The sequence below is a fragment of the Bradyrhizobium erythrophlei genome, assembly GCF_042430365.1.
Taxonomy (GTDB): Bacteria; Pseudomonadota; Alphaproteobacteria; order Rhizobiales; family Xanthobacteraceae; genus Bradyrhizobium; species Bradyrhizobium erythrophlei.
Map to the genome: position 1 here is coordinate 1 of NZ_JBHMET010000187.1, position 91,237 is coordinate 91,237.

The window sequence follows — 91,237 nt, forward strand, 5'->3', positions numbered from 1 at the left end:
CCACCTGCCCAAACACACAGCAATGCTTCAATTTCTGGGTTTTTCAGCAGACTGCTAAAGCGTTTTCGAGCGAAGTGGATGCCTGTTCGCGTGAGGAAACGCGTCAAGACAAAAGCCTGGAGCTTCGGTTCTGATTCGATCAGAACCGAAGCTCTACTTATGCACGCGGCTGCGCTTGTGGTGGCGTGGCGAAGCCTGTTTGGGAATGGTCGGCTCGCTCGCCGCCCTCAACGCTGCGCGCTGCTCCTGCAGCCGCGCGTCATAGCCCGGCGACGGCACCACGGTCGGCGGCGCGGCGCGGGCGGAGCCGACGGCAAGCGCCGCACAGGCGAGCAGCAAGACGCAGATGTGTTTCATTGCTTCCTCCTCTCGGCAATTGACGATGGCGCGCGATGCCCCCGTTTCAAGACATCACGCGCCGCGGATCTGCTCCGGCGTCAGCCCGGGCGAGCCACGGCCGGCGGCTTCCGCCTGCCGGACGAGCTGCACGATGCGGCGCGACAACGGTGCGGCGAGCCCGCGCCGCTCGGCGATCTCGGTGATGACGCCCTGAAGATAGTCGATTTCGGTGCGGCGCCCGCGCTGCAAATCCTCCCACATCGAGGAGCGCGCCTCCGGATCGATCTTCATGGTGCGGCCGAGCAGCAATTCGAAGACCGTATCCGGCAGCCGCAGCAACGGCGGCATCCAGCTCGACGGCAACGGCGTCGGCGACACCGGCACGATGCCCTCGGCGCGGATCACGGCGAGCCCCTCCGCCATCTGGTCGGCGAACAATCGTCGCCAATTCCTTTGCGCGAGTTGCCGGCGCAGCGGGATGTTGGACAGCGCATTGAGCGCGTTGTTGAGATTGACGATCAGCTTGCCCCACTGCACGCCGTCGATGTTGTCGGTTGCGCGCATCGCAAGGCCCGGCACCGAAAGCATCGCCGCGGCCCCTTCGTCATCCCTTGCAATCACGATGTCGCCGGAGGTCGAGCGATGAAAGCGCCCGTCGCCGAGCGCAACGACGTTGAACGGCACCATGCCGCCCAGCACGCGGCGGCCCGGCAGCAGCTCGCGCAGCAGCGGCACGTTGCCGACTCCGTTCTGCAGGCTGACGACCACGACATCCGGCGGCGCGTGGCGCGCGATCAGATCGGCCATCTCGCGCGTGTCGGCGCTCTTGACCGTGACCAGCACCGCCGCTGCATCGCGAAAGATCGACGGATCGTCCGACAGCGTGAGGTGATCCGCTTGCAGCCTTTGCTCGGAACCGTCGAAGCTCGTGACCCGCAGGCCGTTGGCGGTAATTTCCTCCACCACCCGCGGCCGCGCCAAGAGCGCGACGCGGCGGCCCGATGCCGCCAGCATGCCGCCGACGAAGCAGCCGATGCTGCCGGCGCCCGCAATGCCGATCGGTCGGTCCTTGTTCATCTAGCCAAGCATCCGTTCATCAGGACTCGATAGCAGACCTCGGGGTAGCTGACTATCGAACCTACAACCTGCGGCTCGGGCCCGCCTTGTAACCGTCATGGGCCACAGCTATGTTTCCCGCTCGGGGCACGGTTGCGGCAGGAGACGATCATGGGTTTACTCGACGTACTCAACGGCATGCAGAACGGGCCCCGCGGTCCGAGCGCGCCAAGCGCACAATCCGACAGCTCGAGCGGCGGCGGCATGTCGCCGATGACGATGGCCATCCTGGCGTTGCTCGCCTGGAAAGCGGTGAAGCATTTCACCGGCGGACAGCCGGGCGCACCGGCGCCGAAGCCGGCGCAGGCCCCGCCGCTCCCTGGTAACGTGACCGCAGGCCTGCCCGGCGGCGCGGGCGGCGGCGGACTGTCCGATCTGCTGAAGGGCGGGCTCGGCGGATTGCTCGCCGGCGGCGCGGCCGGAACCGTGCTGAGCGGCGGCCTCGGCGACCTGCTCAACCAGCTGCAGCAGAAGGGCCATGGCGACGCGGCCAATTCCTGGGTCAGCAACGGTCCCAACAAGCAGATCTCCCCCGGTGATCTCGCCAACGCGCTCGGCGCCGACCAGATCGACTCGATTGCCTCGCAAAGCGGTATGTCGCGCGACGATTTGCTGCGGGGTCTGAGCCAGTATCTCCCCGACGCGATCAATCACCTGACGCCGGACGGACGGTTGCCGAGCGGCGATGAATTGTCCGGCCGGCTGTGACGGCGTGAGTCAATCGGGGAGAGGACAACAGACATGAGCGGCATCATCTGGATCATCATCGTCGGCTTCGTCGCCGGCATCATCGCGCGAATCCTGTCACCGGGCCCCAACAACCCGAGCGGATTCATTCTCACCACCGTGCTCGGCATCGCGGGTGCGTTTCTCGCGACCTTCATCGGCCAGGCGATCGGCCATTACGGTCCCGAGCAGGGCGCCGGCTTCATCACTGCCACGATCGGCGCGCTGGTGGTGCTGTTCATCTGGAACCGGCTGGTCGCGGCCCGCGTGATCTCGGATCCGGGAAATAGGTGACGCCGCAGGCGTCATCCCGGGGCGATGCGTAAGCATCGAACCCGGGATCTCGAGATTCCGGGTCTGGTGCTAGCGCGCCATCCCGGAATGACGGCGTTCAAGTCACTGAGTCAAACTCACTGAATCAAATGCATCCCGGCGTCCATGCGGACGAACTCGCCGGTCATGTTGCTGGATGCCGGGCTCGCCAGGAAGCAGACGAGGTTTGCAATATCTTCCGCAGACGAGGCGACCTTCAGCGGCACGCGCGCCACCACGGCATCGCGCACCTGCTTGGCGCCGTCGGCGCCGCGGCCCTTGGTGAACCAGGGCGTGTCGATATAGCCGGGGCATACGGTGTTGACGCGGATCAGGGGCGCCAGTGCGCGCGCCAGCGACTGCGTCATGGTGTTGAGCGCGCCCTTGCTCGCGGCGTAGGCCACCGACGAGCCGCCGCCGGAAATACCCGCGACTGACGAGACGTTCACCACCGCCGACGGCAAGCCCGACGCTTTCGCACCGGCCTCGAGCAGCGCGCGTGCGGCGCGGATCATCTGGAACGGGCCGATCGTATTGACGGCGTAGATGCGCTGGAAATCTTCCGCCGAGAGCCCGTCGAGATCGTGGTGCGGCACATGCTTGGTGGTGCCGGCATTGTTGACCAGCACGTCGAGCCGGCCCCAGCCGCTCGCAGCGGCCGCGATCTTCCTGCAATCCTCGTCGCGCGAAACGTCGCCCTGCACGACCACGACCTCGGCGCCTTCCTTGCGGCAGAGATCGGCGGTCTGCTCGGCCTCGATCTTGCTGTTGGAATAGTTGACGATGATGCGCGTGCCCGCCTTGGCGAGGATTTGCGCGGTGGCAGCACCGAGTCCCGATGCGGACCCCGTCACGATCGCGCACAAACCATCCTTCGACATCTGCGTTTCCTCTTGTTGTTCTGAACCGGTCCAGTTTCCGGGCGGTCGCATACCATATCGCGCCGACAAATGCCCGCAAATTGCGCCGCGCCTCAGGTATAGGCGTGCGCCCCCTTTTGCAGACCGGCCCATTGTGCGTCGTCATGGCCGCAGATGATCTTGACGCCGGCCGCTTCCAGCTTCGCGATCTCGTCGAGCGATTTCAGGAACTGATCGACATCCAGGCTGTTCCTGGGCGAGGTCCGTTGGTCGAGATTGGCGCGCACGCTGAGCGCGTCGGACGCCAGCAGAAATTCGCCGCTGCGGTCGAGCTTGACCAGCGCGCCGGTCGTTCCCTTCGAATGTCCCGGCAGCGGGATCAATGTCAGCTTTCCATCGCCGAACACATCCATCTGCTGGTCGAAGATTTTCATCTCGAGCGGATGGTCCCAGTCCGCCCTGATGTATCCGCGGTCCAACGCGTTCGGCGCATTCGCGGCCTCGATCTCGAGCGCGTGGACGAAGATCGTCGCCTTCTTGAAGAAGGCGTTGCAGCCGCAATGATCGGTGTGCAGATGGGAGCAGATCACCACGTCGATATCGTCGGGGCCAAACCCGACCGCCTTCAGGCCCGCCAGCACGTGATCGTCTGCCGGCATGATCGGGGTCATGTACCTGGCGAGCACGCCCAACCGTCCCTGGGGATCGACCGCAACGTCGGGATGGCAACCGGTATCGAACAGGACGTTGCCTTGTGCGTGCCGCAGCAGCACGCAGGACACCGGAAGCTCGAACATCTCGCCCCGCCGCGCGTCGGGCAGATAGATCCGCTTCGCCATCCGGAGACGTCCGCCCGACAGCATATGCATCTTCATCATGTCACCTCTGATTTTGGCCTCAAACTACATATGAGTTTTATAGAAACTCATAATAGATTTGACAGCACATTATTCGCCCTTATAGCTTCCGCGCAACGCTGCGACCGCATAGCAGCGCGCTCAACGATGCACCTCCCGAGGATCGGCATCGTTGACATCAACCAACAGCCAGTCGAGGGAAGCGTTCGGCAAGATGTACACCGTGTTCAGCGTGTTTGCTGCGACCGCCGACGCTGCAGCGTTCAGGCCCTTCCTGTGCATTCCCGCACGCCCTGAGCGCGCCTATTTCCCTGTCGGCATCGAACTGGCCTATGGCGACATCGCGCGCCGCGTCGACCGCTTGCGCGATCAGTACCGCGCGGCAGGTTTCGGCCACGGACATCGCGCCTGCCTCTTGCTGGAGAACCGGCCCGATTTCATCGTGCACTGGCTGGCGCTCAATGGCATCGGCGTCTCGATCGTTCCGATCAATCCGGCCTATCGCGCCGCCGAGATCGAATACCTGATCGCGCATGCCGAGCCCGATTTGATCGTCACGCTGCACGATCAGAGGGAGTTGCAGAAGGCGCTCACCGGCGAGGTGCCCCTGCTTGAGGTCTCAGGTGACGATCTCGGGGAGAGCGTCACGCAGATTCCGCACGCCAAACGGACCCCGCCCATTGCCGGCAATCCCGGCAGCGACAGCGAGGCCGCGCTGCTCTACACGTCGGGCACGACGGCGCGTCCGAAGGGATGCGTTCTGACCAACGAGTATGTGGTCTCGGCCGGGCGCTGGTACGCAAGCCGCGGCGGCGAGGCGGCATTTCATGTGGGAATCGACCGCCTCTACAGTCCGCTGCCGCTGTTCCACATGGCTGGCCTTACGCTGACGACCATGGCGATGATGACGACCGGGGGCTGCCTGATCCTCCCCGAGCGCTTCAACGCAAAGTTCGCCTGGCGCGACATCGTCGCGTGCCGCGCAAGCGTGCTGCACTATCTCGGCGTGATCGTCGCGGCGTTGCTCGCGCAGCCGGAGTCGCCGGACGAGAAAGGCCATTCGCTGCGCTTCTCGATGGGCGTCGGCGCCAATCCCGAGCAACGCGCGAGCGCCCGCGCACGCTTCGGCAACCCCTTCGTCGAGGGTTGGGGCATGACGGAAACGGGGCGCAGTCCGTTCAACACGGTCGAGCCGCGCCATCTGGAACTCAATACGATCGGCCGCAGCGAGCCCGGGCTCGAGATGACGATTCTGGATGCCGACGGCGCTGCGGTGCCGGCGGGCACGGTCGGCGAACTCTGCGTTCGCCATTCGGCGGCAACACCGCGACGCGGGTTCTTCTCAGGCTATCTCAGGGATCCCGACGCCACCGAACACGCCTGGCGCGGCGGCTGGTTTCATACCGGTGACAGCGCCTGGCAGCACGACGATGGCGCATTCGTGTTCGTGGACCGGCTGAAGCACCTGGTGCGGCGGGCCGGCGAGAACATTTCGGCGGCTGAGGTCGAGGCCGTGCTGACGACGTCTCCCCTGGTCAGGCAGGCAGCGGTGGTTGCCGCGCGCGACCCCATCCGCGACGAAGAGGTCGCGGCCTTCGTCGTGGCCAATGACGGCGCTGCCACATCGCAGGAACTCGCGCAGCAGATCTTCCGATTCTGCCGCGAGCGCCTGGCGCCGTTCAAGCTGCCGGCATGGATCGCCTTCGTCGACGAGCTGCCGCTGACCTCGACCAACAAGATCCAGAAGCACGCGCTGCTCGGAGCCGATGGTGACCCACAGGCGTATCAGGGAATGATCGACCTCCGGCAAGAGAAAACCAACGCCATAAGACAACCCAACTAGAACAAGAACGAGGAAACAATGACGTCGACTTCCGGATGGATCACCGCAGCCGCCGCAATCCTGTCGGCCACCTTCGCTGCCACCCCATCCCATGCGCAAGTCTCCGACGACATGGTGAAGATCGGGGTGCTGACCGATCAGGCGGGGCTCTATGCCGACGCGACCGGGCCCGGATCGGTCGAGGCGGTGCGGATGGCGATCGCGGATTTCGGCGGCAAGGTTTTGGGCAAGCCGATCGCGATGGTCGATGCCGATCATCAGAACAAGGCGGATGTCGGCGCCACCATCGCGCGCCGCTGGTATGAGAACGAGAACGTCGACGTCATCGTCGACTTTGCCAACTCCGCGGTGGCGTTCTCCGTGCTCGAACTCACCAAGCAGAAGAACAAGGCGATGCTGGTGTCGTCGGCCGGCTCCTCCGACCTGACCGGAAAGGCCTGCTCGCCGAACTCGGTGCAATGGACCTACAACACCTATGCGCTCGCCAACAGCACCGCGCGCGCCCTCGTCAAGGAGGGCGCCAAGAGCTGGTACTTCGTCACGGTCGACTATGCATTCGGCCACGCGCTGCGCAACGACGCGGCAAAGACCGTGGAGAAGCTCGGCGGCACCCTTGCCGGCGAGGTGCGGCACCCGCTCAACAGCATGGACTTCTCGTCCTACCTGCTGCAGGCCCAGAGCTCGAAGGCCGATGTCGTGGCGTTCGCCAACACCGGCGGCGATCTCGCCAACGCGATCCGGCAGGCGCAGGAATTCGGACTGGCGGAGAAGCAGAAGCTGGCGGCGTTCCTGATGCAGACCAGCGACATCCACGCGATCGGCCTGCAGGCGGCGCAAGGGCTGCAGCTTGCCACCGCCTTCTATTGGGATCTCGACGACAAGACGCGCGGCTTTGCCGAGCGCTTCATGGCCAAGACCAAGCGGCGGCCGACCATGGTCCAGGCGGGGCTCTATTCGGCAGTGACGAATTATCTCAGGGCGGTCGAGAAGTCGGGGACCGACGATGGCCCCAAGGTCATCGCCCAGATGAAGGACATGCCGATCGACGATTTCTTTGCCCGCAATGCCTTTTTGCGCGAAGACGGGCAGCTCATCCACGACATGTATCTCGTCCAGGTGAAGTCGCCTGCGGAATCCAAGGGCGCCTGGGATTACGAGAAGCTGGTTCAGGTCATTCCGGGCAAGGAAGCCTTCGCAACATCGGAGGACAGCGCGTGCCCGCTCCTCAAGAAATGAGTGTCGATCATTTTCCGCAAACCCCACACCCCTCAGGCCAGGCTGGACATCGCATGACTGAACTGCCGCTGCTCTTCACCCCGCTGCAACTTCGCGACCTCGAATTGAAGAACCGGATCGTGGTCTCGCCGATGGCGACCTATTCGGCGCGCGAGGGACACGCCACCGACTGGCACACCGCCCATATCGGCAAGCTCGCGGCCGGCGGCGCCGGCCTCGTGTTCGTCGAGCAGAGCTCGGTCAGCGTCCAGGGCCGCATCACCCATGGCTGCCTCGGCATCTGGGACGATGCCCAGGTCGCAGGCCACGCCACGCTCGCTGCGTTGATCCATCAGTTCAACGCCAAGGCCGCGATCCAGATCGCGCATAGCGGCCGGAAGGGGTCCTCGCAGCGCCCATGGGAAGGCGGCGGCCCGCTCGGCAAGGCCGACATCGAGGCGCGCGGCGAAGGCCCCTGGGAGATCGCGGCGTCGAGCAGCATTCCCTTCGACGACGGTTGGCCGGCGCCTCACATGCTGACGGTTGAGGAGATCGATGCCGTGGTCGACGGCTTCCGTCGCGCGTTTCGCCGCGCCAGGGCGGCCGGCTACGACATCGTCGAACTGCACTGCGCGCACGGCTATCTGATGCATTCGTTCCTGTCGCCGCTCGCCAACAACCGCAACGACGAATATGGCGGGTCGCGGGAGAACCGCATGCGCCTGCCGCTGCGGATCGCTACGATCATGCGCGAGGAATGGCCCGCGCATCTGCCGGCCTTCGTGCGCATCTCGTCGGTCGACGGCGTCGACATCGGCTGGTCGATCGAGGATTCCATCGCGTTTGCGACCGAGCTGAAAGCGATCGGCGTCGACATGGTCGACTGCTCGTCGGGCGGTATGAAGCTTCCGCGCGGCAATTCGCTGGTGTCGCGGACCCCGGGCTTCCAGGTCCCGTTCGCCGAGCGCATCCAGAAGGAGGCCGGCATGCCGACCGTCGCCGTCGGGCTGATCCGCGAAGCCGACTATGCGGAAACCATCCTCAGGGACGGCAAGGCCACCCTTATTGCGCTCGGCCGCGAACTGCTGTGGAATCCGAACTGGCCCGCCCAGACGGCGCTGGCGCTCGGATGCGATCCGGAGTGGTCGCAATGGCCCGAGCAATATGGCTGGTGGCTGAAGCGGCGGGTGGCACAGCAGGGGCGATAGCGATGGCGGTCGCGAAGAAAGATCTGGCGAAGGCTGGCACGATGGCCGGCGCGCGGTCTTTCGACGCCGCCGACGGTCCGGGCGATACGTCGCGCGACCTTCCCAGGATGGAGAATTCGGTCAAGTCGGCGCGGCGCGTCTTCGATGTGCTGGAGTTCTTCGAGGAGCACCAGCGCGCGGCCTCAGCGCTCGAGGTCGCCAACGCGCTCAAATTTCCGCAGTCCAGCACCTCGGCGCTGATGCGGACGATGACGGCGTTCGGCTATCTCCACTACGACACCAGCCGCCGGACCTACATCCCGACGCCCCGGGTTTCGATGCTCGGGCATTGGTTGAGCCCGGCGCTGTTCACCAAGGGACGACTGATCAACCTGATGGAGGACCTCTCGGCGCAGACCGGGGAGACCATCATGGTTGCGGTACGCAACGGCCTCAGCGCGCAATATGTGCATGTCATTCAGGCGAAACTGCCGATGCGCCTGTATGTCAAGTCCGGCACGTTGCGGCCGCTGGCGCGGTCCGGGTCGGGCTACGCGCTGCTGTCGAGCTATCCGGATCGCGAGGTGCGCCGCCTGGTCCGCCTGATCAACGCCAACGAGACGCGGCCCGATCGGCAGGTCGACATCAAGGCCCTGCTGCTCGAGCTGCGCAAAGTCCGCGCCCAGGGGCATGCCTTCTCGGTCAACCTGGTGACGCCCGGCGCCGGCGTGGTGGCCGTGAACCTGCCGCCGATCGCCGAGTCGCAGGAACCGCTGGTGCTGTGCGTGGCCGGACTGACCGATGCGCTGATCGCCCAGGAGGCCGAGCTCGCCGACCTGATGGCGAAAGCGATCAGCTTTCACCTCGCCGACTGAACCGCCGATGTCGCGCGCCGGATCACCTTATTCACCGCCGAAATGGATGGCAGATGCCCAAACTCCATTATGCGGAATTCAACTTTCCACCGGGGACCTTCCTCATGCCGTCTACGCAAGTGGCCCTGCGGGCAACGCTTGTCACGGCTATGGCTTTTCCCCATCATTGAGCGCAAGACAAACCGGCTCGCGGGTTGCGGCCAACCGCCCGATCCGGGCCAATCAACAAAGGGAACGCTGTGGCGGAGAGTGACAACATCGTCGCCGAGACTGCGGAGAAGATCTTCGCCGATCTCGCCGATGCGCAAACCATCAATCACGACAAGCAGGGCGCGTGGAAAGCGCCGCTGTGGCAGGCGCTGACCGAAGCCGGCCTGCCGCTCTCCTGGGTGCCTGATGATCTCGGCGGTTCCGGCGCGAGCCTTGCCGAAGGTTTTAGCGTCCTCAACGTTGCCGGGCGGCATGCGATCGCTGTTCCGCTGGCCGAAACAATGCTGGCCGGCTGGCTGCTGACGCAGGCGAAGCTCGCTTCGCCTGAAGGCGAGATGACGGTGGTCCCGGCTAGCCCGAAGGACCGTATCGCGCTCAATGCCGACGGCAGCCTGTCGGGCCGCGCCCGCAGCGTGCCGTTCGCCAAGGAAGCCAAACATTTCGCGGTGCTGGCGAACGGCACCGGCGGCGTCTCGATCGCGCTGGTCGATGCTGCAAAATGCCGGATCGAAGCCGGCATCGGCCTCGGCGGCGATCACAGCGACACGGTCAGCCTCGACAAGGTGCAGCCGGTCACGATTAAGCCCGCACCCGCTGGCTTTGACCAGACCACGCTGATGCTGATGGGCGGCGTGGCGCGCAGCCTGCAGATCGCGGGCGCGCTGGAAGCGATGCTCGACATTTCCGTGCGCTATTCCAACGAGCGTGTCGCCTTCGAGAAGAAGATCTCGAAATTCCAGGCGGTGCAGCACAACCTCGCCCGCCTCGCCGGCGAATCCGCCGCGGCATTGGCCGCAGCGACGTCGGCAGCTGATACGATCGTCAACGCGACATCGCTGAACAACGACGCGGTCTTCCTGGAAGCCGCCTCGGCAAAAATCCGCTGCTCGGAAGCGGCGGAAAAGGGCGGCGGCATCGCCCACCAGGTGCACGGCGCGATCGGTTTCACGATCGAGCACATCCTGCACCGCTACTCGCTGCGCGCGCTGGCCTGGCGCGACGATTTCGGCTCGGAGAGCCACTGGGCGGTCGAGCTCGGCAAGCTCGTCTGCGCGCGCGGCGCCGATGAATTGTGGCCGCTGGTGGCCTCGCGCTGAGATTGGATGGAAGAGACGTCAGATGACCGCAGCCCTTCGTTTCGATCCGATCCGCCTGCCGGAGAAATGCGAGCAGCTCCGCAAGGAGGTGCGCGCCTTCCTCGCCGAAGAGATCGCCGCCGGCACCTTCGATCCCCACGCGCCGAACCGCGAGGACAATGACGCGCCGGAATTCTCCCGCCGCGTCGGCGCCAAGGGCTGGCTCGGCATGACCTGGCCGAAGAAATATGGCGGCCAGGAGCGCTCGTTCCTCGAGCGTTACGTGGTGACCGAGGAGATGCGGGTGGCGAACGCGCCGACCCGGCGCTTCTTCGTCGCCGACCGCCAGAGCGGGCCGGTGCTGCTGAAATACGCGCCCGAGCACATCAAGATGGACATCCTGCCGCGCATCTGCCGCGGCGAGGTCTGCTTTGCCATCGGCATGAGCGAGCCGAATTCCGGCTCCGACCTGTTCGCGGCGAAGACGCGCGCGACCAAGACCGACGGCGGCTATCTCATCAACGGCACCAAGATCTGGACCTCGTCGGCGCATATCGCCGACTACATGATCGCGATCTTCCGCACCTCGCCGCCGACCAAGGAAAACCGCCGCCACGGCCTGACCCAGTTCCTGGTCAAGATGAAGCAGCCGGGCATCCAGGTGAACCCGATCGGCCAGATCACCGGACAGTTCGAGTTCAACGAGGTTGTCTTCACCGACTATTTTGTGCCCGACGATCACGTGCTCGGCGAGGTCGACGGCGCCTGGAAGCAGGCGACATCCGAGCTCGCCTATGAGCGCAGCGGCCCCGAGCGTTTCCTCGAGACCTATTACGTGCTGACCGAGCTGGTCCGCGCCGTCGGCAAGACCCCGGACACCCGCAGCGCCGAAGGCATCGGACGCCTGGTGGCGCAGGTGCACACCATGCGCCGCATGTCGGTGTCGGTGGCGGGCATGCTGCAGGCCGGCAAGGAGCCGGTGGTGGAGGCTTCCATCGTCAAGGACATCGGCACGGTGTGGGAGCAGCAGCTGCCGCATCGCGTGCGCGATCTCGCGGCTTTCGTCGAGGAGACCGCGACCAACCGCGAGACACTGGAGAAGCAGCTCGACTTCGCCATCAAGACCGCGCCGAAGCTGACCATCCAGGGCGGCACCACCGAGGTTCTCCGCGGCATCATCGCCCGCGGATTGGGCTTGCGCTAGCCGCGCTTAGTCCTTCACGGATTCAACGAGGACACACCATGACAAAATACACTGATATCGGCGTCGAAACCCACGGCCATGTCGGCCTGATCGAAATCCGCAAGCCGCCGCTGAATTTCTTCGACGTCGCGTTGATCAACCAGATCGCCGATGCGCTCGACGAGTTCGACAACAACATCGAGATCCGTAGCTCCGTGCTCGCCGCGCAAGGCAAGGCGTTCTGCGCCGGCGCCAATTTCGGTGACCCGGCGCGGCAGGAGCAGGAGGAGCGGGCCAAATCCGATCCGGCCTCGAGCCTGCCGATCAACCATCTCTATGTTCAGGCGGTGCGCATCTTCCGCAACAAGAAGCCGATCGTCGCCGCGATCCATGGCGCCGCGATCGGCGGCGGCCTCGGCCTCGCGGTCTCCGCCGACTTCCGCGTCACCTGCCCCGAGGCGCGCTTCTCGGCCAACTTCACCAAGCTGGGCTTCCATCCCGGCTTCGGCCTGACCACGACGCTGCCCGAGCTGATCGGCAAGAACAATGCGGAGCTGATGTTCTACACCAGCCGCCGCGTCACCGGCGAAGAGGCCCATCGCTGGGGCCTCGCCAACGTGCTGGTGTCGCAGGACCAGGTGCGATCAGAGGCGATGAAGCTCGCGCAGGAGATCGCCGAATGCTCGCCGCTCGGCCTCGTCTCGACCCGCGCCACCATGCGCGCCGGCCTCGCCGACCGCGTGCTGGCTGCGACCAACCATGAGCTCGCCGAGCAGACCAAGCTGCGTGCGACCGAAGACTTCAAGGAAGGCGTGAAAGCCACCGCCGAGCGCCGCGTCGCCAACTTCAAGGGGCGGTAGGCCTCTTCCCTTCTCCCCTTGTGGGAGAAGGTGACGCGATGGAGCGAAGCGAGATCGTGCCGGATGAGGGGTCTGCATCCGCGGAGACAGACCCCTCGCTTGCACGGCTCTCTCAACACGTCGTCCCGGCCTAGTGCGCACTTGCGCACGGGGGGCCGGGACCCATACGCCGCGGCCCGCGGAAAGGGCACAAGCGGCGTTACCTTGCTTCTCCAACGACGTTCGGTGGTTATGGGTCCCGGCCTGCGCCGGGACGACGCTGGGGAGAGGCCTCGTCAGGACTTCGGCACCACCAGCGCATCCAAGATGGTGACGCCCCGTCCCTCGGCGTGCACCAGCACCGGATTGACCTCGATCTCGGCAATCTCGCCCGCGTGCTGCGCCGCCAGCACTGATATCTCCGAGATCAACTGCGCCAGCGCCGCGACATCGGCCTTTGGCGCGCCGCGAAAACCGTACAGCAGCGGCGCAGCCTTGAGCCGTTCGAGCATCGCGGACGCCTCGGCGGCGCTGACCGGTGCCGGGCGATAGACCACGTCCTTGAACAGCTCGGTCGTGACGCCGCCAAGCCCGACCATCACCAACGGCCCGAAGGTCGCATCTCGCATGGTGCCGACGATGATCTCGACGCCCTTCTTGGCCATCGGCCCGACCAGGACGCCCTGGATTTTGGCCTGCGGCCGATTGGCCTGTGCCTTCTCCAGGATATCGCGGTAGGCCGTGAACGCCTCGCCCTTGGTCGCGATGTTGACGCGGACGCCGCCGACCTCGCTCTTGTGCGGGATGTCGCGCGACTGGATCTTCATCACCAACGGAAAGCCCGCTTGCGCGATCGCCGCATCGAGCCCGTCGCGCGTCGTCACCAGCACCTCGTCCGGCACCGCGATGCCGGCGTCGCGCAGCAGCGACTTGCTGTCGAACTCGGACAGCGTGTTCGACTTCAGATGCGCCGAGAGATCGCGCGCCGGCGATGCCGCGCCCGCTGCATCCGGCGCCAGCGCGAATTTTGCGTAATCGGCCGTCCGCCGCATCGCGACGCCGACATGGGTGAGCCCCGACAGCACGACGACGCCGGACTTCGCCAGCTCCTGACGCGCAAACTGCGACGGCAGCGTGTAGGAATAGAACACGACCGGCTTGTGCTGGGCCGCGATGACGGGCTGAAGCTCGGCCTCCTTGAACGGCATCCGCGTCTCGCTCGACAGCGACAGCACGACCAGCGTCGCATCGATCTCGTCGGAGGCATTGAACAACTCGATGCTCTTCTGCAGGCCGCCGCTACCGACGCCCTGCGCGGTGACGTCGACCGGATTGCCGGCAGCACCATAGGACGGCATCCATTGCTTGATCTTGCTCTGGATATCGGCCGACAGTTCCGGCACACGGAGGCCCTGCATCGACACGGTGTCCGCGCCCCAGATGCCGGCGCCGCCGGAGACGGTCAGCACCGCGACGCGGTCGCCCTTCGGCAGCGGGTTGGTGGTCAGGATCGCGGCGATCGTCACGGCCTCGTCGAGGTCGTTGGAGACGATGAAGCCGTACTTGGCGAACACCGCGTCATAGGCTGCCGACCAGCCGGCCATGCTCGCGGTGTGCGAGGCCGCCGCACGCTCGCCGGCGCCGGAGCGGCCGACCTTGATCACGATGACAGGCTTCTTGATCTCGGCCGCGCGCTTCGCAGCCAGCAGGAATTTGTCGACGTCGCGGATGCCTTCGATGAACAGCAGGATCACGTCGGTCGAGGGATCCTGCACCATGTAGTCGAAGAACTCGCCGGCGCCGAGGTCGCTCTCATTGCCGGCGCTGACGACATAGCTCAGCGCAACGCCGAGCGCCTTGGCGCGGTGATAGATCGCAAAGCCGATGCCGCCGCTCTGCGCGACAATTCCGATCCGGCGCTTGGTCGCGACCAATGCCGGCGCATCCGGCTTGACGTCGACGGTCGGGCTGAAGGTCGCGGCGACCTTCTGCACCTGGCTGTAGAAGCCTTCGGCGTTGGGGCCGGAGATCCGCATCCCCGTCCGCTTCGCCAGTGCTGCGATCGCGTTCTGCACGGCCGCGCTGTCACCGCCCTCCTCGGCAAAGCCGGACGAGATGATGACGGCGTTCCTGACGCCGGCCGCGGCGCACTGCTCCAGCGCCGCCAGCACCGCACGGGCGGGAATCACGATGATCGCAAGATCGATCGGCGCGCCGATGTCGGCGATCGACTTGTAGCATGTGAGCCCGTCGATCTCGTCGTAATTCGGATTGATCGGGTAGAGCTGCCCCGGAAAGTCGTTCTTGCGCAGCATCGCGAGCAGCCGCCCCGGGATCTTCTCGTGATCGCGCGAGGCGCCGATCAGCGCGATGCTTTTCGGCGCGAAGAAGGTATCGAGCGGATGCGGCATGGGGCGTTCCGTTGTTGTTATTGAGCCAACGATATTGGATCGCCGCAACGAGCTCAATCTCTCCCCATCATCGCTCAACCTCTCACCGTCATCCTAGAGGAGGTCGCAACGCGGCCGTCTCGAAGGAAGGCGGGGAGAGAGCAGCGTAGCCCGGATGAAGCGAAGCGCAATCCGGGACCGGTCCTCTGCGGATAATGCGGTCCCCGGTTTCGCTACGCTTCATCCGGGCTACGGGGGACTACGCTGCGATCCTGAACGTCACGCCGCAGAGGAAGAACCCGTCGCCCGACACCTTGCGGCCCCTCGCCTTCGCCGCATCCAGCACCTTCGCCCTGTCGGCGACCTTGAACGTCAGGGCGCTCATGATCTCGGTGTCGCCCTTGACGAAGCGGAAGGTCGCGTTCGGCAGCCTCACCGTTGCCTCCACGTTGGCGGGAACCCCGATGATCCTGCCCCAGTGATCCGCAAGCGCTTGCGGCTCGGGGCTCTGCATCTCGACCTCGGTCAGCGCCAGGGTCGTGTCCTTGCGGATCGATTTCTGCCAGTCGGGGCCGGCGGGCGGATACGGGCCCAGAATGTCGTCACTGCCGTCGGTGTGGTTGAACTCGATGAAGGCGGCGCGGCAGTCGCGCGGGTGCAGCTGCACGCCGTGATACGGCGCATGCGTGATCACGTTCGCGGTGCGCACGCCCATCGCATTGGCCTTGGCGCCGCGCGCGTCGGGATCTTCGCAAGCGAAGATCGCCATATAGCCGCCGCGACCGCCGGTCTTCTCGATGAAGCGACCGGCCGCGGTGCCTGGACCGGGCTTGAACGGCGCGACCACCTCAAGAAGGATGGTGTCGACCGGCAGCAGCGCGTTTTCGAGCCCGTACTTCGCGACGTTGCCGTCGCGATAGCAGACACTGAGGCCCATGATCGCGGAGATGTCCGAGATCACGGGTTCGAGCTGCGGCGCCACCAGGCAGATCTGCCGCAGCCGCATGTAATCGGCCATGACCTACTGCCCCTGGAAGGTCGGCTTGCGCTTCTCGACGAACGCCTTCGCCGCTTCCTTGTGGTCGGCGGTCTCGCCGGCGCGCGAATGGTGGATCGCCTCGCCGTCGAAGCAGGCCTCCAGCGTCATCGTCTCGGCATTGTTGATGTTGCGCTTGATATAGCCGAGCGCGACCGACGGCCCCTGCGCCAGCGAGCGCGCGAGATCGAGCGCTTCCGCCTCAATATCGGCGTCGGGCACCACCTTGGACACCATGCCGAGGTTGTAGGCCTCCTGCGCCGACAGCACCGGCGACATCAGATAGAGCTCGCGCGCCTTCGCGCTGCCGAGCATCTTGGTGAGGAAATAGGTGCCGCCATAATCGCCGGAGAACCCGACCTTGGCGAACGCGGTCGTGATCTTGCAGGATGCGCTGGCGACACGGAGATCGCAGGACAGCGCGATCGAGAGCCCGGCGCCGGCGGCTGCGCCGTCGAGCTGCGCCACGACCGGCTTCGGCATCTGATGCAGGATGCGCGAGACCTCCATGCCGCGGCGCAAATTCGCCATCTTGGTCTCGAACGGCAGCGGCGCCCGCCCCTCCGCCATCGACTTGACGTCGCCGCCGACGCAGAACGTGCCGCCGGCGCCCTTGATCAGCACCGCGCGCACCTCGTGATCCTCCTGCGCGCGACGCGCCGCATCGACAAGCCCGCGCGTCATGTCGGGATTGAGGGCGTTGCGCCGGTCGGGACGATTCATGGTGATGGTGAGCAGGCCCTGGTCGAGGGATTGGAGAACCATCTGGTTATCGCTCATGGCATTATGCCTTTCGTTGTTGTTACCGTGATCTTTCTGTCCTCATTGCGAGGAGCGAAGCGACGAAGCAATCCATGCTTCCGTTACGCGGCGAGATGGATTGCTTCGCTCGCAATGACGGCTGCTAACCGTCACTTCTTCACTAGCGGGCAGCGCGAGTTTTCCAGCGACTGGAAGGCTTCGTTGCCCGGCACGGTCGCCAAGAGCTTGTAGTCGTCCCAGCGGCCCTTGGATTCCGACGGCTTCTTCACCTCGAACAGGTACATGTCGTGCACCATGCGGCCGTCCTCGCGGATCTTGCCGTTCTTGGCGAACATGTCGTTGATCGGGGTCTCCTTCATCACCTTGATGACGGCGGCAGCGTCGGTCGTGCCTGCAGCCTTCACCGCCTTGAGATAGTGCCCGACGGACGAGTAGATGCCGGCCTGGGCCGCCGTCGGCATCCGCTTGACGCGCTCCATGAAGCGCTTGGAGAAGGCGCGGGTCTCGTCGTTGAGATCCCAATAGAACGCCTCGGCGAGCAGCAGCCCTTGCGCGGTCTCCAGCCCGATGCTGTCGATATCAGTGATGAAGGCAAGCAGCGGCGACAGCTTCTGGCCGCCGCCCTTCATCAGTCCGAATTCGGCCGCCTGCTTGATCGCGTTGATGGTGTCGCCGCCGGCATTGGCGAGGCCGACGACCTTGGCCTTCGAGGCTTGCGCCTGCAGCAGGAACGACGAGAAGTCCGACGTGTTGAGCGGATGCTTGACAGTGCCCAGCACCTTGCCGCCGGACTTCAGCACCACGTTGGTGGTGTCCTTTTCGAGGTCCTGGCCGAAGGCGTAGTCGGCGGTCAGGAAGAACCAGGTGTCAAACCCCGACTTGACGGTCGCAAGGCCGGTGACGTTCGCCTGGGCGAACGTGTCGTAGGCGTAGTGGATGGTGTAGGGGCCGCAGGCCTCGTTGGAGAGTCGGATCGAGGCGGGGCCGTTATAGATGATGACCTTGTTGCGCGCCTTGGCGATCTCGCCCGCGGCCAGTGCGGTCGCCGACGCCGCGACATCGATGATGGCTTCAACGCCCTGATTGTCGAGCATGTCGCGCGCAATGCTTGCGGCAAGATCGGCCTTGTTGAGATGATCCGCTGCGATGACCTCGACCTTGCGGCCGAGCACTTCGCCGCCAAAATCTTCCACCGCCATCTTCGCGGCCGCCTCGCTGCCCGGTCCGGTAATGTCGGCGTAGAGCCCGGACATGTCGAGGATGGCGCCGAGCTTCAGCGGGGGCTTGCCCTGCGCCAGCGCCGCATTCGCCGACATCGCCACCCCACAGGCGAACACGCCGGCCAAAACCCGATTCATCAAAGCCTCCCTGAGAGCACACGCCGCAGTCCGCTGCGGCGGTCCGTTTCTGAAGGCCGGATCATGCCGCATGCCCTGCATTGCAGCAAGCCGCGGCAGCCGCGGCGCCGCGCTGTCGTTTTTCCGCTAAGCGGAATGGATCCGATATTGCGGCGACACATTGCGCGCGGCCCTGCTCGCAAAAGATGCGATACGGCTGCGCGCTTACGTCGAGGCGTGATGCGAGGTGGAATGCGATCGGCCGTCCGTGTCCTCAGGCAGAACCAGCGGGAGCCCGAACGCGGAAAACAGCGCCGGCTCCAGGAACAACGTCAGCGATGCAATCATGTCGTGCTCGATCGTGAGCACATGAATAGCGTTCGCGGTGAGCCGCGGATCCGCATCGGTGCGCGCATAGACGGCGAAGGCGGGCTGACCGTTGGCCGAGGTCGGAACGAGACGCATGCCGCGGCAAGCCTGCCACGCGGTCGCGAAGAAGACGCGGATCGCATCGCGCCCCGCATACCACTGCCGCCACGGCGGCATCGTGTAGGTCGCATCTTCTTTCAGTAGCGCGACGAAGCCGTCGAGATCGTGCCCTTCCCAGGCCTTGAGATAGCGGCCGAGCAATTGCTGCTGCACGAGGGTGGGCTTTGGTGTGAGCTGCGGCCGTCCCTCGGGATAGCGCTTGCCGAGCGTTTCGCGCGCCCGCTGCAACGCGCTGTTGATCGAGGCCGTCGATCCGCCGAGCAGCGTTGCCGCCTCGGTGGCGGACCAACCCAGCACGTCACACAACAGCAGCGTGGCGCGCTGGCGCGGCGGCAATTGCTGGATCGTGGCGACGAAGGCAAGTTGTACCGCTTCGCGCGCGGCATAGCGCGCTTCCGGATTGGGCGCGTCGTCGGCGACGCCATCGAGATGCGAATCCGGATAGGGCTCGAGCCACGCGACATCGGTCGCCGGACCGCCGTCCGGCATCTCCGTGATCGCGGGACCGCGCTGGTCGGGCAGCAGGCGCTGCGCGTTTCTGCGGCTCTCGATCGCATTCAGGCTAGCGTTGGTCGCGATCTTGTAGAGCCAGGCATGGAACGATCCGCCCTCAAAGCTGTCGAAGCTGCGCCAGGCGCGCAGGTACGTTTCCTGGACGAGGTCCTCGGCCTCGTGCATCGAGCCCAGCATGCGATAGCAATGCAGCTTGATCTCGCGGCGCAACGGCTCGGCGAGCCGTGCGAACGCGTGCTCGGTGTCGCGATCCTTCGGGTCCGTCGCGGTCATCGTCGAAGACATGAGGCCTCCGCGGATTGTCTGCAAGGGCCGATCGTCACACCGGCACGGCCTCGAGGCCCTTTCCGGACACGATGAAGACCTGCGCCTTGAAGCGATCGGGGCTGGTCACGAGGTCGATGACGCCGGCGGCAACATCGGATGCGGTCGGCGGCGACGCCATGCCCTGGATGAAGTCGGCGGCGGAGATGCCGAGATAGCGGGAATAGCCGGCGACCGCGTGCTTGCCGAGCTCGGTGTCCGGCATCACGCGCGGCGCGAGCGCGAGAAAGCGCAGGCCGAGCCCGAGCCGATCGGATTCCTTCTGGCTGTAATTGGCCATGAAGAGCTGTGTGCGCTTGGCGCCGGCATAGCCGCCCGAATTCGGCGATCCCGCAAGCGCCGCGCCGCTCGAAATCAGGATCACGGATGTGCCGGGCCGCAGCGGCAGCGACAGCGCCGCCTTGCAGAAGTGAAACGCGATTTTGACGTCGGCCTCCCAATTGACGGAAAACTCCTGCCAGCTTTGCTGGTGCAGCGGCGCCGCCGGCGGAAACGCGCCGGCGCACACGACGAGGACATCAGGCTCGCGCAGGCCGAAGACCTTTGCAGGCGCGCCCTCGTCGGAGGCATCGAGCGCCATGATGTCGGCACCGGGGACATCGCGCGCGAGCTGGCGCAGCGCCGCCGCGTCGCGCGCCACGGCAAGCGTGTGCGCGCCCTTGCCGTGGGCGGCTTCCACGATCCGCCGCCCGACGCCGCGGCTGCCGCCGATCACCACCATCGTCTTGCCCTTCAACGAAACCATGCTGTTCTCCCGATACCCGTGTTCTTAACCGCAAGCTTCAGCCGATCGCATAGACGAGACTGAGCAGCCCGCCTTCGCGCTGCTCGACCTTGCGCAGTTCGAGCCGATGGCGCTTCTCCGTCGTCGCAAACAGCGGCGTCCCGGGACCGGCGATCAGCGGATAGACCAGCAGGCGGATTTCATCGACCATCCCGGCATCGATCAGGCTCGCCGTGATGCGCGCGCCGCCCATCAGGTAGATGTCCTTGCCGTTCTGCGTCTTCAGCGCTGCAATGGCATCGACGCTGCGGATGAGGCGCGTGCTCGGCCAGGTCGATGCGGTCAGCGTCTTCGACAGCACGTAATGCGGGGTCTGCGCCGCAAAGCGCGCCCATGCGCGTTCGGCCGGCGTCGGCGGGGTGCCGGTGATCCAGGCGGGCTTGTCCGGCTCGTTCTGGATCCCGGTCCAGTAGCGCTCATAGCCGACATACATGTTGCCGCCGAGCACGCAGGCATCGATCTGAGACGTCAGGTCATAGTCGTCGGACCACGCATGGACCCAATCCGCCATTCCCTCGGCGCCTTCCATCTTGCCGTCGACGGACAGCTTCATTGCCGCAATCAACTTCCGCATGCCGGGTCCCTTTCTTCCCTGATGTCAGGGCGGGCGCTTTGGACCGCCTCATCCGTAGAACCGGCGCGGGTGCGGAAACTCATCGGTGCTGCGCGAAATTTTTTGGCCGGAGCGCACCGACCGCCCCCCCTGGCGGTCGGCCCTTGCCCGCTCCCTTTGTCCGGCGCTTTCGGCTAGAGGGGGAGGAGACGGGGAGACGCCACGGAACGCATGACGCGCAGAGGCGAGAGGGCATCGGGTCGCAGTCTTATCCTGCCGGCGCTGACGGGGTGCGCCGTGCTGCTTGCCACGTGCTGTGGCCGGGCTAACGCCGCCGCGTGCAATTTCGAAGCCCAAGGCGAAGGCCGGGTCGCCACGATCGTCGATGCGCGCAGCTTCCGGCTGGACGACGGCCGCGAGGTCCGCCTCGCCGGTATCGAGGTATCAGACAAGGCCAAGGCCATGGCCGCGCTGTCGGCGCTCCTCGTCGGGCGCGACGTGACGCTGCGCGGCGACGACGACACGCCGGACCGCTATGGCCGCCAGCCGGCCTACGCGTTCGTGTCCGGTGCTGACACACCGGTGCAGGGGGAACTGCTGAGGCGAGGGCTCGCCCTCGTTTCGGCCGATGTCGCGGATAGAGACTGCGCCGCGGCGCTGATGGCGGCCGAGGCCGAGGCGCGGCAGGCCAAATCGGGAACCTGAGCGGAAACCACCGTCATAAAAAACGCGGAAAGTCCGGGCGATATTTTGGCAGGGATTGGGCGCTTTGCGTTGGTCGAGGGCCGGGTTTTGTCTGTGCGACAGGCCGGGGCAACGACCTATCTGAATTTTGGCCGAAACTGGACTCGGGACTTTGCGGTGACTATTTCAAGGCGCATAGTCCCCGCCTTCGAGGCCGCGGGGCTGGCACCTAAGTCCCTCGAAAATCGACGGATTCGTGTCCGCGGCTGGGTGGAAGCACGAAGCGGCCCACGAATTGAGTTGCTCCGGCTGGGGCAGGTAGAAGTGCTCGGGAACCCGTGAACGTGATTGAGCGTGCAGGACGGCGTAAGGGACTGATGGGCCGCCGCCTTTCGGCTGCGCCGGCGCTCGTCTGCGCCGCAGTCGCGCTGTCCGCCTGCGGCAATCTCGGCCGGTTCGAGACCGCCGCCCCGGCCGCGACGGCCGCCCCGGCGCCGAAGCCCAATCGCGTGGTGACCCAAACGCCGGCCACCGAGCGGGAGCATGAGCGGATCCTCGCCTCCTATGGCGGCGCCTATGACGATCCGAAGCTCGAAGCCCTGATCAGCAAGACCGTCGAGCGGCTGGTCGCGGCCTCCGACCGTCCCGACCAGGCCTACAAGGTCACGATCCTCAATTCCGGCGCGGTCAACGCCTTCGCGCTGCCGACCGGCCAGCTCTATGTCACGCGCGGGCTGGTTGCGCTCGCCAGCGACACCTCCGAATTGTCCTCCGTGCTCAGCCACGAGATGGCGCATGTCCTTGCGAAGCACGCCTCGATCCGCGAGGATCAGGCGCGGCAGGCGGCGGTGGTGACGCGCGTCGTCACCGACATGAGCAACGACCCCGACCTCACCGCGCTCGCGCTCGCCAAGACCAAGCTGACGATGGCAAGCTTTTCGCGGCAGCAGGAATTCGAGGCCGACGGCATCGGCGTCGGCCTTGCGGCCCGCGCGCATTTCGATCCCTATGGCGCGGCGCGCTTCCTCACCGCGATGGAGCGCAACGCGGCGCTGAAGGTCGGCAAGACCACGCTCGATCCGCGCGCGCAGGATTTCACCTCGTCGCATCCGGCGACGCCCGAGCGCATCGCCAACGCGCAGACGACCGCACGGCAATACACCTCGCCGGACAACAACGAGCGCGACCGCGAGACCTATCTCGCCGTGATCGACAACATCGTCTATGGCGAGGACCCCAGCGAAGGTTTTGTGCGCGGCCGCCGTTTCCTGCACCCCAAGCTCGGCTTCACCTTCCAGGCGCCCGACACCTTCACGCTCGACAACACCGCGCAGGCGGTGATCGGCGTGCGCGAGGGCGGCACGCAGGCGATGCGTTTCGACGTGGTGCGGGTGCCGGCCGAGCAGTCGCTCGGCGACTACCTCAATTCCGGCTGGATGGAAGGCGTCGAGAAGGCCTCGACCGAGGATCTCTCCATCAACGGCTTCCCGGCGGCGTCCGCCACCGCGCATGGCGACCAGTGGCAGTTCAAGGTCTACGCGCTGCGCTTCGGCAGCGACGTCTACCGCTTCATCTTCGCCGCCAAGCAGAAGACCACCGAGAGCGAGCGCAACGCGCGCGAGACCGTCAACTCGTTCCGCCGCCTGACGCTGGACGAGATCCAGGCCGCGCGCCCCTTGCGCATCAAGATCATCAATGTGCAGCCCGGCGACACCGTGGAATCGCTGTCGCACCGGATGGCCGGCGTCGACCACCCCGCCGAGCGCTTCCGCATGCTCAACGGGCTCGACGCTCACGCCCAGGTCAAGCCGCGCGACCGCGTCAAGATCGTGGTGGATTGAGGCGCGCCGAGAACCGTAGCCCGGATGGAGCGAAGCGTAATCCGGGTTGGAAACCGCGGCCCCGGATTGCGCTGCGCTTCATCCGGGCTACAAGTTACTTTGCCTTCTCCTTCAGGAACGCGATGATGTCGGCGCGGTCCTTGGGATCATCGACCTCGTAGAACATCTTGGTGCCGGGAACGAGCTTCTCCGGCCCCGCCAGCCATTTGTCGAGATTCTCCTCGGTCCAGACGATCTTCGAGTTCTTCAGTTCAGGCGAGTAGTCGTAGCCGGCGACCGTGCCGGCGGTGCGCCCGATGACGCCCTTGTGCGACGGGCCGACGCCGTTCTTCTCGATCGAGTGGCAGGCGCCGCAGTCGCGGTAGAGCTCTTCGCCATGCGCGGCATTTCCCGCCGCATTGGCTGAGTTGGCCGCGATCAGGGTTGCAGCGGCAACCGCCGCAAGGGTTTTCGCGTGCCGGAACGCGGCGCGGCGGACGTTCGAACGAAGAGGCATCGCAACGGGCTCCTGTTTGCCATCAGCTCAGGAGCGGCCGTGCGGCCATTTTATTCCCGTTGCTTTGCGTAAATTCCGGCCCGGCTGTGGGCAACTCAGTCGTCACAGCGGCCGTAATAGTTCCGTATCAGGCGATAATGCGCCCCGGATTGCGAGAATTCCTGATGCAGGCAGCCCTCCGCTCGGCGATGGATCTGCCGCGCGCCTTCGCAGCTGAAGTGCTCGAAATGCAGCCTGATGGTGCGTGCGTGGTCGAGATAGGTCGCGAAATAATGCGCCGCGTTGGGCCGTGTGCTGCACATCTGGACGACCGAACTCCGCACCTCTGGCGGGAGGCCGTCGATATGGTCGGCATTCCAGGGATCGTCATGCGGGAAGCTACCGCGCGCAGGAGCGGGCGATGGGGCCATCAGGCCGAACAACAGAACAATGGTGGTGATCGATCCGCGACGCCCGCGTGGTTTCCAAGCGGTCATGCTCAGCCGCCTCGACCGGCGTTTGTGAGTATGTCGCTGATTCCGGCTGGACGCCAGCCGTATCGCTCTCTAGCAATGGAACTTCCTGGTGAAATCTATTTTGCAAGCGCGTGCGGAATAATTGCCAATCTGGCCGATCTTTATCGCAGGTGCAGCATGTGCTGCGACGACGCGCGATTGGAGTATCACCGCCATTGAGTCCGGGTTGGTTTGGCGTTGGCGCGCGGATTTGTCTGCGCGGGTGCATCCTCATTGCGCTCGCGGTGTTGACGGCTGCCGGCGCGCGCGCCGAGGGGTGCCCCAAGGCGAGCGACGAGATCGCGACCGACCGCCCGGACGTCACCAATTCCAGCATCGTCGTGCCGGTCGGCAGCCTGCAGAACGAGAACGGGATCAACCTGACCGCGCGCGACGGCGGCCGCACCATCGACGGCACCAACAGCCGGTGGCGGCTCGGCATCGCGCCCTGCCTGGAAGTCCTGATCGACCTGCCGACCTATTTCGGCACCGTGAAATCGCCGGGCAGTTCGGGCTTTTCCAACGTCGCACCTGCCGTCAAATGGCAGGTCAGCCCGCTGCCCGGAAAGTTCGACCTGTCCATGACGGCCGGCGTGGCGCTGCCGACCGGTGCCGCCGAGATCGCGGGACGCGGCGCCCAGCCCTACATCCAGTTCCCATGGTCGTATGAGCTGCATGACGGCTGGGGCCTCAGCGGCATGTTCACGGAGTTCTTCCGTCCGGCCGAGTTCTCCGGCAAGCGCATGTCGGAAGCGACCTTCGTGATCGAGAAGAAGCTCGACCAGAAGACGAGCGTATTCACGGAATATGTCGGCGACTATCCGGACGGCACACGCCCGATCCAGCTCCTCAACTCCGGCGCCGTGTACCATCTGACGCCGACCCAGCAGGTCGACGTCCACGTCGCGTTCGGGCTGAACCGCAACTCGCCGAGCTATATCGTCGGCGTGGGCTATTCGTTCCGCGTGGATGGGTTGTTTCGCTAGACAACGATCGGTAGCCCGGATGAAGCGAAGCGCAATCCGGGGCAGGACTATCCGCGGGCTACAGTGGTCCCGGATTTCGCTTCGCTTCATCCGGGCTACAAGAATGGCGCCTTTAGCGCTCCGCCTCGCGCAATCCGCTCAGCCACAGCGCCAGCAGCGTCCACACCGCGCCCGACAGCAGATACGCGCCGGCCGAGATCAAGCCGAAATGGGTCGCGAGCAGCAGCGCGGCGAGCGGTGCGAAGCCGGCGCCGAACAGCCAGGCGAAATCCGATGTCAGCGCGGAGGCCGTGTAGCGGTAGGTCCGCGCGAAGCTGGACGCGATCGCGCCCGACGACTGGCCGAAGGAGAGCCCGAGCAGGATGAAGCCGAGCACCATGTAGACCGTCTCGCCGACCGCGCCGGCATCGAGCAGCTGCGGTGCGAAGCCGCTATACACCGCGATCGCGATCGCCGAGCCAATGAGCAGCGACTTGCGCCCGACCCGGTCGGCGATCATACCCGACGCCACGATTGCGCCGACGCCGACCATGGCGCCGACCATCTCAATGATCAGGAAGCGCACCGGGCTTTCCTTGGTGAACAGGAACACCCAGGACAACGGAAACACCGTGACCATGTGGAACAGCGCAAAGCTCGCCAGCGGCGCGAAGGCGCCGAGCAGGATGTGGCGACCCTCGTGCTTGACCGTCTCGGTGACACGCGACGGCTGCAAATCGCGGCTTTCGAACAGCTCCGAGTATTCGTTCGTCGCCACCATGCGCAGCCGCGCGAACAGTGCCACGACGTTGATCGCGAAGGCGACGAAGAACGGGTAGCGCCAGCCCCAGTCGAAGAAATCATCCGCCGAGAGGTTGCCGGCAAAGAAGGCGAACAGCGCGCTTGCGACGATCAGTCCGAGCGGCGCGCCGAGCTGCGGCACCATCGCGTACCAGCCGCGTTGCCGCGCCGGCGCGTTCAGCGCGAGCAGCGAGGCGAGCCCGTCCCATGCACCGCCCCAGGCGATGCCCTGCGCAGCGCGCGCCGCGGCAAGCAGCCAGATCGCCGCCACGCCGATCGTCGTGTAGCCGGGCAGGAACGCGATCGCCACTGTCGAGGTGCCGAGCAGGAACAGCGCGATGATCAGCTTGGCGCCTTTGCCGTAGCGGCGGTCGACCGCCATGAAGATCACGGTGCCGAGCGGACGCGCGGCGAAGGCCAGCGCAAAGATCGCGAAGGAATAGAGCGTGCCGGTCAGTTCGTTGACGAACGGAAACACCAGCTTCGGAAACACGATCACCGAGGCGATCGCATAGACGAAGAAGTCGAAGAACTCGGACGTGCGGCCGATGATGACGCCGATCGCGATTTCGCCGGGTTTTGCCTGGCCGTGCCCTGCCCTCATCGGATTGCCGTCAGCTAATGCAGGGGCCTGTGCCATTACCATCGCACCGTCATCGTCGTTGAACATGCGGCCGGGAGGCGGTCTCGCCACGCGGTCCAGTTGACTGTTTGGCCCCCTATATCGCAGTGCAACATTGGACAAATTGTCCAATGTCCCCTTTGTTGCATCGCAGCTACCCCTTGGCGGACCTACTAAAATTCCAGCCGAAGAATCTAACGGGGTGAGCCGTGCGCGCCTTGAAATTGTTGGCCTTATTGCCGTTTGCGGCCTTGCTTGGCGGGTGCGACTTCGTCGTCCTTGCCCCGGCCGGCGACGTCGCCGCGCAGCAGCGCGATCTCGTCCTCATCTCCACCGTCCTGATGCTTTTGATCGTCGTGCCGGTGATGGCGCTGACGGTGTTTTTCGCCTGGCGCTACCGCCAGTCCAACACGTCAGCGCCTTACGAGCCGGAATGGGATCACTCGACGCAGCTCGAGCTCGTGATCTGGTCGGCCCCGCTCCTGATCATCGTCTGCCTGGGCGCGCTGACCTGGATGGGCACGCATTTGCTCGATCCCTACCGCTCGCTCGGCCGCATCGCCGCTGACAAGCCGATCGAGGCCAAGGACACGCCGCTCAATGTCGAGGTGGTCGCGCTCGACTGGAAGTGGCTGTTCATCTACCCCGACTACGGCGTCGCGTCCCTCAACGAGCTTGCCGCTCCGATCGATCGCCCGATCCGCTTCCGCATCACGGCCTCCTCCGTGATGAACTCCTTCTACATCCCCGCACTCGCCGGCCAGATCTACGCCATGCCCGGGATGGAGACGAAGCTGCACGCGGTCGCCAACAAGGAAGGTACCTTCAAGGGCTTCTCCGCCAATTACAGCGGCGCCGGCTTCTCTGGAATGCATTTCGCGTTCAAGAGCGTCTCCGCGCCCGATTTCGACAAGTGGATCGCCGCCGCCAAGTCGAGCGGCAACATGCTCGGCCGCTCCGACTATTTGCAGCTCGAACGCCCGAGCTCGAACGAGCCAGTGCGCCGCTACGGCGCGGTCGACCGCGATCTCTACAAGGCGATCCTCAACATGTGCGTCGAGCCAGGCAAGATGTGCATGAGCGAGATGATGGCGATCGACGCCAAGGGCGGGCTCGGACGCGAGGGCCTGAACAACACGCTGCCGCTCGCTTACGACAAATATGCCCGCCGCGGCGCGCCGTTCGGCGCGGAGCCGACCTTCGTCGCCGGCATCTGCGCGATCGACGAGCTGAAGAACGAGCCGTCGCGCGAGATCTCAGCTCCCTTCGACATGACGCCGCTACGCGGGGTCGGGCTGCAACGCCCGCCGTTCTCCCCGGCCAAGACGTCTTCGACATCCCTTCTGCTCGGACCCCGTCCGAAATCAGTCTCCTAAAGAGGGCCGCATGCTCGACAATCCCGTCCTCATCAAGGCGATCTTCGGCCGCCTCACCCTGGAATCGCTGCCGCTGCACGAGCCGATCGTGGTCGGCACCTTCGCCGTCGTCGCGCTCGGCGGCGCAGCCCTGCTCGGCGCCGTCACCTATTTCCGGCTGTGGGGCTATCTGTGGCGCGAGTGGTTCACCACCGTCGACCACAAGCGCATCGGCATCATGTACATGATCCTCGGCATCGTGATGCTGCTGCGCGGTTTCGCCGACGCCATCATGATGCGCCTGCAGCAGGCGATCGCCTTTGGCGGTTCCGAAGGCTATCTCAACGCCCACCACTACGACCAGATCTTCACGGCGCACGGCGTGATCATGATCTTCTTCGTGGCGATGCCGCTGGTGACCGGCCTGATGAACTACGTGGTGCCGCTGCAGATCGGCGCGCGCGACGTCTCATTCCCCTTCCTCAACAATTTCAGCTTCTGGATGACGGTCGGCGGCGCCGTGCTGGTGATGATGTCGCTGTTCATCGGCGAATTCGCGCGCACCGGCTGGCTCGCCTACCCGCCGCTGTCGAATCTCGGCTACAGTCCCGACGTCGGCGTCGACTACTACATATGGGCGCTGCAGGTCGCCGGCGTCGGCACGACGCTATCGGGCATCAACTTGATCTGCACCATCGTCAAGCTGCGCGCGCCGGGCATGTCGATGATGAAGATGCCGGTCTTCACCTGGACCTCGCTCTGCACCAACGTCCTGATCGTCGCCTCCTTCCCGGTTCTGACCGTGGTGCTGGCGCTGTTGTCGCTCGACCGCTACGTCGGCACCAATTTCTTCACGAACGATTTCGGCGGCAGCCCGATGATGTACGTGAACCTGATCTGGATCTGGGGCCATCCCGAGGTCTACATCCTAGTGCTGCCGGCGTTCGGCATCTTCTCCGAGGTGACCTCGACCTTCTCGGGCAAGCGGCTGTTCGGCTACACCTCGATGGTCTACGCCACCGTCGTCATCACCATCCTGTCCTACCTGGTCTGGCTGCATCATTTCTTCACGATGGGCTCCGGCGCCAGCGTGAACTCGTTCTTCGGCATCACGACCATGATCATCTCGATCCCGACGGGCGCGAAGATGTTCAACTGGCTGTTCACGATGTATCGCGGCCGCATCCGCTTCGAGCTGCCGATGATGTGGACGATCGCCTTCATGCTGACCTTCGTCGTCGGCGGCATGACCGGCGTGCTGCTCGCAGTCCCCCCGGCCGACTTCGTGCTGCACAACAGCCTGTTCCTGATCGCGCATTTCCACAACGTGATCATCGGCGGCGTGGTGTTCGGCGCGTTCGCCGGCATCAGCTACTGGTTCCCCAAGGCGTTCGGCTTCAGGCTCGATCCGTTCTGGGGCAAGATGTCGTTCTGGTTCTGGGTCACCGGGTTTTGTCTCGCCTTCACGCCGCTCTACGTGCTCGGCCTGATGGGCGTCACCCGCCGTTTGCGCGTGTTCGACGATCCCAGCTTGCAGATCTGGTTCGTCATCGCCGGCATCGGCGCCTTCCTGATCCTGCTCGGCATCATGTCGATGCTGGTGCAGTTCGCGGTCTCGATCCTGCGCCGCGAGAAGCTGCGCGACGTCACCGGCGATCCCTGGAACGCGCGCACGCTGGAATGGGCGACCTCGTCGCCGCCGCCGGCCTACAACTTCGCCTTCACGCCCGTTGTCTATGACAACGATGCCTGGTGGGACATGAAGCGCCGCGGCTATCGCCGCCCGCTCACCGGCTTCAAGCCGATCCATATGCCCTCCAACACCGGCACCGGCGTCATTCTCGCCGCGCTGTCCACCGCGATGGGGTTCGGCCTGATCTGGTACATCTGGTGGCTTGCGGCGGCGAGCTTCATCGCGCTGCTCGCGGTCGCGATCGGCCACACCTTCAACTATCACCGCGACTTTCACATCCCTGCGGATGAGGTGGTGCGGGTCGAAGACGCGCGGACGCGCCTGATATCAGCGGGAGCCAAGTCATGACAGTCGCCGTTATCCCCTCGCAGAATTCAGAGCCGGTCTTTCACGTCATCGACGAGCACGCGCACCCCGAAGGCGCCAGCACCATGCTGGGCTTCTGGGTCTACCTGATGAGCGACTGCCTCATCTTCGCGATGCTATTTGCCGTCTACGGCGTGCTCGGCGGCAGCTACGCCGCAGGTCCCGCGCCGAAGGACCTGTTCGACCTGCCGCTGGTTGCGCTCAACACCTCGATGCTGCTGATGTCGTCGATCACCTACGGCTTTGCGATGCTGACGATGGAGAAGTCGCAGATCCGCGCGACGCAGGCCTGGCTCGCGGTGACCGGGCTGTTCGGCCTCGCCTTCATCGGCATCGAGCTCTCCGAGTTCGCGCACATGATTCATGAGGGCGCAACGCCGCAGCGCAGCGCCTTCCTGTCCTCCTTCTTCACGCTGGTCGGCACCCACGGGCTGCACGTCTCCTTCGGCTTGGTCTGGCTGGTGACGCTGATGGTCCAGGTCGCCCGCCATGGCCTGATCGCGGCCAACAGGCGCCGCCTGATGTGTCTGTCGATGTTCTGGCACTTCCTCGACGTGGTCTGGATCGGCGTCTTCACCTTCGTCTATCTGATGGGAATGCTGCGATGAAAGCCGATACTCACGCCCTGCAACCCGAAGCCGGCGACCACGATGCCCATGGCGCCGCGGCGCATGGCTCGCTGTCGAGCTATCTGATCGGCTTCGGTCTCTCCGTCGTCCTCACCGCGATCCCGTTCTGGCTGGTGATGTCTGGTTCGCTCGGCAGCAAGCCGCTGACTGCGCTCGCCATCATGCTGCTCGCGGCGGTGCAGATCGTGGTGCACATGATCTACTTCCTGCACATGAACACCCGGTCCGAGAACGGCTGGAGCATGATGGCGCTGATCTTCACCGTGATCATGGTCGTGATCGCGCTCACCGGATCGCTGTGGGTGATGCATCACCTCAACGTCAACATGATGCCGGTGCACGACATGAGCAACATGCCGTGACCGTGCGGGGTGTCCGCAACCCCTCTTCACCTCTCCCGCTTGCGGGGGAGGTCGAATCGCATCGCAAGATGCGATTCGGGTGGGGGCTCTCTCCACTCGAAGATTCCGACTCGCGGAGACACCCCCGCCCCAGCCCTCCCCCGCAAGCGGGAGAGGGAGCGCGGTCCCGACGCGGTCGCAGTTCAGCTTTCTCTCGTTACGCGGTGCTCACGCTCGGCATGCTGGGCGTGATGGTCCTGACCGCGCTCGGCGTCTGGCAGATCGAGCGCAGGACCTGGAAGCTCGCGCTGATCGACCGGGTCGAGCAGCGCATCCACGCCGCGCCGGTGGCGATGCCCGCGCCCGCATCGTGGCCTGACGTCACGGCGGCCAGCGATGAGTACCGGCGCGTGACCATCAGCGGCCGCTTCCTGGACGCCGACGAAACGCTGGTCCAGGCGGTGACGGTTCACGGCCCCGGCTTCTGGGTGCTGACGCCGCTGCGAACAGCCGATGGAACCACGGTGCTGGTCAATCGCGGTTTCGTGCCGCCCGAGCGGCGCGATCCTGCGACCCGGCACACCGCCGATCCGGACGCGACGGTGAGCATCACCGGCCTGTTGCGGATGTCGGAGCCGAAAGGCGGCTTCCTGCGCAGCAATGATCCGGCCGCGGGCCGCTGGTACTCGCGCGACGTCGCCGCGATCTCAGCCGTGCATGGATTGTCGCAGGCCGCGCCCTTCTTCATCGATGCCGGCGCAGCCGAGACCCCCGCCGGCTACCCGCTCGGCGGACTGACGGTGATCCGGTTTCCGAACAACCACCTGATTTACGCGCTGACATGGTTCGCGCTCGCCATTATGCTGGCGGTCGCACTCCTGCGCAGCGTGCGCGGCAGGGGACGGCTCGGCGGCTTTGACACACGGCGCGCCGCCGTGCGCCGGCTGATCGGCGCAGCACGCAATCTGTCTCGCAACACAGGCCCAGATGCTGAAGCGCACATCGGATCTGCATGACACCAGCGCCGGGGCTCCCGGCAGCGAGGCCGTGACCTTGCCGGTCAGGACCGACGCCGGCGTGGACTCCGGCGCGCTTGCCGCGTTGCCGGCCAAGGACGTGACCAATCGCAAGAACATGGCGCTGCTGATCCAGCTGCGCTGGACGGCGGTGATTGGCCAGATCGTGACGATCGCCTTTGTCGAGCTTTGGCTTGGCATCCCGCTGCCGCTCGCCGCGATGGCCGCGGTGATCTGCGCGCTGATTGTGCTCAACATCGCAAGCCTCATCTGGGTGCGCGACCGCGCCGGGATCGGCCGGCGCGGCCTCCTGATCGCCTTGATGCTCGACGTCGCGGCCCTGACCGCCCAGCTCTACTTGAGTGGTGGCGCGACCAACCCGTTCACCTCGCTCTTTCTGTTGCAGATCACCCTCGGCGCGGTGCTGCTCGATGCGCGCTCGATCTGGTCGCTGGTGGCACTCGCCTGCGCGAGCTTCGCCTGGCTGACGGTCGCCTATCGGCCGCTGGGCCTGCCGCAGCACGGCTTCAACGATCCATTCAGCCTGTACCTTGCCGGCATGTTCGTCGGCTTCGTGCTGGATGCGGTGCTGCTCGTCGTGTTCGTCACCCGCATCAACCGCAATTTGCGCGAACGCGATGCCCACCTGGCCGCGCTGCGGCAACATGCCGCCGAGCAGGATCACATCGTCAGGATGGGCCTGCTCGCCTCGGGCGCCGCCCATGAGCTCGGCACGCCGCTGTCGTCGCTGTCGGTGATCCTGAGCGACTGGCGCCGCATGCCCGCGCTGTCAGCCGACACCGAGCTGTCGCACGACCTCGCCGAGATGGAAACCTCGTTGCAGCGCTGCAAGTCGATCGTGACAGGCATCCTGCTCTCGGCCGGCGAAGCGCGCGGTGAAGGCTCCTCGCCGGCGACGGTGACGGCATTCCTGTCGGCGCTGGTCGGCGAGTGGCGGACCACGCGCCCGGCGGCGACATTGTATTTCCGCAACGCCTTCGGCAGCGACCTGCCGATCGTGTCCGACGTCGCGCTGAAGCAGGCGATCTTCAACGTGCTCGACAATGCCGCCGAGGTCTCGCGCGACTGGATCGAACTGACCGCCGAGCGCGATTCCGACCGGCTCGTGCTGTCGGTCACCGACAGGGGCCCGGGCTTCGCCGCCGAAATGCTCGCGCATCTCGGCAAACCCTATCAGTCGACCAAGGGAACGCCCGGCAGCGGCCTCGGCCTGTTCCTGGTGATGAACGTCGTGCGCAAGCTCGGCGGCGTGGTGACGGCGCGAAACCGCGCCGACATCGGCGCCACCGTCCGCCTCGAGTTCCCGCTGGCGACGCTTGCGATCGGAGACGGCCTTGACGGATGAACGCCAGCTTCTGATCGTCGAGGACGACGCCGGCTTTGCCCGCACGCTGAAGCGCTCGTTCGAGCGCCGCGGCTATGGCGTCATGATCGCCGCCTCGCTCGACGAGGTCCGTCACCTGCTGGAGGAGCAATCACCCGGCCATGCCGTGGTCGATCTCAAGCTCGGCGGCGGCGCTTCGGGGCTCGCCTGCGTGGAAGCGCTGCATGCCCACGATCCGGAGATGCTGATCGTCGTGCTGACGGGGTTTGCGAGCATCGCGACCGCGGTCGAAGCGATCAAGCTCGGCGCCTGCCACTATCTGGCAAAGCCATCAAACACCGACGACATCGAGGCCGCGTTCCTTAGAGCGCAAGGCAACGCCGACATCGAGGTCGGCGCGCGCCCGACCTCGATCAAGACGCTGGAATGGGAACGCATCCATCAAACGCTGATCGAGACCGATTTCAACATCTCCGAAGCCGCGCGCCGGCTCGGCATGCACCGCCGGACGCTGGCGCGCAAGCTCGAGAAGCGGCAGGTGAAGTGACCGGCTGGCAGGGCTCTTGAGGCGACCACTGGCCACGTAGCAGGGCCGCGGATTACCCCATCTGGGGCCCTCTAGGGCATTCAAAGCGGCTGCCGATGGGTATATAAGCGACTTTCGACAAGCATAAACGGATAGTGGGGAGGATACGCATGCCCACGTCTGTTTCGCTCGATGTGAATGGCCGCGTGGTCACGATTGAAGTCGATGACCCCGGCATGCCACTGCTCTATGCATTGCGAGATTATCTTGAATTGAAGGGGCCCCGCTTCGGCTGCGGATTGGGCCAGTGCGGAGCTTGCGCCGTCCTTTCGGATGGCGAGTCGGTGCTCTCATGTGAGACGCCGCTCACCAAGGTCGCCAACAAGAAGATCGTGACACTCGAGGGACTCGGCAGCCCGGAGCGGCCGTCTCCTGTTCAGCAAGCCTTTATCGACGAGCAGGCCGCACAATGCGGCTTTTGTCTCAACGGCATGATCATACGGGCGACCGCACTCCTCGCGACAACCAAGAACCCGACCGTTCCAGAGATCAAGAAGGCGCTCGCCGACAATCTTTGCCGTTGTGGCACGCATCTTCGCATCATTCGGGCGGTCCAGCGGGCGGCCCGCAACGCGTGAGACAAGGGAGACAGAGATGCTCGATTTCGTCTCCACCCGTCGCGGCATTTTGAAGACCGGCGGCGCGCTCGTCGTCACCTTTGCGCTCGCGGCAAAGCCGTATGCGGCTTTGGCGCGGAGCAGCGCCCTGACGAAGACCGTCGCACCCGACGAGGTCGACGGATTTCTGTCGATCGACGCCGACGGACAGGTCACGGTTTATTCCGGCAAGGTCGATCTCGGCACCGGATTGCGCACTGCGCTGACGCAGATCGTGGCCGAGGAGCTCGACGTGCCGATCGACCGGGTCAGGCTCATCCAGGGCGACACCGCGCTGACACCGGACCAAGGTGTAACTGCGGCCAGCCTCTCGATTCAGAAGGGAGGGATGGAGCTTCGACAGGCTGCGGCAACGGCGCGCAAGGCGCTTGCCGAGCTCGCCGCGAAGCGCTTTGGCGTGCCCGTGACGGAGCTTCGCATCGAGGGCGGCACAATCAAGGGCAACGGCATCAGCGCATCCTATGCCGAGCTTATCGGCGACGGCACGTTCTCGCTGAAGATCGACAACAACGCGCCCGCGAAAGACCCGGCCGCGTACAAGGTCGTGGGCAAGTCGGTGGCGCGTCTCGACATTCCGGACAAGGCGACCGGACGCTTCAGCTTCATGCATGATTTTCGCGTTGCCGGAATGCTGCACGGCCGCGTGGTGCGCCCGTTGGCAATTGGCGCCAGTCTTGAAAGCGTCGATGAATCCTCGGTGAGCGGCGTTCCTGGCCTCCTGAAGGTCGTACGCGAACGCAATTTCCTCGGCGTGGTCGCGACAACCGAATGGGGCGCCATCCAGGCCGCACGCAAGCTGAAGGCGACGTGGTCGAACTGGGAGGGGCTGCCGGACCGGGCGGGCCTCTGGGACCACGTTCGCGCCACGCGCATCAGGAGCGATGCGGTGACCTCCAATGTCGGTGATAGCGCCAAGGCGATGGGCGACGCGTCGAAGCGCATCTCGGCGACGTACGATTTCGCCATCCAGACACACGGCTCAATCGGCCCATCCTGCGCCGTCGTCGCGATCAACGACGGAAAGATCACGTGCTGGAGTGCCTCTCAGGCGACGCAGTCCCTCAGACGACAGCTCGCGGCAATGATGGACGTGCCGCTTGACGATGTGCACTGCCTCTATGTCGAAGGTTCGGGCTGTTACGGCCGCAATGGGCACGAAGACGCGGCCGGCGACGCCGCGCTGCTCTCGCGGGCGATGGGCGGCAGGCCCGTGCGCGTCCAATGGATGCGCGCCGACGAGCATGGTTGGGATCCAAAGGGTCCGCCAACATTGGCCGACTTGCGCGCCGGCATCGATGCCGAAGGCAGGATTATTGCCTGGGAATCGGAGTTCTTCCTTCCTGAGGATGGCTTCGCGCCGGTGCCGCTCATCGCGGCCACGCTCGCGGCCGGCGTGCCTGTCGCTCCGATCATGCAGCCCTACCGCCAAGGCAGCCCCAGCATGATGGCCTCCAATTCGGCGATCCCCTACAGTTTGCCGAACATCAAGACCGTCGCGCATCTGCTCGCCGAGACACCTTTCCGCTGGTCCTGGATCCGATCGCCGGGGCGCATGCAAAACGCTTTCGCCAACGAATGCTTCGTCGATGAGATCGCTGCCTCTGTTGGCGTCGACCCGCTCGACCTTCGTCTCAGCCATCTCAAAGACGCGCGCGGCGCCGAGCTCCTGAGACGTCTGGCCACTCTGGCTGGGTGGGAGAGTCGGCTCTCGCCGCGCAGCCCCACTCAGAGCGATGTCATGGTCGGACGCGGCATCAGCTATGCCAAGGATTTCCCATCGCCCACTTATGTCGGCGCGGTGGCCGAAGTCGAGGTCGACCGCAGAAACGGGGAAATCCGCGTGCAGCGTTTCTTCGTCGTGCATGATTGCGGGCAGATCATCAACCCCGACGGGGTCAGGAATCAGATCGAGGGGAACATCATCCAATCCGTCAGCCGCACGTTGAAAGAGGAAGTCCTTTTTGACCGTTCGGCGGTGACAAGCCTGCATTGGGCAACCTATCCAATCCTGACGTTTCCCGAGGTGCCGGACGTCATCATCGAACTCGTCGACCGTCCGACCGAGAAGCCTTCGGGGGCGGGTGAGGCTGCTGCGGCGGTCGTGCCATCCGCGATCTCGAACGCGGTATTTGACGCCATCGGTGTCCGTTTGCGCTCGGTCCCATTTACCCCGGCAAAGGTTCTGGCCGCGATTGAAGGGCACTGACCGGTCATCGTTTAGCAATTGTGAGATAACGGAATGGTCCTGCCGAGGCATTCGTGGGTAACAGCGACGATAGTCCTTGTGCTTGTGGGCACGATCCCCGCATCGCTGATTTGTGCGGCCCCGGACGGCGAGAATTCGGGTGAGGATCTATTGATAGGCAAGAGCCTCGCCGACATGCTGCTCGCCGGCGAAACGGTCATCTCCCGCGAGCAGGACCGGATCAATGATCCAAAGCTCGGCGAGAAGGGCCTCAGCGGCAGCTCGCTGATCGAACAGACGCGCGACATCTACCGCAAGGCAACGGGGGTCGATCCGTCAGCGATCGACCCCGCCTCCCGCCACGGCCGTTTGTTGCGCGTTCAGATGGACGCGATCGTCGAGGTCATGGACGCCAATCAGACGACGATCAACGCGAAGGGGACTGGGTTCAAGGGCTTCATTCCGGCGGTGTTCGCGCGCCTTGTCAACGAGGCCTTTGCCCGCAGGGCAAAGGGGGAGGCTGACGTGAAGGCCACAGGCCCGCCCGATCGCATCCGCAACCGAAAGGCGCGTCCGGACGCGTGGGAGACCACCATCATCAAATCAAAACTGCTCGCGCCAAACTGGCCGCGCGACCAGGCCTATTCGGCGGCCGCCGAAACCGACGGGCGCCCGGCCTTCCGGGTCATGGTGCCACAATACTACGATGAGACGTGCCTGGCTTGCCATGGCTCGCCAAAGGGCGAAGTCGACATAACAGGCTACCCGAAGGAAGGCGCGAAACAGGACGAATTGGGCGGTGTGATCAGCATCATTCTCTACCGATAGCGGCATTGAGCACGAGGCTCGCGACGATGGCACGCCTGAATATCCGGACTCGGATCATTCTTCTGTCAGGCACGTTGCTCCTCGTCATCCTGGCAACGAATTTCTATCTCACGCGCAAGCTGGCGAACAATTCGGCTGCCGTCGCTGAGGTGGCCGATCTGATCGACACGATCGACTCGGCGAATGCCGCACGCGTCACCTTCGGAGAGCTTCGGTATTGGTTGACCGATCTCGCCGTCAGCATGCTGACGCTCTCGGAGCGGAACGCGACCGAAGCGCGGACCCGAATGGGGCATCTTCTCGACAAGCTTGAAGCGAGAAAACCCGACCGCATTGCCTCCGTTCGCGCCGAGCTCGCGCGGTTCGAGAAATTCGCAGCCGATGCGGTCGAGGAATACACGGCCGATCGCCGAGTGATGGGCAACTCCCTCCTGGCCCAGGCGCGACAACACAGTGCAGTTGTCGACGAGCATCTGAAATCGATCGTGACCGAATTGACCAGCGAGGCGGCAGCCGCCCGCGATCGTGCGGTTGCCGACGTCGCCACCGCGACCCGGATCACGCAAGGGAGCGTGGCGGCGATCGTCATTTTCGGAGCGCTTCTGACCTTCTTCCTGCTTCGCTCGATCACGCTTCCGCTCCGACGGCTTGTGGTGGCGATCGACGGCCTCAACGCCGGGGACGTGTCGGTGCCGATCCCCCGCGCGGGCCACGACGAGATCGGCGCCATGGCAAGGACGCTGGCCATCTTTCGCGACACTCTCACGGAGCGGGATCGGCTGACGGCCGAACGAGAGCACGAGCGCAAGACGCTTGCGGCTGCAATCGCGACCATCTCGGATGGCTTCGTCCTTTACGACGCCGACGACCGTATCGTGGCGTGCAACGAGCGCGTACGCGAGATTTATCCTCACCGGGCAGACCTCTTCAAGCCGGGCACGAGCTTCCGCGAAATCCTTGAGGCAGCAGTTACACGCTCCGTGGCCGATTTGAATGGCCGCACCCCCGAGGCGTGGATCGAGGAACGCCAGAGGCAGCATTGCGAGCCCTTTAGCGTCGCCGAGCATTCATACCGGAATGATCTCTGGGTGCGAGTGACCCAGCGCAGGACCCATGACGGCGGCACGGTCGTCGTTTACACCGACATCACAGAGTTGAAGCGTCGCCAGATCGAGCTAGAGCAGGCGCGCGAGGAGGCGGAAGCGGCCAACCGGACAAAGAGCCAGTTCCTGGCGAATATGAGCCACGAGCTTCGAACGCCGCTCAACGCCATCATCGGCATCGCCGAGATACTCCATGAGGAAGCGCAGGAAGAGCGCGACGAAGTTCTCTCGGAGCCCGTTGGGCGTATCGTGCGGGCGGGCAAGCACCTTCTCATGCTGATCAACGATATCCTCGACCTGTCCAAGATCGAGGCTGGCAAGCTCGATCTATACCCCGAGGAGATCGACGTCGCGACGCTCATTGGTGAACTGACCAAGACGACCCAGCCGATCGCGGACAAGAACAACAACAAGCTCATTGTCGACTGCCCTGCGGACGTCGGACTGATGCAAGCGGACTCGACCCGGGTACGTCAGGTACTCCTGAACTTGCTCAGCAATGCGTGCAAATTTACGGACAGCGGCGAGATTCGTTTTTCAGCCAGGCGCGAAGCTGACGGATCAGCCAGCTCGCTGGTCTTCACTGTGGCCGACAACGGCATCGGGATGACGGAAGAACAGCTGAGCCGCCTCTTCCAGGAGTTCTCCCAGGCCGACAGTTCGACGACGCGCAAGTACGGCGGGACCGGACTTGGTTTGGCGATCAGCCAGCATCTCTGTCGGGCGATGGGTGGAGAAATCACCGTCAAGAGCGCGCCCGGTCGCGGCGCCACCTTCACGGTCCGTCTACCCGCTCAAGCTGTTCAGGGAACGGCCCTGCGCGTCGAGATGCCGGCGGTTGCGCCAGGCGGCCCACCGCTCCGCGTCATGAACGGCGGTGCTCCACGCGTTCTCGTCATCGACGACGACCTCAATGTCCTCGACGTCATGCGTCGCTTTCTCAGCAAGGAGGGTTTTGACGTCCTGACTGCTCAAGGCGGGCGCGAAGGCCTCGCGCTCGCACGCAAGGTTCACCCGTCGCTGATCACGCTGGATGTGCTGATGCCCGAGTTCGACGGCTGGGGTGTGCTGCGGGAACTCAAATCGGATCCCGAGCTGGCGCCGATCCCGGTGATCATGCTGACCATCGTCGATGAGCGCAGCAAGGGTTATGCGCTCGGCGCCAGCGAATACATTACCAAGCCGATCGACTGGACACGGCTCCGAGCGATCCTGCATCACCTGAACGGAGGTCCATCGAGAAAGGATCTGCTCATCATCGAGGATGACGAGGAAACCCGCCGGCTGCTGGCGTCTACGCTTGCCGACGAGGGTTGGCACGTCATCGAAGCCGAGGACGGCCGAGAGGGCTTCAGGCGACTTCAGGAACGCAGACCAAATCTGATCCTGCTCGATCTCATGATGCCGGAGATGGACGGGTTTGAATTCCTCGAACGGCTCCGAGGTAACGGCACATTCAGCAATATTCCGGTCGTCGGAATGACGGCCACCGACCTGAGTGACGTGGAGCGCCGCCAGCTCAATAGCGGAATTGTCGACTTCGTGTCCAAGGCAGCCTGCGACCGCGACGAGTTGCTGGCAAGGGTCCGCGATTTCGTCATGCACAACGTTCCCATCGGGGCAATGCAGCAGCGAGCCGAACACGATGGCTGAGATTCTCTATATCGAGGACAATGAGGACAACATCTATATGATGTCGCGCCGGTTGCGGCGAAAAGGCTACGAGGTCCTCATCGCGCGCGACGGTGCGGAAGGCCTGACGCAAGCCAGGAACCGGGCCCCGGCCCTGATTCTGGTCGATCTCGGGCTACCTGTCATCGATGGCTGGGAAGTTACGCGGCAGTTGCGCGCGACACCGGAAACCGCGAGCCTCCCCATTATCGCGCTGTCTGCCCACGCCATGCCGGAGGATCGCGAGCGAGCGTTCGCGGCGGGGTGTGACGACTTCATTGCAAAGCCGGTCGATTTTCCGCGCCTGATTGATCGGATCGACGTTCTGCTGAGGAGAAAGTCCGAGAGATGGAAGCCCAAGTCATGAATGGGCCGCACCCCGTGATTCTCGTCGTGGATGATAACGAGGACAATCGTTATCTGCTCACGCGTCGATTGCGGCGCCTGGGCTACGAGGCCGTGCTGACCGCCGCCGACGGAGCCGCGGCGCTCGCAATAGTCGCCAAACAGCCCGTGGATCTCATCCTCCTCGATGTCCTCATGCCGGGGATGAATGGTCATCAGGTCCTGCAGCAGCTCAAGGTAAGTCCAGCATCGCGAGAGATCCGCGTTATCATGATTTCTGCAGTGGACGAGATTGAAAGCGTGGTACGCGGCATCGAGCTCGGCGCCGACGACTATCTTCTGAAACCCTTCAATCCCGTGGTTCTCGGCGCTCGCGTCGGTGCGTGTCTTGAGAAGAAACGCCTGCGTGACCGGGAGGCATACTACCTCGAAGAGATCGAGCGCGAGAGGCGGCGCGCCGACGAATTGCTGCAAGCAATACTGCCGCCGAGCGCAGTGGCCGAGCTGAAGGCAACCAACGAGGTCAAGCCTCGTCGCATGGACGACGTCACGGTGCTGTTCAGCGACATCGTCGGGTTCACGCGATACTGCGATTGTCATCCGGCGGAACAGGTCGTGTCCGAGCTTCGCGCGCTCGTCGATGCGTTCGAGGACATCGTCGAAGCGCATGCTATGGAGAAGATAAAGACCATCGGAGACGCGTTCCTTGCTACAGCGGGGCTTCTCCATCCCATGGAGAACGGCGTGCTGGCCGCGGTGCGGTGTGCAGGGGCGATGATCGAGACCTCGCGGAAGCTCAAGCCTGGCTGGGCGGTGCGCATCGGGATTCATAGCGGCCCCGTGGTTGCCGGGATCATGGGCCGGCGCCAATACGCGTTTGACTTGTGGGGAGACACCGTCAATACGGCCGCCCGCGTCACCTCTCACGCGGAAGGCGGATCAATCCTGATGAGCGCGACCGCATGGGCCCGGGTCCGGCACTGCTGCACAGGTCGAAGCCGCGGGCTAGTGGAGCTCAAGGGAAAGGGAGCGGTCGAACTGTTCGAGTGCCATGGTCTTCAGGACGCTGCGACTGTCAGACCGTAGCGACGTCGGTGAACGCAGTTGTGATGCCAAAACCACTTCACACAACCGCCGCGAACACGCCGCGAATCAGAAGCATCACTGCAATGGCAACGACCCCATGCGTTGCGCACAGGTACCTCGCTCCATTTCACACTCCCCAGCCCGTGGAATGGGGCGAGGCCTTGTTGGCCTCCAATAACCCGGGTGCAGCGCAGCAGACGCTGAGCCGATGCTTGCATCGCAACAACTTCGGCAGGCAGCCGCTAACCATGGCCAACAAAAGTAATTCTATCCGATAACAATGTTTGTCGTGACCTAATCGAAGGAGTAGGGTCGCGCTCCCTCCGTAAGAGTTCAGGGACCCCGCCCATGACCGCTTTCCACGCCAAGCTCGAGCGATTTGAGACACTTGCCGCCGAATGCGAGTTGATTGCCAATCGGGCGCCGGATGGGGGCAAACGCGAGCTGTACCTGCGGCTGGGAGCGCGCTATCGGGAGCTCGCCACCGACATGCGGACTGTGATCGCGACCGTCGACGCCGCCGCGTAAAATTTTACCGAAATCTTGCTGTCGCATCGGACGCCGAAATCGATCGGCCTTGGCCGAGGTGATTGCTCATGATCCAGGCAGCCGTGCAGGCTGAGCCTCGGTCTGTGTAGCGGCCGTACAACATCCGCGATGTTCCGTTGCCGGGAACAGAGGTTAGGACTCCAACCAGCCATCAAGTTCTGGGATCGTCAGGCCTACCGGGGCTGGAAGTATTGTCGTTGCCCTGACATTCAATTTTCCCGGACACGGGCCGCAGTGTGCAACGCCTGCGGCCTTTTTCATTGTCCGTCCCTCTGCCGCGTGTGCATCATGCGCCTGAACCCCTCACCCGGATCAGCTTGCGCATGCCGATTGGCGATCTTCGCCGTCGGAACGCGCAGCGTCATCTTGTCCTTCATGAAATTGATCACGAACAGCTCGAGCTTGGCGCCCGCGACCTCCTGCTCCTCAATGGCCAGGAAGCCGCGCGGCGGCCCGGCATGCACCACGCCCCAGCGAACGCATGGAGCCATAGCCACCGATGCAAATTGTTGGAGCGAGTTTGGGGCCACAACGCGCTCTAACAATGAGCTCCCGTCGCTATAACCCCCCGCCTGCCGGGAGGCCCGGCGGTAGAAGACCGATCCCATCCTCTACCGTCATTGCGAGGAACGAAAGCGGCGAAGCAATCCAAGCGTCGACATGGAGTGTTTGCTGAGCTCTTCACCGCTCCGGCAAGTCCATGTCGAGCAAGGCGGAGCTCAAGCCCTTGCCGTGCGCGTCGATGGCGAGGGAGCGTGTGACGCCGCCGCCGAGCGCGCCGGTAAGTACGAAGTTCAATGCCCCGATTGACGGCAATTCGTAACGGGTCACCTCGCCTGTCACGATCCCGGAGAAATGCTGCCTGACCCGTTCGGCGGTGACATGATCGCGGAGGAAATTGTAGTCGGTCTCGTCAAACGCGATGACAGAGATGTTGGATGTATCTCCCTTGTCTCCGGTACGGGAGTGAGCAATCGCACGCAATTTCATCAGATCACCCTGAAGCAGGTTGGCGTTTGATCTTCGACAGGTCGTGGCGGCCAGTGGTTCATACTTCAAACATTTGGACGGTTGCCTTGACGGCCGCTTCAGGAATCAATCCCGACGCAACCGCGATCACCTCGCGGGCCGACTTCCAGGCGCCGCCACCGCCGGCCGGCCCGTTGGTATAGAGCGTTTCGACCTCCTCGCCGACACGCGCTGCTTCGGCAAGAGAATCCGTCCGCCCTGCAACGCGAGCACGCACTTCGTAGGGCGCACTTCCTTGCGAGAATTTCTCGCCATGAAGCGCGTCGACGCCGATCAGGTCGAACCGAAGCTCATTGGTCCGCACACCGGTGAGCGCAAGCCGTTCCCGCACGATCTCAAGTGCGAGCCGCCCTCTCTCGACCGCCCCGGGACCAGCATAGGAGATTTGACCCTCGCCGATATAGCTGTCGACATAGCCGACGGAAACCTTGAGTTGCCCGGTCTTTGGCGAACCCGTGGCGCCGGAAACATGGACACGATCGGGTCCGATCACCCTGACCTTGACCGCGGAAAAATCGGCGATGACGTCGGGCTGGAAGTAGCGGGCTGGATCGTGGATTTCGTACAGGAGTTGCTCCTTGACCGTCGCAGCCGTAACCTGCCCGCCGGAACCTGGGACTTTGGTAATCACAAGATCTCCGTCTTCACGGACCTCGCCGATCGGAAAGCCAAGCCTGGCGAGGCCCGCGACGTCCTTGAAGCCGGGATCGGCAAAGTAGCCCCCCGTGATCTGGCCCGCGCATTCGAGAAGATGTCCCGCAAGGATACCCTTCCCGAGCAACGGCCAATCGTCCAGCGCCCAACCGAACTCGTAAATAAGTGGCCCGAGAAACAGCGAGGGATCGGCAGCGCGACCGGTAATCACGATATCGGCGCCGTCGGCGAGCGCCTGGGCAATCGCGCCCCCTCCGACATAGGCATTCGCCGAAACGACGCGATTGCCGAGATCGCGTACGGTTCCGCCAATATCGAGGGGCAGATCCACCTGCTTGGCATCGCCAAGGACGTCGTCGCCGGTAACGGCCGCAACCTTCAATCCGCGCAATCCCGATTGCTGCGCGAGTTGCGTCGTCGCCTGCGCCGCCGCGACGGGATTGGCCGCACCCATGTTGGTGATGATCCGTACGCCGTTAGAGCGACAGGCCGGAAGGACCGCCCGCATCCGCGCTGTCAGTAACGGATCATAACCGCTGTTCGGGTTTCTTATCCTAGCCTGCTGCGCAAGCGCGATGGTCCGCTCGGCGAGACACTCGAAAACGAGGTAGTCCAGCCTGCCATGTTCAGCGAGTTCAACCGCGGGCTCGATACGGTCACCCGAGTAGCCTGCCCCTGCGCCGATTCTGATCGTCCGCATCAAGCCCTCCCTCAGACGGCAAAGAGGCCGAATACCACGCATGCCAACGTCATGACCAATGATGCACCAAACAGGAACGGTATCGAAAACTTCTGGTGGTCGGCCAGATCGATGCCCGTCAGGCCAACGACCAGGAACGTTGCCGGCGTCAGCGGACTGACAGGAAATCCCGTCGTCATTTGCCCCAGGAGCGACGCCTGCGCCAGTTGCACTTTCGGCACACCGAGCTGCCCGCCGACTTCGGCGACGACGGGCAGGACGCCGAAGTAGAAGGAGTCCGGATCGAACAGGAGGCTGAGCGGCATCGACACGATACCGAGCGCAACCGGCATATACCTGGCCGCTCCGGCCGGCACGAAGCCGACCGCCGCCTCTGCCATCGCCTTCAGCATGCCCGAACCCTGCATAATGCCGGTGAACACGCCGGCGGCGAGCAGGATCGACGCCATCAACAACGCTGCCCTGGCGTGAGCATCGACGCGCTGACGCTGGACGTCGACGTTACGGTAGTTGATCAGCAACGCAAGACAGGTGCCGACCATGAAGACAATTGCAGGCGTGAGCTTGTCGCCGAGCGCCACCATGGTTCCGAGGACGACGATGGTCAGCGCGATGTTAATCCAGAAATTCTGCGGACGGCGCAGGTCACGTTCGGCGTCGGTCAGCGTCCGCCTCGCCGTTACATCGATCGACGCGCCTTTCTCGAGGCCGAGACGCTTCTCCTCGCGGCGGCCTAGCCAGTAGGCCACGGCAAAGATGAAGATGATCCCGACAAGCTGGACCGGCACCAGCGGATTGAAGATTTCCGGGATCGGCAGCTTCAGCGAAGCCGAAGCGCGGATCATTGGGCCGGTCCAGGGCAGGAAATTGACACCGGCCGCGAGCGAGGCCGCGCAGGCGAGGATACGCTTGTCGATGCCAAGCCGGTCATAGAGCGGCAGCATGGCGGGAATGGTGATAAGGAACGTCACCGCACCCGATCCGTCGAGATGGATCAGGAGCGCCAGAAGCGTCGTACCCATGACGATCCGGGTCGGACGCGTGCCCACCGTGCGCAGGATTCGATCGATGATCGGGTCAAGCATGCCGGCATCGGTCACCACCCCGAAGAACAGTATTGCGAACACGAACATGCCGACGACAGGCGCAAGGCTCTGCAGGCCGCTGACAACGAACTTGCTGGTATCCCATCCGAAACCACCGGTGAGGCATGCGATGAGGGGAATCAAGATCAGCGCGATGAGCGGAGACATCCGCTTCGTCATGATGACCAGGAGCAGAAGTCCAATAGTGATGACGCCCAGCAAAGCCAGATGGTTCATTTCCTCACCGTTTGATCGTTTTGGTCGGCCACGCGCATGGACGACCGCATTTCCCGCAGTCTGGGCACCGAGCAGCCAATTAATCAATTGAAATTATATGATCTCAGAAATAGTCTTTTTCTATGGATGTCTCCGTCAGGCAATTGCGGTCATTCGTTGCGGTGGCAAAGCTTCGCAGCTTCACGCGGGCCGCGGCGACGCTGCACGTGTCACAGCCGACATTGACGGTTCAGATCAAGCGCCTTGAGGAGACGCTCCGCCTGAGATTGTTCGACCGCAATCCGCGCTCTGTCGAGCTCACGCGCATGGGGCGCGAATTGCTGCCTTCGCTCGAGCGTATGCTGCGCGATCTCGACACGGTGCTGATGGACACGCGGGACGTCGCGGCCGAGCGGCGCGGCGTCGTGCGCATTGCCGCGCTTCCGTCCTTCGCGGCCGGCGTGCTGCCCGATGCGATCAAAGCGTTCCGCGAAGATCATCCGGGCGTGTCCTTCGTGTTGAAGGACATCATCGCCAGCCGCGTGCTGGCGGCGGTTCGTTCCGAGGACGTAGACCTCGGTTTTGTCGGCGGCGACGCGTCCTTCCCCGATATCGAAACCATCTTCGCGGCGCGAGACGATATGATGGTGGTTTATCCGCGTGGGCACCCGATCAGCAGCGCCGCCAAGGTCACGGCACAGGCGCTGGCGGGCTACCCGCTGGTCCTAATGGACCGGGAGACGAGCGTGCGCGCCGTGACTGATGCCGCCTTCAATAGGGCCGGCCTGATCGCCACTCCTGCGTCCGAGGCAACCTACATGATGACTGCGGTCGGCATGGTGAGAGCCGGAATTGGGATCGCGATTTTGCCGGCTTCCGCCCGCGAAGTCCGGGCCGAGCCAAGTCTGCGCAGCCGGAAGATCAACGATGCCAATTTTTCCAGGCCCGTCGCCCTGATCAAGCGCGTCGGTCGCACGCTTCCTCCGCTTAGTCATGCCTTTGCCGACTTTCTGCTGACGCGCCGCAAGACCATCCTCAGTCAGTCAGGTGCCCTTCCCGCGCGAATATGAGGCTCTGCTCGTCCAGGTACGTTCGCTTGCAACGACAGCGCGCGATGCAAAGGCGCACAACAGAAAAGCCCGGTCTTGCGACCGGGCTTTTCATTTGAATTCCAGAAAGCGTGCTTAAGCGGCTTCGTCGGCGACGCTGGCATCGTCGCTGTCGGAATCGAGATCCTCGCCGTCGGCATCGCCCTCGGCGTCGCCTTCCGCAGCTTCCGCCTTGGCGCCGCGGCGCGGGCTCTTGGCGAGCTGGCTCTCGATCTCCTTGACGGCTTCGGTCTCGGTCGAGTGCTGGACCACGGCGATTTCGCGCGACAGGCGGTCAAGCGCCGCTTCATACAGCTGGCGTTCCGAGTAGGACTGCTCGGGCTGCGATTCCGAACGGTAGAGGTCGCGGACGACTTCGGCGATCGCGACGATGTCGCCGGAATTGATCTTCGCTTCGTATTCCTGGGCGCGGCGCGACCACATGGTACGCTTGACGCGGGCGCGGCCCTTCAGCGTCTCCAGCGCCTTCTTGACCAGCGAAGGATCCGACAGTTTGCGCATGCCGACATTGGCGACCTTCGCCGTCGGAACGCGCAACGTCATCTTGTCCTTCATGAAATTGATCACGAACAGCTCAAGCTTGGCGCCCGCGATCTCCTGCTCCTCGATGGCCAGGATCTGGCCGACGCCGTGAGCCGGATAGACGACGAATTCGTTGGCCTTGAAGCCCTGGCGCTGGGTCACGACCTTCTTCTCTTCCACGCGCGGCGCAGGCGCCGGCTTCGCAGCAGCCTTGGGAGCGGCAGGGGCGGCAGTCTTCGGGGCAGCCGGCTTGGCAGCAGCGGTCTTCGGGGCGGTTTTAGCGGCAGAGGGCTTCGCAGCCGTCGCTTTCGCGGCAGTCTTGGCAGTCTTTTCTGGCATCACGCTTCTTTTCTTAGAGGACTTTGTCGCCGCCGCCTTCTTGGCTTCCTTCACAGACGCCTTGGCGCGGCCCTTGGTTGCGCTGCGAGCAACAACAGCGGCTTTCTTCGTCGACTTTGTACTCTTTTTACGCGTTTTCTGTGACACAGCCTGCGCGCGGAAACTGCCACGCCCCTGTTCGATGTTTGCGGGAACCTCGAAGCCACAAGGTACGCATGGCAGCGGGTTCTTGGCTTGTAATGTGCCTAATATAGCACATTTTCCGCAAAAATCAATGATTTACGCCCGATTCCGGACCTTTCGGGGGACCTTTCGGTCATATGTCCGTCATTAGGGTTAAATCTGCAGGCCTTTCAGGGGGTCGGGACGGTGCAAATCCGCCCCGGATGCGGCTTCCCGTGGGAAGCAGCGAATCAGTCGCCAGTCCCCGGATTCGGAGAAAAATATTTCTCAAACTTGCCTTCTTTGCCTTCCCACTCCTTGGCGTCTTCGGGCGAGTCCTTCTTCTGGGTGATATTCGGCCAGCTCTTGGCGTAGTCGCGGTTGACCTCGAGCCACTTTTCCAGGCCCGGCTCGGTGTCCGGCTTGATGGCGTCGGCCGGGCATTCCGGCTCGCACACGCCGCAATCGATGCATTCGTCGGGGTGGATGACCAGCATGTTTTCGCCCTCGTAGAAGCAGTCGACGGGGCAGACCTCTACGCAGTCGGTATATTTGCACTTGATGCAGGCTTCAGTGACGACGTAGGTCATCCAAAACTCCGAAAACGGTCAACTTTTTCTGGGGTTGCCTAGCGCAGGAATACCGCAGCCGCAAGGGAAGCTGGCCCCTAAAAAGCGCAGGCGTTCCGGCCCAAATTGGAATTGCAGCTACTAGATAGCTACTCCGGGCGGGCTTGCAAATCGTCATAGAGCACGCGCGCCGCGGCGGCGTCCCCTCGCCGCTCGGAAAAGCCCACCACTTTTAGCACGCGGACGCTGTTGTCGAGCGCGACGGTGACGACGTCGCCGAGCTTGACCGCGTGCCCCGGCGCCGTCTCGCGCACGCCGTTGATGCGCACATGCCCGGTTTCGACGAGCGCGGCCGCGCTGGTGCGGGCCTTCACCACCCGCGCGTGCCACAGCCATTTGTCGAGGCGCTGTCGGTCCAAGTGGATTCTTTTATCTGACGCGTTTTCTTCACGCGAACCGGGGTCCACTTCGCTTGAAAACGCTATTCCTTTCGACCCGCGAGCTGTTCCTTCAGCGCGGCGAGCTTGGCGAATGGCGAATTCGGATCGATCGGCCGGTCGCGTTCGCGCGGCGCGCTCGAGGCGTAGGGCCGATGCGACGGCCCGCCCTCGCGCTTGTCGCGCCCGCCCTTGTCGCGACCGAAATCGCGGCCGCCACGATCGCGCTCGCCGCGATCGCCCTTGCGGTCGCCGCCAAACTTGTCGCGGCGCCGTTCATTGTCGCGGTCGCGGCCCTTGCCCTCGAAGCGCTGGCCGCGGTCGTCCCGGCTGTCGCGGGCCTGCGCGCCGTCGGCGGGCGCTGTGGCCTCTGCGGGTGCGCCCTCGCGCGGTTTGCGGAAATCCTGGTGACGGCGCGGCCGGCGATGCTGCTCGCGCTTCTCGCCCTCGCCGCCTTCGGCTCCTTGCGCGCCCGCCTCGGCGGGCTTGCCATGATGACGGCCGCGATTGCGATCGTGATGGCGCGGACGGCGCTCGTCCGACCGGCCGCCGGGACGCCAGACTTCGACGAGCTGCGGCTCGGCCGGCATTTCTGGGGCCGTGGCAGGAGCGGCGTCGGCGGTGACAGCCTCGGCGCTTGCCGCCTCCGCGGGAGCTTCTGCGGCAGCCTCGGACGGGCTTTGGGCAGCAGCCTCGGTGGGAGCCTCGTTCGCGGGCGCTTCGTCCACAGCAGGCGCAGCGTCGGCAGCGGGCTCCGGCGCGGCGGCCGCCACAGGCTCCGCCTGCGCTTCGACGACGGCCGGCGGCTCTTCGGTCACGACAGGGGCGAAGCCGATATCGGGCAACAGCGCGGCCGACGGCGCCGGATCGCCGGAGACCACAAGCTCGGCGGCAACGTCCTCAACGGGCGCATCCGCGGCGGCCTCGGCGTTTGCCTCGACTGGCGGTGTCTCGGCGGCAACGGTCTCGGCGGCCTCAGCGGGCGCGGCCTCGGCCGGTGCGGCCTCGACGGGCTTCGGCGGCAACGGCGGGCGGCGGTCCATGCGGTAGCCGAGCGCGCGCAGGATCGAGGCGAAATCCTCGCCCGCGGATCCCGTCAGCGAGGTCATCGCCTGCGTCACGACGAAGCCGCGGCCGTCGAAGGCGCCGGCCGGCTTGTCGCCCGGCGACGTCTCGCGCCACGCCAGCGCAGGACGGATCAGATCGGCGAGCCGCTCCAGGATGTCGACGCGCACCGCGCGCTCGCCGCACTGGCGATAGCCGAGCACGCGATAGGCATCGCGGGCGAGTTGCTTGTCGACCGGGAACGAGGTGCGGCCGCTGGAGGCCAGATGCTGCACATTCGACAGCGCGGCCATGTCGACATTGTTCTGCTTCTCGGCCCACAGCAGCGAGGCCAACGCGCGCGCCGCGGGCTTCAGGAGCTGCGGGAAATAGATGTGATAGGCGCCGAAGCGCACGCCGTATTTGCGCAAGGTCGCGCGCGAGGGCTGGTCGAGATCCTTCATCTCGGCCGAGATCTTGGTGCGCTCGAGCACGCCGAGCGCTTCGACGAGCTGGAACGCGATGCCGCGCGCGATGCCCTGCAGGTCCTCGGCCTTGGAGAGCTCGAACAGCGGCCCGAGCAGCTTTTCGATATGCGTCTTGAGCCACAGGTCGAGGCGGGTCTGCACCGCCTCGCGTGGGGCGCCGGTCAGCCGCTCGTCGGAAATGATGCGCAGACGCGGATGCAGCGCATCCTCGGCGGCGACGAGCTTTGCGACCGCATCGCCGGTCCAGCGGATGGTGCCGTCGGAAGTCAGCACGAACTGGTCGTCGGGGGCTGCGCCCAGTTTTTCCGCACGCGCATCGATCTCGCGCGCCAAAACCTGCTGCGCTGCGGCCTGCAACGCCTTGGCGTCTGAGCCGGCCTCCGCCGCATCTGGTGCAAAGGTGAAACCATCGAGGCGACCGATCACATGGCCTTCCACGATCACTTCGCCGGTCTTGCCGATTTCCGTATTCAAAACTGAGTTCTCCCGCAGGCGGCGCATCAATACACTGGTCCGCCTGTCAACGAAACGCTCCGTGAGCCGTTCATGCAGCGCATCGGATAATTTATTTTCGAGTTCTCGCGTAATCCCCTGCCAATGCTCCGGATCGTACAGCCAGTCCGGGCGGTTGGCGACGAAGGTCCAGGTCCGGATTTGCGCGATCCGGCCCGACAACGTGTCGATATCGCCGTCGGTGCGGTCGGCCTGGTCGACCTGGGCGGCAAACCATGCGTCAGGTATGCGGCCCTTTTGCATCAGGAAGCCATATAGCGTGGTCACGAGTTCGGCATGGGCGGCCGGCGAGAGCTTTCGGTAGTCCGGGACCTGGCAGGCATCCCACAGCCGCTCCACGGCTTTCGCGCCATGCGCCATCTCGCGGACATCGGCGTCGCGCGCGACGTGGTCGAGCACGCGCAGATCCTCCGCGATCGGCGCCCGCGTCAGCGCCTCGTGCTTCGGCGCCAGCGCCAGCGACACCTGCAAGGCGCCGAGCGAGGAGAAATCCAGCTTCGCATTGCGCCATTGCAGCATCTTCACGCTATCGAACGTATGGTTCTGCAGCGCGTTCACCAGTTCCGGCTCGAACGGCGCGCAGCGCCCGGTGGTGCCGAAGGTGCCGTTGCGCGTCGCGCGCCCTGCTCTCCCCGCGATCTGCGCGAATTCGGCCGGCGTTAAGCGGCGGAACTGGTAGCCGTCATATTTGCGGTCGGAGGCAAACGCGACGTGATCGACGTCGAGATTGAGCCCCATGCCGACGGCATCGGTCGCGACGAGATAGTCGACGTCTCCGTTCTGGAACATCGCGACCTGCGCGTTCCGCGTGCGCGGTGACAGCGAGCCCAGCACCACCGCGGCGCCGCCGTGCTGGCGGCGGATCAATTCGGCGATGGCGTAGACCTCGTCCGCCGAGAACGCGACGATCGCGGTGCGCCGTGGCTGCCGCGTGATCTTGCGGTCGCCGGCGAATTCGAGCGTCGAGAGCCTGGGCCGCGTGATGATGGAAGCGCCCGGCAACAGCCGCTCGATCATCGGCCGCATCGTCGCGGCGCCAAGCAGCAGCGTCTCGTCGCGGCCCCTTCGATTGAGGATGCGGTCGGTGAAGACATGCCCGCGCTCGAGATCGGCGGCGATCTGCACCTCGTCGACCGCAAGGAACGAGACATCGAGATCGCGCGGCATCGCCTCGACCGTCGAGACCCAGTAGCGTGGCGATTTCGGCTTGATCTTCTCCTCGCCCGTGATCAGCGCGACGCTCTCGGGCCCCTTGCGATCGGCGATCTTGTTGTAGACCTCGCGCGCGAGCAGCCGCAGCGGCAGCCCGATCACACCCGACGAATGCGCCAGCATCCGCTCGATCGCCAGATGCGTCTTGCCGGTGTTGGTCGGCCCGAGAACGGCGGTGACGCCGGCGCCCGGTGCGCGTTCATGTCCGAACGAAGTTGAGAAAGCCATATTTTACAGGTGTTTTTCTTGATGCTTTGCCGCGCGCATGCGCGCCTAGAAAGTCACCTCGCCCCGCGCGCGGGGAGAGGTCGCCGCGACGCGGCGGGTGAGGGGGACTCTCCGCGAGTCCGACTCGCGGCGAGAGCCCCTCACCCCGACCCTCTCCCCGCAAGAGCGGGGCGAGGGAGAACACGCAGTGCGCTTTTTCAATCTCGTCACTCCAGCGCGATCCAACACCACACGTTTGGGATCACGCGCCATTTCTCAAATTCTGTCCCATTACGCGACGCTCTCGCCGCTGTTTTTAAGCTTCAGAACGAGTCTAGAACGAATCGCGGCCGAATCGCTGACTCCATTCCTGGCCTGCTTCGTTCACCGCAACATCTCGCGTCGGCCTAAATGCAGCGGCACTAGATCAAGTTTAAACGCGCTCCACAAGCGACGGTTTCGGGTGCGAATTCCCTTAATTTCCGTTGCGTCCGAGTCGAATCAGAACCGGGCAAGAGTCAACTGGATTCCTGTGGTGCCGCGCACTCAGTTCACCTCGCCCCGCGCGCGGGGAGAGGTCGGCGCGTAGCGCCGGGTGAGGGGGACTCTCCACGGGCTGCGCTCGTGGTGAGAGCCCCTCACCCCGCCCCTCTCCCCGCAAGAGCGGGGCGAGGGAGAAGTTCACTGCGTCTTCGCCACGCGCGGCGGGGCTGCTGTGGTGATGAACGAGGTCGCTTCCAGCATGGCCTGGCCAAACGGGGTCGGGATCGTCATGCGGAACGGCACCAGCACGCGCGTTCCAGCGATCGGCACGAAGGTGATCTCGATATTGCGCTGCGCGGCGAGGTATTTGATCACCGGGCGATCCGGGATGTAGCCCGCAACAGGCGTGAAATAGATCGCGCAGACCAGCGCCGGTCCGTGATAACCGCGCTCGGCCTTCACCGTCTCCAGCCGCTTGAAATCGAGCTTGAGGTCGTAGCGCATCCGCCCGTCGAACACGCCGGCGCCGGTGCGGCAGCTATCCGGGCTCATCAGGTCAGTGGTGCCGCCGACCTTGAGCATCGAGCCGGTCATGGGATCGAACACGCCCTTGCGGTGCGCGTCCGTGACCGGAATCCGGTCGGCATCGACCGGCGGCTCCGGATCGATCGAGAAATCCTTGATATTGCCGCCCGCGAGCACCATCCGGATGGTCTCGGACTTCTTCGAGGTGGTGGTGGTCGCGACATAGGAGGTCGCCGCCAGCGCGCCGTTGACGATCCGGCCCTGACTTGCGCCCGCGCCGGTGCCGCCGGAAAACGCCTTCAAAAGCCCTGCGGTGCCGCCCTGGGCCGAGGCCGAGAACGCATCATCGCCGATTTCGATGGTCCAGCTGCCCTTGCCGACCGGGATACCGGCGAGCGTGGCCTCATACTGCGCATCGAGCCGCCCCTGGGCGTTCGCCGCCGGCGCCCCAAAAGCGAGCGAGCCCAGCAGCAACAGCGCGCCGGCGACAAGGCCGGACAGCCGCCCCGACGGGGGCAAAAAGGCAATGGAGGTGGTCACTTAACTGACGGTCCTGCTATCGGCGCTGCGTCTGTTATCTAGGCAGCAAAATCGGCCAAACAACGCGCGCTTCTTGTATGGAACCAGGATGGCAGCCGAATACGCCCTTTATATGGTTGGGAACGCCTGCGTTAAGTGACTGGAACGGCTTATGAACCGGCATTTTCGCGCGTGGATTTCGATCTGCTAAAAGAGCGTTTCGATCTCTACGAAAACGCGTCGAAAAACAAAGGCATGGGAACCCGGCAGGCAGGCTATGAACCGGCTTAAAACCTTGACGCTTTCGCTTGCACCCCCTATACACCCGCGGTTCCTGGAAAATGGACGCGAATTCAAAACCCCCGCGCGGGCCGTGTGATTGCACGCCTGGAGAGGCGGGGATGGAAAAGGATTTTGTGACATGTCGCGGCGCTGCGAACTGACGGCCAAGGGCCCGCAAGTGGGCCACAAGGTGAGCCACTCGAACATCAAGACCAAGCGGCGCTTCCTGCCGAACCTGGCCAACGTCACCTTCATCTCGGAAGCGCTCGGCCGCAACGTGCGCCTGCGCGTCTCGACCAATGCGCTCAAGAGCGTCGACCACAATGGCGGCCTCGATGCCTACCTCTTGAAGGCAAAGGCCGACGTGCTCTCGCCCCGCGCCCTCGACCTGAAGCGCGCGATCGAGAAGAAGGTCGGCAAGCCCGCGCCGGTGAAGAAGGCGAGCTAAGGGCTGGCTGCGACAAACGTAGCGGAAGAGAGATTTGAAACGGCCGGGTCGAGAGACCCGGCCGTTTTTCTTTGGGCAATTGCGGCGGGACTCCACTCAAGGCGCCCGACAGCCTATGCTTTAGTGGGGCCGACTATCAACCGCGACGTGCAAGACAGCAACAAATTAGATCGCGGTCCCTCATAGTCTGCAAGCGGGGACGGGAATGAACGTTGCAGTAAAGGCAGCTAAGCATGCTGCGCCTGGTGCGTATTTGGGCTTTGCCCTTCAACCAGTACGACTTTGCTTTCACCTTCTGACTTGTCCCAAAGGCGCAAAGGTCTCGCTTGAGGTCCTTGATGATGTCGCCATTCACGATCCGGATGGGACTACTGTTCTTGAGCAGATCAAAAGCGCCCTCAAGCACAACGCGCTATCCGATTGGGCTCCAGACTTATGGAAGACGCTCGCCAATTGGCTCGACAGTGCTGAGAGTGGCTCGATCGTTCCGGAAAAGTCCGAGTTCCGAATTTATGTATCACCACTTTGGACGGGCTCATGGGCTGAAGCGCTGAGTGACAGCAAGTCTGATTCGGATGTGAAGAACTTTACTCAGACCATGGCCTCCCTCTTTAAGAAGAAAAGACCCACAGCTTGCACTCCATACGTACAACGTTTCTTAGCAGCCGCAGACGATGAGCGCGCGGCGATAGTGACTCGCCTGGAAATAGTAAGCGAGGAAGACCCCCTCGAAGGCCTTCGAAGCCTCATCAGGACAGCCGTTGGGGAGGATTTAGTTGACGTGCTCTGTAAAGCTGCGATCGGCATGGCGAAGGAGCAGGCCGACGGCCTAATACGCATCGGCAAACCAGCCATTATCGATGGCGACAGGTTCAAAGCGAACTTCGTAGCTTTCGTACAACGCAACAATATTCCGGGCTTACTCAGTTCACTTACTTCGAAACCCGAAGAGGAAGCAGTTGCCGCAGTCCTTGGAAGCCGCCCCACCTTCATTCGTCAACTCGAGATCATTGATGCTACGGAAGATGACCGTGTAAGAGCTGTTAGCGATTTCCTCCGTGCATCTTCTGACAAATCTCGCTGGGCAGAAGCCGGACTTATCTTTGACAGGAGCCTGGACGACCTAGACGACAGTCTCATTCGTCGCCATGGGTTGATATCTGCTGAGGTAGCCGACCTCTTCGCTAAAGACGATGCGCCGTTCAGAGGACGCCAGACGTACCGTCGATGCGCGCAGCTACAGCTGCCCATTGATGGGCGATCCGTTCCTGACCACTTCGTTCACGGGTGCTTCAATGCTCTCGCCGACCTCATGCAGTTGGGTTGGCACCCCGACTATGAAACGCTGCTAGCATCAGACGAGGAATAGCTTCCAGTGTCATCGAAATCATCGCCGCTAACGGAAGTTGAGATTGTTCAGAACCCAGCCCTTGGCTCTTACGCGCTCTGGCGCTTTGGACTTGGACATCAATCTGACGACGATCGCGCAGCGCTGTTTCCACTGTCATTCCTTGTACTGCCTCTTGTGCTTCATCGACCAACTTTGGACTTAATCAACTCAACACAGAAGGCGTCAGGCCTAGCACTGTTTGCTGCGAAGTTGGGGAAGGAGCGAGAGAATTTGCTGGCAGTTCACGAGCGGGCACTCTCGCTTCGTCAACTTACCTTAGATTCTATTGGAATGGGTGTAGGCCAGCGCCTGCTCACATTGAACTATGACGCCGCGACCCTGCGCGCTAACGCGCTCGACCCGCGTACGCGAAAGCCAACAATTCCGGAACGTATCAAGGGATTGTCGGGGGCTGCAGACAAGATTGGCTTCTGGTTCTCGCAGCTAGGTTTTCAGCAGATCAGTTCGATTTTGATTGTGGAGTTCTGATGTATTTCCAACTTCGGAAGCCGATTCTCTGGCCTCGCACAAACAAGCCACCGAGAATATTGGAATTCAAGCCCGGCATTGTGAACGTTATTAGCGGCGCATCTAAGACCGGGAAGTCAGCTGTCATTCCAATCATCGACTACTGTCTGGGAGCTGAAAAATGCGCAATCCCAGTCGGCGTTATTCGTGAGAAGTGCTCTTGGTTTGGAATCGTTATTGAAACCGACGAAGGGCTGAAGTTGCTGGCAAGGCGTGAGCCAGGCGATCAACAAAGCACGGGAGACATGGTTCTCGTCGAAGGTTTCGAAATAGATATTCCAGAGCGCATTGTCCAAAAGAACTCAAACCTAGATACTGTAAAGGAAACTCTCAACCGTTTAGCTGGACTAACAAACCTCGAGTTCGAGCCCAATCCAGAGAGTGGATACAAGTCTCGTCCAGGCTTTCGCGATCTAATGGCGTTCACCTTCCAACCGCAAAACATCGTCGCGAATCCGGACGTGATGTTTTTCAAGGCAGACACAACGGAGCACCGTGAAAAATTAAAGACAATCTTCCCATACGTCCTTGGCGCGGTGACCGCGGCTGTCTTGCAAGCTAGGTTCGAGCTAGATCGGCTAAATCGGATTCTGCGGCGCAAGGAGGCTGAACTTAGAGCTATAACTTCGGCTAATTCAGCGTGGCAGTTGGAAGCCCAAGGCTGGTTACGGCAAGCCATTGAACTAGGATTGCTCCGCGCCGATCGCACCATTCCGTCCGATTGGGCGGACATCGTTGATGTGCTTCGAGAGGTCGTTTCGAGCAACGCGCGGAGCGCCAGGCCTTCCCTCGCGGGAATAGATGTTACTTTGACTAGGCTGGAAACGCTGAGGGCTGACGAAAGTAACGTCGCAGAACAACTGAATGAACACCGACAGCGACTCAATGAACTTCGGCGGCTGTTGGAGAGCAGCGAAGCTTATGGTGGTTCAGTGCGTATTCAGCGCGACCGCCTCGCCCTTGCGCATTGGCTTCGCGGCCTAGTGCAAAGCGCCTCCAGCGATCCTGTTACCGTCCTCAGCGATGGTGGAAGGGATCAGTTGTTGAAGCTGTGTGAAAGCCTCGATGCTTTAGAGGTAAGAATCAAATCTCTTCCGAGTGTTTCGAACACACTTGACAAAGAAGTGCTGCGACAGCGCGCAGCGACAGAAGAGGTACTGGGTCGCCTTAACAAAGTTCGGAATGAAATTTCCGAGCTTGAGCGGGATTCCGAAGCGGCCCAAAAGGCGACCGATCATTTTGACCGAATCGAACGATTTCTTGGACGCCTCGAGCAAGCACTTCAGCTATATGATCGTGCGGATCAGTCTTCAGACTTACGCGACGAGATCCGTTCACTGCAAACACAAATTGGCGGCTTACAGAGAGTGATCTCGGAGGCAGAAATTCGGCGCAAGCTGAGCAACGCTCTTGCCCGAATTGAAGCTTTGACAAGCCAGCTAGTACCACAACTTGACGCCGAATGGCCGGATGCTCCCGTTAGACTCATAATCGACGATCTTACTGTCAAAGTAATTCGTGGCAGTCGCGATGATTACCTTTGGGAGATCGGAAGCGGAGCAAACTGGCTTGCGTATCACGTTGCTTTAACACTTGCTCTACAGAAGTTCTTCCTGGCCGAACCTCGCCATTTTGTTCCGGGATTGCTCGTGTACGATCAACCTAGTCAAGTCTACTTTCCCAAGCGGACGGCGAGCGACGAAGCATCCGACGGCGTCATCCTGCGAGATCAGGATATCTTAGCAGTTCGCAAGGTATTTGCTCTCTTAGGATCGGAAGTTGTCGCTGCTGCAGGACGCCTTCAAATCATAGTATTGGACCATGCAGACGAAGGTGTCTGGGGCGGGATTCCGGGAGTTTCACTAACCGAAGAATGGCGGGGACGAGCGCTTGTGCCGTTAGAGTGGTAAATCCTCAATCCATCAGCACGCACCCCTTCTCCGACGGCGATCCCATGAATCGTCCCATGGCCTCGCAGCGGAATCGCGCGACCTGGCCCTTGTGCAGGCGCGCCATCATATCGGTCTCGGAGCTGATCGGCCGCACGGTCGCGGACATGAACTGTTTGCGCCCATACTGCGCCCGCCGCAGATGACCTCGCGCGATCTCGTGCTCATGGCCGCGGATTACAGCCGCCCTTGCAGACGCGCGCAACGCCACTAGAGTTAGGGTAACGGCGGCACACGGCACAACACGGGTTGGTCAATGTGCAATCTGTATTCGATCACGACGAATCAGGAGGCGATCCTGCGCCTGTTCCGCGTGGTCAATCGCTATGTCGGCAACCTTCAGCCGATGCCCGGCGTGTTTCCGGATTACCCGGCGCCGGTGGTGCGCAACGCGGGCGACGAGCGCGAGATGGTGCTGATGCGCTGGGGCATGCCGCCTCCGCCGAAGACCGGCGGGCCGCCGGTCACCAACATTCGCAACACTTCCTCACCGCACTGGCGCGGCTGGCTCAAGGCAGAGCACCGCTGCCTCGTGCCGCTCAACAGCTTTGCCGAGTATGCGCCCGAGGTGAACCCGGCGACGAAGAAGAAGGACGTCGTGTGGTTCGCGCTCTCCGACGACCGCCCGCTCTGCGCGTTCGCCGGCATCTGGACCGAGTTCAGGGGCCATCGCGGCACCAAGTCGAAGCCGATCCCCGGGCCGCATCTGGTCTACGGCTTCCTCACGACCGTGCCGAACGCAATGGTGGCGCCGATCCACGACAAAGCGATGCCGGTGATCCTGACGACGGACGAGGAGCGCGACGTCTGGCTGCGCGCGCCGTGGGACGAGGCGAAGGCGCTGCAACGGCCAGTGCCGGACGACGCCTTGAAGATCGTGCTGCGCGGCGAGGACAAGGAAGACAGGATGGCGGCCTAGCGCCATCGCGCCGTGCGCCCCCTGAGGGGTCATTGCCGGCCGGTTCCGCGCTGCCTATGATCACCAAAACCCCGTGGCAACTGGGGTATGGCCAATGAAGGACATGCAAACGCAGCTTGAGAAGCTCCGCGTGGACGCTGCCGAGTGCGCGTTGATCCGGGACCTGGCGACCGATCCCAGAAAGCGGAAGCTGTTCACCATCCTCGCCGAGCAGCATGCAAGGCTGGCGAGCGAGGTGGAGCGCGCGCTTGCCGAGGTGAAGAGCGATGACGAGGCCCGGTGAGCGCGCAGCACTGCGCGCGTGCCCATAAGCATGCCTGTGCCGGGCGACGGTGATCCGCCACGCACGGACATCCGCAACGCCACTGCCCGCGAAATGCACGGCCCTGGCCTCTGGGGGATGGGGGCATTTGAAGGCAAGGCCGTGCAGGCCGGCAGGCCCGGCCCGATGAATCAAATCAGAGCCGGCGCGTTCGTTCCTAAGCGTTAAGGGCCGCACGATCGCGCTGCTTGCTTGAGCATGGTCTCTGCGCAAACGCTTCGCGTTTGGAGAGGGAGTGAGCTGCCGACGCGGCGACAATGTCGCCCCATCCTGCCCAAAACCCCGTGCGCCAAAAATCTAATTTCATGAGCATTTTCAACGCGACACACCCTGTCCAGTCCCCTCGAAGAAAATATTCCGCTTCGCGGCGACCCCAACTCACGCCTACAAACCCCGCGTCCCGCCTCCTCTGGGAGGGGCGTATCGCGATCGTCACGGACGTTGGGTGCGGGATGCGGTGGACGCTGTGAGCGCGCGTGACGAACGACGCTCATCGCGGACGGTGAAATCGTGTGGTCCCGACGCCCCAGTGGCAGGTGTCGACTCCCGGGACGCGAAAGCGTCTCGCGGACGACGGCGGCAAACAAGCCAGGTCTCGCCGGGGAGAGCACGTATAAGCCGCACAACCATCCGCGCGGGGAACGCCGGACTGCCCGGCCGTACCTGTGGTTTCCTAACTCCCGTGCTTCCTTTCGCACGGGAGGCCATGGGTGCGATCGGCACCCGGCGTTCCCTGCGCCCTCTGATCTCGGGAGGGCTAACGATCACGCAAAGCTCGGGCGATTCCTGCCGCGAGAACGCGAAGTCGTATCCCGTGACTGTCATCGCCCGAAGGCGGGCGCCGCTGTTTGACATGTGAACCGATCACTTCGGCGTCATCGCTTCGTGCTGACGCGGCCGGCCGGTGGCTGCGACGCGCGGGACGGGAGCGGACAGCATTCCATTTTCGCCCGTCGCGGGAGCATGGATTGCTTTGCTGCCGGCACACCTCGCAATGCCGATGCTGCCGTTAACGATTAGTCGCGAAAAGTGCTGGAAACGCAGGCAATCACGTCGCCGCGAGGCGTAGTCACGACCGCCTGATCTTCAAGGCCGGCGACGCAAAATATTCTAATTGTTGGCGTGCAAACAGAACGCTAAAAACAAGGAAACGAATCGGCGAAGCGTCGCTTCAGAGAACCGTGAAGTGGATCACGGTGGGCACAACCAAACGTGAGGCCATGCGTCGCACGCGCGGGAAGAAATAAAGCCCGGCCCGATTCGTATCTCCTGCAAGCTCAAAGCAGAGGAATTGAACCATGGACGTTCGCGCACCCGATACGCGCGGAAGATTCTTGCCCGTGCTCGCCGCCGCCACCGTGGCGATCCTCGCCACGGCCGCCCTCGTCGCGCTCGAGCTCGCGCCATCGCGCGATGCGCGCGCCACCGATCCGGGCATGATCACCTCCGAAGCCGCAAGCCGCGCCGGCGCCATCGTGCTGCCGACCGATCCGCTGACCGTGGGCAGCGTGCGCGCGCGCTAAGCGCCGTCTCCTCTCCCTCGCCCCGCTCTTCGCGGGGTCAAGACGAGCGAAGCTCGCTCTTAGAGGGTTGGGGTGAGGGGCTCTCTCCACGAACGCCGCGATTGGATGGACCTGTACCCCTCACCCGCCGCGCAAATGCGCGGCGACCTAAGAGCGAGCTTCGCTCGTCTCGATCCCCGCAGGCGGGGCGAGGTTGAAGAAAGGCTACGCTCCCTTCTCCAGCAACGCCTTGAAGTCGGCCCGCGCGCGCTGCGCCTCGGCGCGGGCGGCCTCCGAGGCGTCGCCGAGGCCGAAATAGCCGTGAATGAGGCCTTCGCCGGAATGATACGTCACCGGCACGCCGGCAGCCCGCAACGCTCTTGCATAGGCATGTCCCTCGTCGCGCAGCGGATCGAACCAGGCGGTGGTGACGACGGCCGGCGCGACACCTTTGAGGTTTTTCGCCCGCAGCGGCGAGACGCGCCAGTCGGCGCCGTCGGCCGTGTCGGCGAGATAATGCCCGCAGAACCACTCCATCACCGCGCGCGACAGGAAAAACCCTTCCGCATTCTCGGCGCGCGACGGAAACTTCGCGTTCTCGGCGGCATCGGCGAAATTCCCGACGATGTCGGTGACGGGATAGACCAGGAGCTGCCCGGCAAGCCTGATGCCGGCATCGCGGCAGGCGAGCGCGGTGGTGGCGGCGAGATTGCCGCCGGCGGAATCGCCGGCGACGCCGACGCGGGAGACGTCGCCGCCGAATTCACCGATGCGCGCGATCACGTCGCGCGTGGCGGCAAAAGCGTCCTCGAACGCGCCGGGAAAGCGCGTCTCCGGCGGGCGGCGGTAGTCGACCGAGATCACCACCGCGCCGGTCTCGATCACGAGGTTGCGCGCCTGGCGGTCATGGGTTTCGAGATCGCCGGCGACCCAGCCGCCGCCGTGGAAGAAGACCACGGTCGGCGCCCTGCCGCTGCCGTTGCGATAGAGCCGCGCAGCGAGCTTGCCGGCCGCGCCCCTCACCTCCATGTTGCGCGCCACATCGACCGGCGGCGGCGGCACCGCCGCGCGCGCCTCGGCCAGCGCCCGCAGCGAATCGCGCGCGCTCTGCGGCGTCATCACGGTCGGATCGCGCAACGGCAGCAGCGGAATGATCTTCTCAATGACGGGATCGAGTGGAGCAGGCATAGGTGTCCTCCGGATGTCCGGCGCGGCGCACCGGCATCGTCGTGTTGTTGGTTATGCGCGCATTGGACAACAGGACGGGAGGAAGCACAACTGCGCAGAAACACGCCGTCATTGCGAGCCAACGGGTCGCGCGAATGCCCGCCCGATGACAGGCTCCGCGAAGCAATCCATCTCACCGCTCGCGGAGGCATGGATTGCTTCGTCGCTTCGGCGCAAAATTGCTTTGCAATTTTGTCGCGAGCTCCTCGCAATGACGGACGAAGTAGCGTGCTTACGCCACCTGCAGCGGCTCCGGCTCGGCCTGCGGCGCGAGCTCGACAGGCTCGACCTGCGGCGCGGATGCAACCGCGATCTCCTTCGCGAGCGCGGTGGCGCCGACATAGTCGGTCTTGCCGGTGCCGAGCAGCGGGACCTTGTCGACGACGCGGATGTCGGCGGGGACGGCGAGCTCGGAGGCGCCGACGCTCTTCGCCTGGCGCTGCATCGCGGCGCGATCGGCATCCTTCTGCGTGGTGAGCAGCACGATGCGTTCGCCCTTGCGCGCGTCGGGCAGCGAGACCGCAACCGACATCGCCTGCGGCCACAGCGTCGTGGCCATCGTCTCGACTGCCGACAGCGAGACCATCTCGCCGGCGATCTTGGCAAACCGCTTGGCGCGGCCCTTGATGGCGATGAAGCCCTGCGCGTCGACGGTAACGATGTCGCCGGTGTCGTGCCAGCCCTCGGGCAGCGGCTCAAGCACGCCGGGATTTTCGGCGCGGAGGTAGCCGAGCATCACGTTCGGACCCTTCACCGAGAGGCGTCCGCCCTCGTCGATGCCCGGGACGGGATCGAGGCGGTATTCCATCAGCGGCGAGATCCGGCCGACGGTGCCCTGGCGGTTTGCCATCGGCGTGTTCATCGCCAGCACCGGCGCAGTCTCGGTGACGCCGTAACCCTCGAGGATGCGGATGCCGTAGCGCTCCATATAGACCTGCCGGGTGCGCTCCTTCACCGCTTCGGCGCCGGCGATGACGAGCCGCAGCGTGCGGAAGTCATAGGCATGCGCCGAGCGGGCATAGCCGGTGAGGAAGGTGTCGGTGCCGAACAGGATGGTGGCGCCGGTCTGATAGATCAGCTCGGGCACGATCCGGTAGTGCAGCGGCGACGGATACATGAAGATCGGGATGCCGCCGAGGATCGGCATCATCATGCCGCCGGTGAGACCAAAGGAGTGGAATACCGGCAGGACGTTGAACACCTTGTCGTTGGCGTTGGCATCGACCCGCGCCAGCGCCTGCGCCGCGTTGGCAAGGATGTTGCGATGGGACAGCACGACGCCCTTCGGCGTGCCTTCGGACCCCGAGGTGAACAGCACCACGGCGGGGTCGTTGGCGTTGCGGGCGACGCGCGGCGCGATGCCGGCGCGCAGGCCCTGAACCTTGTCGACGAGGCCGATGCTCGCACGCACGTCCTCGAGATAGACGACGCGCGCCTGCTCGGCGAGCGCGGCGATCAGCTTGTCGAGCTTGCCCTTCTCGATGAACGCCTTCGAGGTCAGCACAGTTTTCACCTGTGCCGCTTTCATCGCAGCGACCACGTTGACCGGGCCGGCCGAGAAATTGAGCATGGCCGGCACGCGACCGATGGTCTGCAACGCCATGAACACCACGGCGACGCCGGCCGAGTTCGGCAACAGCACGCCGACATTCTCGCCGACCGAGGTGCCCTGCTCGAGCTTGCGGCTCAACACCTGCGCGCCGAGGATCAGCTTGCGATAGGTCAGCTTGGTGCCGAGCGCATCCTCGATAACAGGCTTGCCGGTGTCGCGATCGCGATAGGCATGGCCGAGCCCCTCGAACAGCGTATGATCGAGCATCGCGTTCCTGACCATGGCGTCGATCATGACGTCCTGCAACGCGGCGCCGGCAGCGTTGCGGCGCGCCTTGCCCTTCAGCGCCTGGTCGACCGTAAGCTTGACCGGCGGCAGGATCGAGATCGTCACCTTGGGGAACCAGGAGCGCTTGATCTCGCCGTTCTTCAGATAGCTGAGATGCGAGCGCTGCGCGCCCTCGATACGAACGGGCACGACGACAGCATCAGCCTTGTCGGCAATCATCGCGGTGCCGTCATAGACCTTCATCAGCGAACCGGAGACCGTGATGCGCCCCTCGGGGAAGATCACGATCGGCTCGCCGGCGGCGACCAGCTTGATCAGGTCGCGCGCGGCCAGCGGCTTGGTCGGGTCCATCGTGTAGTGCTTGATCATCTTCAGGAAGGGCTTCGCCCACCACGCCTTGGAGATGCCGGTGTCGACCGCAAAGCTCGCATCGATCGGGAGCGTCGCATGCAGCAGCGGGCCATCGACCAGGCTGACATGGTTGGGTGCGATCAGCATCCGCGTGCCTGATGGCGGCAGGTTCTCCATGCCGCGCACCTCGACGCGGAACAACGCACGGAACAGCAGCGCGCCGAAATCGCGCACGCCTTCCTTGCCCCACTTGCTCAGCACGAACCACACCGTGCCGAAGCTCGCGATGGCAAGACCGAAGAAGATCCACGCGATCGGCAGACCGGCATATTGCAGCGCTCCGACCAACACGGCGCCGGCGACCATGAAGCCCGCCTGCAAAATATTGCCGGCGGCGATGATGCGGGCGCGCTCGGACGGCGCGGTCCAGGCCTGCACCGCGGCAAAGGACGGCACGACGAACAGGCCGCCGCCGAAGGCGAAGACGAAGAAATCGACGAGCATGCGGAGACCACCGAATGAGGTCGCGAAGGCAAACGCGGTGACCTCGGTACCGAGCGAGGTGGTGCCGATCGCCCAGGCGAGATCGAGGCCGATCACGCCCATCACGATGGCGCCGATCGGCACCAGCGCGAGGTTCGGACGGACGTGGCTGAGCTGCGCGGCGAACAGCGAGCCCGCGGCGATGCCGATCGCAAAGATCGCAAGGCACAGCGTGACGACGCCTTCGGTGCCGCCGACGCCTTCCTTGATCAGCGCGGGCAACAGCGACAGCACGATCGCGCCGACCATCCAGAACCAGGACACGATCACCATGCCGTCCCACAGCCGCGGCTCGGCATAGAGCGACCTCAACAGACGCACGGTCGAGGTCCAGGGATTGGCGGTGATCGGAAGCTCGGGCGCCGACGGCTGCGTCACCGGAATGCGCGAGGCGAAGCCCCAGGAGAGGACGGACAGGCCGACCACGGCGGCGCAGATCCAGCCCATATGGCTCGCACCGGCGACGAACAGGCCGCCGGCGATGGTGCCGATCAGGATCGCCATGAAGGTTGCGCCTTCGACCAGCGCGTTGCCGGTTGCGAGCTCCGACACTGCGAGCTGGTCGGGCAGCACGGCGTATTTCACCGGGCCGAACAGCGCGGCAACGACGCCAAACAGCCCCAGCGCGACGAACAGCAGCGGGATCGAGTGCATGAAGAAGCCGGCGGCGGCAAACGCCGCGGCGAATATCTCGACGAATTTCAGGCGCCGCGCGACGACCGATTTGACGTATTTGTCAGCGAGCTCGCCGCCGAGCGCGGACAGCACAAAGAACGGGGCGATGAAGACGGCGCCAGCGACGGTGACCAGCATCGGCCCCTGGCCGGTGGTCGCGCCATAGAGCAGCATGATAACAAGCGCGTTCTTCAGCACGTTGTCGTTCAGCGCCGAGCAGAACTGGGCCCAGAACAGCGGCGCGAAGCGGCGAGACAGCATCAAATCCTTGATCATGACCGTTTCCTTGTGTTCGGGCGTGCGGCTCCGAAGGATCTGCAACCTTCCGGGTCGGGGGATGACGAGCGGTGTGAAATAAACTGAGCGCCGCAGCCTTTAGTCTTTTTCGTCGCGTATCGGTTCGAACCGGCGCAAATCGCCTTCGCCGGGCCGGCGTAACCTTGCCCGGCAGAGATGTACGGGACCTTTCGTGGGCCTGCAGAGGGCCGACGAAATGACGGGCTAACGCGGGACATGGTGAGCGCTTTGTTGAGGATTCGGCGACAATTGCGGTTGTGCGTCCGGCTCCGTCACACCCTTAGGTCAGCTCGCTCAATCCGGCGAACGGCGACAGCGGGCAGTTGCGCGGGTTGCAGCGGCGGCCGTTTCGCGCGCCGCCGCGCGGCGCACGTTTGTCCGCACGCCGCTGCTCCAGAACGCCCGCGACATCGCTGGCATGGGCGATGCGCTCGATCGGTGCCATCTCAAACTGAACGATGGCCCGACCGATGCGCTTCGCGAGTTTGATCGCATCGTCGACGAGGGTGGTGGTCGTTCGAAGTGCTATGGTCTGCATGTCGGTGGCCTCCAAGCCAATTTTGAGCAACGCTCAAGTTAGTAGCGCAGAAATGAACAATGTTCAAGATGAATCACTGAGGGAGCGAAAAAAACTCCAGCGCCGCGCTTTGCTGATCCAGATTGCGCGTCGCTTGATCGCCTCTAAGGGATTGAGATCATTGAAAGTTCGTGACGTCGCCGAGGCCGCCGACTGCGCCATCGGCAGCGTCTATAATGAGTTCGGGGACTTCGACGGGCTGATCCTGACGGTCAATCGGGAAACGGTTCAGGCGCTGACCGCCCGGCTGGCGGCGGTCCCCGCCGACGACCCCCGCCGTCAGCTCCACGGGCTCGCCGCCGCCTATCTCGCCTTCGCCACCGAGCACGCCAATCTGTTGCGCGCGCTGTTCGAGCACCGGATGGAGAATGACCGGCCGTTTCCGGAAGACATCCTGCTGATGGTGATGGATGCGTTCGCGCTGATGCATGCGCCGCTGGTGCGGCTGTTGCCTGAGCGCGACGGCGAGGACATCGCACTGCTCGCGCGCATGATGTTCTCCGCGGTGCACGGCATCATCTCGCTCGGCCTCGAAGAGCGCATGGTCGCCGTGCCGCCGCAACAATTGCGCGAGCGCCTCGCGCAGTTCATCGACACCCATCTCGCCGGTCTCGGCGTCCCGCGTGAATGATCACGCACGCGTGCGCGCGATGGTGCCGGCGACGATTTGCATGACGACGCCGAACACCCAGCCGATCATGATCGCCGCGGTCCAGGCGATGTGCGGCTCGCCGCGCAGCACGACAACGCCGACCGAGAAGAATGCAACCAGCGTCGCGAGGAAGGTGCCGATCGCGCTCAGCAGCTCCGCCGCGTCGATCTTGCGCGCCGAGGCCGCGTCCTTCGGATGAAGGATCATCGGCGGCACATCGATGCCGAGATAGAAACCGATCGCGCCGCTGACCATCATGATGAGCAGGAAGGCCTGCGACGTCAGCGCCGCGATGCTCGAGCCGACATGCACGCCGACGAACAGGCCGCTTGCCGCGCCCGCCATCGCAAGGCCGAGACGCTCGAGCACATGGGCAAATTTCCGTACACGGATTTGCATCGCCGTGACCTCGCCCATTGCCCACGAGCAGGCTAGGCCTTTTTGCGAAAATGCGAAAGACGCAAACTCGCCTGCGTCGTCACGACGCGTGCGGCGATCATGTTTGATTGCGAACAACGTGCCCTGGGTGAGCGAGCGTCCATAGCGGTTCAAGAAACACCACCCCGGTACCGCCCTCCCGGAAGATGAGCTTGAACTCGATCCGCCCATCCTCGGTGATGGAGGCAGAATGCAGTCCCGCATTACCGTCGTATCGCAAGGTGTCGTCCAAAACATAGCCGGTGAAGCCGCCGGAAAAGCCCGGTCCCGGCGTACGGCTGTGCGGCATCGCCGGTCCGTTCACGAGATAGCCAGTCGCGACACCATCTTTATCGACACTCGTGACGATCATCATGAATTGCCGGTGCGAGTTGATCCATCCCTCATCGCTCACCCACACGCCGAGAAAGCGGCGGATATTGTCCGGCGCGTTATTTGCCGGTGCGCGAATGCGAAAGGCAGGAAGCGGCAACTGCTTCTCGACGGCGAGCGCGGTGATCCGCTCGAGATCCTGATTTGACACAATGCCGTGATCCTGGGGTGCAAGCCAGTTCGCCAATTCCGCCAGCGGATGCCGCATCCCGTTTGCAATCGGCGGCACGAACGCGAGAGCTGCGAAGGCGATCACCGACAGGCCGGCGACCAGCAACCATCGCGAAAACATCGCCAAACGTCCTGCAACGACCCCGAAGGTGCACGTCCTGCGCGGGACATTCTGCGAACCATGTTCTTGCGATAGCGGAATCGGCTCGGCATCCAGCCGGTAACCCCGCCGAGACACCGTCTTGATGATGCGGTGGTCGTCATCACGTAACTTCAGGCGCAGCTCGCGGATGCATTGGACGAGCGAATCGTCTGATACGGCGACGTTGCCCCAGACCGCCTCGTGCAGATCCTGCTTGGACACCAACCGCCCGGCATTCCTGGCGAGATGGCCGAGTACTGCAAATGACTTCGGCCTGAGATCAAGATCGACGCCGTCCACGCGCGCGACACCGCGGGCGAGGTCAAGTACAAAGGTATCAAATACCAAAAACGGAATCAGTCGCCGGGTTCATAGAGGTCACTCCATGCCCACAGACGGCACCAATCGGAGAAATTTAGCAGGAAATTCGTTGTTCTGTCACTTCGTGATCAGGACTTCCCCGCGGCGGTGCCGATAGTCGCGTACCAGCCCAGCATCATTTTTGGGCAGGCGGGAGGTCGGCCATGTCGAAGACGCCATTTGCCATATTGGTCGCGGGCGCTCTTGCGCTCGGGGCGGTGCAATCGGGACACGCCCGCGCGCAGGATGTCGTGAAGGTCGGGTTGGCGATGCCATTGACCGGCGTTCTCGGGCCTGTCGGCAAGCAGGCGGTCGCCGGGGCGCGGCTCTATCTGGCGCAGCATGGCGACATGGTCGCCGGTCGCAAGATCGAATTGATCGTCCGCGACGATGCGAGCTTGCCCGACAATGCCAAGCGCATTGCACAGGACCTCATCGTCAACGACAAGGTCGCGATCATTGGCGGCGGGATGACGCCGAGCGTGCTCGCCCTCGCGCCGTTGGCCAATGAGAGCAAGACGGCAACCGTCGTCATGGTATCGGCACATCGATCGTGACCGACCGCTCGTCTTACTTCGTGCGCACCAGCTGGACGCACGCGCAGCAGGCCAGCGTGCTGGCGAACTGGGCGGCCAAAAACGGATCGAAGCGGGCCACCATCATCGCGTCGGACGGGGCGCCCGGGCATGAAGCCGCCGGCGTATTTACCGCAAGCTTCACCGAGGCAGGTGGATCGATCGTCGAAGCGCTGAAAGTGCCGCTGGCCAATCCCGATTTCGCTCCGTTCCTGCAGCGTGCGCGGGACGGCAATCCCGACACTCTTTTCATTTTCGTTCCGACAGGCCAAGCCGGCATCCTGGCCAAGCAGTTTGTCGAACGCGGACTCGACAAGACCGGGATCAAGCTGATCGGCCCCGGCGACATCGCCGACGACGAAGACCTGCCGGGGATGAGCGATGCCATGATCGGCACGATCACGGCAGGGTTCTACTCCGCCTATCATCCATCGGATCTCAATCACGACTATGTCGCAGCGTTCCGCAAGGCCAATGCGAATGTCCGTCCGAACTTCATCAGCGTCAGCGCCTATGACGGCATGCATCTGATCTACGAGGCGCTGAAGGCGACCGGCGGCAAGACCAACGGCGACGCACTGGTCGACGCCATGAAGGGCATGGCATGGGAAAGCCCGCGCGGGCCGATATCGATCGACGCGAAGACGCGCGAAGTCGTCCACGACATCTACATTCGCAAGATCGAAAAGGTCGGCGGAGAACTCTACAGCGTCGAGCACGAGACCTGCAAGGCGGTCAAGGATCCCACCAAGGTCGCGAACAGGTAAGCAAGGCGGAGCAGCAGCTGATCACCGCGCCGGCGTCTCACGCACGGATGCGGGCCATGGTGCCGGCGACGATCTGCATGGCGACGCCGAACACCCAACCGACCATGATCGCCGCGGTTAAGGCGATGTGCGGCTCGCTGCGCAGCACGACGACGCCGACCGCGAAGAACGCAACCAGTGTGGCGAGGAAGGTGCCGATCGCACTGAGCAGCTCCGCAGCGTCGATCTCGCGGGTTGAGGTAGACTCCTTCGGATGAAAGATCAGCTGCGGGGTATCGATGCCGAGGTAGAAGCCGATCGCACCGCAGACCATCATGATGAGCACGAAGGCCTCCGACGTCAGCACCGCAATGTTTGATCCGACATGCACGCCGACGAACAGGCCGCTTGCCGCGCCCGCCATCGCAAGGCCGAGGCGCTCCAGCACATGGGCAAATTTCCGTACACGGGTTCGCATCGCCGTGCCCTCACCCATCGCCCAGAGCAGGCTAGGCTTTTTTGCCGAAATGCGGAAGGCGTTCCCCGTCACATGCGCGCGACCGCACGAACCGCGGCACTGTGATCCAGCCCATAGAGCTGGCTGTGCCGCTCGTGCGATACGTGCATTGCCTTCGCTGGCGATGGCGGCGGCGGGATGCTACCGCGCGCCGAACGTTGTTGTGCCGAACAGCGCCTTCTGCGTCGAGGGCTGCGAGCGCCAATATTGCGGCGGCGCGGCCACCTGACCGCCGAGTTCGGCGGCGGCGTGCCAGCCCCAGCGCGGGTCGTACAGCATGCCGCGGGCGATCGCGACCATGTCGGCCTTTCCTGAGGCAACGATCTCCTCATCCTGCTTCGCCTCGGTGATCAGGCCGACGGCCATCGTGGTGACGCCGGTCGCGTCCTTCACCGCCTGCGCCGCCGGCACCTGGTAGCCCGGGCCGAGCGGAATCTTCTGCAATGGCGAGACGCCGCCGGAGGAGACATCGATCCAGTCGACGCCCCGCTTCTTCAGCTCCTTCGCATATTCGATCGTCTGCGCGACGTCCCATCCGCCCTCGACCCAATCGGTCGCGGAAACGCGCACACCGATCGGCTGGCGGTCCGGAAACGCCGCGCGCACCGCGTCGAACACTTCCAGCGGGTAGCGCATGCGGTTTTCGAGCGAGCCGCCATATTGATCCGTGCGCTTGTTGGCGATCGGCGACAGAAACTGGTGCAAGAGATAGCCGTGCGCGCTGTGCAGCTCGAGCGCATCGATGCCGAGCCGCTCGGCGCGCCTGGCGGCGGCGACGAAGGCATCGCGGATGCGCTTCAGCCCGGCGTCATCGAGGGTCAACGGCGCCGCCTCGCCATCCTTGTGCGCGACCGCCGACGGCGCCACCGGCTGCCAGCCGCCTTGCGCGACCGGGATCAACTGTCCGCCCTCCCAGGGCCGCTGGCTCGACCCCTTGCGGCCGGCATGGGCAAGCTGCATCGCCACCGCCGCCTTCGAATGCTTGCGCACCGAGGCGAGGATCGGCTTCAGCGCCGCCTCGTTGGCGTCGTTGTAGAGGCCGAGGCAGCCCGGCGTGATGCGCCCGATATCCTCGACATGGGTGGCCTCGATGCAAAACATCGCAGCGCCCGACAGCGCCAGCATGTTGATGTGGGTGAAATGCCAATCATTGGCCGAGCCGTCGACGGCCGAATACTGGCACATCGGCGAAACCATGATGCGATTGGAGAGATGCAGGCCGCGCAGTTCGATCGGAGAGAACAGGGTGCTCATGCGAGTATCCGGACCTATGGAAGGGGCGCCGATAAGATAGGGGCGGCGATCGCGATCACCAACCGTCGTCGTCGCCCAACCGGCCGGGGCGCAGATCAGCAATGCGATAACGTTGACCCGCCACCGGTACGCAATCGGCCCCGGCCGAGAATTCGACCAGCATGCGACGGCCGTCGAGCCGCAGAGGTCGAAGCGCGCGGTTCGACGTCACCCTCCCCTCCGTGACGGCGAGGCGCCGGCACCTCACTCCACCAACGTGAACTGCAGCAGCAGGTTGCGCTGGATCAGCGAGAAATTGTCGTCGGACACCATGGTCAGCACGGTGTCGCCCTCCGGCTTCACATGGGCGTCGATGCCTTCCATATTGTCGATCTCGTTGCTGAGATCGGCATTGAAGATCGAGGGACCGTCGACCACGGCACCGGGTGCGATCTGGCTCAGTGCGAGACGGCGGATGCGGATGCCGATGCCGCCGATCCAGGAGAATTTCCGCTCCAGGATCAACAGATCGCCCGACGGCAGCAGCACCGCGTCGCTGATGTCGAAATTCTCGGTGCGGCGAATGCCGAACTGGCCCGGCGTCTTGCCGCCGACGAGGAACGCGATGAGGTTGCCGGCCGCGTCGAGCCCGCGCTCGGACATCGCGATCAGCGTGCCGGCCAGCGGCAACCCCTTGGGCACGAACACCAGCGCCTCGAGCCCCTTGTTGGAGGGAAGCTTGCGCGCCGCCGGCGGCAGCGGCACCACCTCGCCGGGCGCGCGGGTAAAACCCTTGGAGAAATCGTAGCGCAGCACCTGGTTGACGCGCTCGAGCCCGACATAGACGAAGGAGCCGTCGAGCGCGAGCGATTCCGAGTCGTACCAGCCGCGCGTGATGATCGGCTTGCCGTCGGGCCCGAGCAACGGCGCAGCCTCGACATCGTCGAGCCCGACCATCTCGCGGCCACGATAGACGATGCGCCCGGTGAACCAGCTGCCCTTGTCGCTGATCGCGATGAAGCGTTCGCCCTTGGGATCGAGCCGCAAGCCCGACAGGCCGCCGAAACCGGAGAATGACGACGTCAGGATCAGGCCGCTGCGATATTCCAGCGCGCCGAACCGCACATGCGATCCGTCGCGGGTGTCGAACGACGGCAGCGGCCGCGCCTTGACCTCGATGGAAACCGGTGCCGTGACGGAATATTCGCTGGGCTTGTAGGCCGGCTTCGGCGGCGGTTGTGTCGCGGTCTCGGCACGCACAAGCGCTGGCAGCGCGGCGGCCGACAGCCCCGCCGCCACATCCTTGAGGAAGCGGCGGCGGCTAAGGGTTGAGCGCATGTCTCACGAGTGGAGACGGCGCCGTCCACCCGATGCGGGTACGGGGCCGTGGGTCTCGCTGAACAGCTCGGCGAGCTTCTCGGTGATGGCACCACCAAGTTCTTCGGCGTCCACGATGGTGACGGCGCGGCGATAGTAGCGCGTCACGTCATGGCCGATGCCGATCGCGATCAGCTCGACCGGCGAGCGGGTCTCGATCTCGTCGATGATGTGGCGCAGATGCCGCTCGAGATAGTTGCCGGGGTTGACCGACAGCGTCGAGTCGTCGACCGGCGCGCCGTCCGAGATCATCATCAGGATGCGGCGCTGCTCGGGACGCGCGAGCAGGCGCTTGTGCGCCCAGTCGAGCGCCTCGCCGTCGATGTTCTCCTTAAGCAGCCCCTCGCGCATCATCAGGCCAAGGTTCTTCCGCGCGCGACGCCATGGCGCATCGGCGGATTTGTAGATGATGTGGCGGAGATCGTTGAGGCGGCCGGGATTGGCCGGCTTGCCGGCGGCAAGCCAGGCCTCGCGCGACTGCCCACCCTTCCAGGCGCGGGTGGTGAAGCCCAGGATCTCGACCTTGACGCCGCAGCGCTCCAGCGTGCGCGCCAGGATGTCGGCGCAGGTCGCAGCGACCGTGATCGGCCGGCCGCGCATCGAGCCGGAATTGTCGAGCAACAGCGTCACCACGGTGTCGCGGAAGGTCGCTTCCTTCTCATGCATGAAGGATAGCGGGTGATAGGGATCGGTGACGACGCGCGACAGTCGCGCCGGATCGAGGATGCCCTCCTCGAGGTCGAACTCCCAGGCGCGGTTCTGCTGCGCCATCAATCGGCGCTGCAGGCGATTGGCGAGCCGCGCCACGATGCCTTGCAGATGCGCGAGCTGCTTGTCGAGGTAGCTGCGCAGCCGCTCGAGCTCGTCGTGGTCGCAGAGGTCTTCGGCCGCGATCACCTCGTCGAACTTCGGCGCGAAGGCGTGATACTCCGGCCCGCGCGGCTCGTTCTGGCCGCGTGCATTCGGTCGTGTCGCCTCGCCCGGCGTCTCGTCGTCGCCGAGCTCGCCGTCGTCGAAGGTGTCCGATGTCGAGGCCTGCGCGCTCTCCATCGCGCTTTCGCTCATCTCGTCGGCGGTGGCCTGCGCCTGGTCGGCGCTCATCTCCTGCGCGGCATCGGAATCGGGCGAGCCCTCGGCGCCGGACTGATCGTTCTCGCCGTCCGGATTCTCGTCCTGGTCGTCGTCCTCGTCGGTGTCCATGTCACGGTCGTCGCCGAGGTCGAGCGCCGACAACAGGTCATGAACGAGGTCGCCGAACCTGGCCTGGTCCTCGGTGAACCGGCTGAGCTTGTCGAGCCGCGTGCCGATCTTGTCCTCCAGCACCGGGCGCCAGAGATCGACCATCTTCTTGGCGGCCGCGGGCGGCGCCAGCCCGGTGAGACGTTCGCGCACCAGCATGGCGAGCGCATCCGACAGCGGCGCGTCGGCGCGGTCGGTGATCTCGTCATACTTGCCGCGGTGGAAGTGATCGTCGAGCATCGCGGTGAGGTTCTTGGCGACACCGGACATGCGCCGCGAGCCGATCGCCTCGACCCGCGCCTGCTCGACCGCCTCGAACACGCCGCGCGCCTGCGGGTTGCCGGGCATCAGCTTGCGATGCACCTTCGGATCGTGACAGGCGAGCTTCAGCGCGATCGAATCGGCGTGGCCGCGCACGATCGCCGCATCGCGCTTGGTCAACTTGCGCGCCGGCTCCGGCAGCCGCGCCTTGCCGGGCGCAAGCCCCGGACGCTCGGCAGCGAAGCTGACCTCGAGTTCGGGCTTCTTCGCGATCGCCTTCAGGCATGCGGTGACCGAGCGCTTGAACGGCTCGGTCGGCGCTTCCTTCGATCCGGGGCGGAATTTGATGTTGGAGGTTGTCATAGCGATTTCGTAAACCAATGGCGCGTCACGCCGCCGGGATACCCCTCAATCGAACCGAACTCTTTATATCCGTTGGCGCGGTAGAAAGCGGGCGCCTGGAAGCTCATCGTATCCAGATAGGATCGGGTCGCCCCGAAGCGCCGCGCCTCATCCTCGATCGCCTTGATCAGCTTGCCGCCGAAGCCCTTCCTGCGAAACTTCTGCTCCATCCAGAAGAACTGGATGAACAACACCGCAGTCCAGACCTCGCCGACGATGCCACCGACGATCTCGTCGCCTTGCCGCAGCGAGATGGCGAAGCGCTTGTACTTCTGCTTCCCCATCTTCTCGTTGTTATAGCGGAGCAATCCGTCGAGCACCGCTTTCTTCGTCTGTGTGACTGTGCGCTCGACGGATATTTTCGGCATGGACTAGCTGAGTGCCACGTTGACCGAGGATTCCGGCAGCTCGACGTTGAAGCAGCGCTGGTAGAACTCGGCGACCAGCGGCCGCTCCAGCTCGTCGCACTTGTTGAGGAAGGTGACGCGGAACGCGAAGCCGATGTCGTTGAAGATGTCGGCGTTCTCGGCCCAGGTGATCACCGTGCGCGGGCTCATCACCGTCGACAGGTCGCCGTTGGCGAAGGCGTTGCGGGTGAGATCGGCAAGCCGCACCATCTTGTTGACGATGTCGCGGCCTTCCTGCGTGCGGTAGTGGCGCGCCTTCGCCAGCACGATCTCAACTTCCTCGTCATGGGCGAGGTAGTTCAGCGTGGTGACGATCGACCAGCGGTCCATCTGGCCCTGGTTGATCTGCTGGGTGCCGTGATAGAGGCCCGAGGTGTCGCCGAGGCCGACCGTGTTGGCGGTCGAGAACAGGCGGAACGCCGGGTGCGGCTTGATCACCTTGTTCTGGTCGAGCAGCGTCAGGCGGCCGGAGATTTCCAGCACGCGCTGGATCACGAACATCACGTCAGGACGGCCGGCGTCGTATTCGTCGAACACCAGCGCGATGTTGTGCTGCAGCGCCCAGGGCAAGATGCCGTCGCGGAATTCGGTGACCTGTTTGCCGTCCTTGACCACGATCGCGTCCTTGCCGACGAGATCGATACGGCTGATGTGGCTGTCGAGGTTGACGCGCACGCAGGGCCAGTTGAGGCGCGCGGCGACCTGCTCGATATGGGTCGACTTGCCGGTGCCGTGATAGCCGGTGACCATCACGCGGCGGTTCTTGGCGAAGCCGGCGAGGATCGCGAGCGTGGTGGCGCGGTCGAAGCGATAATCGCTGTCGACCTCCGGCACGTGCGGATCGACTTCGGAATAGGCGGGAACTTCCAGGTCGCTATCGATCCCGAAGACCTGCCGGACCGACACCTTCATGTCGGGCAAGCCGACGGGTTCCTGAGCTCTGGTCTGGACGGCGGTCGTCATTCATCCTCCGAGGTCCCGGGCATTCCCGAAACCAGATTAATCGTTTGGCTGCGGATTGGGTGCTGCGCATGAGCCTAGCAGAGAGCAGCGGCCGGCAGAAGCCCGGCGGCCAATCAAAGTTCCGTTGTTGTATCATGAAGATAGGTAGGGCGTTCGGTTTTTGGAGGGCTGCCCTGCAAATCACGCCGTACTTTTGCCCGATCAACGCTTAGGCCTGCCCATCCGGGCACTTTTCACCCCTGCCCCGAGTTGTTAGGTCTGACGCCAACACGCTCCCTGCTGCAGGAATTTTGTGACTTCTTTCCTCACCCCGCTGATCACCTTCGTCGCCGATCACGCTTGGCTTGCCTATCTGACGCTGTTCCTAGCCGCCTTGCTGGAAGCCGTGCCGGTGGTCGGCTCGCTGGTGCCGGGCTCGACCATCATCCTGGCGCTGAGCGCGCTGGTCCCCGGCGGCGAATTGAAGCTGTTGCCGGTGCTTGCGGCCGCTGCGGCCGGCGCCCTGGTCGGAGACGGCACCGCCTATCTGATCGGCATCCGCAGCCAGCGCGAGATCCTCTCCGCCTGGCCGCTCTCCAGCTATCCGCGCGTGGTCGCGCAGAGCGAGGCCTTCTTCGATCGCTGGGGCATGTTCGCGGTGTTCTTTGCCCGTTTCGTACCGCCGATCCGCGCCTTCGTGCCGATCACGGCGGGCGCGCTCGGCATGCCGCCGGTCCAGTTCTACGGAATCAACATCCCGGCGATCCTGCTCTGGGCGACGGCGCACGTGCTGCCCGGTGTGCTCGCCGTCACCGCGCTGCACGACTATGCCGGCCTGCCTCACCATGAGCATACCGGCAAGCATCTCTGGATGTTCGCAGTTGCCGGCGGTGCGATCATCGTCGCGCTCGCGGTCTGGACCATCCGCCGCCGTCATGGCGGCGGCATCATCGAGCCGGCGAAGCCCGCGAAATAGAGCATGATCCGGAAAAGTGTGTAGCGGTTTTCCCTCGCGACAAACGCGAAGCGTTTGCGCGGGGATCATGCTCAAACAAAAACCTAAGGCGCGATGACGATTCATCCAAATCTCATCGCGCTTTAGGCTTCAGATGCTGTTGGCCGCTCCGCCGCGGCCCGGCGCCGGGCCGACATAGCGGGCGCGCGGCCGAATCAGCTTGCCGTGCTGGAGCTGCTCGCTGGCATGCGCGATCCAGCCGACACAGCGCGCCATCGCAAACAGCGCGAGCTCGCTGCTCGCGGGCATCCGCAGCGCGTGCACCAGCACCGCCAGCGCATAATCGATGTTCACGAACTCGCCGGTCGCTTCCGCGATCCGCTCCGGGACCTCCTTGGTGAATTTGCGCGGCGCGCCGGCGCGGGTCAGCGCTTCGAGCAGGGAGATCGCGCGCGGATCACCCTTCTTGTAGACGCCGTGACCGAAGCCGGCGAAGCGTTCGCCAAGCGCGACGCGCTCGCGAATCACCGGGCCGACGTCATTGTCGATCATCGTCTTGACCAGGCGCGAGGCGAGCACGCCGGCCCCGCCATGCTTCGGCCCCTTCAGTGCCGCGAGCCCCGCGATGATCGCGTCATAAAGATTGAGGCCGGTCGAGGCCGCGCAACGCGCGGTGAAGGTCGAAGCGTTCAGCTCGTGATCGGCGAGCAGCACCAGCGCGCGGCGGATCAGATCCGGCGCATGCTTGTGGTCCGGCGCCCACACGCGGGCAATCTGTTCGTGCAGCGGCGCGGCCGAGGCTTGCGCATTCAGCATGGTCGCCACCACGAGGCGCAGGATACGGGCGCCGACCATCGCGCGGCCGTCGGGCGCGCGGGTGAAGGCGCCAGGATCGGCGCTCGCGGCAAGCGCGAGCACGGCGATGGTGCGGTCGATCGGCGCGGCGCGGCGCGCGGCCTCGGCGATCGCACGCATTTCGTCCGACACCTGCGGGCAATTGTCCGGCGCAAACGGATCGACCCCGGTGACGTCCCACAACAGCGTCGCGGTGTGCTCCAGCGTGTCCTTCTCAGCGAGGTCGACGCAGTTGACGCCGCGATAGATCGGTCCCTGCTCGGTGATGGTCGCAATCGCCGAATCCATCACCGGCAGATCGGCATCGAAACTGCGCAGGCCGCGCGGCTCCGGCGACGGCACGCGGCGCTCCTTCAGGCCGCGGATGTCCTCGGCACGGTAGCGATGGCTGCGCGAATCCGGTGACGGCTCGGAGCGGATCAGCCCGCGGCTGACATAGGCGTAGAGGGTGGCCGGCGAGATCGCGAGCTCGGCGGCGGCTTCCCGGGCGGAGAGGTAGAGCTCGGCGGATTTTTTCATATTGATTTATATAATCAAGATTGATCAATCTGTCGAGAGACCCGACGTTTGCTGTCGTGAAACAGGAGATCGGGTCATGAATATCCACCTCACCAAGAGCCAGATCGGTCTGGACGGGGTCCCCGCCGCTGAGACCGTGTTGAGCCATGTCGACGGCGAGCGCGGCGAACTGATCATCGCCGGCGAGCACGTCGCCGACCTCGCCGGCAAGTCGAGCTTCGAGGGCGTCACCGCGCGGCTGTGGAACGGCGCCACCGGCAAGACGCTGAGCGAGGCCAATGTCCGCGTCAGCCTCGGCGCCGCCCGCGAGCGCGCGTTTGCGCGCCTGCCGGACCTGCTGCCCGCGACCCGCGGCACGTCCATCGTCGACGGCTTCCGTGCCGCGATCGCCGGGCTGCGCGGCGAGAACGGGCTCGAGCACGAGGCGACCATCGTCGGCGCCCTCCCTGTCATCGCAGGAGCGCTGGTACAGCGCGCGAAAGGGAACGATCCGGTCGCGCCGGATGCGAATATCAGCCACGCCGCCGACACGCTACGCATGCTGCTCAACCGCAAGGCCGAGCCGCGCGAGGTCGCGGCTCTGGATGCCTATTTCGTCACCGTCTGCGATCACGGCATGAACGCGTCGACCTTCACCACGCGGGTGATCGCCTCGACGCAGGCCGATCTGTTCGCGGCCGTCACCGGCGGCTATTGCGCGCTCACCGGTCCACTGCATGGCGGCGCGCCGGAGCCGGTGCTGGAAATGCTCGACGCGATCGGCACGCGCGAGCGTATCAAGCCCTGGGTCGATGACGCGCTGTCGCGCGGCGAGCGGCTGATGGGGTTCGGCCATCGCGTCTACCGCGTGCGCGACCCGCGCGCCGACGTGCTGAAGGTTGCGATCGAGCGGCTCGCGGCCGACGGCGCCGACCTGCCGTTCGCCGGCGAGGTCGAGGCCTATATCCGCGGCGCCCTGCGGCGGAAGAACCCGGACCGGCCGCTGGAAACCAATGTCGAGTTCTTCACCGCGATCCTGCTCGATGCACTGGAGATTCCGCGGCAGGCCTTCACGCCGATCTTCGCGGTCGCCCGCGCCGCCGGCTGGACCGCGCATGCCCTGGAGCAGCGGCGCACCGGACGGCTGATCCGGCCGAGTTCGTCCTATGTCGGGGCGAAGCCGAAGGGCTGAGAGACTGACCGATGAACCGTAGCCCGGATGGAGCGAAGCGAAATCCGGGAACGGTCTGGCCTCACGTGAGGGAGTCCCGGATTTCGCTGCGCTGCATCCGGGCTACGGAACTACTCGAGTCGCGCGCGACGGCCTACGCCTCGCGCACCACGGTCTTGAGATAATTATACGCCTTGATGATCTCGATCAGGCGGTCCTCGGTCGAGCGATCGCCGCCGTTGGCGTCGGGGTGGTGCTGCTTCACCAGCGCCTTGTACTTCGCCTTGACGTCCTCGAGCGTCGCCTCAGCCCCGAGCCCCATCACCTGCAGCGCCTTGCGCTCGGCGTTCATCACCTTGCGCGTCTCGGGCTTGGCCTGCGCGCCCGGACCGGGCCGCCAGCGGCCGCGGCCGTTGAGCTCGGAGAACATGTGGAACGGATCGGACGCGGCGTCGAAATCGCCCTCGCCCTTCTTGGAGCCCGAGTTAGCGCCCATCTTCCAGGTCGGACGGTGGCCGGTCAGCGCGTCCTTCTGGTAGCGCGCGACGTCATCCGGATTCATGCCCTGGAAGAAATTGTAGGACTGGTTGTACTCGCGAACGTGATCGAGACAGAAGTGCCAGTACTCGCGCGAATTCTCGCGACCCTTCGGCGCGCGGTGCGCGCCCTTGTTCTGGCAACCCGCCCACTCGCAGGTCATGGCTTGCTCGCCAGCCTGCGCCTGCCGCTTCGCGCTCACCTTGGTGGGCTTGATGCGGATGGAGTCGAAGAATTTTGATGAATCGATCGGCATGTTATCTTTGACTACGCAATGCACAAATCTTCAAGTCTTGACATTGCGATCACCTCGTTTGTCGCTCAAACCATTGACGGACAGCCGTCGCAAACGTAATGGCGCCGCCATGAGAACCAGAGATGCTATCATAAACAAGTTGCGTGAAGCTTTCTTTCCGGAAAGCCTCGACGTGGTCGATGAATCACATCTGCATGAGGGCCATGCCGGCCACAGGGAAGGCGGCGAAACGCACTTCAGGGTGTATATTGTGTCTCCGGCCTTCGAAGGGAAGAGCCGGATCGAACGCCATCGCATGATAAATGCGACGCTGGCGGGGGAACTCGCTTCGACCGTGCATGCGCTGGCGATCCATGCACACGCCCCCGGGGAAAAACGGGGCTAGTTCGCGCTTGCCTCACGACGCCGCGGCGAGTTTCATCTATCCAGAATGAATTCCCACCGGTGATGGACCCGCTCGATTGCGAGAGCGGCCGGCTCGGATCACATCGCCACCGATTGAAGGGGCCATTTGATGATCCCTCAGAGGGCACGATTCCGGTCATTCGCAGCCGCCACGGGCCTGCTCGTCATTTGCGCAACGCCTCCGGCCTCGGCACTGGATATGCCGAGCCCGTTCGTGCAGGAGGTGCTGATCAAGAGCATCCTGGTGTCGCTCAACGACGCGGTGGCCGCCGATAACTTCACCGTGTTCCACGCCAAGATCTCAAAGCCGTTCCGCGATCAGTTTCCGCCGGACAAGCTGCAGACGATCTTCAAGGACCTGGTCGAGAAGCACGCGGTGTTCGACGCCGTGGTCGCCAAGCCCGCCATCGCGGACGAGGACGCCAAGATCGACGACAAGGGCGTGCTGCGCCTGAAAGGCCATTTTGAGACCACGCCCAAGCAGGTGAAGTATCAGCTCGGCTTCATCCCATCCGACGGCGCCTGGAAGCTGTCGGGAATCGCGATCGATATCGAGTAGGGAGACATCCTGTGGCCGACGTGCGGTGCACCGTTCATGGTCTTCAGCAAAGAACCTTCGTCTGCCAGCACATCGCCGAAGGGCTGGTCAATCGCACTCGCGTCGGATTCTTCTGGACGCGCGAAGACCCCGACAACCCGCGACCCGACGCCTGGTGCTCGGACTGCAACAGCAGGGTCGAAGTGACGGATGGCGAATGGATCGGCGCGGCCCTGGAACATCTCCAGCCGAAGATCCTGTGCGGCGCGTGCTACGATTTCGCCAAGACCTTCCATATGGGCGGCGATCCACGGTCCTAGCGCGCGGCTCGGCAGGCCCGCCCTAGAACGCCGTCCCGGCCCGCTTCGGCTTCTTCTCCTCATGCTCGGCCGCGTCGCGCGGGACGGCGACGATGCGCAGCGCGGTGATGCGGTTGCGCTCGCGGCGGAGCACGCGGAAGCGGAAGCCGTGGAAGGTGAAGCTCTGGCCGCGCTCGGGGATCGAGCGCGCCTCGTGGATCACGAGGCCGGCGACCGTGGTCGCCTCCTCGTCGGGCAGATGCCAGTCCATCGCGCGGTTGAGATCGCGGATCGGCACCGAGCCGTCGACCACGACCGAGCCGTCCGGCTGGGCGCGGACGCCGGCGACCACGACGTCGTGCTCGTCGGAGATGTCGCCGACGATCTCCTCCAGAATGTCCTCCAGCGTCACCATGCCTTCGACCTCGCCATACTCGTCGACGACGAGAGCGAAGTGGGTCTTGCGGCGGCGGAACGCCTTCAACTGCTCGGAGACCGGGCGCATCTCCGGGACGAACCAGGGCGGCAGCGCGACGGTCGAGACATCGATCGACGACATATCGCCTTCGTTGGCGCGGATCGCGCGCAACAGGTCCTTGGCGTGCAGGACGCCGACGATGTTCTCCGGCTTCTCGCGCCACAGCGGGATGCGGGTGTATTCGCTCGCCAGCACCTCGCGCACCAGGTCCTCCGGCGGCAGGTCGGCGTTGATCATGGTCATCTCGGTGCGGTGAACCATGACATCGGACACCTGCAATTCGCGCAGATCGAGCAAGCCGCCAAACATGTCGCGGTCGTGCTTCTCGACCTTGCCCTCGTGATGCAGCAGGTCGACCGCGCCGCGCAGGCGCTCGGTCGGCGAGAGAATTGCCTGATGCGCGCCGACCTTGATGCCGAAGAGCTTCATTAGCGCGAGCACGATGGCTTCGATGATCGTGAGCAACGGCCCCAGCACGAACATGGTCAGCCGCATCGGCCGCGCCACCAGAAGCGAGATGCGGTCGGGCGCATTGATGGCAATGGTCTTCGGCAGCACCTCCGCGAACACCACGACCATGACCGTCATCACGGCGGTGGCGTAGAGCACGCCGACCTCGCCGAACCAGGCCGTGAACACGCCGGTCGCCAGCGCCGAGGCGCCGATATTGGCGATGTTGTTGCCGAGCAGAAGCGCGCCGATCAGCCGCTCGCGCATGTCGAACAGTTTCGAGACAACGCCGGCCTCGCGGTTACCCTGCTTCGACAGCCGCAGCATGCTGGCGCGCGAGGCGCCGGTCAGCGCGGTCTCGCTTGCCGCGAAGAACGCGGAGACGAACAGACAGCCCAGCACGATCGAGAACGTGAACCAGCCCAATTGATGTCATCCGGACAGAGTTTAGGCCTTAATTGTATCAAGCCTTATTGTATCAAGCCTCGGCCAGTTTCGCCTGCAGGAAGTCGCGCACCAGCGACGGCTCGACATTGTTGGCGATCACGGCGCGGCCGATCGCCTCCAGCAAGATGAAGGTGAGCTTGCCACGCTTGACCTTTTTGTCCTGCGCCATCAGCGCCAACAGGGCATCGGCGTCCGCCAGGCCTTCCTGGGCGAAGCCGGCGATATCCTGCAGTCGCGTCGGCAGGCCTACCGCAGCAAGATGGCGCTCGACGCGGAGCGCGGCCTCCGGCGCGATCATGCCGAGCTGCGCCGAGAATTGCGCCGCCAGCACCATGCCGACGGAGACGCCCTCGCCATGGAACAGGCGATCGGAGAAGCCGGTCGCAGCCTCCAGCGCGTGGCCGAAGGTGTGGCCGAGATTGAGCAGCGCGCGCTCGCCGGTCTCGCGCTCGTCGCGCGAGACGATTGCGGCCTTGGCGCGGCAGGAGGTGGCGATCGCATGCTCGCGCGCTGCGCCGCCTGCGACGATGTCGGCGTGGTTCTTCTCCAGCCAGGTGAAAAAGGCCTCGTCGCCGAGGATGCCGTATTTCGCGACCTCGGCGTAACCAGCGCGGAACTGGCGCGGCGACAGCGTGTCCAGCACCGACGTGTCGGCGATCACGAGTGCCGGCTGGTGGAACGAACCGATCAGGTTCTTGCCCTGCGGGGAATTGATGCCGGTCTTGCCGCCGACCGAGGAATCGACCTGCGCCAGCAGCGAGGTCGGCACCTGCACGAAGTCGACGCCGCGGCGCAGGATCGCCGCCGCAAAGCCGGCAAGATCGCCGACCACGCCGCCGCCGAGCGCGATCACGAGATCATTGCGCTCGATCTTCGCCGCGATCAGCGCTTCGCTGACCTGCGCCAGCCCGGCATAGCTCTTCGAGCCCTCGCCCTCCTCGACGACGATTCGCGCAGTCGGAATACCGGCAGTGGCGAGCGACGCTTCGGTCGGCTCCAGCCAGTGTTTTGCAACGGTGCGGTCGGTGACGATGGCGGTGCGCACGCCGGGCCGCAGCGCGGCGACGCGGGCGCCGAGCGAGGACAGCACGTCGCGGCCGATCACGATGTCATAGGCGCGATCGCCGAGCGCGACGTCGACCGTGATGGGATCGGAATGTTTCAGAGGCGCAGTCATGGCGTAGCGTTCAATCCATCATCTGTTGGCGCAACCGCCGGGCGCGCGCCGCACAGATGCGCGTGTAGCGCCTCGAGGCATTCCTCGACGATGCGGTCATGCGGCACGTCGCGCGAGGCGATCGTGAGATCGGCATTCTGGTAGACCGGCTCGCGCTCGCTGAGCAGGCGATTGACGGTCGCCTCGGGATCGGCGGTCTGCAGCAGCGGGCGGTCGGCGCGGCGGCGGACGCGGCGCATGATGACGTCGGTATCGGCCTTGAGCCAGATCGACACCGCCTTGTTGCGGATGCGATGGCGGGTTTCCTCGCGCATGAAGGCGCCGCCGCCGGTCGCCAGCACGATCGGGCCGCCGTCGAGGATGCGGGCGATCACGCGCGCCTCGCCGTCCCGGAAATAAGGCTCGCCATGGGTCTCAAAGATGTCTGGGATCGACATGCCGGCCGCCGTCTCGATCTCGGTATCGGCGTCGGTGAAGGGCAAATGCAGCCGCGCCGCCATCCGCCGGCCGATGGTCGACTTGCCGGCCCCCATCATCCCGACCAGCACGATCGACCGCGGCCCCAGCGCGGCCGCGATATCGGCCTCCAGGGTCGGGTGGGTCGGTGCCGGTGCGGCGGTCTCGGACATCAAAAAAGCTCGGTTGATCTGACAGATTTGCCCGGGTTTCGAGCCACCTATACTACCCCCGGCATTACCGTTGCCAGCGACTCTTGCAACGGCGCGGGGAACATGTTGGATGATTCCATTGATTAATTTGCCGCCCGAGCCACCGCCATGCCCAGCCTGTTCCGCTTCCTGACGGTCGTCGCCGTGATTTTTGGGATCGGCTACGGCATCGTCTACGCGCTGGCGAACTTCGTGAACCCGAAGCCGCGGGAAATGACCGTCACCATCCCGCCGGATAAGTTCCTCAAGAAATAGGCGCTATGATCCTGGAATGCGTTCCAAGATCCCTGCCAAATCCTCCGATTCCAGCCTGATCGGCCTGTTCCTCGACATGCTCGCCGCGGAACAGGGCGCCGGCGCCAACACGCTCGACGCCTACCGGCGCGACCTCACGGATTTCTCCGAATTCCTCGGCCGCTCCGGCCAGGGCTTCGTCGGCGCCGACACCGAGGCGCTGCGCGGCTACCTCGCCGATCTCGACACCCGCGGCTTCAAGTCCTCCAGCGTGGCGCGGCGGCTGTCGGCGATGCGGCACCTCTACCGTTTCCTGCTCAACGAGCGGATCCGTGAGGACGACCCGGCCGCGATCCTGTCGGGGCCGAAGCGCGGCCGCGGCCTGCCGAAGGTGCTGTCGATCGCGGACGTCGACCGCATGCTGACGCGTGCGAAGGAGCTGACCGAGAGCGACGTCTCGCCGGCGCAGCGGCTGCGCGCGCTCCGCCTGCATTGCCTGCTCGAGGTACTCTATGCCACGGGCTTACGCGTCTCCGAGCTGGTGTCGCTGCCGCTGTCCGCCGCGCGGCGCGACGCGCGGATGATCGTGGTGCGCGGCAAGGGCGACAAGGAACGGCTGGTGCCGCTCAACGACGCCTCGCGCCAGGCGATGGCGGAGTACCTGGCGGCGATGGCGGTGATGCAGCCGGAGCGGAAGACGAGGGCCGCCCCCTCGAAATGGCTGTTTCCGTCCTTCGGCGAGAGCGGCCATCTGACCCGCCAGCATTTCGCCCGCGACCTCAAGGAACTCGCCGCGGCCTCGGGCCTCGCGCCGCGGCTGGTGTCGCCGCATGTGCTTCGCCACGCCTTCGCCAGCCATTTGCTGCACAACGGCGCCGACCTGCGCATCGTGCAGACCCTGCTCGGCCATACCGATATCTCGACCACCCAGATCTACACCCATGTGGTCGAGGAGCGGCTGAAGAGCCTGGTCCGCGACCTGCATCCGCTGGCGGAGACCTAACGCCCGCCTTGACTTCCGCGGCGTCTCCGCAGAAAGAGCGTGACCTGCCCGCGACGGGAGGCGTGCGTTCGGCCCGGATGCGCGTTAACCAATTGAAGTTACATAACTTCCCTACCCTACGCCGAAACCGCTTCGCCCCTCGCTAGGTTCCTCCCTATATTGTTTTGATGCCGGATCAGATGCGCAGCTATCTCGACTTCGAAAAACCTGTCGCCGAGCTTGAATCCAAGATCGACGAGTTGCGCACGCTCGCCGCTAGCGGCAGCGACATCGGCGACGAGGTCGCGCGGATCGAGGACAAGGCGGCGCAGGCGCTCGCCGACCTCTACGCCAATCTGACGCCGTGGCAGAAGACGCTGGTCGCGCGCCATCCGCAGCGGCCGCACTTCACCGACTTCGTCAACGCGCTGATCACCGAATTCACCCCGATGGCCGGCGACCGCAAATTCGCCGACGACGAGGCCCTGGTCGGCGGCTTCGGCCGCTTCCGCGGCGAGAGCATCTGCGTGGTCGGCCAGGAGAAGGGCGCCACCACCGAGAGCCGCATCAAGCACAATTTCGGCATGGCGCGGCCTGAAGGCTATCGCAAGGCGGTGCGGCTGATGGAGATGGCCGACCGCTTCGGTATTCCCGTGCTGTCGATCGTCGATTCCGCCGGCGCCTATCCCGGCATCGGCGCCGAGGAGCGCGGCCAGGCCGAGGCGATCGCGCGCTCGACCGATGCGTGCCTGTCGCTCGGCGTGCCCAATGTCGCGATCGTCACCGGTGAAGGCATGTCGGGCGGCGCGATTGCGATCACGACCGCTAACCGCGTCCTGATGTTCGAGCACGCGATCTACAGCGTGATCTCGCCGGAAGCGGCGTCCTCGATCCTGTGGCGCGACGGCACCAAGGCGCAGGAAGCCGCCAACAGTATGAAGATCACCGCGCAGGACATGCTGCGCTTCGGCGTGATCGACCAGATCCTGAAAGAACCCGCCGGCGGCGCCCACCGCGATGCCGCGGCCATGATCGCCACCACCGGCGACGCCATCGCCCAGGCTTTCAACGACCTACGAAATCTTGATCCGGACGCGATTCGCAAACAGCGCCGGCAGAAATTCCTCGATATCGGCCGAAAGCTCGGCTGAGGCGCCCCGAATCGACCGGATTTTTCTCCGAATTGGGGCCGTTTGGCCCCAATTAGGCCCAGACACGGGTCTTTAACTTCTATTGACCATGCCTGTACGTGACCGGTGCGTTTGGCCTGTTCAGGTTGCGAGCAGGGGGGCCGAAGGCTAATATTTTAGACAATGGCTTCAGGGCATATTCGCCGTGTTGGGGTCGCGAATTTTCCCGGTGGGTGTGGAGCTTGGACTTGATTCATCGCACGCTCGTTCGCGCGCTTCTCGCCTCGGCGGCCCTTGGGGCCGCTGTTCTGCTGTCCGGATGTGACAGCGACCAGGTCTCGCTCGCCACCAACGCCAAGGCCAACCAGCCGGTCCCGCCCAAGCTCGTCGCTGCCATGACCGAGAAGGACATGGACATGCAGTCGCCGATCCTGGTCCGCCTGTTCAAGCAGGAGGCCGAGCTCGAGGTCTGGAAGCAGACCCGCTCCGGCCAGTTCGCGCTGCTCAAGACCTATCCGATCTGCCGCTGGTCCGGCGATCTCGGCCCCAAGGTCCGCGAAGGCGACCGCCAGGCGCCGGAGGGGTTCTATTCGATCAACCCGAGCCAGATGAATCCGCAGTCGGCCTACTACCTCTCCTTCAATACCGGCTATCCCAACGCGTTCGACAAGGCGCTCGGCCGCACCGGCTCGCAGCTGATGGTGCACGGCGATTGCTCGTCGCGCGGCTGCTACGCGATGACCGACGAGCAGATCGCGGAGATCTATTCGCTCGGCCGCGAATCCTTCTTCGGCGGCCAGAAGGCGTTCCAGTTGCAGGCCTATCCGTTCCGGATGACGCCGGTGAACATGGCCAAGCACCGCAATAATCCGAACATGCCTTTCTGGAAGATGATCAAGGAAGGCTACGATCATTTCGAGGTGACGAAGCAGGAGCCGAAGGTCGATTTCTGCGAGAAGAAGTACGTCTTCGACGCGAGCAAGGCGCCGGGCGCGACGCGTGATCCCCTGTTCGACGCCGCCGCCAAGTGCCCGGCCTATGTGGTCCCCGACGAGATCGTCAATGCCGTGCGCGAGAAGCAGCAGGAAGAGGCCGCCGAGACCGCCAAGCTGGTTGCCAAGGGCACGCCGGTGGCGCGGATGAACACCGGCATCGACGGCGGCATGAACAAGATCTTCGCCTCGAAGATTCCGGAAGGTAACACCGGTCTCTCCGAAGGTGGCGACAGCCAGACGCTTGCGACGCTGGCGCTGTCGCGCGCGCCCGGCACGATCCCCGGAACGGTCAATCCGCCGAAGCCGAACCTCGCCGCACAGCCGCAGCAGGAAGAGCCTGCAGTCGCTGTGGCAACGACCTCGTCGACCGCGTCGCCGACCCGCGTCGCCTCGGCGGCCCCGGCCGATAAATCCGAAGGTTTCTTCTCGAGCTTCGCCCGCAAGGTCGGCCTCGGCGGCACCGCCGACGCGACCCCGGCGAACGCAGCACCGCCGCCTTCCCCCGCAGCGGCCAAGCCCAAGGTCGCCGAAGCCAAGCCGCAGTCGGTGGTGCGCATCGCACCCAAGACTGAGAGCAAAACTGAGACCAAGCCTGCCGAGACCAAGCAGGCCGCCGCCAAGCCGGCACTGAAGCCGTCGGTCACCGACACCGCCGCGGCCGCTCCGGCGCCTGCGTCGAGCACGAGCACCCAGCTCGCCGGCTCCGCGCCGGTCGTGCAGTCGAACTCGTTCGACAGCCGCTTCGGGGCGATGAAGTAAGCGCGGGGCTTTCACGCTCTTCCCGTTATCGTCATTGCGGGCGAAGCGAAGCAATCCATGCTTCCGCATGTGCGGGGCGATGGATTGCTTCGTCGCTTCGCTCCTCGCAATGACGGATGACATCTGATTCAATTGTCAAACAGCGTGAGGATATGCGTCCGCATTCTCGCGACGCGATGCGTCCGAGGTTTGCATCTCTTTCCGCCCTCTCAATCAGCAGAGGGCGCAGGGAAAGCCGGGTGCCGATCGCACCCATGGGTCCCGTGCAACAAAAAGCACGGGGGTAGGACCACAGGTGAAATAACCGGAAACTCCGGCTTTCCCTGCGCGATGGTTTTACGGCTTCCTTCGTGCTCTCCCCGGCGAGACGGGCTTTTTTGTCACCGTCGCCAGCAAAGACGTTTCGCGGCTTGCGAGGAGACACCAACCACTGGGGCGTCAGGACCACACGACTTCACCGTCCGCTCTGCACGCACTCGTCAGTTGCGCACTCGGCGTCCACCGCGTCTCGACCCAACACTCGTGACGATCGCGAAGCGCCCCTCAATCGGGTGAGACGGGCGGATTCATACACTGAGTTGCATTGCTAAAAAACAGAAATATTTTTGCACCGGGGGCTTGCGCCGTCGGGCAAATCAGTGATTGGCACTCATCGGCCGGCACCACGTCCGCGGCGCCGGCCGAAGGCCCGGTAGCGAATTTCGACATCAGCCGGCAAACGCCGTGGCGAGATCGGCGATCACGATCTTCTTCATCTTCAACATCGCCTGCATCGCGCGATTGGCCTTGGCGCGATCGGCATCGCCGAGGTAGCGGCCGAGCGCGGTGGGAATCACCTGCCAGGACAGGCCGAACTTGTCCTTCAGCCAGCCGCATTGTCCCTCTTCGCCGCCATCGGCGGTGAGCCGGTTCCAGAAGTAGTCCACCTCTTCCTGGGTCTCGACGCTGACGAAGAACGACACCGCCTCGTTGAACTTGTATTTCGGACCGCCGTTGAGGGCATTGAACTTCTGTCCTTCGAGTTCGAACGTCGCCATGAAATCGTTGACGGTTTCGACCTTGGCGTTGGGAAACACCGACTTGTAGAAGGCAACCGCCTGCGGGACGTTGTTGTCGAACCAGAGGAACGGCGTGATCGAGGTCATGAGGAACGTCCTTTCGATGGCTTCAAAGGGACCAGAGCCTTTGTCTTTCTCCGGTCTAGCCGGAGGACGACCGAACGGACGGAAAATCGACAAGCGTCCGCGCCTTTTTTATCCGGCCTCGCAGAATCGAAATCGGTCGACGTCTTTGCGGGCGTCAAGGCATGATGAGATTAGGCCGAACAGCGACCGCGAAGGAACTGCGCCCCCTCTCCCGCTTGCGGGGGAGGGTTGGGGTGGGGGCTCTCTCCACGAGTCCTACTGTGGAGAGAGCCCCCACCCGCCGCGCTGCGCGCGTCGACCTCCCCCGCAAGCGGGAG

General features: G+C 64.2%; 84 protein-coding genes and 3 pseudogenes. 45 read left to right on the top strand and 42 right to left on the bottom strand.

The features are described from left to right. Positions 1 to 153: 153 nt before the first annotated feature. Positions 154 to 357 (bottom strand): hypothetical protein, encoded by a 204-nt coding sequence (locus ACFFWD_RS26390; RefSeq protein WP_376970109.1) that lies wholly within the window; start codon positions 355 to 357, stop codon positions 154 to 156. 54 nt (positions 358 to 411) lie between these two features. Next, on the bottom strand, positions 412 to 1,416 hold the full coding sequence (locus ACFFWD_RS26395) for a 2-dehydropantoate 2-reductase (protein ID WP_376970111.1): 1,005 nt from the start codon (positions 1,414 to 1,416) through the stop codon (positions 412 to 414). A gap of 150 nt (positions 1,417 to 1,566) precedes the next feature. Here ACFFWD_RS26395 and ACFFWD_RS26400 point away from each other — a divergent pair, with 150 nt between their 5' ends. After that, positions 1,567 to 2,163 carry a YidB family protein gene (locus ACFFWD_RS26400; protein ID WP_376970113.1) on the top strand — a complete coding sequence of 199 codons (597 nt, stop codon included), beginning with the start codon at positions 1,567 to 1,569 and terminating at the stop codon, positions 2,161 to 2,163. Positions 2,164 to 2,196: 33 nt separating this feature from the next. Next, the gene (locus tag ACFFWD_RS26405) at positions 2,197 to 2,475 is read left to right on the top strand and encodes a GlsB/YeaQ/YmgE family stress response membrane protein (RefSeq protein ID WP_376970115.1); all 279 of its coding nucleotides are present in this window, start codon (positions 2,197 to 2,199) and stop codon (positions 2,473 to 2,475) included. 116 nt (positions 2,476 to 2,591) lie between these two features. Here ACFFWD_RS26405 and ACFFWD_RS26410 read toward each other — a convergent pair whose 3' ends face one another. Beyond that, positions 2,592 to 3,374: an SDR family NAD(P)-dependent oxidoreductase gene (locus ACFFWD_RS26410; protein WP_376970117.1), complete on the bottom strand. Its 783-nt coding sequence runs from the start codon at positions 3,372 to 3,374 to the stop codon at positions 2,592 to 2,594. 92 nt (positions 3,375 to 3,466) lie between these two features. Continuing rightward, positions 3,467 to 4,231 (bottom strand): N-acyl homoserine lactonase family protein, encoded by a 765-nt coding sequence (locus tag ACFFWD_RS26415; protein WP_376970119.1) that lies wholly within the window; start codon positions 4,229 to 4,231, stop codon positions 3,467 to 3,469. A 151-nt stretch (positions 4,232 to 4,382) separates the two neighbouring features. Between ACFFWD_RS26415 and ACFFWD_RS26420 the strand changes: the two genes are divergently transcribed. The 7 genes from ACFFWD_RS26420 (at position 4,383) to ACFFWD_RS26450 (ending at position 12,659) form a co-directional block, all read left to right on the top strand. After that, positions 4,383 to 6,053, top strand: a complete 1,671-nt coding sequence (locus tag ACFFWD_RS26420) for an AMP-binding protein (protein ID WP_376970121.1) — start codon at positions 4,383 to 4,385, stop codon at positions 6,051 to 6,053. A gap of 18 nt (positions 6,054 to 6,071) precedes the next feature. Further along, entirely contained in the window at positions 6,072 to 7,289 is a 1,218-nt protein-coding gene (locus ACFFWD_RS26425) for an ABC transporter substrate-binding protein (RefSeq protein ID WP_376970123.1), read from the top strand. A gap of 53 nt (positions 7,290 to 7,342) precedes the next feature. After that, positions 7,343 to 8,476, top strand: coding sequence for an NADH:flavin oxidoreductase/NADH oxidase (locus tag ACFFWD_RS26430; protein WP_376970125.1), 1,134 nt, complete (start codon positions 7,343 to 7,345; stop codon positions 8,474 to 8,476). A 2-nt stretch (positions 8,477 to 8,478) separates the two neighbouring features. Further along, positions 8,479 to 9,330 (top strand): IclR family transcriptional regulator, encoded by an 852-nt coding sequence (locus tag ACFFWD_RS26435; protein WP_376970127.1) that lies wholly within the window; start codon positions 8,479 to 8,481, stop codon positions 9,328 to 9,330. 239 nt (positions 9,331 to 9,569) lie between these two features. Next, entirely contained in the window at positions 9,570 to 10,637 is a 1,068-nt protein-coding gene (locus ACFFWD_RS26440; RefSeq protein WP_376970129.1) for an acyl-CoA dehydrogenase family protein, read from the top strand. Positions 10,638 to 10,659: 22 nt separating this feature from the next. After that, a complete protein-coding gene (locus ACFFWD_RS26445) occupies positions 10,660 to 11,820 on the top strand; it encodes an acyl-CoA dehydrogenase family protein (protein WP_376970131.1) in 1,161 nt (386 codons plus the stop codon). A gap of 38 nt (positions 11,821 to 11,858) precedes the next feature. Beyond that, on the top strand, positions 11,859 to 12,659 hold the full coding sequence (locus ACFFWD_RS26450; RefSeq protein WP_376970133.1) for an enoyl-CoA hydratase/isomerase family protein: 801 nt from the start codon (positions 11,859 to 11,861) through the stop codon (positions 12,657 to 12,659). Positions 12,660 to 12,934: 275 nt separating this feature from the next. Here ACFFWD_RS26450 and ACFFWD_RS26455 read toward each other — a convergent pair whose 3' ends face one another. The 7 genes from ACFFWD_RS26455 to ACFFWD_RS26485 all read right to left on the bottom strand — a co-directional run bounded on the left by ACFFWD_RS26455 (position 12,935) and on the right by ACFFWD_RS26485 (position 20,847). Beyond that, positions 12,935 to 15,049, bottom strand: a complete 2,115-nt coding sequence (locus tag ACFFWD_RS26455) for an acetate--CoA ligase family protein (protein WP_376970135.1) — start codon at positions 15,047 to 15,049, stop codon at positions 12,935 to 12,937. Between the two features lie 238 nt (positions 15,050 to 15,287). Further along, positions 15,288 to 16,046, bottom strand: coding sequence for a VOC family protein (locus tag ACFFWD_RS26460; RefSeq protein ID WP_376970137.1), 759 nt, complete (start codon positions 16,044 to 16,046; stop codon positions 15,288 to 15,290). 3 nt (positions 16,047 to 16,049) lie between these two features. Next, on the bottom strand, positions 16,050 to 16,844 hold the full coding sequence (locus tag ACFFWD_RS26465) for an enoyl-CoA hydratase (RefSeq protein ID WP_376970139.1): 795 nt from the start codon (positions 16,842 to 16,844) through the stop codon (positions 16,050 to 16,052). Between the two features lie 131 nt (positions 16,845 to 16,975). Beyond that, positions 16,976 to 18,184, bottom strand: coding sequence for an ABC transporter substrate-binding protein (locus tag ACFFWD_RS26470; protein ID WP_376970141.1), 1,209 nt, complete (start codon positions 18,182 to 18,184; stop codon positions 16,976 to 16,978). Positions 18,185 to 18,388: 204 nt separating this feature from the next. After that, positions 18,389 to 19,450 (bottom strand): sigma-70 family RNA polymerase sigma factor, encoded by a 1,062-nt coding sequence (locus ACFFWD_RS26475; protein ID WP_376970143.1) that lies wholly within the window; start codon positions 19,448 to 19,450, stop codon positions 18,389 to 18,391. Positions 19,451 to 19,484: 34 nt separating this feature from the next. Then, a complete protein-coding gene (locus ACFFWD_RS26480) occupies positions 19,485 to 20,234 on the bottom strand; it encodes an SDR family NAD(P)-dependent oxidoreductase (protein WP_376970145.1) in 750 nt (249 codons plus the stop codon). A 37-nt stretch (positions 20,235 to 20,271) separates the two neighbouring features. Next, positions 20,272 to 20,847, bottom strand: a complete 576-nt coding sequence (locus ACFFWD_RS26485) for a dihydrofolate reductase family protein (RefSeq protein ID WP_376970147.1) — start codon at positions 20,845 to 20,847, stop codon at positions 20,272 to 20,274. A 210-nt stretch (positions 20,848 to 21,057) separates the two neighbouring features. On the opposite strand from ACFFWD_RS26485, the pseudogene ACFFWD_RS26490 reads away from it, so the two are divergent. Continuing rightward, positions 21,058 to 21,852 (top strand): annotated as a pseudogene (locus tag ACFFWD_RS26490) (thermonuclease family protein). A gap of 35 nt (positions 21,853 to 21,887) precedes the next feature. Beyond that, entirely contained in the window at positions 21,888 to 23,351 is a 1,464-nt protein-coding gene (locus ACFFWD_RS26495; RefSeq protein WP_376970426.1) for a M48 family metalloprotease, read from the top strand. Between the two features lie 94 nt (positions 23,352 to 23,445). Here the strand turns inward: ACFFWD_RS26495 and ACFFWD_RS26500 are convergent, their stop codons facing one another. Beyond that, positions 23,446 to 23,847: a c-type cytochrome gene (locus tag ACFFWD_RS26500; protein ID WP_376970149.1), complete on the bottom strand. Its 402-nt coding sequence runs from the start codon at positions 23,845 to 23,847 to the stop codon at positions 23,446 to 23,448. Positions 23,848 to 23,942: 95 nt separating this feature from the next. Beyond that, positions 23,943 to 24,323 (bottom strand): hypothetical protein, encoded by a 381-nt coding sequence (locus ACFFWD_RS26505; protein WP_376970151.1) that lies wholly within the window; start codon positions 24,321 to 24,323, stop codon positions 23,943 to 23,945. Between the two features lie 263 nt (positions 24,324 to 24,586). Between ACFFWD_RS26505 and ACFFWD_RS26510 the strand changes: the two genes are divergently transcribed. Then, positions 24,587 to 25,327: a transporter gene (locus ACFFWD_RS26510; RefSeq protein ID WP_376970153.1), complete on the top strand. Its 741-nt coding sequence runs from the start codon at positions 24,587 to 24,589 to the stop codon at positions 25,325 to 25,327. Positions 25,328 to 25,439: 112 nt separating this feature from the next. Here ACFFWD_RS26510 and ACFFWD_RS26515 read toward each other — a convergent pair whose 3' ends face one another. After that, on the bottom strand, positions 25,440 to 26,753 hold the full coding sequence (locus tag ACFFWD_RS26515) for an MFS transporter (protein ID WP_376970155.1): 1,314 nt from the start codon (positions 26,751 to 26,753) through the stop codon (positions 25,440 to 25,442). 185 nt (positions 26,754 to 26,938) lie between these two features. Here ACFFWD_RS26515 and cyoA point away from each other — a divergent pair, with 185 nt between their 5' ends. From cyoA to ACFFWD_RS26585, 14 genes are all read left to right on the top strand, one after another. Next, positions 26,939 to 28,105, top strand: a complete 1,167-nt coding sequence (cyoA, locus tag ACFFWD_RS26520; protein WP_376970157.1) for a ubiquinol oxidase subunit II — start codon at positions 26,939 to 26,941, stop codon at positions 28,103 to 28,105. Between the two features lie 10 nt (positions 28,106 to 28,115). After that, entirely contained in the window at positions 28,116 to 30,125 is a 2,010-nt protein-coding gene (gene cyoB / locus ACFFWD_RS26525) for a cytochrome o ubiquinol oxidase subunit I (protein WP_376970159.1), read from the top strand. After that, the gene (gene cyoC / locus ACFFWD_RS26530; protein WP_376970161.1) at positions 30,122 to 30,751 is read left to right on the top strand and encodes a cytochrome o ubiquinol oxidase subunit III; all 630 of its coding nucleotides are present in this window, start codon (positions 30,122 to 30,124) and stop codon (positions 30,749 to 30,751) included. The genes cyoB and cyoC overlap by 4 nt, the downstream gene beginning before the upstream one ends. After that, a complete protein-coding gene (gene cyoD / locus ACFFWD_RS26535) occupies positions 30,748 to 31,134 on the top strand; it encodes a cytochrome o ubiquinol oxidase subunit IV (RefSeq protein WP_376970163.1) in 387 nt (128 codons plus the stop codon). The genes cyoC and cyoD overlap by 4 nt, the downstream gene beginning before the upstream one ends. Positions 31,135 to 31,352: 218 nt before the next feature. Further along, complete coding sequence (locus ACFFWD_RS26540) at positions 31,353 to 32,129, top strand: SURF1 family protein (protein WP_376970428.1); 777 nt, start codon at positions 31,353 to 31,355, stop codon at positions 32,127 to 32,129. Next, positions 32,101 to 33,495, top strand: a complete 1,395-nt coding sequence (locus tag ACFFWD_RS26545) for an ATP-binding protein (RefSeq protein ID WP_376970165.1) — start codon at positions 32,101 to 32,103, stop codon at positions 33,493 to 33,495. Before ACFFWD_RS26540 ends, ACFFWD_RS26545 begins: the two co-directional genes overlap by 29 nt. After that, the gene (locus ACFFWD_RS26550; protein WP_376970167.1) at positions 33,485 to 34,021 is read left to right on the top strand and encodes a response regulator transcription factor; all 537 of its coding nucleotides are present in this window, start codon (positions 33,485 to 33,487) and stop codon (positions 34,019 to 34,021) included. The genes ACFFWD_RS26545 and ACFFWD_RS26550 overlap by 11 nt, the downstream gene beginning before the upstream one ends. Positions 34,022 to 34,170: 149 nt before the next feature. Next, complete coding sequence (locus ACFFWD_RS26555) at positions 34,171 to 34,638, top strand: (2Fe-2S)-binding protein (protein ID WP_376970169.1); 468 nt, start codon at positions 34,171 to 34,173, stop codon at positions 34,636 to 34,638. Between the two features lie 16 nt (positions 34,639 to 34,654). Beyond that, entirely contained in the window at positions 34,655 to 36,883 is a 2,229-nt protein-coding gene (locus ACFFWD_RS26560) for a xanthine dehydrogenase family protein molybdopterin-binding subunit (RefSeq protein WP_376970171.1), read from the top strand. Positions 36,884 to 37,057: 174 nt separating this feature from the next. Next, entirely contained in the window at positions 37,058 to 37,690 is a 633-nt protein-coding gene (locus ACFFWD_RS26565) for a Tll0287-like domain-containing protein (RefSeq protein ID WP_376970173.1), read from the top strand. A 26-nt stretch (positions 37,691 to 37,716) separates the two neighbouring features. Then, complete coding sequence (locus ACFFWD_RS26570; RefSeq protein WP_376970175.1) at positions 37,717 to 40,446, top strand: response regulator; 2,730 nt, start codon at positions 37,717 to 37,719, stop codon at positions 40,444 to 40,446. After that, positions 40,439 to 40,831, top strand: a complete 393-nt coding sequence (locus tag ACFFWD_RS26575; protein WP_376970177.1) for a response regulator — start codon at positions 40,439 to 40,441, stop codon at positions 40,829 to 40,831. Before ACFFWD_RS26570 ends, ACFFWD_RS26575 begins: the two co-directional genes overlap by 8 nt. Next, positions 40,813 to 41,895 carry an adenylate/guanylate cyclase domain-containing protein gene (locus ACFFWD_RS26580; protein WP_376970179.1) on the top strand — a complete coding sequence of 361 codons (1,083 nt, stop codon included), beginning with the start codon at positions 40,813 to 40,815 and terminating at the stop codon, positions 41,893 to 41,895. Before ACFFWD_RS26575 ends, ACFFWD_RS26580 begins: the two co-directional genes overlap by 19 nt. A gap of 348 nt (positions 41,896 to 42,243) precedes the next feature. Further along, a complete protein-coding gene (locus tag ACFFWD_RS26585) occupies positions 42,244 to 42,423 on the top strand; it encodes a hypothetical protein (RefSeq protein WP_376970181.1) in 180 nt (59 codons plus the stop codon). 334 nt (positions 42,424 to 42,757) lie between these two features. Here ACFFWD_RS26585 and ACFFWD_RS26590 read toward each other — a convergent pair. The 4 genes and pseudogenes from ACFFWD_RS26590 to ACFFWD_RS26605 form a co-directional block, all read right to left on the bottom strand. Beyond that, positions 42,758 to 42,881 (bottom strand): annotated as a pseudogene (locus tag ACFFWD_RS26590) (CarD family transcriptional regulator); the annotation flags it as partial. 244 nt (positions 42,882 to 43,125) lie between these two features. Beyond that, the gene (locus tag ACFFWD_RS26595; RefSeq protein WP_376970183.1) at positions 43,126 to 43,434 is read right to left on the bottom strand and encodes an AtuA-related protein; all 309 of its coding nucleotides are present in this window, start codon (positions 43,432 to 43,434) and stop codon (positions 43,126 to 43,128) included. Between the two features lie 58 nt (positions 43,435 to 43,492). Continuing rightward, positions 43,493 to 44,827 (bottom strand): acyclic terpene utilization AtuA family protein, encoded by a 1,335-nt coding sequence (locus ACFFWD_RS26600; RefSeq protein ID WP_376970185.1) that lies wholly within the window; start codon positions 44,825 to 44,827, stop codon positions 43,493 to 43,495. An 11-nt stretch (positions 44,828 to 44,838) separates the two neighbouring features. Continuing rightward, entirely contained in the window at positions 44,839 to 46,149 is a 1,311-nt protein-coding gene (locus ACFFWD_RS26605) for a CitMHS family transporter (protein WP_376970187.1), read from the bottom strand. Positions 46,150 to 46,271: 122 nt separating this feature from the next. Here ACFFWD_RS26605 and ACFFWD_RS26610 point away from each other — a divergent pair, with 122 nt between their 5' ends. Then, the gene (locus tag ACFFWD_RS26610) at positions 46,272 to 47,198 is read left to right on the top strand and encodes a LysR family transcriptional regulator (protein WP_376970189.1); all 927 of its coding nucleotides are present in this window, start codon (positions 46,272 to 46,274) and stop codon (positions 47,196 to 47,198) included. Between the two features lie 114 nt (positions 47,199 to 47,312). Here the strand turns inward: ACFFWD_RS26610 and ACFFWD_RS26615 are convergent, their stop codons facing one another. The 5 genes from ACFFWD_RS26615 to ACFFWD_RS26635 form a co-directional block, all read right to left on the bottom strand. Next, complete coding sequence (locus ACFFWD_RS26615; protein WP_376970191.1) at positions 47,313 to 48,098, bottom strand: CarD family transcriptional regulator; 786 nt, start codon at positions 48,096 to 48,098, stop codon at positions 47,313 to 47,315. A 413-nt stretch (positions 48,099 to 48,511) separates the two neighbouring features. After that, positions 48,512 to 48,850, bottom strand: a complete 339-nt coding sequence (gene fdxA / locus ACFFWD_RS26620; RefSeq protein WP_066499798.1) for a ferredoxin FdxA — start codon at positions 48,848 to 48,850, stop codon at positions 48,512 to 48,514. A 128-nt stretch (positions 48,851 to 48,978) separates the two neighbouring features. Next, positions 48,979 to 49,248 (bottom strand): RNA-binding S4 domain-containing protein, encoded by a 270-nt coding sequence (locus ACFFWD_RS26625; protein WP_376970194.1) that lies wholly within the window; start codon positions 49,246 to 49,248, stop codon positions 48,979 to 48,981. 62 nt (positions 49,249 to 49,310) lie between these two features. After that, positions 49,311 to 52,751, bottom strand: a complete 3,441-nt coding sequence (locus ACFFWD_RS26630; RefSeq protein ID WP_376970196.1) for a helicase-related protein — start codon at positions 52,749 to 52,751, stop codon at positions 49,311 to 49,313. Between the two features lie 660 nt (positions 52,752 to 53,411). Further along, positions 53,412 to 54,215, bottom strand: a complete 804-nt coding sequence (locus tag ACFFWD_RS26635) for a DUF3108 domain-containing protein (RefSeq protein WP_376970430.1) — start codon at positions 54,213 to 54,215, stop codon at positions 53,412 to 53,414. A gap of 463 nt (positions 54,216 to 54,678) precedes the next feature. Here ACFFWD_RS26635 and rpmB point away from each other — a divergent pair, with 463 nt between their 5' ends. From rpmB to ACFFWD_RS26655, 4 genes are all read left to right on the top strand, one after another. Next, entirely contained in the window at positions 54,679 to 54,987 is a 309-nt protein-coding gene (gene rpmB / locus ACFFWD_RS26640) for a 50S ribosomal protein L28 (RefSeq protein ID WP_376970198.1), read from the top strand. A gap of 205 nt (positions 54,988 to 55,192) precedes the next feature. Next, the gene (locus ACFFWD_RS26645) at positions 55,193 to 56,356 is read left to right on the top strand and encodes an ABC-three component system protein (protein ID WP_376970200.1); all 1,164 of its coding nucleotides are present in this window, start codon (positions 55,193 to 55,195) and stop codon (positions 56,354 to 56,356) included. 6 nt (positions 56,357 to 56,362) lie between these two features. Next, positions 56,363 to 56,866, top strand: coding sequence for a three component ABC system middle component (locus ACFFWD_RS26650; protein WP_376970202.1), 504 nt, complete (start codon positions 56,363 to 56,365; stop codon positions 56,864 to 56,866). Further along, positions 56,866 to 58,815 carry a DUF3732 domain-containing protein gene (locus tag ACFFWD_RS26655; protein ID WP_376970204.1) on the top strand — a complete coding sequence of 650 codons (1,950 nt, stop codon included), beginning with the start codon at positions 56,866 to 56,868 and terminating at the stop codon, positions 58,813 to 58,815. Before ACFFWD_RS26650 ends, ACFFWD_RS26655 begins: the two co-directional genes overlap by 1 nt. Positions 58,816 to 58,819: 4 nt before the next feature. Here the strand turns inward: ACFFWD_RS26655 and ACFFWD_RS26660 are convergent, their stop codons facing one another. After that, positions 58,820 to 58,963, bottom strand: a complete 144-nt coding sequence (locus ACFFWD_RS26660) for a hypothetical protein (protein ID WP_376970206.1) — start codon at positions 58,961 to 58,963, stop codon at positions 58,820 to 58,822. 147 nt (positions 58,964 to 59,110) lie between these two features. On the opposite strand from ACFFWD_RS26660, the gene ACFFWD_RS26665 reads away from it, so the two are divergent. The 3 genes from ACFFWD_RS26665 to ACFFWD_RS26675 all read left to right on the top strand — a co-directional run bounded on the left by ACFFWD_RS26665 (position 59,111) and on the right by ACFFWD_RS26675 (position 61,618). Beyond that, a complete protein-coding gene (locus tag ACFFWD_RS26665) occupies positions 59,111 to 59,773 on the top strand; it encodes an SOS response-associated peptidase (protein ID WP_376970208.1) in 663 nt (220 codons plus the stop codon). 94 nt (positions 59,774 to 59,867) lie between these two features. Further along, positions 59,868 to 60,056: a hypothetical protein gene (locus tag ACFFWD_RS26670; RefSeq protein ID WP_376970210.1), complete on the top strand. Its 189-nt coding sequence runs from the start codon at positions 59,868 to 59,870 to the stop codon at positions 60,054 to 60,056. A 1,337-nt stretch (positions 60,057 to 61,393) separates the two neighbouring features. Next, positions 61,394 to 61,618, top strand: coding sequence for a hypothetical protein (locus ACFFWD_RS26675; protein ID WP_376970212.1), 225 nt, complete (start codon positions 61,394 to 61,396; stop codon positions 61,616 to 61,618). A gap of 204 nt (positions 61,619 to 61,822) precedes the next feature. On the opposite strand, the gene ACFFWD_RS26680 is transcribed toward ACFFWD_RS26675, so the two are convergent. The 3 genes from ACFFWD_RS26680 to ACFFWD_RS26690 form a co-directional block, all read right to left on the bottom strand. Next, positions 61,823 to 62,785: an alpha/beta hydrolase gene (locus ACFFWD_RS26680; RefSeq protein WP_376970214.1), complete on the bottom strand. Its 963-nt coding sequence runs from the start codon at positions 62,783 to 62,785 to the stop codon at positions 61,823 to 61,825. A gap of 271 nt (positions 62,786 to 63,056) precedes the next feature. Continuing rightward, the gene (locus ACFFWD_RS26685; protein WP_376970216.1) at positions 63,057 to 66,509 is read right to left on the bottom strand and encodes an acyl-[ACP]--phospholipid O-acyltransferase; all 3,453 of its coding nucleotides are present in this window, start codon (positions 66,507 to 66,509) and stop codon (positions 63,057 to 63,059) included. Positions 66,510 to 66,810: 301 nt separating this feature from the next. Then, positions 66,811 to 67,068 carry a hypothetical protein gene (locus tag ACFFWD_RS26690; RefSeq protein WP_376970218.1) on the bottom strand — a complete coding sequence of 86 codons (258 nt, stop codon included), beginning with the start codon at positions 67,066 to 67,068 and terminating at the stop codon, positions 66,811 to 66,813. Between the two features lie 52 nt (positions 67,069 to 67,120). Between ACFFWD_RS26690 and ACFFWD_RS26695 the strand changes: the two genes are divergently transcribed. Further along, positions 67,121 to 67,738 carry a TetR/AcrR family transcriptional regulator gene (locus ACFFWD_RS26695; RefSeq protein ID WP_376970220.1) on the top strand — a complete coding sequence of 206 codons (618 nt, stop codon included), beginning with the start codon at positions 67,121 to 67,123 and terminating at the stop codon, positions 67,736 to 67,738. On the opposite strand, the gene ACFFWD_RS26700 is transcribed toward ACFFWD_RS26695, so the two are convergent. Together ACFFWD_RS26700 and ACFFWD_RS26705 are read right to left on the bottom strand one after the other, a co-directional pair. Next, on the bottom strand, positions 67,739 to 68,158 hold the full coding sequence (locus tag ACFFWD_RS26700) for a hypothetical protein (RefSeq protein WP_376970222.1): 420 nt from the start codon (positions 68,156 to 68,158) through the stop codon (positions 67,739 to 67,741). It abuts the gene before it with no gap. Positions 68,159 to 68,255: 97 nt separating this feature from the next. Then, complete coding sequence (locus ACFFWD_RS26705; RefSeq protein WP_376970224.1) at positions 68,256 to 69,230, bottom strand: winged helix-turn-helix domain-containing protein; 975 nt, start codon at positions 69,228 to 69,230, stop codon at positions 68,256 to 68,258. A 176-nt stretch (positions 69,231 to 69,406) separates the two neighbouring features. Here ACFFWD_RS26705 and ACFFWD_RS26710 point away from each other — a divergent pair. After that, a pseudogene (locus tag ACFFWD_RS26710) lies at positions 69,407 to 70,584 on the top strand (ABC transporter substrate-binding protein). A 37-nt stretch (positions 70,585 to 70,621) separates the two neighbouring features. On the opposite strand, the gene ACFFWD_RS26715 reads toward ACFFWD_RS26710, so the two are convergent. The 7 genes from ACFFWD_RS26715 to cobS form a co-directional block, all read right to left on the bottom strand. Further along, on the bottom strand, positions 70,622 to 71,041 hold the full coding sequence (locus tag ACFFWD_RS26715; RefSeq protein ID WP_376970226.1) for a hypothetical protein: 420 nt from the start codon (positions 71,039 to 71,041) through the stop codon (positions 70,622 to 70,624). Positions 71,042 to 71,221: 180 nt separating this feature from the next. Next, positions 71,222 to 72,334, bottom strand: coding sequence for an NADH:flavin oxidoreductase/NADH oxidase (locus ACFFWD_RS26720; protein WP_376970228.1), 1,113 nt, complete (start codon positions 72,332 to 72,334; stop codon positions 71,222 to 71,224). Between the two features lie 55 nt (positions 72,335 to 72,389). Further along, on the bottom strand, positions 72,390 to 72,545 hold the full coding sequence (locus tag ACFFWD_RS26725; protein ID WP_376970230.1) for a hypothetical protein: 156 nt from the start codon (positions 72,543 to 72,545) through the stop codon (positions 72,390 to 72,392). Between the two features lie 32 nt (positions 72,546 to 72,577). Next, on the bottom strand, positions 72,578 to 73,651 hold the full coding sequence (locus ACFFWD_RS26730; protein ID WP_376970232.1) for an esterase-like activity of phytase family protein: 1,074 nt from the start codon (positions 73,649 to 73,651) through the stop codon (positions 72,578 to 72,580). A 3-nt stretch (positions 73,652 to 73,654) separates the two neighbouring features. After that, a complete protein-coding gene (gene cobT / locus ACFFWD_RS26735; protein ID WP_376970234.1) occupies positions 73,655 to 75,553 on the bottom strand; it encodes a cobaltochelatase subunit CobT in 1,899 nt (632 codons plus the stop codon). Next, positions 75,550 to 75,960, bottom strand: a complete 411-nt coding sequence (locus ACFFWD_RS26740; protein WP_376970236.1) for a GNAT family N-acetyltransferase — start codon at positions 75,958 to 75,960, stop codon at positions 75,550 to 75,552. Before ACFFWD_RS26740 ends, cobT begins: the two co-directional genes overlap by 4 nt. 3 nt (positions 75,961 to 75,963) lie before the next feature. Then, positions 75,964 to 76,962 carry a cobaltochelatase subunit CobS gene (gene cobS, locus ACFFWD_RS26745; protein WP_376970238.1) on the bottom strand — a complete coding sequence of 333 codons (999 nt, stop codon included), beginning with the start codon at positions 76,960 to 76,962 and terminating at the stop codon, positions 75,964 to 75,966. Positions 76,963 to 77,254: 292 nt separating this feature from the next. Between cobS and ACFFWD_RS26750 the strand changes: the two genes are divergently transcribed. Next, positions 77,255 to 77,917 carry a DedA family protein gene (locus tag ACFFWD_RS26750; RefSeq protein WP_376970240.1) on the top strand — a complete coding sequence of 221 codons (663 nt, stop codon included), beginning with the start codon at positions 77,255 to 77,257 and terminating at the stop codon, positions 77,915 to 77,917. A 129-nt stretch (positions 77,918 to 78,046) separates the two neighbouring features. On the opposite strand, the gene ACFFWD_RS26755 is transcribed toward ACFFWD_RS26750, so the two are convergent. After that, on the bottom strand, positions 78,047 to 79,270 hold the full coding sequence (locus tag ACFFWD_RS26755) for a citrate/2-methylcitrate synthase (RefSeq protein WP_376970242.1): 1,224 nt from the start codon (positions 79,268 to 79,270) through the stop codon (positions 78,047 to 78,049). 76 nt (positions 79,271 to 79,346) lie between these two features. Between ACFFWD_RS26755 and ACFFWD_RS26760 the strand changes: the two genes are divergently transcribed. Next, a complete protein-coding gene (locus ACFFWD_RS26760) occupies positions 79,347 to 80,441 on the top strand; it encodes a citrate synthase/methylcitrate synthase (protein WP_376970244.1) in 1,095 nt (364 codons plus the stop codon). 133 nt (positions 80,442 to 80,574) lie between these two features. Here the strand turns inward: ACFFWD_RS26760 and ACFFWD_RS26765 are convergent, their stop codons facing one another. Further along, on the bottom strand, positions 80,575 to 81,213 hold the full coding sequence (locus tag ACFFWD_RS26765; RefSeq protein WP_376970246.1) for a J domain-containing protein: 639 nt from the start codon (positions 81,211 to 81,213) through the stop codon (positions 80,575 to 80,577). Between the two features lie 109 nt (positions 81,214 to 81,322). On the opposite strand from ACFFWD_RS26765, the gene ACFFWD_RS26770 reads away from it, so the two are divergent. The 3 genes from ACFFWD_RS26770 (at position 81,323) to ACFFWD_RS26780 (ending at position 82,476) form a co-directional block, all read left to right on the top strand. Further along, positions 81,323 to 81,598 carry a BolA family protein gene (locus ACFFWD_RS26770; RefSeq protein WP_376970432.1) on the top strand — a complete coding sequence of 92 codons (276 nt, stop codon included), beginning with the start codon at positions 81,323 to 81,325 and terminating at the stop codon, positions 81,596 to 81,598. A gap of 219 nt (positions 81,599 to 81,817) precedes the next feature. Next, positions 81,818 to 82,177 (top strand): hypothetical protein, encoded by a 360-nt coding sequence (locus ACFFWD_RS26775; protein WP_376970248.1) that lies wholly within the window; start codon positions 81,818 to 81,820, stop codon positions 82,175 to 82,177. A gap of 11 nt (positions 82,178 to 82,188) precedes the next feature. After that, the gene (locus ACFFWD_RS26780) at positions 82,189 to 82,476 is read left to right on the top strand and encodes a hypothetical protein (protein WP_376970250.1); all 288 of its coding nucleotides are present in this window, start codon (positions 82,189 to 82,191) and stop codon (positions 82,474 to 82,476) included. A gap of 22 nt (positions 82,477 to 82,498) precedes the next feature. Here the strand turns inward: ACFFWD_RS26780 and ACFFWD_RS26785 are convergent, their stop codons facing one another. The 3 genes from ACFFWD_RS26785 to ACFFWD_RS26795 are packed head-to-tail and all read right to left on the bottom strand — an operon-like array spanning position 82,499 to position 85,636. Beyond that, entirely contained in the window at positions 82,499 to 83,809 is a 1,311-nt protein-coding gene (locus ACFFWD_RS26785) for an HlyC/CorC family transporter (RefSeq protein ID WP_376970252.1), read from the bottom strand. 52 nt (positions 83,810 to 83,861) lie between these two features. After that, entirely contained in the window at positions 83,862 to 85,007 is a 1,146-nt protein-coding gene (gene aroB / locus ACFFWD_RS26790) for a 3-dehydroquinate synthase (protein ID WP_376970254.1), read from the bottom strand. Continuing rightward, a complete protein-coding gene (locus ACFFWD_RS26795; RefSeq protein WP_376970256.1) occupies positions 85,004 to 85,636 on the bottom strand; it encodes a shikimate kinase in 633 nt (210 codons plus the stop codon). The genes aroB and ACFFWD_RS26795 overlap by 4 nt, the downstream gene beginning before the upstream one ends. Before the next feature lie 147 nt (positions 85,637 to 85,783). On the opposite strand from ACFFWD_RS26795, the gene ACFFWD_RS26800 reads away from it, so the two are divergent. The 4 genes from ACFFWD_RS26800 to ACFFWD_RS26815 all read left to right on the top strand — a co-directional run bounded on the left by ACFFWD_RS26800 (position 85,784) and on the right by ACFFWD_RS26815 (position 89,775). Continuing rightward, positions 85,784 to 85,930, top strand: coding sequence for a histidine kinase (locus tag ACFFWD_RS26800; protein WP_376970258.1), 147 nt, complete (start codon positions 85,784 to 85,786; stop codon positions 85,928 to 85,930). Between the two features lie 16 nt (positions 85,931 to 85,946). After that, complete coding sequence (gene xerD / locus ACFFWD_RS26805) at positions 85,947 to 86,912, top strand: site-specific tyrosine recombinase XerD (RefSeq protein ID WP_376970260.1); 966 nt, start codon at positions 85,947 to 85,949, stop codon at positions 86,910 to 86,912. A gap of 167 nt (positions 86,913 to 87,079) precedes the next feature. Then, positions 87,080 to 88,042 (top strand): acetyl-CoA carboxylase carboxyltransferase subunit alpha, encoded by a 963-nt coding sequence (locus ACFFWD_RS26810; RefSeq protein WP_376970262.1) that lies wholly within the window; start codon positions 87,080 to 87,082, stop codon positions 88,040 to 88,042. 227 nt (positions 88,043 to 88,269) lie between these two features. Continuing rightward, positions 88,270 to 89,775, top strand: coding sequence for a L,D-transpeptidase family protein (locus ACFFWD_RS26815; RefSeq protein WP_376970264.1), 1,506 nt, complete (start codon positions 88,270 to 88,272; stop codon positions 89,773 to 89,775). Between the two features lie 707 nt (positions 89,776 to 90,482). Here ACFFWD_RS26815 and ACFFWD_RS26820 read toward each other — a convergent pair. After that, entirely contained in the window at positions 90,483 to 90,920 is a 438-nt protein-coding gene (locus ACFFWD_RS26820) for a VOC family protein (RefSeq protein WP_376970266.1), read from the bottom strand. Between the last annotated feature and the right edge of the window lie 317 nt (positions 90,921 to 91,237).

Coding starts and splice junctions, on each gene's coding strand:
- ACFFWD_RS26390 (WP_376970109.1), bottom strand. CDS start 357: ATGAAACACATCTGCGTCTTGCTGCTCGCCTGTGCGGCGCTTGCCGTC.
- ACFFWD_RS26395 (WP_376970111.1), bottom strand. CDS start 1,416: ATGAACAAGGACCGACCGATCGGCATTGCGGGCGCCGGCAGCATCGGC.
- ACFFWD_RS26400 (WP_376970113.1), top strand. CDS start 1,567: ATGGGTTTACTCGACGTACTCAACGGCATGCAGAACGGGCCCCGCGGT.
- ACFFWD_RS26405 (WP_376970115.1), top strand. CDS start 2,197: ATGAGCGGCATCATCTGGATCATCATCGTCGGCTTCGTCGCCGGCATC.
- ACFFWD_RS26410 (WP_376970117.1), bottom strand. CDS start 3,374: ATGTCGAAGGATGGTTTGTGCGCGATCGTGACGGGGTCCGCATCGGGA.
- ACFFWD_RS26415 (WP_376970119.1), bottom strand. CDS start 4,231: ATGATGAAGATGCATATGCTGTCGGGCGGACGTCTCCGGATGGCGAAG.
- ACFFWD_RS26425 (WP_376970123.1), top strand. CDS start 6,072: ATGACGTCGACTTCCGGATGGATCACCGCAGCCGCCGCAATCCTGTCG.
- ACFFWD_RS26430 (WP_376970125.1), top strand. CDS start 7,343: ATGACTGAACTGCCGCTGCTCTTCACCCCGCTGCAACTTCGCGACCTC.
- ACFFWD_RS26435 (WP_376970127.1), top strand. CDS start 8,479: ATGGCGGTCGCGAAGAAAGATCTGGCGAAGGCTGGCACGATGGCCGGC.
- ACFFWD_RS26445 (WP_376970131.1), top strand. CDS start 10,660: ATGACCGCAGCCCTTCGTTTCGATCCGATCCGCCTGCCGGAGAAATGC.
- ACFFWD_RS26450 (WP_376970133.1), top strand. CDS start 11,859: ATGACAAAATACACTGATATCGGCGTCGAAACCCACGGCCATGTCGGC.
- ACFFWD_RS26455 (WP_376970135.1), bottom strand. CDS start 15,049: ATGCCGCATCCGCTCGATACCTTCTTCGCGCCGAAAAGCATCGCGCTG.
- ACFFWD_RS26460 (WP_376970137.1), bottom strand. CDS start 16,046: ATGGCCGATTACATGCGGCTGCGGCAGATCTGCCTGGTGGCGCCGCAG.
- ACFFWD_RS26465 (WP_376970139.1), bottom strand. CDS start 16,844: ATGAGCGATAACCAGATGGTTCTCCAATCCCTCGACCAGGGCCTGCTC.
- ACFFWD_RS26470 (WP_376970141.1), bottom strand. CDS start 18,184: ATGAATCGGGTTTTGGCCGGCGTGTTCGCCTGTGGGGTGGCGATGTCG.
- ACFFWD_RS26475 (WP_376970143.1), bottom strand. CDS start 19,450: ATGTCTTCGACGATGACCGCGACGGACCCGAAGGATCGCGACACCGAG.
- ACFFWD_RS26480 (WP_376970145.1), bottom strand. CDS start 20,234: ATGGTTTCGTTGAAGGGCAAGACGATGGTGGTGATCGGCGGCAGCCGC.
- ACFFWD_RS26485 (WP_376970147.1), bottom strand. CDS start 20,847: ATGCGGAAGTTGATTGCGGCAATGAAGCTGTCCGTCGACGGCAAGATG.
- ACFFWD_RS26495 (WP_376970426.1), top strand. CDS start 21,888: ATGGGCCGCCGCCTTTCGGCTGCGCCGGCGCTCGTCTGCGCCGCAGTC.
- ACFFWD_RS26500 (WP_376970149.1), bottom strand. CDS start 23,847: ATGCCTCTTCGTTCGAACGTCCGCCGCGCCGCGTTCCGGCACGCGAAA.
- ACFFWD_RS26505 (WP_376970151.1), bottom strand. CDS start 24,323: ATGACCGCTTGGAAACCACGCGGGCGTCGCGGATCGATCACCACCATT.
- ACFFWD_RS26515 (WP_376970155.1), bottom strand. CDS start 26,753: ATGGTAATGGCACAGGCCCCTGCATTAGCTGACGGCAATCCGATGAGG.
- cyoB (WP_376970159.1), top strand. CDS start 28,116: ATGCTCGACAATCCCGTCCTCATCAAGGCGATCTTCGGCCGCCTCACC.
- cyoC (WP_376970161.1), top strand. CDS start 30,122: ATGACAGTCGCCGTTATCCCCTCGCAGAATTCAGAGCCGGTCTTTCAC.
- cyoD (WP_376970163.1), top strand. CDS start 30,748: ATGAAAGCCGATACTCACGCCCTGCAACCCGAAGCCGGCGACCACGAT.
- ACFFWD_RS26540 (WP_376970428.1), top strand. CDS start 31,353: ATGCTGGGCGTGATGGTCCTGACCGCGCTCGGCGTCTGGCAGATCGAG.
- ACFFWD_RS26545 (WP_376970165.1), top strand. CDS start 32,101: ATGCTGAAGCGCACATCGGATCTGCATGACACCAGCGCCGGGGCTCCC.
- ACFFWD_RS26555 (WP_376970169.1), top strand. CDS start 34,171: ATGCCCACGTCTGTTTCGCTCGATGTGAATGGCCGCGTGGTCACGATT.
- ACFFWD_RS26560 (WP_376970171.1), top strand. CDS start 34,655: ATGCTCGATTTCGTCTCCACCCGTCGCGGCATTTTGAAGACCGGCGGC.
- ACFFWD_RS26565 (WP_376970173.1), top strand. CDS start 37,058: ATGCTGCTCGCCGGCGAAACGGTCATCTCCCGCGAGCAGGACCGGATC.
- ACFFWD_RS26570 (WP_376970175.1), top strand. CDS start 37,717: ATGGCACGCCTGAATATCCGGACTCGGATCATTCTTCTGTCAGGCACG.
- ACFFWD_RS26575 (WP_376970177.1), top strand. CDS start 40,439: ATGGCTGAGATTCTCTATATCGAGGACAATGAGGACAACATCTATATG.
- ACFFWD_RS26580 (WP_376970179.1), top strand. CDS start 40,813: ATGGAAGCCCAAGTCATGAATGGGCCGCACCCCGTGATTCTCGTCGTG.
- ACFFWD_RS26585 (WP_376970181.1), top strand. CDS start 42,244: ATGACCGCTTTCCACGCCAAGCTCGAGCGATTTGAGACACTTGCCGCC.
- ACFFWD_RS26595 (WP_376970183.1), bottom strand. CDS start 43,434: ATGAAATTGCGTGCGATTGCTCACTCCCGTACCGGAGACAAGGGAGAT.
- ACFFWD_RS26600 (WP_376970185.1), bottom strand. CDS start 44,827: ATGCGGACGATCAGAATCGGCGCAGGGGCAGGCTACTCGGGTGACCGT.
- ACFFWD_RS26605 (WP_376970187.1), bottom strand. CDS start 46,149: ATGAACCATCTGGCTTTGCTGGGCGTCATCACTATTGGACTTCTGCTC.
- ACFFWD_RS26610 (WP_376970189.1), top strand. CDS start 46,272: ATGGATGTCTCCGTCAGGCAATTGCGGTCATTCGTTGCGGTGGCAAAG.
- ACFFWD_RS26615 (WP_376970191.1), bottom strand. CDS start 48,098: ATGCCAGAAAAGACTGCCAAGACTGCCGCGAAAGCGACGGCTGCGAAG.
- fdxA (WP_066499798.1), bottom strand. CDS start 48,850: ATGACCTACGTCGTCACTGAAGCCTGCATCAAGTGCAAATATACCGAC.
- ACFFWD_RS26630 (WP_376970196.1), bottom strand. CDS start 52,751: ATGGCTTTCTCAACTTCGTTCGGACATGAACGCGCACCGGGCGCCGGC.
- rpmB (WP_376970198.1), top strand. CDS start 54,679: ATGTCGCGGCGCTGCGAACTGACGGCCAAGGGCCCGCAAGTGGGCCAC.
- ACFFWD_RS26645 (WP_376970200.1), top strand. CDS start 55,193: ATGAACGTTGCAGTAAAGGCAGCTAAGCATGCTGCGCCTGGTGCGTAT.
- ACFFWD_RS26655 (WP_376970204.1), top strand. CDS start 56,866: ATGTATTTCCAACTTCGGAAGCCGATTCTCTGGCCTCGCACAAACAAG.
- ACFFWD_RS26660 (WP_376970206.1), bottom strand. CDS start 58,963: ATGTCCGCGACCGTGCGGCCGATCAGCTCCGAGACCGATATGATGGCG.
- ACFFWD_RS26665 (WP_376970208.1), top strand. CDS start 59,111: ATGTGCAATCTGTATTCGATCACGACGAATCAGGAGGCGATCCTGCGC.
- ACFFWD_RS26670 (WP_376970210.1), top strand. CDS start 59,868: ATGAAGGACATGCAAACGCAGCTTGAGAAGCTCCGCGTGGACGCTGCC.
- ACFFWD_RS26675 (WP_376970212.1), top strand. CDS start 61,394: ATGGACGTTCGCGCACCCGATACGCGCGGAAGATTCTTGCCCGTGCTC.
- ACFFWD_RS26680 (WP_376970214.1), bottom strand. CDS start 62,785: ATGCCTGCTCCACTCGATCCCGTCATTGAGAAGATCATTCCGCTGCTG.
- ACFFWD_RS26685 (WP_376970216.1), bottom strand. CDS start 66,509: ATGATCAAGGATTTGATGCTGTCTCGCCGCTTCGCGCCGCTGTTCTGG.
- ACFFWD_RS26690 (WP_376970218.1), bottom strand. CDS start 67,068: ATGCAGACCATAGCACTTCGAACGACCACCACCCTCGTCGACGATGCG.
- ACFFWD_RS26695 (WP_376970220.1), top strand. CDS start 67,121: ATGAACAATGTTCAAGATGAATCACTGAGGGAGCGAAAAAAACTCCAG.
- ACFFWD_RS26700 (WP_376970222.1), bottom strand. CDS start 68,158: ATGCAAATCCGTGTACGGAAATTTGCCCATGTGCTCGAGCGTCTCGGC.
- ACFFWD_RS26715 (WP_376970226.1), bottom strand. CDS start 71,041: ATGCGAACCCGTGTACGGAAATTTGCCCATGTGCTGGAGCGCCTCGGC.
- ACFFWD_RS26720 (WP_376970228.1), bottom strand. CDS start 72,334: ATGAGCACCCTGTTCTCTCCGATCGAACTGCGCGGCCTGCATCTCTCC.
- ACFFWD_RS26730 (WP_376970232.1), bottom strand. CDS start 73,651: ATGCGCTCAACCCTTAGCCGCCGCCGCTTCCTCAAGGATGTGGCGGCG.
- cobT (WP_376970234.1), bottom strand. CDS start 75,553: ATGACAACCTCCAACATCAAATTCCGCCCCGGATCGAAGGAAGCGCCG.
- ACFFWD_RS26740 (WP_376970236.1), bottom strand. CDS start 75,960: ATGCCGAAAATATCCGTCGAGCGCACAGTCACACAGACGAAGAAAGCG.
- cobS (WP_376970238.1), bottom strand. CDS start 76,962: ATGACGACCGCCGTCCAGACCAGAGCTCAGGAACCCGTCGGCTTGCCC.
- ACFFWD_RS26755 (WP_376970242.1), bottom strand. CDS start 79,270: ATGAAAAAATCCGCCGAGCTCTACCTCTCCGCCCGGGAAGCCGCCGCC.
- ACFFWD_RS26760 (WP_376970244.1), top strand. CDS start 79,347: ATGAATATCCACCTCACCAAGAGCCAGATCGGTCTGGACGGGGTCCCC.
- ACFFWD_RS26765 (WP_376970246.1), bottom strand. CDS start 81,213: ATGCCGATCGATTCATCAAAATTCTTCGACTCCATCCGCATCAAGCCC.
- ACFFWD_RS26770 (WP_376970432.1), top strand. CDS start 81,323: ATGAGAACCAGAGATGCTATCATAAACAAGTTGCGTGAAGCTTTCTTT.
- ACFFWD_RS26775 (WP_376970248.1), top strand. CDS start 81,818: ATGCCGAGCCCGTTCGTGCAGGAGGTGCTGATCAAGAGCATCCTGGTG.
- aroB (WP_376970254.1), bottom strand. CDS start 85,007: ATGACTGCGCCTCTGAAACATTCCGATCCCATCACGGTCGACGTCGCG.
- ACFFWD_RS26795 (WP_376970256.1), bottom strand. CDS start 85,636: ATGTCCGAGACCGCCGCACCGGCACCGACCCACCCGACCCTGGAGGCC.
- ACFFWD_RS26800 (WP_376970258.1), top strand. CDS start 85,784: ATGCCCAGCCTGTTCCGCTTCCTGACGGTCGTCGCCGTGATTTTTGGG.
- xerD (WP_376970260.1), top strand. CDS start 85,947: ATGCGTTCCAAGATCCCTGCCAAATCCTCCGATTCCAGCCTGATCGGC.
- ACFFWD_RS26810 (WP_376970262.1), top strand. CDS start 87,080: ATGCCGGATCAGATGCGCAGCTATCTCGACTTCGAAAAACCTGTCGCC.
- ACFFWD_RS26820 (WP_376970266.1), bottom strand. CDS start 90,920: ATGACCTCGATCACGCCGTTCCTCTGGTTCGACAACAACGTCCCGCAG.